The organism is Pediococcus acidilactici, from assembly GCF_016127815.1.
GTDB lineage: Bacteria > Bacillota > Bacilli > Lactobacillales > Lactobacillaceae > Pediococcus > Pediococcus acidilactici.
Map to the genome: position 1 here is coordinate 1,839,543 of NZ_CP066046.1, position 115,343 is coordinate 1,954,885.

General features: G+C 42.8%; 106 protein-coding genes, 1 tRNA gene, 4 pseudogenes and 1 riboswitch (2 of these 112 cut by a window edge). Of the genes and pseudogenes, 73 read left to right on the forward strand and 38 right to left on the reverse strand.

Annotation, left to right across the window (positions count from 1 at the left end; all coding sequences use genetic code 11):
• The 9 genes and pseudogenes from I6H64_RS08960 to nhaC form a co-directional block, all read left to right on the forward strand.
• Positions 1-422 carry the 3' portion of a GntR family transcriptional regulator, LSA1692 subfamily gene (locus tag I6H64_RS08960; protein ID WP_056985115.1) on the forward strand. 319 nt of this gene lie to the left of the window's left edge, so 422 of the gene's 741 nt are visible here — the last part of the coding sequence; its start codon lies off the left edge, out of view; it ends in the stop codon at positions 420-422.
• Positions 422-1,747 (forward strand): Sapep family Mn(2+)-dependent dipeptidase, encoded by a 1,326-nt coding sequence (locus I6H64_RS08965; RefSeq protein WP_008841460.1) that lies wholly within the window; start codon positions 422-424, stop codon positions 1,745-1,747. The genes I6H64_RS08960 and I6H64_RS08965 overlap by 1 nt, the downstream gene beginning before the upstream one ends.
• Positions 1,744-2,700: a glycosylasparaginase gene (locus I6H64_RS08970; RefSeq protein ID WP_008841461.1), complete on the forward strand. Its 957-nt coding sequence runs from the start codon at positions 1,744-1,746 to the stop codon at positions 2,698-2,700. Before I6H64_RS08965 ends, I6H64_RS08970 begins: the two co-directional genes overlap by 4 nt.
• 18 nt (positions 2,701-2,718) lie before the next feature.
• Entirely contained in the window at positions 2,719-3,243 is a 525-nt protein-coding gene (locus tag I6H64_RS08975; RefSeq protein WP_008841462.1) for a GrdB-related putative oxidoreductase, read from the forward strand.
• A gap of 28 nt (positions 3,244-3,271) precedes the next feature.
• Positions 3,272-4,584: pseudogene (locus I6H64_RS08980) on the forward strand (PTS sugar transporter subunit IIC).
• Between the two features lie 198 nt (positions 4,585-4,782).
• A complete protein-coding gene (gene lepB / locus I6H64_RS08985; protein WP_008841465.1) occupies positions 4,783-5,361 on the forward strand; it encodes a signal peptidase I in 579 nt (192 codons plus the stop codon).
• A gap of 71 nt (positions 5,362-5,432) precedes the next feature.
• The gene (locus I6H64_RS08990; RefSeq protein ID WP_002832647.1) at positions 5,433-5,831 is read left to right on the forward strand and encodes an HIT family protein; all 399 of its coding nucleotides are present in this window, start codon (positions 5,433-5,435) and stop codon (positions 5,829-5,831) included.
• A 359-nt stretch (positions 5,832-6,190) separates the two neighbouring features.
• Entirely contained in the window at positions 6,191-7,657 is a 1,467-nt protein-coding gene (gene cls / locus I6H64_RS08995) for a cardiolipin synthase (RefSeq protein ID WP_056985117.1), read from the forward strand.
• 316 nt (positions 7,658-7,973) lie between these two features.
• Positions 7,974-9,365 (forward strand): Na+/H+ antiporter NhaC, encoded by a 1,392-nt coding sequence (nhaC, locus tag I6H64_RS09000; protein WP_036685303.1) that lies wholly within the window; start codon positions 7,974-7,976, stop codon positions 9,363-9,365.
• On the opposite strand, the gene I6H64_RS09005 is transcribed toward nhaC, so the two are convergent.
• The 3 genes from I6H64_RS09005 to I6H64_RS09015 form a co-directional block, all read right to left on the reverse strand.
• Positions 9,350-10,315, reverse strand: a complete 966-nt coding sequence (locus tag I6H64_RS09005; RefSeq protein WP_008841470.1) for a GDSL-type esterase/lipase family protein — start codon at positions 10,313-10,315, stop codon at positions 9,350-9,352. The genes nhaC and I6H64_RS09005 overlap by 16 nt on opposite strands.
• 14 nt (positions 10,316-10,329) lie before the next feature.
• Positions 10,330-10,896 (reverse strand): DNA-3-methyladenine glycosylase I, encoded by a 567-nt coding sequence (locus tag I6H64_RS09010; RefSeq protein ID WP_036685306.1) that lies wholly within the window; start codon positions 10,894-10,896, stop codon positions 10,330-10,332.
• 152 nt (positions 10,897-11,048) lie between these two features.
• On the reverse strand, positions 11,049-12,371 hold the full coding sequence (locus I6H64_RS09015; RefSeq protein ID WP_002832641.1) for a nucleobase:cation symporter-2 family protein: 1,323 nt from the start codon (positions 12,369-12,371) through the stop codon (positions 11,049-11,051).
• 224 nt (positions 12,372-12,595) lie between these two features.
• Positions 12,596-12,693: riboswitch (purine riboswitch) on the reverse strand.
• Between the two features lie 140 nt (positions 12,694-12,833).
• On the opposite strand from I6H64_RS09015, the gene I6H64_RS09020 reads away from it, so the two are divergent.
• From I6H64_RS09020 to rlmH, 4 genes are all read left to right on the forward strand, one after another.
• Positions 12,834-13,364 carry an NAD(P)H-binding protein gene (locus I6H64_RS09020; RefSeq protein ID WP_008841472.1) on the forward strand — a complete coding sequence of 177 codons (531 nt, stop codon included), beginning with the start codon at positions 12,834-12,836 and terminating at the stop codon, positions 13,362-13,364.
• A gap of 9 nt (positions 13,365-13,373) precedes the next feature.
• On the forward strand, positions 13,374-16,937 hold the full coding sequence (locus tag I6H64_RS09025; RefSeq protein WP_008841473.1) for a PD-(D/E)XK nuclease family protein: 3,564 nt from the start codon (positions 13,374-13,376) through the stop codon (positions 16,935-16,937).
• A complete protein-coding gene (addA, locus tag I6H64_RS09030) occupies positions 16,927-20,643 on the forward strand; it encodes a helicase-exonuclease AddAB subunit AddA (protein WP_056985119.1) in 3,717 nt (1,238 codons plus the stop codon). The genes I6H64_RS09025 and addA overlap by 11 nt, the downstream gene beginning before the upstream one ends.
• Before the next feature lie 536 nt (positions 20,644-21,179).
• Positions 21,180-21,659, forward strand: coding sequence for a 23S rRNA (pseudouridine(1915)-N(3))-methyltransferase RlmH (gene rlmH / locus I6H64_RS09035; protein WP_008841476.1), 480 nt, complete (start codon positions 21,180-21,182; stop codon positions 21,657-21,659).
• A gap of 219 nt (positions 21,660-21,878) precedes the next feature.
• On the opposite strand, the gene I6H64_RS09040 is transcribed toward rlmH, so the two are convergent.
• From I6H64_RS09040 to I6H64_RS09050, 3 genes are all read right to left on the reverse strand, one after another.
• On the reverse strand, positions 21,879-22,313 hold the full coding sequence (locus tag I6H64_RS09040; RefSeq protein WP_008841477.1) for a hypothetical protein: 435 nt from the start codon (positions 22,311-22,313) through the stop codon (positions 21,879-21,881).
• Positions 22,306-22,515, reverse strand: a complete 210-nt coding sequence (locus I6H64_RS09045; protein ID WP_008841478.1) for a helix-turn-helix transcriptional regulator — start codon at positions 22,513-22,515, stop codon at positions 22,306-22,308. Before I6H64_RS09045 ends, I6H64_RS09040 begins: the two co-directional genes overlap by 8 nt.
• Before the next feature lie 207 nt (positions 22,516-22,722).
• Positions 22,723-22,950: a DUF454 family protein gene (locus I6H64_RS09050; RefSeq protein WP_002829364.1), complete on the reverse strand. Its 228-nt coding sequence runs from the start codon at positions 22,948-22,950 to the stop codon at positions 22,723-22,725.
• 283 nt (positions 22,951-23,233) lie between these two features.
• On the opposite strand from I6H64_RS09050, the pseudogene I6H64_RS10210 reads away from it, so the two are divergent.
• Positions 23,234-23,509, forward strand: a pseudogene (locus I6H64_RS10210) (GNAT family N-acetyltransferase); the annotation flags it as partial.
• Positions 23,510-23,713: 204 nt separating this feature from the next.
• Here the strand turns inward: I6H64_RS10210 and I6H64_RS09060 are convergent.
• The 10 genes from I6H64_RS09060 to I6H64_RS09105 form a co-directional block, all read right to left on the reverse strand.
• On the reverse strand, positions 23,714-24,496 hold the full coding sequence (locus tag I6H64_RS09060) for an ABC transporter permease family protein (RefSeq protein ID WP_232623504.1): 783 nt from the start codon (positions 24,494-24,496) through the stop codon (positions 23,714-23,716).
• Between the two features lie 63 nt (positions 24,497-24,559).
• Positions 24,560-25,027 (reverse strand): hypothetical protein, encoded by a 468-nt coding sequence (locus I6H64_RS10215; RefSeq protein ID WP_008841481.1) that lies wholly within the window; start codon positions 25,025-25,027, stop codon positions 24,560-24,562.
• The gene (locus tag I6H64_RS09070) at positions 25,024-25,752 is read right to left on the reverse strand and encodes an ABC transporter ATP-binding protein (RefSeq protein WP_008841482.1); all 729 of its coding nucleotides are present in this window, start codon (positions 25,750-25,752) and stop codon (positions 25,024-25,026) included. Before I6H64_RS09070 ends, I6H64_RS10215 begins: the two co-directional genes overlap by 4 nt.
• A 29-nt stretch (positions 25,753-25,781) precedes the next feature.
• Complete coding sequence (locus tag I6H64_RS09075; RefSeq protein ID WP_008841483.1) at positions 25,782-26,699, reverse strand: DUF4097 family beta strand repeat-containing protein; 918 nt, start codon at positions 26,697-26,699, stop codon at positions 25,782-25,784.
• Between the two features lie 4 nt (positions 26,700-26,703).
• Positions 26,704-27,333: a DUF1700 domain-containing protein gene (locus I6H64_RS09080; RefSeq protein ID WP_008841484.1), complete on the reverse strand. Its 630-nt coding sequence runs from the start codon at positions 27,331-27,333 to the stop codon at positions 26,704-26,706.
• Positions 27,326-27,646: a PadR family transcriptional regulator gene (locus I6H64_RS09085; RefSeq protein WP_008841485.1), complete on the reverse strand. Its 321-nt coding sequence runs from the start codon at positions 27,644-27,646 to the stop codon at positions 27,326-27,328. Before I6H64_RS09085 ends, I6H64_RS09080 begins: the two co-directional genes overlap by 8 nt.
• 372 nt (positions 27,647-28,018) lie before the next feature.
• Entirely contained in the window at positions 28,019-29,206 is a 1,188-nt protein-coding gene (locus I6H64_RS09090; RefSeq protein WP_056985121.1) for an acetate/propionate family kinase, read from the reverse strand.
• A gap of 82 nt (positions 29,207-29,288) precedes the next feature.
• A complete protein-coding gene (locus I6H64_RS09095; protein WP_002832634.1) occupies positions 29,289-30,659 on the reverse strand; it encodes an NAD-dependent succinate-semialdehyde dehydrogenase in 1,371 nt (456 codons plus the stop codon).
• Between the two features lie 305 nt (positions 30,660-30,964).
• Positions 30,965-31,387, reverse strand: coding sequence for a large-conductance mechanosensitive channel protein MscL (gene mscL / locus I6H64_RS09100; protein ID WP_008841488.1), 423 nt, complete (start codon positions 31,385-31,387; stop codon positions 30,965-30,967).
• Positions 31,388-31,839: 452 nt separating this feature from the next.
• Positions 31,840-32,160 (reverse strand): DMT family transporter, encoded by a 321-nt coding sequence (locus tag I6H64_RS09105; RefSeq protein WP_002829375.1) that lies wholly within the window; start codon positions 32,158-32,160, stop codon positions 31,840-31,842.
• Positions 32,161-32,404: 244 nt separating this feature from the next.
• Here I6H64_RS09105 and I6H64_RS09110 point away from each other — a divergent pair, with 244 nt between their 5' ends.
• From I6H64_RS09110 to I6H64_RS09135, 6 genes are all read left to right on the forward strand, one after another.
• The gene (locus I6H64_RS09110) at positions 32,405-33,376 is read left to right on the forward strand and encodes a LacI family DNA-binding transcriptional regulator (protein ID WP_008841490.1); all 972 of its coding nucleotides are present in this window, start codon (positions 32,405-32,407) and stop codon (positions 33,374-33,376) included.
• A gap of 210 nt (positions 33,377-33,586) precedes the next feature.
• A complete protein-coding gene (locus tag I6H64_RS09115) occupies positions 33,587-33,904 on the forward strand; it encodes a PTS sugar transporter subunit IIB (RefSeq protein ID WP_002829377.1) in 318 nt (105 codons plus the stop codon).
• Entirely contained in the window at positions 33,894-35,153 is a 1,260-nt protein-coding gene (locus I6H64_RS09120; RefSeq protein ID WP_002829379.1) for a PTS sugar transporter subunit IIC, read from the forward strand. The genes I6H64_RS09115 and I6H64_RS09120 overlap by 11 nt, the downstream gene beginning before the upstream one ends.
• A 3-nt stretch (positions 35,154-35,156) precedes the next feature.
• Positions 35,157-36,251: a DUF871 domain-containing protein gene (locus I6H64_RS09125; RefSeq protein WP_036685314.1), complete on the forward strand. Its 1,095-nt coding sequence runs from the start codon at positions 35,157-35,159 to the stop codon at positions 36,249-36,251.
• A gap of 20 nt (positions 36,252-36,271) precedes the next feature.
• The gene (locus I6H64_RS09130; protein ID WP_036685316.1) at positions 36,272-36,607 is read left to right on the forward strand and encodes a PTS sugar transporter subunit IIA; all 336 of its coding nucleotides are present in this window, start codon (positions 36,272-36,274) and stop codon (positions 36,605-36,607) included.
• 213 nt (positions 36,608-36,820) lie between these two features.
• On the forward strand, positions 36,821-38,053 hold the full coding sequence (locus I6H64_RS09135; RefSeq protein WP_036685318.1) for an alpha-L-fucosidase: 1,233 nt from the start codon (positions 36,821-36,823) through the stop codon (positions 38,051-38,053).
• Between the two features lie 79 nt (positions 38,054-38,132).
• Here the strand turns inward: I6H64_RS09135 and I6H64_RS09140 are convergent, their stop codons facing one another.
• Positions 38,133-38,510 carry a DUF805 domain-containing protein gene (locus I6H64_RS09140; protein WP_008841496.1) on the reverse strand — a complete coding sequence of 126 codons (378 nt, stop codon included), beginning with the start codon at positions 38,508-38,510 and terminating at the stop codon, positions 38,133-38,135.
• 73 nt (positions 38,511-38,583) lie between these two features.
• Positions 38,584-38,889 (reverse strand): hypothetical protein, encoded by a 306-nt coding sequence (locus tag I6H64_RS09145; protein WP_024862802.1) that lies wholly within the window; start codon positions 38,887-38,889, stop codon positions 38,584-38,586.
• Between the two features lie 430 nt (positions 38,890-39,319).
• Between I6H64_RS09145 and I6H64_RS09150 the strand changes: the two genes are divergently transcribed.
• The 3 genes from I6H64_RS09150 to I6H64_RS09160 are packed head-to-tail and all read left to right on the forward strand — an operon-like array spanning position 39,320 to position 41,085.
• Positions 39,320-40,015, forward strand: coding sequence for an MmcQ protein (locus I6H64_RS09150; protein WP_232623505.1), 696 nt, complete (start codon positions 39,320-39,322; stop codon positions 40,013-40,015).
• A complete protein-coding gene (locus tag I6H64_RS09155) occupies positions 40,008-40,556 on the forward strand; it encodes a GrpB family protein (protein ID WP_056985122.1) in 549 nt (182 codons plus the stop codon). The genes I6H64_RS09150 and I6H64_RS09155 overlap by 8 nt, the downstream gene beginning before the upstream one ends.
• A gap of 40 nt (positions 40,557-40,596) precedes the next feature.
• On the forward strand, positions 40,597-41,085 hold the full coding sequence (locus tag I6H64_RS09160) for a prolyl-tRNA synthetase associated domain-containing protein (RefSeq protein ID WP_008841500.1): 489 nt from the start codon (positions 40,597-40,599) through the stop codon (positions 41,083-41,085).
• Between the two features lie 209 nt (positions 41,086-41,294).
• Here the strand turns inward: I6H64_RS09160 and I6H64_RS09165 are convergent, their stop codons facing one another.
• Both I6H64_RS09165 and I6H64_RS09170 read right to left on the reverse strand, forming a co-directional pair.
• Positions 41,295-41,984, reverse strand: a complete 690-nt coding sequence (locus tag I6H64_RS09165; RefSeq protein ID WP_008841501.1) for a type 1 glutamine amidotransferase domain-containing protein — start codon at positions 41,982-41,984, stop codon at positions 41,295-41,297.
• Between the two features lie 2 nt (positions 41,985-41,986).
• Complete coding sequence (locus I6H64_RS09170; protein WP_008841502.1) at positions 41,987-42,316, reverse strand: ArsR/SmtB family transcription factor; 330 nt, start codon at positions 42,314-42,316, stop codon at positions 41,987-41,989.
• A gap of 167 nt (positions 42,317-42,483) precedes the next feature.
• Between I6H64_RS09170 and I6H64_RS09175 the strand changes: the two genes are divergently transcribed.
• Together I6H64_RS09175 and I6H64_RS09180 are read left to right on the forward strand one after the other, a co-directional pair.
• Positions 42,484-43,515 (forward strand): NADP-dependent oxidoreductase, encoded by a 1,032-nt coding sequence (locus I6H64_RS09175; protein WP_008841503.1) that lies wholly within the window; start codon positions 42,484-42,486, stop codon positions 43,513-43,515.
• Between the two features lie 88 nt (positions 43,516-43,603).
• Complete coding sequence (locus I6H64_RS09180; RefSeq protein WP_066027137.1) at positions 43,604-43,867, forward strand: helix-turn-helix domain-containing protein; 264 nt, start codon at positions 43,604-43,606, stop codon at positions 43,865-43,867.
• 21 nt (positions 43,868-43,888) lie between these two features.
• Here I6H64_RS09180 and I6H64_RS09185 read toward each other — a convergent pair whose 3' ends face one another.
• The 5 genes and pseudogenes from I6H64_RS09185 to I6H64_RS09205 all read right to left on the reverse strand — a co-directional run bounded on the left by I6H64_RS09185 (position 43,889) and on the right by I6H64_RS09205 (position 48,093).
• Positions 43,889-44,608 (reverse strand): winged helix-turn-helix domain-containing protein, encoded by a 720-nt coding sequence (locus I6H64_RS09185; RefSeq protein ID WP_056985124.1) that lies wholly within the window; start codon positions 44,606-44,608, stop codon positions 43,889-43,891.
• 112 nt (positions 44,609-44,720) lie between these two features.
• Positions 44,721-45,209, reverse strand: coding sequence for a GNAT family N-acetyltransferase (locus tag I6H64_RS09190; RefSeq protein ID WP_052017560.1), 489 nt, complete (start codon positions 45,207-45,209; stop codon positions 44,721-44,723).
• A 10-nt stretch (positions 45,210-45,219) separates the two neighbouring features.
• Positions 45,220-46,623, reverse strand: coding sequence for a C4-dicarboxylate transporter DcuC (gene dcuC, locus I6H64_RS09195; protein ID WP_008841505.1), 1,404 nt, complete (start codon positions 46,621-46,623; stop codon positions 45,220-45,222).
• A gap of 11 nt (positions 46,624-46,634) precedes the next feature.
• Positions 46,635-47,569 (reverse strand): annotated as a pseudogene (gene rihC / locus I6H64_RS09200) (ribonucleoside hydrolase RihC).
• Positions 47,570-47,874: 305 nt separating this feature from the next.
• On the reverse strand, positions 47,875-48,093 hold the full coding sequence (locus I6H64_RS09205; RefSeq protein ID WP_008841507.1) for a hypothetical protein: 219 nt from the start codon (positions 48,091-48,093) through the stop codon (positions 47,875-47,877).
• A gap of 417 nt (positions 48,094-48,510) precedes the next feature.
• On the opposite strand from I6H64_RS09205, the gene I6H64_RS09210 reads away from it, so the two are divergent.
• Entirely contained in the window at positions 48,511-49,569 is a 1,059-nt protein-coding gene (locus tag I6H64_RS09210) for a low temperature requirement protein A (protein ID WP_232623506.1), read from the forward strand.
• Positions 49,570-49,599: 30 nt separating this feature from the next.
• Here I6H64_RS09210 and I6H64_RS09215 read toward each other — a convergent pair whose 3' ends face one another.
• Positions 49,600-49,977: a MerR family transcriptional regulator gene (locus I6H64_RS09215; RefSeq protein ID WP_008841509.1), complete on the reverse strand. Its 378-nt coding sequence runs from the start codon at positions 49,975-49,977 to the stop codon at positions 49,600-49,602.
• Positions 49,978-50,039: 62 nt separating this feature from the next.
• Here I6H64_RS09215 and I6H64_RS09220 point away from each other — a divergent pair, with 62 nt between their 5' ends.
• From I6H64_RS09220 to I6H64_RS09230, 3 genes are read left to right on the forward strand one after another with little or no spacing between them, the layout of a single operon-like run.
• The gene (locus tag I6H64_RS09220; RefSeq protein WP_008841510.1) at positions 50,040-50,993 is read left to right on the forward strand and encodes an amidohydrolase family protein; all 954 of its coding nucleotides are present in this window, start codon (positions 50,040-50,042) and stop codon (positions 50,991-50,993) included.
• Positions 50,994-51,010: 17 nt separating this feature from the next.
• Positions 51,011-52,018, forward strand: coding sequence for an aldo/keto reductase (locus I6H64_RS09225; RefSeq protein ID WP_036685354.1), 1,008 nt, complete (start codon positions 51,011-51,013; stop codon positions 52,016-52,018).
• A 24-nt stretch (positions 52,019-52,042) separates the two neighbouring features.
• Positions 52,043-52,630 carry a sugar O-acetyltransferase gene (locus I6H64_RS09230; RefSeq protein WP_008841512.1) on the forward strand — a complete coding sequence of 196 codons (588 nt, stop codon included), beginning with the start codon at positions 52,043-52,045 and terminating at the stop codon, positions 52,628-52,630.
• A 180-nt stretch (positions 52,631-52,810) separates the two neighbouring features.
• On the opposite strand, the gene I6H64_RS09235 is transcribed toward I6H64_RS09230, so the two are convergent.
• Positions 52,811-52,883: transfer RNA gene (locus I6H64_RS09235), tRNA-Lys, on the reverse strand.
• Positions 52,884-53,279: 396 nt separating this feature from the next.
• On the opposite strand from I6H64_RS09235, the gene yycF reads away from it, so the two are divergent.
• The 17 genes from yycF to I6H64_RS09320 all read left to right on the forward strand — a co-directional run bounded on the left by yycF (position 53,280) and on the right by I6H64_RS09320 (position 74,835).
• Positions 53,280-53,981 (forward strand): response regulator YycF, encoded by a 702-nt coding sequence (yycF, locus tag I6H64_RS09240; RefSeq protein ID WP_002829394.1) that lies wholly within the window; start codon positions 53,280-53,282, stop codon positions 53,979-53,981.
• 406 nt (positions 53,982-54,387) lie between these two features.
• On the forward strand, positions 54,388-56,235 hold the full coding sequence (gene walK, locus I6H64_RS09245; protein ID WP_036685326.1) for a cell wall metabolism sensor histidine kinase WalK: 1,848 nt from the start codon (positions 54,388-54,390) through the stop codon (positions 56,233-56,235).
• A complete protein-coding gene (locus I6H64_RS09250; RefSeq protein WP_056985128.1) occupies positions 56,235-57,530 on the forward strand; it encodes a YycH family regulatory protein in 1,296 nt (431 codons plus the stop codon). Before walK ends, I6H64_RS09250 begins: the two co-directional genes overlap by 1 nt.
• Before the next feature lie 11 nt (positions 57,531-57,541).
• Positions 57,542-58,456 carry a two-component system regulatory protein YycI gene (locus tag I6H64_RS09255; RefSeq protein ID WP_008841515.1) on the forward strand — a complete coding sequence of 305 codons (915 nt, stop codon included), beginning with the start codon at positions 57,542-57,544 and terminating at the stop codon, positions 58,454-58,456.
• Between the two features lie 42 nt (positions 58,457-58,498).
• Positions 58,499-59,302, forward strand: coding sequence for an MBL fold metallo-hydrolase (locus I6H64_RS09260; RefSeq protein ID WP_002829398.1), 804 nt, complete (start codon positions 58,499-58,501; stop codon positions 59,300-59,302).
• Positions 59,303-59,419: 117 nt separating this feature from the next.
• A complete protein-coding gene (locus I6H64_RS09265) occupies positions 59,420-60,643 on the forward strand; it encodes a S1C family serine protease (protein ID WP_008841516.1) in 1,224 nt (407 codons plus the stop codon).
• 281 nt (positions 60,644-60,924) lie between these two features.
• A complete protein-coding gene (gene wecB / locus I6H64_RS09270) occupies positions 60,925-62,034 on the forward strand; it encodes a non-hydrolyzing UDP-N-acetylglucosamine 2-epimerase (protein WP_008841518.1) in 1,110 nt (369 codons plus the stop codon).
• A 528-nt stretch (positions 62,035-62,562) separates the two neighbouring features.
• Positions 62,563-63,984: a glycoside-pentoside-hexuronide (GPH):cation symporter gene (locus I6H64_RS09275; RefSeq protein ID WP_008841519.1), complete on the forward strand. Its 1,422-nt coding sequence runs from the start codon at positions 62,563-62,565 to the stop codon at positions 63,982-63,984.
• Between the two features lie 21 nt (positions 63,985-64,005).
• Positions 64,006-65,559: a tagaturonate epimerase family protein gene (locus tag I6H64_RS09280; protein WP_008841520.1), complete on the forward strand. Its 1,554-nt coding sequence runs from the start codon at positions 64,006-64,008 to the stop codon at positions 65,557-65,559.
• A gap of 23 nt (positions 65,560-65,582) precedes the next feature.
• On the forward strand, positions 65,583-67,001 hold the full coding sequence (gene uxaC / locus I6H64_RS09285) for a glucuronate isomerase (RefSeq protein WP_008841521.1): 1,419 nt from the start codon (positions 65,583-65,585) through the stop codon (positions 66,999-67,001).
• Positions 67,002-67,025: 24 nt separating this feature from the next.
• The gene (locus tag I6H64_RS09290) at positions 67,026-68,645 is read left to right on the forward strand and encodes a mannitol dehydrogenase family protein (protein ID WP_008841522.1); all 1,620 of its coding nucleotides are present in this window, start codon (positions 67,026-67,028) and stop codon (positions 68,643-68,645) included.
• A 17-nt stretch (positions 68,646-68,662) separates the two neighbouring features.
• The gene (locus I6H64_RS09295; RefSeq protein WP_008841523.1) at positions 68,663-69,652 is read left to right on the forward strand and encodes a D-isomer specific 2-hydroxyacid dehydrogenase family protein; all 990 of its coding nucleotides are present in this window, start codon (positions 68,663-68,665) and stop codon (positions 69,650-69,652) included.
• 19 nt (positions 69,653-69,671) lie between these two features.
• Complete coding sequence (locus tag I6H64_RS09300) at positions 69,672-71,216, forward strand: gluconokinase (protein ID WP_008841524.1); 1,545 nt, start codon at positions 69,672-69,674, stop codon at positions 71,214-71,216.
• A gap of 466 nt (positions 71,217-71,682) precedes the next feature.
• Positions 71,683-72,579, forward strand: coding sequence for an ABC transporter ATP-binding protein (locus I6H64_RS09305; protein ID WP_008841526.1), 897 nt, complete (start codon positions 71,683-71,685; stop codon positions 72,577-72,579).
• Positions 72,572-73,336, forward strand: a complete 765-nt coding sequence (locus I6H64_RS09310) for an ABC transporter permease (RefSeq protein WP_008841527.1) — start codon at positions 72,572-72,574, stop codon at positions 73,334-73,336. The genes I6H64_RS09305 and I6H64_RS09310 overlap by 8 nt, the downstream gene beginning before the upstream one ends.
• A gap of 6 nt (positions 73,337-73,342) precedes the next feature.
• Complete coding sequence (locus I6H64_RS09315; RefSeq protein WP_036685333.1) at positions 73,343-74,113, forward strand: ATP-binding cassette domain-containing protein; 771 nt, start codon at positions 73,343-73,345, stop codon at positions 74,111-74,113.
• A gap of 20 nt (positions 74,114-74,133) precedes the next feature.
• Entirely contained in the window at positions 74,134-74,835 is a 702-nt protein-coding gene (locus I6H64_RS09320) for an ABC transporter permease (RefSeq protein WP_008841529.1), read from the forward strand.
• 26 nt (positions 74,836-74,861) lie between these two features.
• Here I6H64_RS09320 and I6H64_RS09325 read toward each other — a convergent pair whose 3' ends face one another.
• The 3 genes from I6H64_RS09325 to I6H64_RS09335 all read right to left on the reverse strand — a co-directional run bounded on the left by I6H64_RS09325 (position 74,862) and on the right by I6H64_RS09335 (position 77,340).
• Complete coding sequence (locus I6H64_RS09325) at positions 74,862-76,067, reverse strand: sensor histidine kinase (protein ID WP_232623507.1); 1,206 nt, start codon at positions 76,065-76,067, stop codon at positions 74,862-74,864.
• 74 nt (positions 76,068-76,141) lie between these two features.
• Entirely contained in the window at positions 76,142-76,849 is a 708-nt protein-coding gene (locus tag I6H64_RS09330; protein ID WP_008841531.1) for a LytR/AlgR family response regulator transcription factor, read from the reverse strand.
• Positions 76,850-76,968: 119 nt separating this feature from the next.
• Positions 76,969-77,340 carry a MerR family transcriptional regulator gene (locus I6H64_RS09335; RefSeq protein WP_036685339.1) on the reverse strand — a complete coding sequence of 124 codons (372 nt, stop codon included), beginning with the start codon at positions 77,338-77,340 and terminating at the stop codon, positions 76,969-76,971.
• Positions 77,341-77,486: 146 nt separating this feature from the next.
• Here I6H64_RS09335 and I6H64_RS09340 point away from each other — a divergent pair, with 146 nt between their 5' ends.
• Positions 77,487-77,867, forward strand: coding sequence for a carboxymuconolactone decarboxylase family protein (locus tag I6H64_RS09340; RefSeq protein ID WP_008841533.1), 381 nt, complete (start codon positions 77,487-77,489; stop codon positions 77,865-77,867).
• Between the two features lie 255 nt (positions 77,868-78,122).
• Here the strand turns inward: I6H64_RS09340 and I6H64_RS09345 are convergent, their stop codons facing one another.
• Positions 78,123-79,139: a LacI family DNA-binding transcriptional regulator gene (locus tag I6H64_RS09345; RefSeq protein WP_008841534.1), complete on the reverse strand. Its 1,017-nt coding sequence runs from the start codon at positions 79,137-79,139 to the stop codon at positions 78,123-78,125.
• Positions 79,140-79,312: 173 nt separating this feature from the next.
• Between I6H64_RS09345 and gnd the strand changes: the two genes are divergently transcribed.
• Positions 79,313-80,212: a phosphogluconate dehydrogenase (NAD(+)-dependent, decarboxylating) gene (gene gnd, locus I6H64_RS09350; RefSeq protein WP_056985131.1), complete on the forward strand. Its 900-nt coding sequence runs from the start codon at positions 79,313-79,315 to the stop codon at positions 80,210-80,212.
• A gap of 258 nt (positions 80,213-80,470) precedes the next feature.
• On the forward strand, positions 80,471-80,665 hold the full coding sequence (locus tag I6H64_RS09355; protein ID WP_036685341.1) for a hypothetical protein: 195 nt from the start codon (positions 80,471-80,473) through the stop codon (positions 80,663-80,665).
• Between the two features lie 135 nt (positions 80,666-80,800).
• Here I6H64_RS09355 and I6H64_RS09360 read toward each other — a convergent pair whose 3' ends face one another.
• The gene (locus I6H64_RS09360) at positions 80,801-81,643 is read right to left on the reverse strand and encodes a methyltransferase domain-containing protein (RefSeq protein ID WP_008841537.1); all 843 of its coding nucleotides are present in this window, start codon (positions 81,641-81,643) and stop codon (positions 80,801-80,803) included.
• 186 nt (positions 81,644-81,829) lie between these two features.
• On the opposite strand from I6H64_RS09360, the gene I6H64_RS09365 reads away from it, so the two are divergent.
• From I6H64_RS09365 to I6H64_RS09375, 3 genes are all read left to right on the forward strand, one after another.
• Positions 81,830-82,150, forward strand: coding sequence for an ArsR/SmtB family transcription factor (locus I6H64_RS09365; protein WP_002829430.1), 321 nt, complete (start codon positions 81,830-81,832; stop codon positions 82,148-82,150).
• Positions 82,151-82,219: 69 nt separating this feature from the next.
• On the forward strand, positions 82,220-85,417 hold the full coding sequence (locus I6H64_RS09370; protein WP_056985133.1) for a YhgE/Pip family protein: 3,198 nt from the start codon (positions 82,220-82,222) through the stop codon (positions 85,415-85,417).
• 132 nt (positions 85,418-85,549) lie between these two features.
• Positions 85,550-86,194 carry a DUF4767 domain-containing protein gene (locus I6H64_RS09375; protein ID WP_008841540.1) on the forward strand — a complete coding sequence of 215 codons (645 nt, stop codon included), beginning with the start codon at positions 85,550-85,552 and terminating at the stop codon, positions 86,192-86,194.
• A 104-nt stretch (positions 86,195-86,298) separates the two neighbouring features.
• Here I6H64_RS09375 and I6H64_RS09380 read toward each other — a convergent pair whose 3' ends face one another.
• The gene (locus I6H64_RS09380; RefSeq protein WP_002832579.1) at positions 86,299-87,012 is read right to left on the reverse strand and encodes a GntR family transcriptional regulator; all 714 of its coding nucleotides are present in this window, start codon (positions 87,010-87,012) and stop codon (positions 86,299-86,301) included.
• A 154-nt stretch (positions 87,013-87,166) separates the two neighbouring features.
• On the opposite strand from I6H64_RS09380, the gene I6H64_RS09385 reads away from it, so the two are divergent.
• The 8 genes from I6H64_RS09385 (at position 87,167) to I6H64_RS09420 (ending at position 97,451) form a co-directional block, all read left to right on the forward strand.
• Positions 87,167-88,540 (forward strand): glycoside hydrolase family 1 protein, encoded by a 1,374-nt coding sequence (locus tag I6H64_RS09385; RefSeq protein WP_008841541.1) that lies wholly within the window; start codon positions 87,167-87,169, stop codon positions 88,538-88,540.
• Positions 88,541-88,564: 24 nt separating this feature from the next.
• A complete protein-coding gene (locus I6H64_RS09390) occupies positions 88,565-89,911 on the forward strand; it encodes a PTS sugar transporter subunit IIC (RefSeq protein WP_002832577.1) in 1,347 nt (448 codons plus the stop codon).
• A gap of 222 nt (positions 89,912-90,133) precedes the next feature.
• Positions 90,134-91,120 (forward strand): lipoate--protein ligase, encoded by a 987-nt coding sequence (locus I6H64_RS09395; protein WP_002829437.1) that lies wholly within the window; start codon positions 90,134-90,136, stop codon positions 91,118-91,120.
• An 11-nt stretch (positions 91,121-91,131) separates the two neighbouring features.
• Complete coding sequence (locus I6H64_RS09400) at positions 91,132-92,250, forward strand: thiamine pyrophosphate-dependent dehydrogenase E1 component subunit alpha (protein WP_002829438.1); 1,119 nt, start codon at positions 91,132-91,134, stop codon at positions 92,248-92,250.
• A gap of 2 nt (positions 92,251-92,252) precedes the next feature.
• Positions 92,253-93,233 carry an alpha-ketoacid dehydrogenase subunit beta gene (locus I6H64_RS09405; RefSeq protein ID WP_002829439.1) on the forward strand — a complete coding sequence of 327 codons (981 nt, stop codon included), beginning with the start codon at positions 92,253-92,255 and terminating at the stop codon, positions 93,231-93,233.
• Positions 93,226-94,845, forward strand: coding sequence for a 2-oxo acid dehydrogenase subunit E2 (locus I6H64_RS09410; RefSeq protein WP_005918495.1), 1,620 nt, complete (start codon positions 93,226-93,228; stop codon positions 94,843-94,845). Before I6H64_RS09405 ends, I6H64_RS09410 begins: the two co-directional genes overlap by 8 nt.
• A 2-nt stretch (positions 94,846-94,847) precedes the next feature.
• Complete coding sequence (gene lpdA / locus I6H64_RS09415; RefSeq protein ID WP_002829442.1) at positions 94,848-96,254, forward strand: dihydrolipoyl dehydrogenase; 1,407 nt, start codon at positions 94,848-94,850, stop codon at positions 96,252-96,254.
• 171 nt (positions 96,255-96,425) lie between these two features.
• Positions 96,426-97,451: a zinc-binding alcohol dehydrogenase family protein gene (locus I6H64_RS09420; protein ID WP_008841544.1), complete on the forward strand. Its 1,026-nt coding sequence runs from the start codon at positions 96,426-96,428 to the stop codon at positions 97,449-97,451.
• 312 nt (positions 97,452-97,763) lie between these two features.
• Here I6H64_RS09420 and I6H64_RS09425 read toward each other — a convergent pair whose 3' ends face one another.
• Positions 97,764-98,267 (reverse strand): QueT transporter family protein, encoded by a 504-nt coding sequence (locus I6H64_RS09425; RefSeq protein WP_008841546.1) that lies wholly within the window; start codon positions 98,265-98,267, stop codon positions 97,764-97,766.
• Positions 98,268-98,519: 252 nt separating this feature from the next.
• On the opposite strand from I6H64_RS09425, the gene I6H64_RS09430 reads away from it, so the two are divergent.
• Positions 98,520-99,398, forward strand: coding sequence for an aldose 1-epimerase family protein (locus tag I6H64_RS09430; RefSeq protein WP_008841547.1), 879 nt, complete (start codon positions 98,520-98,522; stop codon positions 99,396-99,398).
• Positions 99,399-99,473: 75 nt separating this feature from the next.
• On the forward strand, positions 99,474-100,982 hold the full coding sequence (locus I6H64_RS09435; protein ID WP_008841548.1) for a sialate O-acetylesterase: 1,509 nt from the start codon (positions 99,474-99,476) through the stop codon (positions 100,980-100,982).
• Positions 100,983-101,086: 104 nt separating this feature from the next.
• On the opposite strand, the gene I6H64_RS09440 is transcribed toward I6H64_RS09435, so the two are convergent.
• A complete protein-coding gene (locus tag I6H64_RS09440) occupies positions 101,087-101,377 on the reverse strand; it encodes a HesB/YadR/YfhF family protein (protein WP_004166336.1) in 291 nt (96 codons plus the stop codon).
• Between the two features lie 514 nt (positions 101,378-101,891).
• Here I6H64_RS09440 and I6H64_RS09445 point away from each other — a divergent pair.
• The 10 genes and pseudogenes from I6H64_RS09445 to I6H64_RS09490 all read left to right on the forward strand — a co-directional run bounded on the left by I6H64_RS09445 (position 101,892) and on the right by I6H64_RS09490 (position 110,840).
• The gene (locus I6H64_RS09445; RefSeq protein WP_002829452.1) at positions 101,892-102,287 is read left to right on the forward strand and encodes a PTS sugar transporter subunit IIA; all 396 of its coding nucleotides are present in this window, start codon (positions 101,892-101,894) and stop codon (positions 102,285-102,287) included.
• Between the two features lie 5 nt (positions 102,288-102,292).
• The gene (locus tag I6H64_RS09450) at positions 102,293-104,320 is read left to right on the forward strand and encodes a hypothetical protein (RefSeq protein ID WP_008841550.1); all 2,028 of its coding nucleotides are present in this window, start codon (positions 102,293-102,295) and stop codon (positions 104,318-104,320) included.
• Between the two features lie 20 nt (positions 104,321-104,340).
• Positions 104,341-104,835, forward strand: coding sequence for a PTS sugar transporter subunit IIB (locus tag I6H64_RS09455; protein ID WP_008841551.1), 495 nt, complete (start codon positions 104,341-104,343; stop codon positions 104,833-104,835).
• Positions 104,836-104,855: 20 nt separating this feature from the next.
• A complete protein-coding gene (locus I6H64_RS09460; RefSeq protein WP_008841552.1) occupies positions 104,856-105,773 on the forward strand; it encodes a PTS mannose/fructose/sorbose/N-acetylgalactosamine transporter subunit IIC in 918 nt (305 codons plus the stop codon).
• Positions 105,757-106,587 (forward strand): annotated as a pseudogene (locus I6H64_RS09465) (PTS system mannose/fructose/sorbose family transporter subunit IID). The gene I6H64_RS09460 and the pseudogene I6H64_RS09465 overlap by 17 nt, the downstream one beginning before the upstream one ends.
• An 83-nt stretch (positions 106,588-106,670) precedes the next feature.
• Positions 106,671-107,405: a GntR family transcriptional regulator gene (locus tag I6H64_RS09470; protein ID WP_036685357.1), complete on the forward strand. Its 735-nt coding sequence runs from the start codon at positions 106,671-106,673 to the stop codon at positions 107,403-107,405.
• A 23-nt stretch (positions 107,406-107,428) separates the two neighbouring features.
• Positions 107,429-108,604, forward strand: coding sequence for an SIS domain-containing protein (locus I6H64_RS09475; RefSeq protein ID WP_008841557.1), 1,176 nt, complete (start codon positions 107,429-107,431; stop codon positions 108,602-108,604).
• A gap of 10 nt (positions 108,605-108,614) precedes the next feature.
• Positions 108,615-109,760 (forward strand): N-acetylglucosamine-6-phosphate deacetylase, encoded by a 1,146-nt coding sequence (nagA, locus tag I6H64_RS09480; protein WP_008841558.1) that lies wholly within the window; start codon positions 108,615-108,617, stop codon positions 109,758-109,760.
• Positions 109,761-110,350: 590 nt separating this feature from the next.
• Positions 110,351-110,557 (forward strand): DUF1659 domain-containing protein, encoded by a 207-nt coding sequence (locus I6H64_RS09485; RefSeq protein ID WP_008841559.1) that lies wholly within the window; start codon positions 110,351-110,353, stop codon positions 110,555-110,557.
• Between the two features lie 55 nt (positions 110,558-110,612).
• A complete protein-coding gene (locus tag I6H64_RS09490; protein ID WP_005918468.1) occupies positions 110,613-110,840 on the forward strand; it encodes a DUF2922 domain-containing protein in 228 nt (75 codons plus the stop codon).
• Between the two features lie 134 nt (positions 110,841-110,974).
• Here the strand turns inward: I6H64_RS09490 and I6H64_RS09495 are convergent, their stop codons facing one another.
• From I6H64_RS09495 to I6H64_RS09505, 3 genes are all read right to left on the reverse strand, one after another.
• Entirely contained in the window at positions 110,975-112,015 is a 1,041-nt protein-coding gene (locus I6H64_RS09495) for an aldose epimerase family protein (RefSeq protein ID WP_008841560.1), read from the reverse strand.
• Between the two features lie 10 nt (positions 112,016-112,025).
• Entirely contained in the window at positions 112,026-113,381 is a 1,356-nt protein-coding gene (locus tag I6H64_RS09500; RefSeq protein WP_008841561.1) for a sugar porter family MFS transporter, read from the reverse strand.
• Positions 113,382-113,511: 130 nt separating this feature from the next.
• On the reverse strand, positions 113,512-114,672 hold the full coding sequence (locus I6H64_RS09505) for an ROK family protein (RefSeq protein WP_008841562.1): 1,161 nt from the start codon (positions 114,670-114,672) through the stop codon (positions 113,512-113,514).
• Positions 114,673-114,932: 260 nt separating this feature from the next.
• On the opposite strand from I6H64_RS09505, the gene xylA reads away from it, so the two are divergent.
• Positions 114,933-115,343, forward strand: partial view of a xylose isomerase gene (gene xylA / locus I6H64_RS09510; protein ID WP_002829473.1) — the start only. The gene runs 930 nt beyond the window's last position; only the first 411 of its 1,341 coding nucleotides appear in the window; it begins with the start codon at positions 114,933-114,935; the stop codon falls past the right edge of the window.

The following is a 115,343-nucleotide window of genomic DNA, read 5'->3' on the forward strand; positions in this document are numbered from 1 at the left end:
CGTTGATTCAACCAGACCAGCGGGTGGAAGAAAAATTAAACTTGCGTAATAATCCGCAACCTGAAGTTGATGAACTAGTTCGCCTACGTTTTTGGGACGATGATCCGATGACTATCGAAGACATCGTAATTTTACATAAGTACGTAGCCAATCATCAAAAAAACGATTTTAAGCATTCATTGTTTCAAATCTTGGCAGAAACGGTTGAAATTGCCTATTCCAACCAAGAAATCGAGGCCATTAAGGTCGACGAAAAGCTAGCGAAGTTACTGCATGTTCAGGAGGGAGATCCCATTCTTTGCGTCCATTCGCTTACCTACACGGCAGATGGGCAACCAATTTTCTACGACACGTCTTATTACCGGGCCGATAAGTACACCTTTAAAACGACCCTGACCCGTTTGGAACAAGGAGGAAAATAATGGTGGTTAACCAAGAGTTTAAAGCACTGATTGAAGCACATTACGATGAATTTTTACGTGATTTAGCAAAGGTGATTGAAGTTCAAAGTGTCCGTGGGCCAGCTGATCTTCACGCACCCTTTGGGAAAGGTCCTCGCCAAGTATTAAGGGTGGCCGTGAAGTTAGCCGACCAGTACGGGTTTAAAACAAGCATTGTCAATGATGCCGTTGCGGTAGTACAGTGGGGTCCCGACACAAGCGACTACATAGGAATCGTTGGCCACCTAGACGTGGTCGCAGCTGGTGAAGGCTGGCAAAGCGATCCCTTTAAGTTAAATATTCGGGAAGACATCTTGTATAGCCGGGGTGTCTTAGATAATAAGGGGCCCATCATGGCGGTGCTGTTTGGGATGCATTTACTTAAAGAACGCGGATTTTATCCCCGGAAAACTTTGCGAATCATTTTTGGTAGCGATGAGGAAAGCGGGAGTGCGGACATCCCCCTTTATCTAAAGGAACAACCAGCCCCCGAATTTGGATTTACTCCTGATTGTAAATTTCCAGCAGTCTATGGCGAGCGTGGAATTGTTAATTATGAAATCGATACCCCAATTAAGTTGGCAGCATTACAGCAAATTTCGACCATCACGGGTGACCAAGCAAAAGATCACGTCCCCGACCAACTCGCAATTGAAGTTCAAAATCAATTGGTTGAAGTTCAGGGGAAACGCAGCCCTTCTAACGCTCCAGAGCTGGGGGTGAACGCCATCATGCTCCTAGCCAAGGCGATCAAGAAGCGGGCTGAACTAGCCCCCGAACTGGTTACTTACTTTGATTGGCTCCTCGATAGTTTTGACCAACGTTACTTTGGCGAGGGACTAGGGATAGATTTTCAAGACGAAGATAGTGGCAAATTGATGGTCACGCCCTACCTCCTCCAAAAAGTTGAAGGTGGCTTGAAGTTAAGTATTGCGATCCGTTATCCGGTGACCGTTACCGAAGAACAGGTTACTGCGGGACTTAAAAAAGCAGTTCTTCCGGGAAGTGAGCTTCGGGTGGTTCGGCGGATACCCGGAACTATGCATGATAAAAATGATCCGCGGATAAAACAACTATCGGCAGTTTACGCAATGGTTACCGGGCAAGATGGAACTCCCGTAACCACGACGGGAGCGACCTACGCCCGGGCGGTACCTAACATTATTGCTTTTGGGCCATCGTTCCCCGGGCAAAAAGGGATTGCACATAAACAAGACGAGTGGATGACCAATCATGATTTGAAGTTAAACATGGAGATTTACATGAATGCCATGGTAGGTTTAGCAAAAATGGAGGAAAAGAAATGACAAATTGGGCAACGATTGCCACCTGGCGAATGGCACACGACGGAGTTTTGAAAGCCAGTGAAATGCTGAAAGAAAATGCAAGTGCGGGAGATGCCGTTGAAAGTTTAATCAACGTGGTCGAAGAATATCCCTACTATAAATCGGTGGGCTACGGCGGGTTGCCAAACGAAGAAGGAGTGGTCGAAATGGACGCCGCCTTTATGGATGGTGACACCCTAGCCCAGGGCGCGGTAGGAGGCATTCACCACGTCCTCCACGCGGTTTCGGTGGCTCGGCAACTAAGTCATGAACATTTCAATAGCTTTCGGGTCGGTGAGGGCGCCACAAAGTATGCATTGGTGAACGGGTTTGAAATGCGTAACATGCTAACCGACCGGGCGAAGCTTCGTTGGCAAAAACGTTTAAAGGAAATTCAAGAGGCCCAAATTAGCCCATACGACGGGCACGATACGATTGGCGCCCTCACGCTTGCGCAAAGTGGTTCCATGGCAGCAGCCACTTCCACATCCGGGTTATTTATGAAAAAAGCGGGACGGGTTGGCGATTCACCGCTTTCGGGGTCCGGTTTTTACGTTGACAGTGAAATCGGTGGTGCTGCAGCAACTGGATTGGGTGAAGACATCATGAAGGGATGCATTTCCTATGAAATCGTTCGACGAATGGCAGAAGGCGAAACGCCACAGGACGCCTGTGATCACGCGGTGTACCCGTTCGTTGAAAAACTAAAGCGCCGTTATGGCAAGGCGGGTGAATTCTCATTAGTAGCGTTGAATAAGAACGGCGAGTGGGGAGTAGCTACCAACGTCGAATTTACCTTCAGTGTAGCTACGGCAACTAGTGCACCCCAGATTCTAATTGCCCATCCCGCCGAAAACCAAACGACCCGGATTGAACCCATTACGCAGGAATGGTTGGACGCTTATGAAAAACGAATTAAGGCACCCATTAAATAAATCAAAGGAGGGGATTTTTTGAAAGTCATCATTATTTTAGACCAAATTCAAGCGGGACTAGGTGGTAAGGAACGCGCTGACACCCCATTAGGCGGCAAAAAAGTTGCATTGGGAAGCGCAGAAACCACCGCGAAAGCTTTGGCAAAGGTAGACGGAGAAGTCATCGGTACTTTCTATTGTGGAACGGATTATTACCGGGAACATCCGGAACTAGTTCAGGAAAAGTTCACCAAAATGGCCGCTAAGATGGCCGCCGATGTGGTTATAATTGGACCGACTTACGATTACCCAGAATTTTCGCAAATGGCTTGCGAATTGACCGCGGCGTTTCAAAAGGATACTAAGATTCCCGCACTACAAGCGACGGCATTGGAAAAGAACGCGGCCATTATTGAGCAGTATAAGGATCAGTTGCTAATCGTGAAAATGCCTAAAAAGGGTGGTACGGGATTGTCGGCGGCAATTGATCACCTTGTAGAAGGGTGCGTACTGGCGGCTAATCGCGAAGATTTAACCGCCTTTAAGAACCAGTACTGTTACTAAATTTAAAAGCAAAGGGGGCTTGGAAGATATGCAGAAGAAATTTGAACAAGTATTAATGCCGTTAGCATCTAAGTTGGGAAACAACGTGGTTTTAAAGTCTTTGCGGGATGGATTCTTAATCATCACGCCATTAATCATCGTTACCTCCATTTTCCTGCTAATCGGCAACTTTCCCATTCCAGGCTGGGAAAGTTTTTGGACAAGGATTTTAGGCGAACACTGGACAGAATGGTTTAGCGCGGTTTCCAATTCGGTATTTAGCTTCACCGGAATTTTATCCTGTATGGGCATTGGTTACGCTTATGGAAAGAACCGGGGGCTCGAGGCCATCCATTCCGCGGTAGTTGCCTTGGTTTCATTCCTCATTTTGACCCCGACTTCGTTTGCGGTTGGTAAAACGGCGGTAAGCGCGGTACAAACCATGTACGTAGGACCTAACGGAATTTTCCTAGGGATTTTCATTTCGATTGTCAGTGTGGAAGTTTACCGGTTTGCCGTGAAGCACCACTGGACAATTAAAATGCCTGAGGGAGTTCCGCCAGCAGTAAGTCAATCGTTTGATGCGTTAATTCCGAGTGCGTTAGTAATTTTGCTATTTTTCTTAATTCGGATCGGTTTTAGTATTTCTAGTTTCGATACCGCATATAATTTTATTTATACCTTGTTACAAGCACCGCTTAAGCACGTAGGAAACTCGTTGCCATCAGTATTGCTATACAACTTCTTAGCGAGTTTGCTTTGGGTGTTTGGGATTAACGGACCAACCATTACTAATTCGGTTTGGTCACCGATTTTCTTTGTCCTTACCCAGGACAATTTGAAGGCTTTCCAAAACCACCTTCCGCTCCCACACATTTATACGCAACCCTTTATTGATATTTTTACGACCTACGGTGGCGGCGGAAGCACCTTGTCGCTTTTGATCGTTATGTTTGCGGTTTGCCGTTCCAAACGGATTCGGGAGTTAGGCAAATTGGCGATTCTACCAGGAGTGTTTGGAATTAACGAACCGATTATTTTTGGTCTGCCAGTAGTTTTAAACCCGATTATCGCAATTCCATTTATCATCGTGCCGGTATTGAACACCTTCATCTCGGGAGTGGTATTCACCCTCGGATGGGTGCACGGACTAACGGGGTTTTACTGCCATGGACGACACCGCCAATTATTTCGGGCTGGCTCGCTACCGGAAGCTGGACCGGGTCCCTACTACAACTAGTGGAGATTATTTTAGGGATTATTATCTATTACCCATTCGTGAAAATGCTGGATCACCAGTACCTAAAAGAAGAGGATGTCGCGTTAGGGCAGGACTTAGACATTGACTTTGACGAAGTGTGATTGAAGTTCAAATTTAACTATTTAAGCAAATTTTGAACTTCAATTTAAGTTAAAAATACCCGAATATAACAGTTATATTTCAAAAAGATATAGAAATATCAAAATTTGGTTTCAAAACTAAAAATCTTAAGACAACCAGGATACTTTGGGCTACAATTAAAATTATTAAGTCGTATGAGATAGTCTGGAGGAGAGTTAATGAGGTTTTTAAGGGATTGGGTTTTACCGATCGTAGTTGGTTTATTAATTGCTTTTCTTGTTAAAACTTACTTGTTCCAAATCGTAAAGGTTGACGGTTCGTCAATGCAACCTAACTTACAGGATAGCGAACGGGTGCTAGTTTGGAAACAAGCCAAAATCAAACGCATGAGCGTAATTGTGTTTGACGCCCACGGAGAGGATCCGGCGGCTACTCAACCAGTTGATTACGTAAAGCGGGTGATTGGGGTTCCAGGCGACACGATCAGTTATAAAGACGGTAAGCTTTACGTAAATAATAAAGAAGTTCCGCAAAAGTTTATTGACGAGGAACAACGCACAACCGGAACGGGAAATTGGACGCTCAGCTCAATTGCTAATAAATATGGTTGGGCAAAAAATCCGGTAAAGGTTCCAAAGGATTCCTACTTTGTTTTAGGTGACCACCGTAGCGTTTCTAACGACAGCCGTTATTGGGGATTTGTAAAGAAGTCGAAGGTGATGGGCGTCGTGAAGGTGCCGTTCTGGAGTCATGATGAAAAAGCGAAAAAGAATATCAACGATTTAGCTGTTGAATAACTTAAAGCAGGTTGAAAGTCCCCTTTTAACCTGCTTTTTGTGTACAATGGGACTGAATGGAGGGACCGCATATGAAAACCGACCCAAACTGTGTATTTTGCCAAAAAACGGAGGCAGATTACATTGTGGAAAATGAACTGGCTGCTTCCTTTCTGGATTTTTACCCAGTAAGTAAGGGCCACACGTTGATCATTCCAAAACGGCACGTCCGTCAAATTTGGGATGTCACCGCCGAAGAGCGGAAGGCCATCTGGGATTTAATTGAACAAAACAAAGCGATTCTAGATGAGAAATACCACCCGGACGGCTACAACGTGACTATTAATTCCGGAGCGGCCGCGGGACAAAGTGTTTTTCATTGTCATATTCATTTAATCCCCCGGTATTGGAGCGAAGATCCGCAGCGTAAGCCGGTACCAGCGCAGTATTTAATTCCTAATAAACGCCCCCAATTTAAAGGAATGGATTAACTGCCAAAAGATTAATCAGTATAAATAAAAACAGGCAGACCAGTTGCTAGAGAATTAAGCAAAATTGGTCTGCCTGTTTTTAAACACAAAAAAAGCGTCTCACTAAGGAGACGCATACAGGTAATAAGTAACTGGTCTTGAGACACTTCATTCACCTTATGGGGGGAGTAAATGAAAAAGTTATCTATGCTTAGTACTATAGAAGTAAAATGTGAAGAAAATGTGAATTTTTGATTGCTACGAGATTACATTTTGTCGGATATTTGATTACATATGAAATAATCAATGGGGTAATATAAAAAATCACTTTTATTTTCCAAAGGAGATAGTATGATAAGGCATAGGATTAATATGGGGGGATGGCATTGCAGATTTTAAAATGGATTGTTGATGGGGTTTTAATACTAAACGTGGCGGGAGCTTTATATACGGTTTTTAGACAACGTCGGGATATTGCCGCGACTTGGGCCTGGCTATTGGTACTATGTTTTTTGCCATTATTTGGATTCGTTATATACGCCTTTGTCGGTCGCAAGCTGCCGGAAAATAAATTATTTCCGTTAAAAAGCAAAACCCGCTTGGAATTAGACCAAATTATGGAACATCAACGTAAGGAGTTAAAGGAAACGACTTTAACAGCTGCTGATCAAGTGGTTAAAGATTCAGCAGGAATGGTACAGTTCTTTTCGCGGACGGATTACGCGTTTTTGACTCGCCGTAATAACGTCAAAATCATCACTGACGGACACGCATTGTTTGAGGACATGTTTGCGGAAATTAAAAAAGCCCAAAAACATATTCACGTTGAGTTTTATACAATTTATGACGACCAAATCGGAAATGATTTGCGAAAGTTGTTAGAACAAAAGGCTAAAGAAGGCGTGGAAGTAAAGGTGCTTTGGGACTCGTGGGGTTCGATGGGTACCAAGCGGAGTTTCTTTAAGAAGTTAAACGAGCTTGGCGGACAGGCCTTTCCCTTTTTGGGGACGCGTTCAGCGTTAACCGACTTTCGATTGAACTTCAGAGATCACCGAAAAATCGTGGTGATTGACGGCAAAATCGGCTATGTCGGTGGCTTTAACGTTGGCGACCAGTATTTAGGGCGTAAAGAAAAATTTGGTTATTGGCGGGATACCCATTTGAAAATTGTCGGTTCGGGAGTTTATAGTCTTCAATCGCGCTTTATTTTAGACTGGAATGCTACCGACCGCGCGCATCCGATAAGTGAAGAATTTAAACCAGGGTCGGTTTACTTCCCGGTTGCGGAGGTTAAGGGGCATACCAGTTTACAAATTGTGTCTAGCGGGCCGGATTCAGACATTGAAAAGATTAAGATGGGTTACTTGAAGATGATTAACGCGGCAAAGAAGTCGATTTGGATTCAATCGCCATACTTAATCCCGGATGATAGCGTATTGGATGCCTTGCGATTGGCGGCAAATTCGGGAATTGACGTGCGCATTATGGTGCCGTGCAAACCTGACCACGTCTTTGTGTACCGCGCGACCCAGTACTACGCTTGGCAATGCGCAAAGTGGGGGATCAAGGTTTATTACTACAATAACGGTTTTCTACACGCGAAAACGATGGTGGTTGACGGAAAGGTATCGTCAGTGGGCTCCGCAAATTTAGATTTTCGAAGTTTTAAACTTAATTTTGAAGTTAACGCCTTCATGTACGACGAAAATATTGCTCACCAATTAGAAGAAATATTCTTAAAGGACATTGAAAATTCTAGTTTGCAAACGGTGGGTATCTTTAACCGCCAATCACGCTGGCTGAAGTTCAAACAAACTTTTTCACGGCTCCTGTCTCCGATTTTATAAAGCTTGGGATTTGACGTTTGAAAATGGACATGATAGGCTAGCTACAATAAATTAAAGCGCAATAACTTTCACATTAAGTAGCGGATAATCTGGGTGTCAGGAAGTCGGTGGTTGCTGCAAACCGATCAGGATTATTGCGGCGAAATACCGTGGAATAGTTTTGTTAAGAACGGCTAATAACTAGAACCGTTATCATCTAGTGAGTGAGACTGTCCCCTAGGGAGGGTCTAATTTGGGTGGTACCACGGTTAATTCGTCCCGGTTGTATTTTAAATACAACCGGGATTTTTTATTAGCTAAATTAAGGAGGAAGAGGATGCAAAAGGTAAAGACACGGGAAGCAAGTTTAGTTTTGATTGTCATGTTGGCAATTTTAGGAACCGGCGTGATTAAGTGGGGGTTGTCACCCCAAACACCGGTACTCTTAGTATTAGGATTATTAACGATTTGGGCTAAAATACGGGGGTTTAGCTGGCAAGCGATTAACGATGGAATTAAATCGGGGATCGAAACCGGGATTATCCCGATTTTCATCTTTATCCTTGTAGGAGCGTTAATCAGCGTTTGGATTGCGGCCGGCATCATCCCAACGTTGATGCTCGTAGGTTTTAAAATGATCAGTGTAAACTGGTTCATCCCTTCCGTCTTCGTAGTCTGCGCATTGGTGGGGACTGCCGTCGGATCGGCGTTTACGGTGATGTCGACCGTGGGGATCGCGTTTTTTGGAATGGGGATGACGATGGGCATTAACCCAGCGTTAGTTGCTGGAGCAATCATTTCCGGAGCGGTTTTTGGCGACAAGTGCTCGCCGCTTTCTGAATCAACTAATCTCTCTGCGGCGGTGGTCGATGCCGATTTATTTGATCATATTCGCAACTTGATGTGGTCAACGTTGCCAGCCTTTGTGGGAGCGTTAATCTTGTTTGCTATTTTTGGTGCAGGGGACGCCCAAAATGCTGACATTAGCAAAATTCAGCATACTGAATCAGTTTTACAGGCCCATTTTGCAACCGGCTGGTGGGTTTTAATTCCAATTATTTTAATGTTTGTTTGCGCTTGGCGCCGAGTCCCGGCAGTTCCCACCCTGTTCATCAACATTGGGGTGTCGGTAGGTTTAATTTGGCTCGAACATCCGGCTACTTCTGTGCAGCACTTAGCTAAAATTATTGAAACTGGCTACGTTGCTCACACTGGTAACCTAGAGGTGGATCAATTACTAAGTCGGGGCGGGATTGCCAGCATGATGACCACCGTCTCCTTGATTGTGGTGACCTTGTCACTAGGCGGCGTGCTCGTTCATTTAGGGTTGATCAACCAGGTCATGGAACCAATTGCGCGAGTACTAAATAGTGACGGCAAATTGATTTTAGCAGTGGTTCTTAGTGCGATGGGAGCCAACCTCTTGATTGGAGAGCAGTTTTTATCGGTAATTCTGCCAGGAAAAGCCTTCAAAGCGACCTTTAAAAAAGCCGGCTTAGCAAACGTAGCGCTAAGCCGGGCTTTGGAAGACGGGGGAACCGTCATTAACTACCTCGTACCTTGGGGCGTGGCGGCGACGTTTGCGGCAAATACGTTCCACGTAGCCACGTTGGACTACTTGCCATTTGCCTTTTTTAGCCTTTTGTCGCCCGTTTTCTCAATCTTGAGTGGTTTCACCGGGATTGGGTTAAAACGAAGTAAGGCAAGCTCTGATCAAACCCAGCCGTGAATCTGTAGCCAGTCCAACAGTTGGCGACTGAGAACTTGCGATCCGGCCACGTCGGGATGAACTTCATCCGTAGTGGAATATTTCCAAGTGGCGGTTGGAATTACGGTGAAATTAAACGTTTGTGCGATGGCTTTGATCGTTTTAGCATGGCTCTGGTTTAACGGAATCATCACGAAAATTTGAGCTTCATTGAACTTAAATTGAACTTCCTTCATAAAGGCGGTGAAGTACATTTCAAATACTGGAGTATCGAATTGCCAGTCGTTGGTGCCTAAGTTAACAAAAACAAATTTAGGTTGGAAATCAGGTGCCGGAGTTTCGTAATCTACGTAGTTAATAAAACGGGGCGCGGCAGGAACCCCGCCCGTGCCGTAACGAATAATTCCGGCTGCACTGTAAGCAACCCGATAGTCTTCCCAATTTAATTTACGGGAAACTAGCGCTGCGTAGTTGAGGTCGGCGCCATATCCGCGAGAAGGAACTTTTTCACGTACCCAACATCCCGCCGTGATGGAATCGCCAATCCAAGCAACCAAGGGCCCGGCAGGTTTAACTGCGTGCATTTGACCACCTACAGAAGGATGGACATCGGCGAGCGCTAAACCTGCTGAAGAAGTCCAAACCTCGTCTTGGTCGGTATTACCAGTGAAATAAAGGTGCACGACGTGTCGGGATTTTGAACTTAATTGAATTTCAAAGCGGGGCTCGTTAAGTTCAATCAATCGAGGCTGATCGTCAACAAAAATTGTGACGGTTTGCGGGATGGCGAGGTCTGGAAGTATCCACTCCAAGCTCACGCTCGCAGCATTTTGAACTTCAAAAGTAACTTGAGCACCTAAGTTGGTGGTGTACATCACCGACCGATTTGCCAACTTTTTAGGAACCCACCGGCCAATAAAATAAAGATTGGGAATGGTGCCGTTTGCGGACGTGGGAATTAGTCTTTCCATTAGCAGAGCCCTCCTTAGCCGGGGTTATACATGCATTCAATTTCATGATCGTTGATTAAGCCGATTGCTTGCATGAATGAGTAAATGATTACCGGCCCCACAAATTTAAACCCGCGCTGTTTTAAATCTGCAGAAATTTTTACTGAAAGCGGGGTTTGCGCGTGGATTTCTTCCGGAATGCGGATGTGGTCGTTGATTTGCTGGCCATTAACAAATTGCCAAATATATTTATCAAAGCTGCCAAACTCCGTCTGGACCTGCATAAAGGCCTGGGCGTTCGTAATGGTGGCTTTTAATTTACCGCGATGCCGTAAAATAGCTGGATTTTGCATAAGCTTTTCCACGTCAGCATCCGTCATTTGGGCAACCTTAGCGACCTCAAAGTTAGCGAAGGATTCTTTGAAGGCAGCCCGTTTGTTAAGGATTGTATTCCAGCTGAGCCCAGCTTGATAGCCTTCTAGTGAGAGCATTTCAAACATGTAACGGTTGTCGTGAGAAACTCGACCCCATTCGTTAGCGTGGTAAGCTTGCATCAGTGGGGAAGCGTCCCGAGCCCATGTACAAATAAAATTATTTTCCATCATAAATCTCCATCCTAAAAGAAAAATGCCAAGAACGAAGCGACATCGCAAAAGCGAAGGTCGATGCGCCATTAAAGTAGGCGGGTCGGTTGTTTCATTCACTGACATTAACTTCATTTAACTTAATTTTAGCACAGTTACTGATGGAACAATTAACGAGAAGAATCGTAGCCGTTGAATAATAGGTTAAGGACCACGGCGGTGATGCTAGCCACCACGATGCCGTTAGTTAAGAGCATCTGGCAGGCTTGGGGGAGGGCTCGGTAGATTTGCGGATCTACGGTTGACCCCAACCCCATTCCAATGGATAATGCACTGATTAAGATATCTTTAGTTTGATTGAAGTTCACCTTTTGGAGAATTCGGACGCCTTGGATGCCGACAATGCCGAACATTACTAGCATAGCGCCTCCCAGGACGCTAGAAGGAATAATGGTGGCCATGGCGCCGGCCTTTGGGAGGAGTCCTAAGAGGATTAGAAATCCAGCAGCGTAATAAAGCGGTTTGCGACTTTTAACACCGGAAAGTTGCAAAACCCCTACGTTTTCAGAAAAGGTGGAATACGGGAAGGTATTGAAAATTCCGCCTAAAATGGCAGCAACGCCTTCCGCACGGTATCCCCGTTTTAAATCGGTTTGGGTGATTTCTTTACCAACTAAATCACCGAGGGCGAAGAATACCCCGGTGGATTCAATCATCGTGGTGAGGGTCACCATAATCATCGTTAAAATCGCTGAGAGGTTAAAAGTCGGCACCCCAAAGTAAAAGGGGCGGGGAAAATGAAACCAGCTTGCTTGTAAAACGGGGGTAAATGATACCATTCCTAACAAAGCGGCGATGCCGGTTCCAACGAGAATCCCAATTAACACGGCAATGGAACGCATGAAACCGCGCGCCCAAACGTTGATGAGGACGATTACTGCAACAGTAACCAAACCGACTAATAGATTTTTGGGGTCGCCGTATGATTGCGCAGCGGGATTTCCACCCCCGATGTCTTCAAATGCCACGGGAATTAAGGTAAACCCAATTACGGTGATGATGGAACCAGTTACGATTGGCGGAAAAAGGCCCCTAATCTTGGAAAAGAGCCCGGCAACCAGAATAACGAAGAGTCCCGACGCGATAATTGCCCCATACATTGCCGTAATCCCTAGTCCACCGCCAATCCGCTCTAGAGGTTGGACCGATTGAATTGCGCAACCTAGCACGACAGGTAGGCCAATTCCGGTGAGCGGCGTGGTTCTAATTTGCAAAAGGGTGGCAATGCCACACATGAAAATGTCGATGGACACCAAATAGGTCATTTGGGCGGCGGTAAAATGTAAAAAGCCCCCGATAAGGAGGGGGACGATTACGTCACCAGAATACATCGCCAAGAGGTGCTGAAAACCAAGTACCGCTGCTTTACCCTCGGTTAGTTGCGGGGTGATTTCGGTAATTGGTGCGTCAGCATACGAATCATTAGTTTTCATAAAGCACATTCCTCGTTTTCATATATTTTCAAAAGTTATGAAAGCGAGCCTATAAATAGTCTGGAAGGCGCCAAACTACAATTAAAAAAAGCTGGGACATGAGGGTTAGTAGTTTACCACGCCGTCACCAAGATTTATCGTTCCCCACCGTATCTTAGAAGTGGCCCGATTATTGGCACGACAAAGCAAACGGACTAGCTCATTCTCCAGCCATTTTGATGAATATGTAAGTTAAAAATTCCTATAGTCCAACATTTACGGCGTTGGGTAGAAACTGTCAACCAGATTAAGACATTATATAGGCTTGGGTCCATTTAATTTGTCTGAAATTTTAACACATAAAAAATATTTCAACAACTCACGATCACGCGGGGAGCGTACAAAAGCTTCAATAATCGATAAAATTGGAGAAAGGATGAATCCGTTCTATAATGGTAAAAAGACGTTTTAAAGGAGAATACAATGAAGATATTAGCAATCGGGATGGATCGCCCGGTCTCTGATGTAGTGGCGGCGGAGCTAAATACTTTGCCAGAAGTGAAGGTGACTATTGCTGAAGTTCAAGAGGCGATGGGCAACTACGACGTATTGTACGTAGACCTGCTTCATTTGGGGATGGACGAGGAGTTTGAAACGGTGGTGGACCGGCTAGAAGAACAACAATTACAAGTTAATAAAATTGTTTTTTTAGCAACCGCTGGAATGGATAACGAAATTGATCCCACTTGGATTGAAGTTCAGGACGTAAGGGAACTAATGCTGGAGGTCAAGTACGTGGCTAAGCTAGTTGATGAAACAGAGCTGCCGTACACCATCATTCGACCAGTTGAAGTTAAATCTGAAGTTCAAAATCAAGGCGCTGAAATTACTCCGGAAGGACAACCGATTACCACTGCCGTAGTTAGTGAGCGGGCAGTTACCAAGCTCGTTAAGCAAGCAATTTTAACAGAAGAATACCAAAATCAATCCGTAGGGATCTCCAATCCCAATTAAGGAGGAATTATGCCACTTAAATTTATGTACGGGCCGGCCAGCGTCGACCATTTAGATGCGGTTGCTGAAACAATAATTGAACTTCAGCAACAACAAAAGCAACGTAAAATTTACTATTTGGTACCTAACCACATTAAGTTCCAATCTGAAATTCAATTGTTGCAAAAACTCCGCGAAAAAAGCGATTCAGCGGGCCCGGTTTTTGCGCAAAAGGATATTCAAATTTTATCGATTAGCCGATTAGCGTGGTTTTTCTTACGTAATAGTAGCATTTACCAATATCCCCGTTTGACTAATTCAAGTACCAGTATGTTACTCTACCGAATTATCGTGGAGCATCAGGATGAACTATTATTATTCCATAACATTGATGCACAACTTGGTTTAATTCAAGAAATCACTAGCCAATTGGCAGAATTTAAACAAGGAAACGTAAGCCCTGAAAATTTAAGTCAAATCATTGATCAACTAGCCGAAAATGAAGATCCCCAGTTAGACTTGATGGCTAAGTTGCATGATTTAAACATCATCTATACGGCTTATGACGAAGCAATTCAACAAAAGTTTGTCGATAGCAGTGATATCTTGCGTGCATTAACCGACCAGTTAGCCAAAATGGATTTACATGCACAAAGCTTTGTGATTAGCGGTTTTTCTAATTTTACTGCGGAAGAGCTTAATTTAATTCAGACATTGATTAAGGCTAACGCGACCGTCGTAATTGACTTAGTAATGGAGCGTAATCCACTAAATGAAAAACTTTCAGAAAATAGCTTGTTTTTTGAAAATGAAAAATTATTTTTCAAAATAAATGAATGGGCTTGTGAAAACAGGATTCAAGTGGCTTCTCCACGAGTGGTGACTAAAAAACGGGTAAATGACGACCTAAGAAAACTAGAGCGCTACTGGGTTGCATCTACGCAGGGACAGCTTGGTCAGAATGGACATGAGCAAAATAACAGTGTGGAGGTGCTCGAATTTAACAGTCGGTATGCCGAAGTAGAGCACGTAGCCACGGCAATTCGCCAAATGATGACGAAGGATGATCGGCTAAATTTCTCCGATTTTTCAGTGTTAACTCGTCATTTGAACGACTACGACACAATTATTAAGCCAATTTTCGATCAGTTTGATATTCCGATTTTTTACGATATGCAAGTGGCGATGAAAAACCATCCCCTACTAGAACTGATTAACGCGTTGTTCGACGTTCAAAAGCGGCATTTTCGTTACGAAGACGTAATGCGCTTGCTGAAAACTGGCCTTCTCCGTCCTGAAAATGACGCCGACCCAGACGGAAAGGATTTCGTCAAAAGCGTCCAAATTACGGAAAACTACGTGCTGCGCCAGGGGATTTACGGCAGTAAGTGGCTGCAAAAAGCTCCGTGGCAATACCAACGTTTCAATGACGTTGATATGGAGCAGCAAACCGACGAGGAACGTGAAATTAACCGACGGATTAACGAGATTAAGGATTACGTAGTTAAAACGGTCAACCCGTTTTTCAACCAGTTGGCGGTAGCTGAAAATGGCGCGGAGGCGGCCAAGGCACTGTACCAGTTTTTAATTCGTAACCACGTGGACCAGCGGTTGCTGGCCTGGCGCGACCAATGGATTGAAGACGGTAACTTGGCCAAGGCTGCTGAACCAGAGCAGACTTGGGAAACGTTTGTGACGATGCTGGATGAATTTGTGGACATTTTAGGTGACCAGCCGTTTGATTCCAATAATTTCATTGGTTTATTAAATGCTGGCTTTGAAAATGCGACCTACTCTCAAATCCCATCCACTTTGGATCAGGTGCTTATTTCAGAAAGCGGCATGGTGCAAATGATGGATCGGAAGGTGGTCTTCATCATTGGCGCAACCGACCGGGCCATGCCGGAACAAATTCAGGATAATGATTTTTTGAGTCAGGAAGGTAAGGCGCAAGTTAGTGACCAGCTTGCAGATGACCAATTCCTTAAGATGAGTAACGAGCGACAAATGCGTCAGGAACCTTATTTAAACTACCTAACCTTTATGATTGGTTCTCAAAGGTTAATCTTTACCTATCCAAAAAGGGGCAATGACGGAACTGACTTTAAATTGTCGCCTTACGTGGAACGAATTAAGGCTTACTTTGAAATTGAAGTTCAATGTTTGCCTAGTCGTCCGACCGTGGACCAGCCGCTTATTCAACCGTTTATCGGTTCAAAACGGAGTACGCTGAGCCATTTAGTTCAGTATGCTCGTTCCATGAAGGAAAGTAAGCAACCGGCTGACGTACGGTGGAATTTAATTTACAGCATCTTAGAGGCTGGCCGCTGGCATGATTTAACCGAACGACTGATGGGGAGTTTAAGTTATAAGAACGTCCCTCGCAAGTTAAAACCGGACATCGTCACGCAGTTATATGGTGATAAAATTTACGCTTCGGTTTCGAAACTCGAAGAATTTTTCCGCAATGAATATTCATACTTCTTGAAGTACGGTTTGAAACTGCAAGAACGGGAAACGGCGGATTTAAGCCCGGCGGATACCGGGCAGTACTTCCACGCTGCGATGGATAACCTAGTAAAAGTAATTACTCAAGCGGATCTGAACTTCAATGAAGTTAATCAAACACAGATAAAACAGGTTACCAAACGAGTTTTAGAAAACATGCGCCAAGATTCGCAGTTTGATCAATTTAATAGCACCTACCGAATGGGTTACTTGAGAAAGCAGTTAGATCGTACGGTGGAAACGATGGTTACGGCGATTTTTAAACAATTAGCTCAGACCAGAATGCGGCCAATTGCTTCAGAGCAAATGTTTGGCCAAATTGGCTTGAAGGAAGGCTTACCTGCGTTGAACTTCAAAGTTAATGGAAAACAGGAAGTTAACGTCCGCGGTAAAATCGACCGCATCGACAAAATTAATATTGAAGGTCAACCATATTTAGGAGTGGTCGATTACAAGTCGAGCACGCGTAAGTTCGACTTTGCCGATGCTTATTACGGGCTGGCAATGCAGATGTTGTTATATTTAGACGTTGTGCAGCAAAATCGGCAACGGATTGATCCTCACGAACAAGCACGACTATCAAGCGCGCTATACATGATTTTCCAAGATCCGTTATTAAAGGCTACCGATTTGAAGGTGCAAGACGAAGATCAATTGCAACAGGCACTCTTCAAAAAGTTTTCTTTAAACGGGTTCGTGTTGAACAACGAAGAACTGTTGAAGGAAATTGATAAAACGGTCGCTGAAACTGGTAAATCGGCAGTGTACCCGTTTGATTTCACTAAGAGCGGTAGCTTAACCAAGGCTAGCTTAAACAACGTCGTCAGTGAAACTGAACTTCAGGATTTAATTAAACATGCCGAAGAGAAGGTCATTGAAGCTGGAAAACGAATCTTTAGTGGTGAAGTCGATTTGAACCCGGTACAATGGCCAGACCGGACGACCGCGCTGGAATATTCACCATATAAAGAAATTATGCAATTTGACGCAATGCTACCGGAAAATAATTACCGGGTCTTAGAAAAACTCGATAAAGAAACGGTCTTAAGGAAGATTGAGGAGGAACGCAAGAAGAATGGCAACTAGAACTTACACACCTAGTCAACAACAAGCAATTGATAGTTCGGGGCATAATATTTTAGTTTCGGCCTCCGCTGGATCGGGAAAGACCTCGGTTTTAGTTGAACGGGTAATTCAAAAGATTATCAACGGAGAAGACGTGGATCGTCTCCTGGTCGTGACTTTCACTGAAGCAGCCGCTGCTGAAATGAAGGAACGGATCCGAGCGGCAATTATGAAAAAGATTAGTGAGGTTAAGGATGCTGACTTACAAAACCACCTTTCGCTACAGCTCGGCAAATTAAATAACGCTAATATCAGTACTTTGCACGCTTTCTGTATGGCGGTGATCCGCAACTACTACTACGTAATCGACTTAGATCCAGCCTTTCGCATCATGGATCCTACGGAAAGTGAGTTATTGAAGGAACAGGTGTGGGCCGACTTACGGGAGGAACTGTACGAAAGTGATGAGGATGGCCAATTTGCACGCTTAACGCGGAATTTTTCTAACGACCGTTCGGATGCTGGTTTACAGGAATTAATGTTGGACTTGTTCGAATTTGCGAACGCCAACCCGGATCCTGAAGCGTGGCTAACTAAGATTGCCAATAATTATGAAGTACAAACTGATCAGGTAATGGAAATGGATTTTGTGAAACAAATCCTCGCAAAGATAAAAACGCAGCTGATTCAAATTTATCAAACGGACCTTAACCTTACCGAACGTGCAATTAACGGCGGCGAGCCTTTGCAAAAAGCGGCCGCTAATTTCCAAGCGGAAGTAGCCGGTTTAAAAACCGTGATTGATCAATTTGATCAGCCTAACTGGGATGCCTTGCAACAGGCAATGGTTAACTTTAAGTTTGCTCAGCTACCGCGTGGGAAAAAGCCTGAAGTTCAAGAGTTTAATTTAGAAGCTAAGCCGTTACGCAACGAATTTAAAGCTGAATTTAACGGATTAGTAGAGCGTTACTTTAAACTAAAAAATGACCAGTTAATCGCCATTTTTAAGGACGCGCGGGAGTTAATGCTGAAGTTAATTGAAGTTCAGCAGCAATTTTCAGACCGCTTTTTACAGGAAAAGTTAACGCGGCGTTCCCTGGATTTTAGTGACCTAGAGCACTTTGCGTTACAAATTTTGCAAAACCAGTCCGAAGAGGGTCAGGCAGTTCGGCGGAATTTCCAGGAGAAATTTAACGAAGTAATTGTCGATGAATACCAAGATATTAACCCGCTTCAGGAGACCATTTTGACGGCGGTGGCTCGTGAAGATCCTGGAAACATGTTCATGGTGGGGGACGTTAAACAGTCAATTTACGCCTTCCGAATGGCGGACCCCAGCTTATTCATTAGTAAAAGCCGGCGATTTAAACAATCTGGGCAACCAGACGAACGGATTATTCTGGCGGAAAATTTCCGTTCTATGCAAAACGTTGATGATTTTACCAACTTGATTTTTAACCAAATCATGGACCAGGCGGTGGGAGAAATTGCCTACGACGCCGATGCACAGCTGAAGTTCGGCGCGAAATATTACCCCGCTGAAGTTCAGAATGACACGGAAGTTCTATTATTTGACGATCAGCAAAACGAAAATACGGCTGACCAAGAACCTGGGGCGATAATCACCGATAAAAACGACGGGCAGTTGCAAATGATTGCGCAACGAATTAAGCGGCTATTTGCGGATCAAATCGAAGTTTTCGATCGAGATACGCAGGAAATGCGGCCTTTGAAATATAGTGATATTGCATTGCTGCATTCGACGGGGAATAACAATCTTAACATCGTGGACACCTTCAAAAAGTACGGTATCCCAATTGAAGTTAGCAATGCCCAAGACTATTTCCAAACGACCGAAGTTTCGATCATGATGGCCCTCTTGAAGATTATTGATAATCCGTACCAGGACATCCCATTAGCGGCCGTTTTACGTTCGCCAATTGTTGGCCTTGATGAAAACGAGCTGGCCTTTTTGCGGATTTCTAAAAAGAACGGGCATTATTTTGAGTCGGTATTGTATTTCCAAAATGAGTTTAAGATTGATTACCAAAATGAATTCCAAGCCAACTTAAAACGTAAAATTGACCAGTTCTTAGATCAATTACAGCATTTTCGGAAGCTTTCCCAACAATGCACGCTGGTAGATTTGCTTTGGGAGATTTACCAAGAGACCGGGTACTTGGATTACGTTGGCGGAATGCCGGACGGACCGCAACGGCAAAATAACCTTCATGCTTTATATGACCGGGCCCAGAGCTATGAAGAGTCCAGTTTTAAAGGGTTATTTCAATTCGTGCGTTTTGTAGAGAAAATGCGCGAAAAGAATAAAGATTTGGCAGAAAATCCGGTAGTTACCGATACGGAAGCCGTAAAATTAATGACCATCCATAGTAGTAAGGGATTAGAGTTTCCAATCGTGTTCCTGATCGATGCGGATCACGGGTTTAATAATAGCGACACTAAGGGCCGCTACGTGTTGGATCGTGATGCGGGGATGGGAATTACCGTGAAGGACTTTGTGCACCGCTTAGAAGTCGACACGATGCAAAAAAACTGGATTATTGACGTACGGCAACGTAAAATGCTCGCCGAAGAGCTCCGGGTGCTCTACGTTGCTCTAACCCGTGCACAACAAAAGTTAATCATTACCGGAGCGCTAAAGGCTGCTACCCCAACGCTAGAAAAGTGGGCCCAGGCAGCTGACACGGGTGAGCTGCTGTTGCCGGAAGCTGAGCGGGGAAAGGCGAAAAACTTTCTCGATTGGATTGGAATGGCGATTATGCGGGTGCCATCCGTTACGGAAGATTATCCCGATGTTAGTTCACGAAAATTGGACTCTGCCGCGGGAGTTGAAGTTAAATTGAAGGTCGTTAACCGCGCTGATTTACTGGCTGGGCAGCGTTCTGACACGGGAATTGAGCAAGGACCGCCACCAACGTTAGAAAAAGTGGACGTGAATAGCGACATTAATGATGCAGAACAAATTCGGGCGATTTTGAACTTCAAATATCACGATATTGAAGCAACCCAAACGACGGCCTACCAGTCCGTATCGGAAATTAAACGGTTTTTTGACGATCCGGACAAATTAGAGATGGACTTTAGTGCGGTCGACCGTGACCAAAAAATTCGTCCGCAGAAACGATTTGTCACCGATCAATTGATGACGCCTCGCTTTATGAGCGAAGTTAGCCAACCTAAACCAACTGAGATCGGAACGGCGACCCACTTGATTTTGCAGCAGCTTGATTTGCGAGAACCGGTTACTGAGGCAGTAATCAAGGATAAAATCCGTGAGTTAGTGATGAATCAGGTATTAGAAGAAGCCGTAGCGAAGCGAATTCGAATCAACAGCATCTTAGACTTCTTCGAAAGTGAATTAGGACAATTAATGTTGGCTCATCCCGAACAAGTGCACCGTGAAGAGGCGTTCTCATTGCTGTTGCCGGCAAAAGGGCTATTTCCTAATGTAGTTGGCAATCAGGACGTTTTAATTCACGGAATTATTGATGCGTACTTCGAATTAGATGGCCGAGTAATTCTGCTGGACTACAAAACCGACTTTGTACTCCCAGGCAGCCCGCAGCAAGGGATTCAAAAAGTGATTGATCGGTACCAGGGTCAGGTTAACCTATATGCGCAAGCATTAAGTAATATTCTGGGTAAACCAGTTAATGAAAAGTACCTGTATTTATTGTCAATTGGGAAGCTAGTAGAAATTCAATAAGTAGTTAGCTTGCAAACTGGATTCTGCCAAAAATATTTGGTGGCGGAACCCAGTTTTCTATCCGGCAGTAAAAGGTGGGCAAGAACGTAAATTAGTTTTGGTGAATTCAAAGTTAGTTCAAAAATTAATGATAGCGATTTAGGCGGAAGGACAATTGAAGTACAGTTGTAGTTCCGTGTGGAAAACTGTGGATAACTTTGTTCATAACTTTAGAGGAGGAAATAAAGTTGTGCACAAAACTGATTAAACCGACCTTCGGACTTGTAGAAAAGTTTTCCACAGGTTGCGGTGGAAAATGTGGATAAAAAAATTAAAAAGTGAATTTTAAGGTAAAAAACGCCGTCATGACAACGTTTGTAGCGGTAACAAAATTTTAAAAATGAAGGTGGAAAACTGTGGATAAGTAAAAATGCTGTTGACAAATCCAAAGAAATAAATGTGGTGGCGAACATAAATTCGACCCAATATATTGTGAGTATTTCAAAATGCCTGTGGAAAACTTTGTGGATAACTTGAGGATAGGATGTGGATAAACAGTGAATATCAAAATTATTGGTGTGGGAAAGTTAAAAGAGAAATATCTGAAACAGGGGATTGCAGAATACGCCAAACGACTTTCTAAATTCTGCAAATTTCAAATTATTGAAGTCCCGGATGAAAAAGCGCCCGAAAGTTTAAGTGACGCCCAGATGGAAATGGTCAAGGAAAAGGAAGGCGAACGCATTTTAGCTAAGATTAAGGATCGTGAATACGTCTTTACCCTAGAGATTAATGGTAAGGAGCGTTCTTCAGAAGAGCTGGCCGAAGAGATCGCGAAATTAACCACGTATGGACATTCAGACATCACCTTCGTTATTGGCGGTTCGCTAGGTTTAAGCTCAGCAGTAATGAAACGAGCTGACACGGCAATTTCATTTGGACGTTTCACCCTGCCACACCAGCTGATGCGGTTGGTGCTAACGGAACAAATTTACCGGGCTTTTATGATTCAATCGGGGAGCCCGTACCATAAGTAAATAATAAACTAAGAGGCAGAGAAAAAATCCTTTTCTAAGGATGAATTCTTTTTGGAAAATCTCTGGGTGCGTTGTCTTTAAGGGACCAAAACGCGCACCCAAAAGGCAGTTTATTTTACTTAATCCAAAAACGACTATTAAGCCTGAATTTGGCATAATAGTCGTTTTTTAATTGGTGCCCATAAATTATCCGGCTTTTGTTATCAGTGCTTAATTTACTTATTGCGGGTCGTATTTAAACCATAAAAAGTAGTAGATTGCATTCGCCGTTAAAAAAATTACGGTGAGCCCCGTACCAATAAAGGCGATGGTGGTTTTAGCACTGAGGGTGAAAAGCGGAATGAACAGTAAGGAAAGGAATAAAATAAAGCAGCTGGCGATGAACCAGGAAGTTACCGAACGTAAGATTGCATAAACAATTTTTTGTTCACGTTCGTCGTCGCCAGGGTAGAAGAACTGATTATATTTAACGCCCATGGATTGATGGTGGTGGCGTTGGATGGCTCCACCGACCGTGGTAATTAAGAAGGCGATAGCAAAAGTGGCTAATCCAGGTAAAAGATTACTTAGTGCTAAGCTAATAATGAGGAGGGGAAGAATCAAAAAATTATTCATCCAAAAATCAAAGTGTACCAACCGTTGTGTTCTACTCATGGTCTACCTCCCGAGAATACATAAATAATTGATCTACTGTAGTATTTAAAATATGAGCTAGTTCAAAAGCTAGGGAGAGTGATGGATCATATTTGTTATTTTCGATGGCGTTAATTGTTTGCCGCGTAACCCCAGCTAACTGAGCAACTTCAGCTTGAGAGAGCTTAAGGTGCTTACGGCGCCTAGTAATGCTGTTTTCCATGGTTATTGCTCCCTTATTAAATGTAAAATACTTTTTACATTTTTAGTAAAACACCTTTTATATGTAAAGTCAAACATGTTTTACATTTTGAAAAAAGAACCGCCCCTAGTACTGTTCTTAGGGGCGGTTCTTTTTAAGTTAAATCAAGTCTTTTAAACAAATTCTGAAGTTCAATTTAAGTTCGTTTGAGCTGACCAAATCAGTTATTTAGTGCAACCAGTGCTCTAAAAGCGGAAACTTAGTTTCTAACCATACCATTAGTTTAGTATGTACGATTCGTTGATGCAGCTCGGGAGAGGCTTTTTTTAAGCAGAAGAATGCTAAAATGAAAAAGGGAGTGCCGGGCATGATTGGCAACACCGCGCCAATAGCGCCTAAAATTACGTTAAAAATGGTGGCCGCGACCCAAAAAAAGCGCGAAATTGCAAATGTCATCTAAATCAACTCCTTCGACTCTAAAAATAGCACCTTCAGTTAACAAATACGAGCAAAAGGCTGAATTATTTAGCATTCCTTAATTACTTTTAAATTTTCTGAAAGAAGGTCGATCTAAATTAAAATTCATCGGTTAAAAAACATTACTGAAGTTCAATTGGACCAAATTATGGCAATTTGGTTGGACGGAAATTTATCTGCGCACCATTTTGTGGATTCCCAATACTGGAAGCAAAATCAAGGGGCAGTGCAGGCGGCAATGCGGTAGGCAACGGTTTACGTTGCTGAGGACGAGCGCTGTATTCGAGGCTTTGCGGGACTACAAGAAAACTATCTGGCGGGGATTTTTGTGTCTGCTGGTGTGCAAGGACAAGGAATTGGCGGCCGGTTAGTGACGCAGCTCCAACACGATTACTCTGAACTTAGTTTGGCAGTATATGAGCAAAATCCGGCGGCAATTCGATTCTATTTGAGTCATAATTTTCAAACTATTAAGCGGCAAATTGATGAAGCGACGCAACAACCGGAATTAGTAATGCAATGGCGTCAAGAACGTTAGAAGGTTTCGTGGTGTTGAATTTAAGTAGGTTCAAAACGTGCGCCAAAGGTCAATTTGTCCCCCTTAAAACCCAAATCGACTATTATGCCAATAATTAGCATAATGGTCGATTTTTAGTTAATGTTTACAAATCGTCCGAAGTTGTCCCGTTTCCTTTTTATTAAGCGCGCTAAGTACTAACTTTTAGCACTTCTTAGCTTAGGATCAAGCAGCCTTTACTCGGACACTACCAAGTAAGAAGACCAGGATGAAACATGCCGTACTAGCTAAGATTGGCCAATATAAAACGGAAATCCAGTCAAGGGAAAAATAGGCAACGTCAAACACCCGGTTTTTCACAAAACGGATGGCGGCAAAGAATAGTAAGTTAAAAATTGCCATCAAAAAGCCAACCGTCAAGCTATACAGAGCTCCTTCCTGAATTTGTTCCAATAAAATATCACCGGGGGAATAACCTAAAACCCTCAATTGCGTGAAATCTTGTTTTGCAATGTTTCTTTCCATAATGGTTAAGGAAATCATATTGCCGGCAACGATAATCAAGGTGGGGCCCAAATAAATCAGTAACACGAGGAACACTCCAGTAAGGCTCCGGACGCGTTGCATATTAAGCAATTCCAGAACTAAATGAAGAATCCCTGAAAGCAGTAGCAGCGCGATTAAAAAAGGTTTAATTAGGGTAGTTAATCGTGAAGAATGGCGGTTAACTCGATAAAATGCGGTATTTAGCGTCCGCGTACCTAGTTTACGCACTCCATAGTAAATTAAACGGAGACTGAGCTTGATTAAGTGATTGCCAACCAGCCAAACTAAAGCGGCGGTAAGGAACAATAATAGCTGAAAAGTATCGGTAGGTTTAATATCTTTGGTAGCAAAGTAGATTTGGTAGTACTCCCAAAGGATCCCTGAGATGGTTAGCATAACCACGATGCCGAAAAAAACGGTTTTCAGAATTTTCAAAAAGCGGTGTTGCTTGATATTTTTCATTTTCACTAAAGTGTGGTAACTATAAAGAAAGCTTGAAACGTAGGTAATGATTAAGGTGAGCCCTCAAACTGCGCAGAACGAATTTAACTGGTAATTGATTACAACGGAAGGAATGTAAGCTTTCCCCGCTTCGTTTTGAATGAGGTGGTACATTTCTTGAGCTAAGGGAAGGGCCACAAAATAGCCTATCAAAGTTCCTAATGAACTAACTAAAACCATCTGTACCGCGGTAATTTGAGCTAATTGGGCGGGGTTAGACCCTAGTTGAGCCAGTCGGGCGTGTTCTTTAGCGAGCGCTTTTCCAATGGTTCCAATGACGCCGCTGATTACCACAAAGAGGGTTACGAGGCCAAAGCTCAGTGGAGTAATAAAGAGCGCATTGGTGACTTCAGAATGGTGGACAACGGGTGCCAGCGGAAAATAAATAATTAAACAGCTGGAACTTACTAAACTAGCCGCAATAAATACAGCTAAAGCGCCTAACCAATTGTTAAATTGGTAGCGAAATTCCTTAATGCCAATTCTAATCATGATGAGGTTCCCCCCTGAAGATAAATTAAATCTGTAGCCGTGGGGTTTGAAATACTATGCGTAAGGCGGCCGTCGTTTAAAATGATTACTCGATCACTTTGAGCGGCTAGCTCTAGGTTATGGGTGACCATTACGAGGGTGGTGCCACGCTGAACTAACTTTTGCAAAAGCCGCATTACAATTGCTCCTGATTTAGAATCAAGTGCGCCGGTGGGTTCATCGGCAAAAACTACGCTAGCTCCTGCAAGAATTTCACGCGCAATGGCCACCTTTTGCTGTTCACCACCAGATAAATCGGTAACGTTGCCGAATAAATTGCCGTTGAACTTCATTTTTGATAAAAGAGCGGTTACGCGAGAACGTTTAATGGGCTTACGAGCAAGCCGGAGCGGCAGGATGGCGTTTTCGTACGGAGAAAGGTAAGGAACTAGGTTATACTGTTGAAAAATCATACCCACCGTCGTTCGCCGAAATTGGGCTAGTTTGCGCGGGCTAAGTTGAAAAGGATTGGTGCCGTTAATCGCAACGGTTCCTCCTGAGGGTGATAGTAAACCGGCAATACACTTAATTAGCGTAGTTTTACCACTTCCAGAAGGGCCTACGATGCTTAAAAACTCCCCGGACTTGACCGACAAATTCACGTTGCTTAAAACGGGCTTCAATTGGGAATGCTGACCATAGTAATAGTTTTTGTTTAGATGTTGTACTTCAATGATCGATTGCATTATATTTACCCTCCAATCGGTTAAAAAAATTATTCAATATGGATATCGCCATCGTTAGTGCTAAATGAATAATTGGTTGCTAAATTACCATCGGTAAAGTGGCGTCGGGAGTGACCGAAGATCGTAGTTTTTCCGTCGTTAGCTGTGGCGGAGACGGCAAGGTTTTTAGCTGAATTTAAAACGGCATGAATGTCACCGTCGCTCGTGCGGACGGTCAATTCGTGCGTAATCTGAAGTTCATTTAAGTTAATATCACCATCGGATGAAGTTAAATTGGCACGATTAAGTTTGGTATTGGTGATTGAAATATCGTCGGCGTTAGCAATTGAAGCGGGCTGCTTTTGAAAGTCGGAGTTTTGAATGTCTACTTCGCCATCATTGTTAATATTCAAGTTGTCAGCCGTTACGTTATTTAAATTTAGGTCAGCTTCACCACTAATTCTTAAGAGCCCGTTGACCTTCACGTTGTTTAAATGAACTTCATCAGTTCCCCGTAATCGAAGTTGATCGACGTTTAAAGCGGAAAAATTAAGTTCGCCGGTGGAGCTGCCCTTTACCGAACGAAGGGTGGTTTGCCGCGGAATTTTAATTAAAATGGGGTCAGAGTAGTCATAACGGTTGAGAAGTGAAGTTAGTAAATGGTTCACTCCCGCTGCCCCAATGGTTAATCGCCGGGAGCCAGATTGGTAATGGATTTGATTTAGGGAAGTCGGTGCGGACACCTTTACCGACTTGCCATCATAAGCTTCAACCTTAACGTCATTTGGGGTTTTAAGTTCAATGGAACGAACCTGACGATAAGATTTAGTGACTGAATGCGGACTAACAAAATGAATTTGTTCGTTTATTTGAGGAACATCATAAAAAGCGTTGTTAAGCGAAGCAATGGTGATAAAGATGATTCCAAGAATGGTTAGTGCAAATCCAACGATAAAAGTTTTTTTCATGGGTTTATACCCTCTTTCCGAAATGATTTTTTTCGTTGAGGAAGTTGTATAATTTCTGGAATAATTGGGAAACGAGGTGGATCCCGTTCACCGTAAGCCAGTGGAAGATTGGGAGAAGCAATAAAAACAACCCCAAAGCAGTAAAGCCAATTCCGAGAACTAAGACTCCCGCCCAAAATGAAGTGAAGATTATGTAACCGCCCGCCCCAATTAAAATTACGCCCATCAGCAGTAACCCTAAAAAGAAGGCAGCAATAGTGACAACTATCGAAAAAATAATGCTGAACGGAACCACGCAAATGGTGATGAGGATGGCGGGGATGATCAGACCCACTGGCGTAGCAAAGGAGAGGATTGCTAAAATGATCAGCCAAATGGTGCGTACGTCACGTTGCGGTTGCTTAGATTGGGTTTGCGCACCAGTGTCGTCCATGGTTTGGCTAGCCTTGATCGAATAATCAGCAAGCACTTTCCTAGCCAACTGGACCGGCGTGCCGAGCTTATCAACGGCTGCGGCATACGTTTCAATTCCGGCGTCTGCAAGGTATTCGGTATAAAAATTAATTACATCTAACTGTTCTTCTGCAGTTAGTTCGGTTAAATGGGACTTTAGTTCATCGATGTATTCATGCATCTGATTCAACTCCTCCAAGTAATTGGTCGATTTGGTTTTTAAAAGTGAGCCACTCGTGCTGAACTTCAGTTAACTGCGCTTGACCTTCAGCAGTGATTTGATAATAGCGACGATTCCGTCCTTGATAGGGTTCATCGTAGGTGGTAAGTAGATTAGCTTTTTTCAGTCGCCTTAAAACGGGATACATGGTGGATTCGGAAACGGGGATGTGCTCTTGGACTTTCTGGGTTAGGGCGTACCCGTAATAATCGGCATGGTTTAAAATGCCAAGTACGCACCCATCAAGTAAGGCGGTGGGAATTTGAATTGCCACATTACTCCTCCTTATACTATATGACATATAATATTGCTTAAGCCACATTATGAAGTTAACACTATTGAAAGTCAATAGGAAATATCAAATAAATTTTAATTAGACAAAACCAAAAGAGCGTGGAACAAGTTTACGGCGTAACTAAAAATCGACCACTATGCCTGAATTGGGCATAATGATCGATTTGGAATTGAACGGAATAAACTAACTTTTGGCGCACGTCTTGACGCTATTAAAGCCAAAATTATTTTTTCAAAAAAGTTTCTTTGGGGAAAAGAATTTTTTTAGTTTTTCCGATTCTTTAGGCTTAAATTTTAATAAATGAAGTAACAAAAACCAATCCAGCAGTTCTGCTGTCACACTTTAGGGAGATTAATTTGCCAAACGTTGAACGTCTCGTACAATCATTAATTCTTCGTTAGTAGGAACCACTAACACGTCTACCGCAGCATTGTTAGGGCTGATTTTCCGTTCTTTGCCCCGGACGTCATTGCGGGAGGCGTCGACTGCCAAACCAAAGTAACTAAGTTGGTCAGCAATTTTTTTGCGTACTTCAATCGCATTCTCTCCGCAGCCTGCGGTGAAGACAATTGCGTCTAAACCGCCAAGTTCTGCAACGTAGCTTCCGATAAAACGGACAACCCGATTAATGAACATATCTAAAGCCAGTTGCGCTTGGGGGTTGGTAGGTGCAGCTTCTTCCAGATCCCGTTGGTCGGGAGAAAGCTGGGAGATGCCTAATAAACCTGATTTTTGGTTGAGGATGTCAACAACTTCTTCTACGCTAATTTCTAATTTCTCAGCTAGGAAAGCCACGAGGGAAGCATCCAAATCGCCTGCTCGAGTCGCCATCATTACCCCGCCTAGCGGAGTGAAGCCCATCGAAGTATCGATAACCTGACCGTGGTCGAAGGCGGTGATTGACGAACCGGATCCCAAATGGCAGGTGATTAATTTTAGGTCTTCTAACGGCCGATCGAGCATTTCGGCAGCCCGTTGGGCAACGTAACGGTGGCTAGTTCCGTGCGCACCATATTTCCGCACACCGTACTCGGTGTAATACTCGTAAGGAATGGGGTAAAGGTAGTTTACTTTTGGCATTTCTGCGTACAATGAAGTGTCGAAAACGGCGACTTGTCGCGCTTTAGGCAATAGCTGCATGAAAATCTCAATATAGCGCGCCTCAATGGGGTTGTGCAGCGGGGCGTACTGGGAGAGTTCCTTAATCTGAGCCAAAACTTCATTGTCTACTAAGACAGAATCTTTAAAATACTCACCCCCAGCGACAACGCGATGACCAATTCCGCTAATTTCGTGAAGATGTTCCACGACCCCTTGATCTTTTAGGTACGAAAGCACCATGGTAGCTGCTAAATCGTAGGTAATATTATCTTGGGTAATGCGGTACTTTTCTTGCCCGGGTTGTTGAGCAGTAAAAACGGAGGCAGGCAAATCAATTCGATCAACCAATCCGCTCGCTAAGATTTGCTCATCAGGCATGGAGAATAATTTCCATTTCAAAGTTGAACTACCAGCATTAATAACTAATTCTTTTAACATACGTCATTCCTCACTAACTCCGACAATTTTAAACGAACTTATGAATCCGCTTACATTTTAATAATAAACGATTTAACGATTTTTATCCATCAATAATCGTCTTAGCGTTAACAAATTCGCGAATTCCCAGGTCACTTAATTCCCGTCCGTAGCCTGAAAGTTTTACGCCCCCAAACGGAAGGCTTGCGTGTGAAGTTAGCATTTGGTTAATGGCGACTTGACCAGTTTCGATTTGGGAAGCGAGCTTTTCAGCACGGTCTAAATCGCCAGCAAAGACGGTACCGCCTAGTCCGTGTTGTGAGGCGTTTGCGAGCTCAATTGCTTCTTCGTCACTGTCGACTTTATAAACTTGTGCAACTGGACCAAAGAGCTCTTGGTCATACATCGGATTGTCGGGTTGCATGCCACTAAGAATCAACGGGTGGAAACTAGCGCCAGGCCCTTCAAACGGCGTATTGTCTCCCCAAAGCAATTCAGCACCGCCGGCGATGGCCATATCAACCTGTTTTTGTAGTTTTTCTTGAGCAGACTTGGAAGAAAGTGGCGCAAGAGTAGTTTTCGGATCTTGGGGATCACCAATTTTTCGTTTAGCAAACTCCGCGATTAGTCCGTCTAAGAACTGGTCGTAAACTTTTGAATTAATAATGAATCGTTTAGCGGAAGTGCAAACTTGTCCAGCGTTGGTTAACCGGGCTTTCGCGCCAACTTTAATTGCCTGGTCAAGATCCGCATCTTCCGTAACGATGAATACGTCGGTTCCGCCTAGCTCCATGGTCGATTTCTTCAGGTTCGCGCCAGCTTCGGCCGCAATCTTCTTTCCGGCGCCTTCCGAACCAGTTAAAGCGACTCCTTGAACACGTGGATCAGCAATGATGGTGTTGACTTGGTCATAGTTGATCAATAAGTTTTTGAAAGCTCCGGTAGGGATGCCAGCTTTTTGAGTAACCGTGGCAAAGGCATCGGAACAGTCCGGAATTATGCTAGGATCCTTCAATAAAACGGGGTTTCCCACCATGAAATTAGGAGCAAATACGCGCATGATTTGGGTGTACGGGAAGTTCCAAGGCTCAACTAACAAAATTGCCCCAATGGATTGGTATTTAACGTGAGCACGAACGCCCGGAACGTCATTGTAGGGGGTGTCTTCCAATAGTTTAGCGGCGTTTTGGGCGTAGTATTCCGCAAACTCAATAGTTTTTTTAACCTCTGCTTGTGCTTCGGTGAAAAGCATTCCCATGTTGGTAGTGATTAAACGGGCGTAGTCATCGAGATTTTCCCGGAAGGTGTCCGCAATTAATTGTAGTTTCTCAGCTCGTTTTTCGATAGGTTGAGTTTTGGCAAGTTGGTAAAATTCATCGGCATTTTTTAAAGCAACTTCGACCTCTTGATCAGTGGTGCTTGGATATGTTTGAATTAATTTTCCAGTATATGGATTTACAGATTGGTATGCCATAAAAAAATCAGCTCCTTTTTCGTTATGGTTCTATTGTGCAAAAGAATGCGCTTACATTCAAGTAATATCGCTTATTTGTTAAAAAATAAATTTAAGCTCTTTTACGTGGAGGGAAAAGTTTGGTTTTTGGTATATCCCAAAAACCCGATTGAGGTTCTTCATTTTTCGACCGTTTTTAAGGTCGCTTTCAGCTAGTTAAATGAACTTAAATTTAAGTTCAGCATTCCTGAATTGACGGTAATATAAAACGAGACCCGGTAATTTCCAGAGTCTCGTTATGAAGGTTAAATTAAGTTAGTAATGGATTACTTTTCACTGGAGCTAGACTGCTCACGGACTTGTTCAAGTAAGTCGGGGTCCTTGACCAACGCATCACGGATTTCTTTTAAATAAATTTCACTATTATCAACTTCATCAGTGTTTTCTTCCTCTGCAGCTTTCTTAGGTACAAACTTATTAACGGTTTTTACGATAATAAAGACCACGAAGGCGATAATTAAAAAGTTAATGACGGCGTTGATGAAGCTCCCAAATTTAAAGGTAGCGCCAGCCACCTTGAATGACCAGTCTGAAAAATCAATTCCTCCAACGAAAAGGCCAATTAATGGGTTAATTAAATAGTTGACCAACGCCTTAACGATTGAAGTAAAAGCACCCCCGATGATAACCCCAACGGCTAAATCAAGGACGTTTCCACGTGAAACAAATTCTTTAAATTCCTTAAGCATATGTAGTACACTCCCTATTTTAGATGATGCCGGCACTTTGCATTAATCGGCCGACAATAATTTTAACTTTGGATGATTCCCTTCGTTAATTACCATTTCTAGTTTAACATGGTCAGCCATAATTTAAGTGGTGGACGAATTTTACCAATTTAGTAAGGATTAGAGTGGCAAATTAAAAAAAGAGGCTGAAAAAACTAAAGAAATGCTTTTCATGGATGAAAAGATTCTTAAAAAGTCGTTTTGGTGTTTTGCCTTCAATAAAGCCAAAACGTGTGCCAAAAGTCAGTTGGTTCCACTTAACCAAAAATTGACCGTCGGGCCTGATTTTGGCATCATGGTCAATTTTCAGTTAATGCTCGCAAACTACCCGACTTTGGTCACACTCTCTTTGAATTAAGCGGAACCTGTCGCCCTTTGAAGCTAGTAAATTAAGCGAGTCGTTCTATTTAATCTTAATTTTCACCGTAAAAACTAAGAATCACGACCCCCACAATGATGAAGAAGATTCCTAAAATATTGCCTAGGTTGATCGGTTCCTTCCAAAAAAGGAACGCAATCACGGCAGTTAGCAAAATGCCAATGCCTGCCCACACTGCATACGCAATGTTTAGGTTAATTGTTTTTAGCGAAAGCGAGAAAAAGTAAAAGCAAATTCCATACGAAAGTAACGCAGAAATGCCGTAAACTGGACGCGTAAAACCGGCTGACGCCTTTAATAAATTATCTCCAATTAATTCACCAACGATGGCAAATGATAAATACATATACCCCATATCTTTGACCTCTAATTCTGATTTAACCCCTTCATCATAACAGAAATTATTAAATAAAGTATTAGTTATAAAAAATTTAGCGGGTGAAATTTTATGCGGGTTGGTGATTAGTAAATTGAAGAGAAGACGTTGAAAACTAACAAAGTTCTAAAAGACAATTCCACAAATCTATCTCAAAGCGGGTGGTAGTTTGATACAATCAACTTAAAAACATCACAGTACGAGATGATTTAGGAGGATTGAAATGGCGACGGTTAAAGATGTGGCGTTACGGGCAGGAGTCTCGTTGGGTTCAGTTTCAAATTATTTGAATGGCAAAAGATTAAAACCCAAGACTGCTAGTCGAATCAAAAAAGCCATGGATGAACTCGATTATCATCAAAATATTATTGCAAGTGGGTTAAAGAAGAACAAAAGTATGTCAATCGGGATTGTAGTAAATAGTTTGACCGACTTTTTTTCAATGTCGATTGTATCCGAAATTGAAAATTACGTGGAAAATTATGGCTACAGCATTATTATCTGTGATTGCCGAGAAGATAAACAACGTTTTGAAGAAAAGATCGAGTTCCTGTTAAACCGCTCGATTGACGCAATTGTAGTCTTTCACCAAGACGAAAGTTCTCCCATGTTGGAAAAAGTGGTGGAACAAGCCGTGCCGATTGTAGCAATTGACGCACCGATTCACGGGATTCAATCCGACGTGGTTTTAGTTAATAATTATGAGTCATCGCGGGAAGGCGTGGTGGATTTAATTAACCGCGGTTACCAAAAAATTGGCATTATCTCGGGGCAACCTCGGAATTACATTTCCCGAGAACGTCAGGGCGGATATGAAGATGCTCTAAGAGAACATGACTTACCCATTAATCAGCAGTATATTTGGCAAGGAAACTATACCATTCAATCAGGAGTGGAGGGGACAACCCGCTTACTTACTAAGCACCCGGAAATTGAGGCGCTTTTCGTGATCAATTATTATATGTCATTAGGTGCTTTAAAGGTCTTGAGACAAAATTTTTCAAAAAGGCACGTTGAAATGCTAGTGTTTGACCACTTTTTTGTTAACGATATTTTTTATCCATCAATTAGCTCGATTGAACAACCGGTCGCCACGATTGGAAAGACGGCGGGACGACTATTGATCGAACGTTTGGTGAAAGGTAAGGAAGGCAATTATGAAACTATTTATTGTAAAAATAGCCTACGTACTTAGGCAGCGCTAGTGGCTTTAAGGACGGATTGGCAAATAAAAGTAGGTAATTAAGTTTGCAAAATGTTTTTTGAAAGCGCTTGCGTTATTTAGAGGGGCGTGTTATTATTTCGGTGAAAATGAAACGATTCAAAAGAAGGTGGTGATGTTCAGCAGGAAATTTTATTTTTACTCTAAAAATGAAACGTTTCAAATCTAAAGGAGGAATTTATCATGAACATTTTATTAGCGTGTGGTGGCGGGATGAGTTCGTCAATTTTGGCGGAAGCTTTGAGCAAGGAAGCCCAAAACAACGGAGTTACTTGGGAAGTTAACGAGTCTAGTATTGACCGCGTCGAAGACGACTTACAAGAAAAGGATTATCAAATTGTCCTTCTCGCACCCCAAGTTTCGTTTAGGAAAAAATACATCGCCGGATTAGCTGAAGAAAAGGGTGCTAAATTAGTGCTGATTCCAATGACGATGTACACTCCTGCAAAGGCAAAGGAACTGTTTCAACTAGTTAATAAGGAGGCTGACCATGAACTTTGATACAATTTCCGAGAAAATGGGAGCGGTGGCCAACAACCGCTATTTAACCGCAATCCGGGACGGGATGGCTGTAATTATTCCCGTTTCAATTATTGGTTCGTTCTTTACAATTTTATTGAATTTACCAATCGATGCTTGGAAAGCATTTATTCAACCCTATGCATCCATGTTGTCAATTCCAATGTACTATTCCATCAGTTTGATGGCGGTCTATTGTGTATTCTCGATTACTTCTAGTTTATGTAAATTTTATGATTTAGACCCAGTTTCTACATCCGTCTTAGCTGAAATGTCATTTTTTATTTTAGCAATTGTTCCAAACGTTTTAAGTGCTAAGACAGCCGGAATGGAACCAGGAACTTACCTTCCATTGGCAAATATGGGAGCTCAAGGACTGTTTACCGCAATTCTGTGTGCCATTTTTTCAGTAGAAGTAGTGCGGTTCTTCTATAAAAAGAATTTAATTATCAAAATGCCAGAGGGCGTACCAAGTGCGGTGGGGAAATCGTTTAGCGCATTAATGCCTGGGGTAGTAATTATCGTGGTGTCGTTCGTTCTAAAAGAAATTTTGAAGCTGGACGTTAATGGAATTTTGACCTGGATTTTCTCGCCGATCGGCTACTTTGGTCATGATACCTTCCTTTCTGCGGTAATCCCGGTATTCTTGATTACCATTATTTGGCTCTTCGGGGTGCACGGAATGGTTATTGCCACTCCAATTCTGTATCCATATTGGTACGCTAACCTCAATGCCAACACTGATGCAATCGCGCACGGCGGCGCACCAGTTCACTTTATGACGGAACAATTTTTCCAATGGTTTGTTTGGGTCGGTGGAGCCGGAGCCACCCTTTCCTTAGCGATTCTACTGGCATTTTTCAGTAAGGCCAAGTTTAGTAAAACGATGGGGGCAGTCACCATCATTCCGGCCATTTTTAACATCAACGAACCGTTGATTTTTGGAATTCCTATCATTATGAACCCTTATTTTGCGGTACCGTTCGTACTTGCACCAACGGCAATGGCGGCGGTTACCTATTTAGCAATGAAATTGCACATGGTCGCGTACACGACCGCAGTGGCACCGTGGACGTTACCAGGCCCGATTGGAGCGTGGATGGCGACCGGATTTGACTGGCGAGCAATCGTCTTATGTATAGTGAATATTTTGATTTCGATGGTGATTTATTGGCCATTCTTTAAGGCATACGATAAAAACCAACTTAAATTAGAGAAAGTAGATGACTAGGTGATGTTTGGCATATCAGTTTACCCAAGTAAACAAAGTACAGCAGAATGCGTCACGTACATTGATAAAGCGGCTGATTTAGGTTATCAGCGTTTATTTACGAGCTTAATTGAATTGGAAGGCGATCCAGAGGAAACCATTGCTCGTTTTAAAACTGTGATTCATCACGCCAAGCAACGAAAGATGTGGGTGAGCTTAGACGTAAATCCAGGTTTGTTTCAAAAATTGAACGTTAGCTACGATGATTTGTCCTTTTTTAAAGACCTAGGAGCCGATATTTTACGCTTAGACATGAGTTTTGACGGGATGCCGGAATCATTGATGACCTATGATGAGCACGACCTTACGATTGAAGTGAATATCAGTAACGATACTGGCAACGTCGCGAACATTTTGACTTACCGACCACTAAAATCAAAAATGATTGGGTGCCATAACTTTTACCCGCAACGTTATACCGGATTAGATACCGAATACTTTTTGCAAACAACCCAGAAGTATAAAGAAATGGGCTTACGAACGGCAGCATTTGTTTCATCCAACGTTGCCACGCAAGGTCCCCATCCCTACAATGCGGGATTGCCAACTCTAGAAATTCACCGGGGGCGGCCAATTGTCGAACAAGTGCAATATTTAATCAGTACTAAATTAATTGATGATGTAATTATTGGCAATGCTTGTGCTAGTGATGAAGAACTTGCCCAAGTGGCAAAGCTAAATCAACAGTTGCCCGAGTTCTTGATCCAATTTACTCCAGGGACTACGGAGTTAGAAAAACAAATTATTTTGAATAATTTACATTTCAACCGCGGAGATATTAACAGCTACGCAATTCGGTCGACCTTTGTTAAGTTGAAGTATCGTCAGGTCAATATTCCGGTTAATAACGCGAAGCATCAACTGACCCGAGGAATGGTAACGATTGGTAATGATGATTTTGGACAGTATAAGGCCGAGGTGAACATCGTTAAGCAACCGATGGAAAATGCTGATGAGCTTAAAAATGTGGTTGCTACAATCGTACCGAATAATCAAGCGTTGATTGACTTCATCCAGCCTTGGGACAAGTTTAAATTTATCGATGTGGACAAGTTTTAAATGGAAACGGGGAATTTGATTTGGAAGGTTTAGAAGAAATTTGTTTTGAAATAATTAGTCACTCGGGCCAGGCGAAGGGCTTACTGATGGAAGCGGTGGGCGATTCGCGAGCGGAACATCCAGACTATTCGGCAATTGAAACGATGCTAAAAGATGCTCGAGACGAGTTGAAGGTTGCTCAAAAAGCGCATTTGAAGGTGTTATCCGACTTTGCGCAATCGAGGCAAGGAGATGCGGTTAATCCGCTATATATCCACGCGGAAGATCAGATGATGTCAGCAGAAATCTTCCTGGACTTACTTAGTGAACTGATTACTACTAATAAGGAACTCCAAGAAATAAAGCAACAGCTTTAAGGATAACTGCAACTGAGGCTGTTTTAGGTTGAATTTGAGGTTCAATTGAACTTCAGAATTAGTTTAAAAATGAATTTAACGCAGTTATTCAATAAGCTAATAAAAATACGTTCCCGTTCTCGCTTTCAACGATTAACTAAACTATAAGGCCATTTTTAAACCGGTTAATCTATCAAGACAGCTGGAACGGGAATTTTTATTGAGGTAAATTTAATGATGGTAGAAGACAAGATTTTAAATTTTGAAAAGATGGGTTTAGGGTTATTTATTCACTGGGGTCTCTATGCGCACTTTGCGGAAGGTGAATGGGCGCAAAATATTTTAGAGGTTCCAAATTACTCGCAAGCCTTTACGCATTTTAATCCCGATCCTAAGAAAATTCGACAGTGGGTTACCCTGGCAAAACAAAATGGTTTTAAGTACATCGTGTTAACGGCCAAGCATCACGACGGTTTTTGTCTGTTTGACACTAAGGGAATTTCTGAATTTGACAGCATGCACACGCCTTTTAAAGCAGATGTCATTAAGATCTTTGTTGATGAATGCCACCGACAAGGAATCGCTCCGTTTTTGTACTTTGCCACCTATGATTGGCATAATCTTAAATATACTGCGGACTTTCCGGGATACCTTGCAGAGTTACGGCAGCTAATTCGACTTTTGGCAACGAATTACGGAGAAATTGGTGGTTTTTGGTTTGACGGTAATTGGGACAAACCGGATGCAGATTGGCAGACGGACCAGTTATACAGCGAGATTCGCCAACTTCAACCGCAAGCAATGATCACCAATAACACGGGCCTAGAACAGCAGGGGGTTAATCAAGGCGAGGCCGTGGATGTCCTAACTTTTGAGCGTGGTAATCCACAAAATATCAAACATGAGCAGCACGGCCGGTACTTTGCTGCAGAAACTTCGATGACGCTTAACCGCCATTGGGGCAACGCAGAAAATGATTTAGATTATGTGGCTGCTCGCCAATTAATTGAACAAATTTGTCAATCTCGTAAAGTAGGAGCCAACTTACTAATTAATATCGGGCCTCAATTCGACGGTTCAATTGATTTACCAAGTCAGGCGCTTCTTGAATTGGTCGGCAAATGGATGCGAGTTAATGGAACGGCAATCACAGCCACCGCTAACGGAACTCATCCAACGTATATCGCTGAAAATAATAATAAAAACTTCATTAAAGGTGACTATTTGTTTGTTACTGGCTTGCAGAACATCGGGAACCATAACGTGGTGCTGGGTGGCGAACAGGCACAAGAAATTATCTTTCAAGGGCAGATGCCCCAACGAAAAATTAAGCAAATTGTTTGGTTGGATAATGGGCAATCCGTGGATTTTCAACAAAGTTCAGATGAGCTAAAAATACTTGCTGACAGTTTCCGGTACGGCACGCACCTAGTAGTACGGGTAGCCCAAATCACTTTTGTAGATTAAGCTATATTCAACAAACTAAAACGAGACCCAGGGAAAAATTCCCTAAGTCTCGTTTTTAAAATAGAATATTGAAGTTCAATTATGCGCGTTGCCCATCCCAGCGGTTAGGCTTAGATGGTAAGATCATTAAAATGAAGAACCAGATTGTTCCAATTAGCGGAATTAGGTCAATTAAGACCCACCACCCGGAACGATCCGTGTCGTGCAAACGACGGAACTTAAGTGATAAGGTTCCTACCCAAACGATTAAGGTAACGATTTGTACCACTACGTTAGTGCTCAAGTCCTGCCAGTTATAAATATCATCGATGGGATGTCCCATTAAATTTGTGATGATACTAACTGCTAAACCGCCGATGATGTAGTTAATAATTACTGGCCACCAATATTCGGCACGTTTTGCGGTACCAGAAAAATCAAATAAATTATTCCAGAATTTCTTGTATGCAGTTACCATAAAATTCTCCCCCTCGAGTAAATTTAAAATTAATACCAGCTTTTTAAGTCTTCAGATCGTTGGACGTCGTTATTTAAAAGTCGGTGAAAATAACGGGATTAATTCCAGATAAATTTAATCCGTATAGGAATAAAACTAATCCATTGATCACCAGCGACATAATAATGATGCCGTAGCGAATCGTGAGATAACTAAAACCTGCCGGTCGCCAAGCGGTAAAGCGTGGTCCCCGGTAACCGATTGCGATTAATAATAAGCCAACCGTAATAATTATTTGAATGACGGTTCCCACTACGTAAATTGGGTTACTAGGATGATTTAACTGGATGAAGTAAGTTCCGAGAGCTAAAAAATCCAGAAAACACGCGAATAATGGCATAAGCTTCTCCTTAATTTAACTTAATTATTAAGTACAATTGAAGTTCAAAAAAACACCAACAATTAATTATTACACTATTCTTACCAATCTTAAAGAAATATGATAATACTGGGTTTTTCTTAATTATAAGGGGTACTAATTTTAATAGCGATTTTTATGCTTGTAACGATTAGTAGCTATAAATATCCCGAAAGAATTAGTGATGAAAGATTTAATAAAGTAACGATGATTTCTCAGAGCTAGAAAAGTATTTTGAAGAAAATAGATGGCTGGATAAGCCTATGGGAGTGTCAATCAGGGGAGTGGTGCTGGGTAACTTTTTGGTTAAGTAAGCAACCCGTACATAATTATTTAGGTGAGCTCTATTATTCCGAACAGGTTGTGTTAAATTGGACTTGAAGAACAACGAAAATGTATGGAGGAAAAATCTTTGGAAATCGAAGATGAGATTTTAGGAAACTTGAAACCGGTTAAGCAACGGTTGCTAAAGTATGGTTTTCAAGAAAAAGACGGTCAACTAGTTTTTACCAGGAAAATTATCAATGGTGATTTTTCGGTAAAAATTAGCGTAGCCCCCACTGGACAAGTTACGGGGCACATTTTTGATTTAGCGTTTGGCGATGAATATACCAATTTCCGAGCAAAATACGTGGCTGGAGAGTTCGCGGGTAAGGTTCGTGAAACCTATGTAGCACTTTTAAAATCAATTGCCGACCAATGTTTTACGTTTGATAGTCATGCGCACGTAGGCCAAAAATGGATTGTCCCTGCTAATCCTAAATATTTTGATGTGGATCAGGCGTTTCGCGAAAATAGCACCATCATTTGGAAACAGACCAGTAATATTAAGGTGAACGACCTGGTGTACCTTTACGTAACGTCGCCGATTTCGGCAATTAGGTACAAGTGTTTGGCTGTGGAAGTTAACATCCCGCAAAATTACCGGGATGCCAATATTAAAATGAATAAGGCAATGCGGATTCATTTGATAAGGCAGTATGACAAAACCCAATTCGCGCTCCCCGTTTTAAAACAGTACGGGGTCACCACCGTTCGGGGACCACGACACATGCCCGAGCAGTTGGCGCATTACATGCAAGTACGGGAGGATGATGACGATGAGTGATTCGCTATCCGATTTATCGTTAGAAGAACTGTGGCAGCTTTTTCCCATCCAGCTGGTTGCCCCTCAACCAAAATGGAAAACTTGGTATGCAGAAGAAGAATGGCGTTTAAAGCAGCTGCTCCCGGCCAACGCGGTAATTAGCCACGTAGGAAGTACGGCAATTGCTAATATTTGGGCCAAACCCATTGTCGATATTTTAGTGGAAGCCCCTCGCGCCAGTCATGCAGCGATTAAAGAAATTTTGGAACAAAACGACTACATTTGCATGGCGCAACGGGAAAACCGGAGTGATTTTAATAAGGGATACCTGCCCCAAGGTTTTGCCGAACGAGTTTTTCACCTTCATTTGCGGGTGCCTGGAGATAATGATGAAATATATTTTCGGGATTACCTAAATAATCATCCCGAAATTGCCCACCAGTATGAAGAATTGAAATTGGCGCTTTGGAAGCCTTATGAACACGATCGTGATGGCTATACGGCTGCCAAGACCGAGTTTGTAAAGAAGTATACGCAGCTAGCTAGAAGGGACAAAGTTTAAGAAGTTATTTAGTTTGAGGTTAAAAATAGGAGGTCTATCAATGGAAGCAAGTCAGCCAGTCCAAGCCAAGTTAACCGAACTCAACATTCCGTTTGAAATTGTCAATTATCCGCCGGCAATGACCACCGCAGAAGCGGATAGTTATATTAAGGGGATTTCGGGAGTTCGCACGAAATCAATGTTTTTAACTAATCGCCGAAAATCCGCGTACTATTTATTAATTATGGATGACCAAAAGCATTTAGACATGCATAAGTTTGCGGAAATCGTGGATGAAAAACGTCTCCACCTTGCTTCGTCCGCCAGTTTAATGAAAAAAATGAAGTTGGCTCCGGGGATAGTTTCCCCGTTTGGTCTATTAAATAACGTTGAAAGGGGTGTCCAGGTTTACTTTGATAAGGACATTGTCGATGAGCAACGGATGAGTTTCCATCCCAATACCAACGAGCAGACCATCTTTTTAGCCACTACCGACTTGTTTAAGTTTATTGAAGCGGTTGGGTTTGTGTACCGGGTGGTGGAATTGTAGTAACGGCAAAGATAGTGGGATAAAAATTGGGCAGTTTTTGAGAATTAACAAAAATTGACCATTATGCCTGGATTTGGCACAATGGTCGATTTTGGGTTAAGCAGACAGAGCTGAATTTTAGCTCCATTAAACTCAACATAATAAAATGGATTTTCAAAAAATTTCCGTTTTTAAAACGGATTTTTTTAGTTTCCGCTTTATTTACCCGTTTATAAAGCAGCAGGTTTTTTCAACGCAGCAATCAATTTCTTGGCTACCGCTCGAACAGAAAATGGATTTTGTCCGGTAATTAAACGACTGTCTTGGATAGCATATTTTCGGTAAGCTAACTTTTGGCGAAAATGGGCGCCGTGATCTTCGGCCGCCTTTTTATTAAGGAAGGGAACTACGGATTTTTTTCCGGCAAGGATTTCCTCACTGGTCGTAAAGCCGGTAATGTTTTTCCCGTTAATCAAGTATTGACCATCTTCCTTAAGATTGAGTAACCCTGCAATTCCGTGACAAACGGAGCTGATGTAGCCATGGTGATGATAAATTGCCATGGCTATTTTCTGAAGTTCAGAATTATCTGGAAAGTCCCACATCACGCCGTGACCGCCGGTGTAATAAATTGCAGAATAATCGGCAGGGTTAACGTCTTGAGGGGCTAGGGATGCCGTCAACGCCCGTTTTTTAAAATCTGCCGACTCGTAGATTTTAAGAATTGCAGAGTCGGCATACTTCATGCTTCGCGGATCAAGCGGAACAAATCCACCTTGCGGGCTGACGTAATCCACTTCAATGCCTGCCTGCGTCACTTCATCAACAAATTCTGCAGCTTCTCCCAGCCAAAGTCCCGTAAGGTCAGTGGTTCCCTGGTAATGATCAACGTTGGTAAGTACTACTAAAACTTTCTGCATAATTAATCTCCTTCATTAATACAATCGTTGATGTGGGTCAGCAAATTTTGTAACTGCTCAATTTCTTTAATTTGGTGCGACAAATAATAATAATTCTTCGTGCCTACTCGCTGGTACTTAATTAAATGGGCCTCACGAAGGATTTTAAGGTGGTGCGAAACTGCGGGGCGGGAAAGCTTTGTCACCGAGGTTAATTCACTTGCGCGTAACCCCTGGCAGGCATTTTCGGCAAGTAAAGCCATAATAATGGCCTGTCGTTTTTCGTCGCCGATCGCAATTAAGAAGTCACTCAAATTAGAAAATTCGGTTTTGATTTGATTTAGGTTGTCCATTTGAAAGCTCCTAATGGTTCATATTTTTAAACCATTTAACCACGCCTAATGAACTAAGTCAAATAAAAGGTTTAAGTTGAAGGACTTGACGTCTTTAAAAAGACAAGGTAAGATACTGCAAAAAGTAATGGTTTAAAAAAATAAACCAATCGGGAGAGTTAAAATTTATGAAAAAACAAAACTTAGTAGCAGAAATTAACCAATATGGACAATCCGAAGTAAATCTTGTTGAACGCGCAATTCCTGAAGTTCAGAATAATGATGTTTTGGTTGAGGTAGTTGCCGCGAGTGTAAATCCGGTCGATTTAAAGATAATTGAAGGTAAATTGAAGTTAATTCTGAAGTACAAAATGCCGTTGAGAGTTGGTAGTGATTTTTCTGGGAAAGTGGTTAAAGTGGGTTCAAACGTTAAAAACTACCAAGTGGGGGATTACGTTTACGGTAGGGTGCAAAAGGACCGGATGGGGACTTTTACGAACTACCTAGTGGTCAATGAAGGTGATCTTGCCTTAAAACCGCAGAATTTAACTTTTGAAGAGGCGGCCAGCCTACCTTTAGTGGCGTTGACTAGCTACCAAGTGCTACATGAAGCAATGCAAATTAAGCCTGGCGACCGGGTTTTAATTCAAGCTGGTTCTGGCGGAATTGGCACAGTAGCAATTCAGTTGGCCAAACTAGCGGGTGCGGAAGTTGCGACTACTACCAGTACCAAAAACGTCGCGTTTGTTAAGGAGCTCGGCGCAGATCACGTGATTGATTATCGTAAGGAAAACTTTGCAGAAAAGTTAAGGGATTATGATTACGTTTTTGACACGTTGGGTGGCCAGAATTTGGAGAATGCTTTTAAGGTGGTTAAACCAGGCGGTAAAGTGGTCACAATTTCGGGAATTCCAGATGCTAAATTTGCCCGTAGTTACGGATTACCGCGTTGGAAGCAAGCGTTGTTTGCGATTGCTTCCCACAAAATAACTAAACTAGCGCGCCAAGCGAAGGCGGATTACAGTTTTTGGTTTATGCGCCCGGATGGCAAAATGTTAGCCCAAATCACCCAGTTAGTTGAAGAAAACAAATTGAAACCCATTATTGACTCAACTTTTACCTTTAAACAGACTCAGGCAGCTTTAGATTATTCTAGAAAAGGGCATGCACGGGGAAAAATTGTCATTGATATTAATCAGGATTTAAGCAAGGAAAAATAGTAATTAGGGCTAGAAGCGGCGGATGTAACACGATAATCGCGTTACATTTGGCGCTTTCTTTATTAATCTGGAAATAAAGGAGGACGTGATGGAATTTTCGAAGGTGTTGAAAAAACGTAGAAAAGAACTTCAAATTACTCAACAGGCTTTAGCGGACCGGTTATTTGTCACGCGACAGACGGTTTCGCGGTGGGAGAATGGATTAAGTTATCCCAACTTGGATGTTTTAGTAAAAATTAGCGAATGCCTGGAAATAACGCTAGACGAACTTTTGAAGGGAGGAGAATTAAAAAAGGTTCTAGTTAATCGAATAGTTTACTGTAACTCGATGACTAGGACCTGTTTAGCTTGAAGAGCTCAACTGCATAATGATTTATGGTAAATCAGTAGGGTGTCGAACCATTTCAGCACGGAATAAGGTGCTTGGTATGTAATATTTATTTTGGATTAATCGATCACCGTGTATATCGAATATATCTTCTGTGATTAGCATAAGCGGTGAGTCATTAATAAATTTACGGCGAAATGTGGATGGATGTCGTTCTGAAACCGCTAAAGTTAAAGTGGAACTAGAAGCTACATTATAAACATCATTTTCTAGAAATTTTACAATGCTTTTTGAATTGTTAAGATCAACAGTGAATTTTTCGATAGTTTCTGGCATAACGATTGCTAGATTATTGGCAACGTTATTTTCACCGCTCTTGTACCAAATGTTGAGGGTGAGGTAGGGGTGATTTTTTACACCAAATAATTGATCGGTGAAAGCACTAGAAGCATTTTTATGATAATAAGTTTCACGACTATCTATCGTAGTCGTTAAAGTAGTTAAAATAGGGGAAACAAAAGTTTCTAACTGTTGGTTGTTAAAAGAACTAGTGTTACTTATATAATGTCCTTTTCCATGAATACTAGTAATAAAGCCGTCTTCTTTAAGAAGAGATAATGCAGTTCTAAGAGTGACACGACTAACGTCAAACTCTTTAGTGAGGATCTCTTCAGAAGGAAGTTTTTCTCCGGAAACTAATTGACCTTGCTCAATCATTTTGAGTATTTTGTTATACACTTGAACATACTTTGCTGGTTGATGCATGTTTAGACGAAGCCTCCGTCCTTTAGATTTAGATGGGAATTAAAAATTAATCCGAATATTAATCATAAATATATGACCAATATTCGGATTAATTAGCTGCTCAATCCATCTATTATCTTAACATTTTCCTTTTAAGATTATAGGTGTAAATGAAGAAATATCCGTATTTTTCTCTTCCAAAAAGTTTGGTTTTATGGGAGAAGCAAAAGCCTAAACTATTTAGAATGTGTATCATGGGCAAATTACTATGGTTAGTTGATATCCATATATTATCTACACTGTTATGATAACCATTTTGAATGATATTTAGGAGTATCCGTTTTGCTATTCCCTGCCCCTTTACTGAAGAATGAACCATTAATCGATGTAAATGCCAATCCTTACCCTTTTGAGTAATACTAATTGCGGCGATATTATCGGGACCAAGTAAGTAAAGAGAATGATTTTCAATATCCTTATTTAGTATTGCAATATTTGGATAATGGTCATCCCATTGAGTAACATTTTCTGAACGCATTTGTTCTTTTGCATCTTGTAAAAGGCTAACTAGTATGGGCAAGTCCTTTATATATGCTGGTCGGAGTGTAGCTAGATTTTGCATGGGCATCTACCTAAAAAATTAGTAACGACATAATAAGCATCATGATTACTCCAAAAGCCATGGGAACCGATGTGCGTTTGACAATTTTTACTGGTGAAAGTTTTGTAGTCCCTGCAACTATTAAAATAACCGCTGCGACAGGAGAAATTGCTCGTAATAGATTTCCAGCTAATTGCATGGGAATTGATAAAGCAATGGGAGAAATACCTGCTGCTTTTGATAGAGGTAATAACAGAGGAATCATCGCATAAAGCAAGGCAGTTCCGCTTCCACTTAATAAAACAATGATTGCTGTAAAAACGACCATAATTACTGGCAAAATAATGCCTGAACTATTCATAGTTTGCATAGTTTTCTGAATTAAATCAATTATTCCTATTGAGGTTAATCCTTGCACAAATACTTGTGCAGAAACTAATAACGCTACAATACTCATTACTCCACCCATACCTTCAAAGAAGGCGCTAGTTTCTTTTAAAACAGTTTGAGGTTGTTTTTTATTAATTATTTCGACAAGCACAGCAATAACAAAACTAAGTAAACTAACTAGTTGAACGCTGATATTTAATGTAGTGTGAGCGAATATATTAGTGAAGAAGACGATTAACAGTAATACGATAGGTAGAAGAGGTAAGAGACCATAAACAAAGGCTTTAAAACCCTTATAATTTATTCTTGCCGCCTGGGTTACGTCTTGTTCTTTATTTTGAGAAAGTTCTGAGGAGTATGACAACTCTTCAGGGTGTTTTTTGTCTTGGTATTTTTGCCATAAATAGTGAACTATAGTAATCGCTAATAAAGTGGGGATAGATACTAAAGCATGTTTTTGAAAAACATAATTGGTTACAGACATGTGGAATTGGGATGCGATTGCGACATTGTCTGCACCCAAAGGCGTAGGCACAATAGTAGCTGAAGTCCCGATGATAGCTGCTGCGGTTAGTCGTGACATACCTGCAGAACGTAATACAGGATATAAGGTTGCAAGAAGTATAATTGCTAAGTTTGAAGCGCTGGGAATCACTAGTGAAAGTAAATTCCCAATAAGAAATACGATCGGAGCTAATAAGTAAATAGATTTAATTTTAGTGATAGGCTTGGTAAGCGCATGGACAGTAACTTGATTAGCGCCTATATGGTTCATGTAAGCACTATAACCACCTAAAATTAAGATAACAAACCCTGGACCCACTAAAGTTGCTGAAAATTGATCCACAATAGCTTGAAATGGATTTAATAAATTTGTTCCAGTGGATTGAGTGACTTTCAGCTCATTGCCTAATAATATAGCAATGTACATTAAAATCAGGCCTAGTGATAAAAGAATCATTTTAATATCATTTTTTTTAAGTAGCATATAAACTAAAATGCTAATAGCTATGATACCAATGACAGAAATTAATATTGCATGCATAAGCTCGCCTCCTATATTGTTTTAGCTACCATTTCGGTAAACCACTTTTCAAATTGCTCAGCATCGACTTCGGTTGCTACCTTTGCGTTTGATTCTTTACCAAGATATCCTTTAAGGTCAATTAATGAAGCACCACCCGTTAGAGTCCCTTGGGTTTCTATAGAAACGTAAGTAGGTTCTATTTCAAACATTTCTGGCTTCAATATCAATCCTAAAGCGAGAACATCGTACATATTCAAGCCCTTACTAAAACTGCCCCCACGGTAATGAGCAAAAAGTGAATAAAACATTTCGCCAATTTTTCCAAGACTTTTGATTTTTTCAGAAGTATTAGGCATTATTTTGGCTTGACGGCCTATTTCCATAGGTGCCATACGAATTGAGATATTGCTATTAAAAACTATTTTTGCAGCTTCAGGATCAACACCAAAATTGAATTCTGATAAAACACCAAAGTTGCCTCTGCCTAGTGCACCGCCCATCAATACAATTTCATGAATACGTTCTTTATCTTGAGGATAAAGATGAAGATAAAGAGCAATATCAGTTAAGGGACCGATTCCTACTAAAGTCACGGGAGTAGAACTAGTTAAAACAGTTTCATGCATTGCTTGTACTGCAGTTTTTGTTACAACGGGTGTAATAGTAGGATTTGGAAAATTAAAGCCATCCATACCGGACTCTCCATGAACGTTGCTAGCATCTTTACTTACTCGAAGAAGCGGGGATGAGCTTCCGGGAACTACAGGAACCTCTTTTTCTAAAAAAGTTAGTAATCTTTGGACATTATAGGTTGTTTTTTTAGGTCCACATTACCTGCGATGGGGCAGATTAGTTTAACATCTATATCATCACTAAAAAGTGCTAGAGAGATTGCGACGGCGTCATCGATACCAGGATCGGTACTAATGATAACTGGGCGTGTTGGTAAGCTATTTATTGCCATAATTTTGAATACTCCTTGAAATGGAATTTATGAAAACGTTTTCGGAATTATTATACAACGTTGTATTATTAAATACAACGTTGTATTTAATATAGTTGATAGAAATTCTACAAAATCAAGGTCACACGAAACTATTTTGATGAGTTCCAAGCTAATTAAACTAATTCAGATTTACTAAATTGTTAAAATAGTGTTTTTATTGAATTTCCACATAAAATAAAAAACCAATTCGTCGTCAAACGAAATGGTTTCTTTGATAACCCTCATGCATAAATGCTAAATAGAAGGTTTTAAAAGTTTATTTTTTAATACTTCTTATCTAAGTTAATCTCCTGAACGCTCTTAATTGCGGACATGTCGAAACCTGCCATATCCTCGACGAAGTCCTTGCTGTCCATATATTCTTTATTCTGTGCGCTGAGATCCCTGGTAGAAGAAACCAAGGCGAAAATTCGGCATTCCCCATCGGTGCCGACTTCTTTATATACATTGTGAACGGTGATGCCGTGTTTAGGAAGGCTCACCAGATGTCTCTTCCAATGCTTATCTAAATAAATATCTGCGTTTTTATTGTTGTTAATTGTGTAAATTCTAAGCTGAAACAGCGTATCCTCTCTTTCATGAAGTGGAGTTATTATATGCTTTAAAAATTTTTGCTTCAAAGGGAAATACCAAAATTTAGCTAACTATTTTTATGAAGTATTTGATCGTTTTTGATATCTACATAGTAATTAATAAAAATACCCTTAAGGAGGCTCGTCGTCTTCATTATCCTATTAGAACATGCCCATTTATTGTGGGAAGTTAAGCGCACTAAATGTTTAGGGTATAATGGTAAATGCTAACAAAAGACGAAAGGACAATCTTAAAGAACGATGAATGATTTAGTTACTAAAAAAGTATCATTAATTGAGCTCTTTTATGACTTGGTTTTTGTATACATGATATCGCAAGCCACAGGTCTAATTCATCATTTACATAATGGAGTAATTGGATTAAGCACTTTTTCTATTTTTGCTTTAGTGGTAATTTTATTTATCAATTCTTGGATGATTCAAACTGTCTTTATCAACCGTTATGGCAACGATTCTTGGTCAAATAAATTATTTATTTTTATTAATATGGCCGTGGTTTTGTATATGTCAAACTCTTTTTCAAGTACGTTTAATCATCAACTGACACCTTTTTTTGGCGCAGCTGCGTTGTTGTCTTTGACCCAAACCATGCAATACGTAATTGTGTATTTAAAAACGACTCAGAATGCAGATAAACAAATTACCTTAGCCTTCAGCGGAATCTTAGCTACGAGGACCTTAGCGTTAACCATCGGGGCTGCTGTTCAAAACCAACTAGGACTACTAGCCGCGTTACTGGGAATCATGATTAGTTGGATTGCACCAAGCTTTACTGGTAAATTAACCGTACGCCGACCAATTATTTTTTCGCACTTACTTGAACGGGCCACGGCTTTAATTATTATTATGTTCGGAGAAATGATTGTAGGAATAGCAGAATATTTCACCCAACGGACGGTTTCGCCTTATTCACTCTTATTATTTGTGCTAGTGGCACTACTTTTCATGACATATGCTACAGAATTTAGCGATCTAATTGAAGAAAAGCAAGGTAGGGAAACGGGGAATCGATTAATTTACCTACATTACTTCATTTTATTTGGGTTAAGTTTAATTACGGTGGCAATTAAGTTTATCCATAGCACTAATGCTAACCTAATTTTTAGCGTTGGATGCCTATATACGGGATTATTGCTGTTTTACGTTGGAATCCTCCTAGGCGGTATTTACAACGAAGTAAGCTTTAAGATTGGAAGTAGACGGGTGTGCTGGATAATAGGCTTTATCTTGCTAGGTTGGGGAGGCACATTGCAGTTGAAAAATGCTACCGAAATAATATTCATTACTGTAGTGGTTGCTCTATTAAATCTACTGATATTAGCTAGGATTGGGCAGAATGGTACTTCTAGGCAAAAAATACAATAAATTTAAAACCTCAGAAATTATAGCCATGACTTAATTTCTGAGGTTTTGTTTATCTGCAGTTGCCGACAAATTTTGAACATCTACAATCTTATCTTTTAGATGGTCAATGGATTGTTGAAGTGTGCGTAATTGCTTTTCGGACTTGGATAACTGTCTTTTTAAGATGGCTAGACGGCTGGGGATAGTTTCGTTTCCCCTTTGGTAAAGTTGAATAAAGTTTTTAATTTCAGTAATGGTCATTCCACAATTTTTAGTGCAAATAATGAAATCCAGTCTTTCTAAATCTTTTTTGGTAAATTCTCGAACGCCATTAACGCGATTAATTGGGCCGAGTAGTCCCTCGCTTTCGTAATAACGCAGGGTGGAAGTAGAAACGTTAAACATTTTAGCAACTTCATTAATTTTCATGGAAAATCCTCCTTGACTTAAAGTGTACTTTAAGCAGTAGAATTGTCAACAATCGCAGAGGGATGGTGTCTAGCGAAGTTATTAAAGGAGGCATTTCAATGGTCGATGTATATGCGCATGTTTTAACGCCTAACTACCTTGCTGAGATATTAAAAATTGCGCCAAATGCTTTAAAAAATAACGAATGGATGCAAAATCCATTATTAACGGATATTAAAAAGCGAGTAAAGACAATGACAGAAGACCAGCAAGAAATCATTTCAATGGTTAACCTGAATCCTGAAGATTGGGTTGCCCCCAATTTAGCGGCTTCCCTGTGTCAATCTGCCAATGCCGAACTTATAGAAAGGGTTGAAGCGCAACCGAAGCACTTTGTGGGCGCCGTAGCGATGTTACCAATGAATAACATTCCTGCAGCGTTATCAATAATTGATCACCAGGTGGCTAACAATAAAGCGTTGGTGGGCGTGCAACTGTTTACTAGAGCGATGAAAAAGCCCATCACAGATCCAAAATATGAGCCGATTTTTGAAAAAATGGCGGGCTTAGGAAAGCCAATTTGGTTGCATCCCGTTTTTGATGAACGCAAATCGGATAATAACCTAACTTTTAGCTGGGAATATGAACAAACAATTGCTATGAATAATATAGTGAATAACGGTTACTTTGAGAAATATCCTAATTTAAAAATAATCGTTCACCATGCCGGAGCAATGATGCCATATTTTGCGCAGCGGATTTATTACATTCAAGGAAAGCATAACTATGAAGATTTCAAAAAATTTTATGTAGATACAGCCCTATTGGGTAATCCAAAGGCCTTAGAGATGGCTGTAGAGTTCTTTGGGGAACTGCATGTATTATTTGGTACAGATACCCCTCTTGGAGTCAAACCGGATGGTCCTACCCAAATTATTAAAAAAGCAATCCAGACAAGCAGTTTAACTAAACAACAAAAAAGAAAAATCTTCGTTGAAAACTGGCAAGATTTAATAATTAACAAACTGAAAGGATGAGTTCAATGAATAAAGATATGCAATATACAACGTTGGGAAAGACTGATATAGCAGTTTCAAAGATGTGTGTAGGCGCAATGAGTTTTGGCAAACCAGGGAGTATGCACGATTGGACACTCGATTATTCAGACAGTGAAAAAGTGATCCGCCACGCCCTTGGTTTGGGGGTCAATTTCTTTGATACGGCAAACTCTTATTCTGAAGGAACTAGCGAAGAATACCTGGGACGCGCGCTTAAAGAGAATAAAATTCCTCGTGATCAAGTAGTTTTAGCTTCTAAAGTTTATTTCAATCCGGGACGATTATCTAAAGCGGCGATTCACCGAGAAATTGAGGGCTCTTTACGACGCTTGAACACGGATTACTTAGATTTATATATTATTCATCGATTTGATTATGAAACACCAATTGAAGAAACAATGGAAGCTTTAAATGATTTAGTAAAGGCTGGTAAAGTACGTGCGATTGGTGCTTCAGCAATGTATGGCTATCAATTTTATAATATGCAGCAAATTGCCAAGGAACACGGCTGGGCGCAATTTCAAACTATGGAGAACCACTACAACCTGCTTTACCGGGAAGATGAACGTGAATTAATTCCAATTTGTAATCAAATGCAAGTGTCATTAATGCCATACAGCCCGCTAGCAGCGGGACATTTAAGTCATAAGGCTTGGCAGGCGAACACTTTACGTAGTCAAACCGACCGAGTAGCACGTGGAAAATACGATGATTCCCGTTTGGAAGACCAAGAAATTGTTGACCGAGTATCCGAATTAGCTGAAAAGTATGGTGTTTCGATGAGTCAAATAGCCTTGGCTTGGCAATGGAAAAAAGGCGTGGCTGCACCAATTATTGGCTCAACTAAGATGAATCATCTTGATGAAGCAGCAGCTGCGTTATCGATTAACTTATCAGCAGAGGATGTTAATTACTTAGAAGAATTATATGTACCACATAAGATAATTGGGGCGCTTGACGAAAATCCAGCTGAAGGAACCGTCCTAATTGACGAGAAAAAATAATGATTTTGTTAGGAGAGTGTACACATGCTAAGCGAACATGAAAAATTATTAGCGGGAAAAGACTATGATTACCGGGATCCCGAAATTCAAACAATGATCCAGAATGCCCAGAATGTGACGAAAGAAATTAATCAGACTCAGGATTTTAGTAAAAGAATGGCATTGTTTAAGAAACTATTTGCAGACGTGGGCGAAAATGTAACCATAATGAGTCCTTTTCGAGTTACGTACGGAAAACATATGCGACTGGGAAATGATGTATTAATAAACGCTAATGCCAATTTTTTGGATGCTAATTTGGTCACCATTGGTGATCGGGTGTTAATTGGACCGGACGTTAAGTTTTATTGTGGTGAGCATTCGATTGATGCAAGCAAACGTTTTGGAAAGCGCTCAGATGGGAGTTCCTACGTTATTTCCACTACCAGACCTATTGAGGTTGGAAATGATGTGTGGATTGGAGGAAACGTCACTATTCTTCCTGGGGTAAAAATTGGCAACAATACAATTATTGCGGCCGGAGCCGTAGTCAATAAGGACGTCCCTGATAATGCTATCTTTGGCGGAGTGCCAGCAAAGAAGATCAAAGATTTGCCAGTACTTGATCGCTAGTGATTTAGAAATCTAAAACTCTATAAATAAAATAGAGATATAGTCCAAAAAAATTTGAGCACAAAAAAACCAGCACTCATTTAATTGCTGTTTTTTTGTTAAAGAGAAAAATGTAGACAACAAAAAAATCAGCAACCACGGCCTGACGCAGCGTGATTACTGATTAGTGTGTCTATGTAATGGGTGGTCAGGGGATCGAACCCTGGACCCACGGATTAAGAGTCCGTTGCTCTGCCAGCTGAGCTAACCACCCATGTGATTGATGTCCTCATCAACTCGACTTAAATATAGTAGCATGAAAAAAAAATCATGACAACACTTTTTTTGAATTTTTTTCAAAAAAAGTTAAAAAAAGTGAAATTTTAGCTAATAAGGGGCTGCGAGAGCGTTACCATTCAAATTTGAGCGCATGTGGTATAATTGACAGAAACGAATGGGATAGACCTTTGCCTAAAAAAATGGCAAAAAAATCCGCAACTTTTTTTGAATTTGTATTTATATGGACAAAATCGGATTAGTAAATTTGGTTGACGGTAGCTTAATGTGAAATTGAAGCACTAAGCCGGTGACCAAACGTTTGAAAATTAATTAAGTGTCTGTCCCAACTTCTTACAACTAATGGCAGATATATCTTCTGAGGAGGGCAAACATGCCAAAAATTTTAGTAGTAGATGATGAAAAACCAATTTCCGACATCGTCAAGTTTAATTTAGATAAGGAAGGTTACGATGTGGTAACTGCTTATGACGGCGAAGAAGCGCTAGAAAAAGTAGAATCCGAGGAACCGGACCTAATCCTATTAGACTTAATGTTGCCAAAAATTGATGGGTTAGAAGTTGCTCGCCAAGTGCGGGCCAAGCATAACATCCCAATCATTATGGTAACCGCTAAGGATTCGGAATTGGATAAGGTTGTTGGATTGGAACTTGGTGCGGATGACTACGTTACCAAGCCGTTCTCCAATCGGGAACTGGTAGCGCGGGTAAAAGCTAACTTGCGTCGGCAGGATCAATTCCAACAAAGCAATGAAGAAGTAAAAAATAACATTAAGATTGGCCCACTAGTAATTAATTCGGATTCGTATTCGGTAACTCGGGACGGTGCGCAATTAGATTTGACGCACCGGGAATTTGAATTGTTACATTACTTGGCACAACATACGGACCAAGTGATGACCCGGGAACATCTCTTACAAACGGTGTGGGGCTACGATTACTTTGGCGACGTGCGGACGGTCGACGTAACGGTGCGGCGGTTGCGCGAAAAAATTGAGGAAACGCCAAGTAATCCGCAAATTTTGGTAACGCGCCGGGGAGTAGGATATTATTTGAGGAATCCGGAAACGGACTAGAGAGTGGAAGCCCTCGGTTAGCTTTTGAGGATTAACAGAATTCTAGCATTAATCGTGTTTTTGGCGATTGATGCTAGAATTTGGTTAACCGCAAGAAATCGGGCTGCGAAACTCATTTCAACTAATTAATAGAAAAATATCGGTCGCTGCGCCATCGCAATGGAGGTGGAAGTAGCGCCCGTTTAACTATGGAATGGGTTATGATGCCTGCCTAACTCAGCGAACGGCTTAAACGCCAACTCAACGGTTGCAAAAGCGCATCACGATTAATAACCTTTGACCAGTAGTACTTAGTTACCGGAGTTCGGTAAGAATCCCCATGGCTAAGCAGGCTGGCCTATTTGAGGCACGCAATTGCCGATTTGTTTCCTTAACTAATCAATTAGTTAGAACTCGGGGAGTTTAAATGAATAAGCGAACAAATTTTTTTAGATCAATCAATTTTAAAATAGCTCTAGTGTTTGCAATGTTGCTGGTGGTAACGTTGGAAGTCGTTGGAGTTATTTTTGTGCGTCAATTGGAGACGCAAAACTTAAGCCAGTTCAAGTCGCAAGTCCAACTCCAACCGTACGTGGAAAATGAAATTAGCGCGCAACTTGAGCGCAGCAACACGAAAAAGGCGAACGACCAAATTGCGGACATTATTGGCAATATTAATAACCAAAACATCACGGAAATTCGAGTAATTGATGCTAAGGGAGTTATTCGCGGGACTAGTAATAATGCCGATCGAAGCATGGTCGGACAAAAAACTACCGACCGGAACGTCAAGGACGTTATTTATAACACCCGCAGTTACCAACAAATTTCTTATAATAAAACGAATAACACGCGTTACTTTATTTCGGTGGTTCCCCTCATTAACACGTCGGGAGCTACCAATAATTTGACGGGTGTTGTTTACATTCGGGCCAACTTAGAGTCGGTTTACCAAAACGTGAATAACATTACGCTTATTTTCGTGGTGGCGGCCCTAATTGCGATTACGATTGGTCTTTTCCTTGCGGTCTTAATTGCGCGGGCGATTACGCGACCAATTGAAGAAATGCGGCAACGGACCATGCAAATTGCCCGGGGAGATTACTCCGGACAAGTCCAGATTTACGGTGACGATGAGCTTGGCCAACTTGCCGCGGCCGTTAACGACTTGTCGGTTCGGGTTGAAGAATCGCAAGAACTGACCGAATCAGAACGACGGCGGTTAGACTCGGTCTTGGGTTACATGACCGACGGGGTGCTGGCGACGGATCGCCGGGGTCGAATTACGATCGTCAACGAAATGGCAACGGACTTTTTGAATTTGGAAAACGACCAAATTGTGGGCAAGTCAATTTTAGACATTTTAGACTTACGCGGTTCGGTAACGCTGCGTGATTTATTGGAAAATCAAGATCCCGAAGTGTTAGATTTGTCTACCGATGAACAGGATTTGATTTTGCACGCCTCCTTTGCCCTGATTCAACGGGAATCCGGGTTTATTAGCGGGTTAGTTTGCGTGCTTCATGACGTTACTGAACAACAAAAAATTGACCAAGACCGGAAACGCTTCGTATCTAACGTTTCGCATGAGTTACGGACGCCGCTGACCAGCATGAAGAGCTACATTGAAGCACTTGTCGATGGGGCTTGGAAGGATCCGAACGTTGCGCCAAACTTCTTGAAAGTTACCCAAGAAGAAACCGATCGGATGATGCGGATGATTAATGATCTGCTAAATCTGTCCCGAATGGACTTGGGGACGGCGCGGTTAGATAAAGAATACGTTAATTTAAACGAGCTATTTAACCACATTCTGGATCGTTTTGATATGATTTTGAAGAATGGGGAAAAATCGGAGAAAAATTACACCATTAAACGGGATTTCACCCGGCGCGATATCTGGGTTGAAGTGGATACGGATAAAATTCAACAAGTGTTGGATAATATTATGAATAACGCCATCAAATATTCTCCGGATGGCGGGGTAATCACTTGTCGGCTGGTTGAGACCCATAACCACGTGATCATGAGCATTACTGACCAAGGACTTGGAATTCCCAAAGAAGCGATTAGTCACGTCTTTGACCGATTTTATCGAGTGGATAAAGCGCGGTCTAGAGCACAAGGCGGTACTGGGCTAGGGCTAGCAATTTCCAAGGAAGTGGTCCAAATGCACGGTGGCCGGATTTGGGTAGAAAGTCGCGAAGGCGAAGGTTCGACCTTCTACATTTCGCTACCGTACGAACCGTTTGAGGAAGGGGATGCTTGGGAATAATGAAGGATACGAAAACCCGGCGCATTATTCGCCACGCGCTTTTAGCAATTTTAGCGATTATGAGCATTAGCCTTTCGTGGTTAATTTGGACGAATCCGGCGCGTTACGGCGGCTCACGCCATATTGCAAACGAAAAAGTTCAGTCTAACCAAGTTAAACGGGACATGAGCGACGTAATTTTACCTACTCAAATTATTTACACTAACCATGATAAACAACAATTAATTAATAATTCTAAGAAAAATTTACCAAAAATGATCGTGGCCGAGGTTAGTAAATGGCGTTTGGAAAGCTCCACGCGAGTATCACGCGGCAATAAGGAACGGTTTATGGATTACGCCACCATGGATCGTAGCGTAATGCTGAAATATCCTAGCAACATTACCACGCAAATTTTTAATGGAGTTTACGATCAGAAGTTAAATTCCAATTACGAAATTAGCCAAGTGGTGATTAATCTAGATAAACGAAACGAGTTTTTCTTACTTAATGATAAAACTTACGACGTTTATCAAATTAAAGTCAGCAGGCAGAACTTAAAGAATTTACGACAACTAGTGCAGGGAAATGACCAAGTTTATGCAGTTAAAGAAACGGTCATGAATCATCGGCTGATCAACGATTACTATAAGGCTCCGGCGGTACCATACAACAGCTTTTTGATTAACGAGGAAAGCAGCAGCGTATTTACGGCCAACTTGTTGACCAACACGGATGCGGATTCAATTGATACCAAAAAGACCAAGGATGGGGTGGTGTACGTAACTAACGACAACACGAAACGCCTTCTTGTCCGTAATAATGGTCAGGTAACTTTTAATAATGCGAGCGGTAATGGCGGCGGAGATGGCCTGAATAATAATATCGAGAAGAGCTTCTTGCAGATGAAACAACTGGGAGTGCAAGCTGATACCAACGTGCGCTACTTTGATTTCCAATTAGCTAAACGGCAGGCGGAATTCCGCGATTACGTCGCCGGATTCCCGATTTTCAATGAGGATGGTTTAGGCACGATTAAGGTTGCCCGGCAATCCAACGAACTGACAACGTCTTTTTCAATTTACAACTTACAGGTGCCAGTTCCTTCTAAAGGAGGTACCAAACAGCTGCCTACGACTGAAGAAGTACTAAATCAGCTTAGTTACCAAGGAATTAACCCTAAAGATATCAAAGACATTGAAATTGGATATCAATGGGCGGGTAAAGTAGCGGCCAACACGACGGTAGAATTAGAACCAACGTGGTACGTTAATTATCGTGGTGAATGGACGGCCTACCAAAATTTGGCTAGCTAAGGAGGAACGAAATGGATTTTAGGAGAATTGAAGTAATCTTCATCGTGGTTTTTGCCATCTTAAACGCCTATTTATTCGGTTCCTACTGGCAATACCAAATGGAATCGGGCACGGTCACGTCGTCAAATACTAGCGCGAGCACGTCCATTTTAAAGGAGATGCGTAACGACCAGATCACGTATATGCCACTTTCTAACAAGAAAAAGGAAGGGTATTACGCCCAAAGCAAAGTGGATACTTCCCTCAAGGGTGGCATTAAGCACCTTACTGGGCAAAATGCACGCGTGGTTGATAATAAGTTGTATAGCACGATCACCGATCCATTTACCATCGATCCCAAAGATCCCCAGAAGGCTTTAGACCGCTTTTTAAAGGATCGGGAAAACGTAATTGCTGGCACGCAGTATCAGTACAATGCGAACTTAAGCAGCGATACGCAAGTGGTTTATACCCAGATGATTGACCAGCGTCCGGTATATTCTAAGGACGGCCAACTTATTTTTTACGTAAATACCAGTAATCAAGTTACCGGCTACGTGCAAGGTCATTTGGTAGCTAAAAAACAGCTTCGTGAAGAAAGCGAATTGATTAGTCAATCGCGGGCGGTCACCCTGCTGTACCAATACAACGAAATTCCCAATAACTCCAAAATTGAGTGGGCTAATTTGGGATACACGAGGTTGCTAAGCACTGATGAGGGTGCAGTCTACGTGCCTACTTGGGTAATTGGAATCAAAAACAAAAATAGTGCTAATATTGAGGTTAAACGAATTAATGCCTTTTCGGGAGTGTTGATCAAAAAAGACGGTCAAACCCCAGTAAAGAAGGCTAAAACCACGGATAAAGCAGCTGCTACGGATCCGAACGGCACGAGTGCTGAATCTGCAGAGGACGGTACTGCGTCAACAAATAGTTCGAACGCATAAATTATTGTTAATGGATTAAATTTTAAGTAGGAAGGTCAAAAGATGAGCGAAGAGGGTTTGAAAGTTAGCGTGCTTTCCAGTGGAAGCACCGGAAACGTTACCTACATTGAGACACCCGAACATAAGGTGCTGGTAGATGCAGGATTGAGCGGCAAAAAAATTGCCGGGTTAATGGAAAGTGTCGGTCGGGATATTCATGAGGTGGACTCCTTATTTGTCACCCACGAACATTCTGATCACATTCAAAGTGTCGGAGTGTTAGCTCGAAAGTACGGGATCAACGTTTACGCAAACCGGGGTACTTGGGATGCCATTAAAAATAAGGTCGGTAAAATTCCTACCGAACAAAAGTACATTTTTGATCCCAATACGACTAAGTCTTTGGATGACTTGGATATTGAAAGTTTTGCGGTGTCACATGACGCTGCTGAACCGCAATTTTACGAATTTCATCACGCGGGAAAATCGTTCGTAATATTAACGGATACGGGATACGTGTCAGACCGGGTTGCGGGCACAATTCGCAATGCCGATGGCTACCTGTTTGAAGTAAATCACGATACGGAAATGTTGCGGATGGGCGGCTACCCGTGGCCGCTTAAACAGCGAATCATGGGCGATCACGGTCATTTATCAAATGAAGACGGGGCCAACGCGCTCATGGACGTGATTGGCAACCGTACTAAGAAAATTTACTTAGGTCACTTGAGTTTGCATAACAACATGAAGGAATTGGCCCATCTAACGGTGAGTTCCATGATGCAAAACCATGATTTAGCGGTTGGCCATGATTTTGAAATTCTAGATACGGACCATGAAAAAGCGGACCCGCTGGCTTTAATCTAATTTTTAACCTTTTAGGAAATTTACCGAGTAAATTCATACAAATAACATAAATTACAGGCTATAATAGGCCGTAACGGGAATATTGTATGAGGAGGGAGCGGGAATCCGCGACGTGTTATGAAAAATAATAAAATTATTATCACGGCTGCCATTGCAGGTTTGCTTGGCGGTGGGGTTGCCTATGGTGGGGCGAGTTTTGTACAAAATCGAATGGAAGCCACCACTACGGCAGTTCCAACTGGTTCAAATAAATCAGGGGAAACCCAGACAAGCAACGTGAAGGTTAACGTTAGCAGTCAATCTTCAAAAGCATTTTCTACGGTAAAGGATTCCGTAGTTTCCGTAATTAATTTGCAAAAAGAAAATACGGGCGACACCGACAATATTTTAAATTCAATTTTTGGGGACAGTGAGTCCTCGTCAAGCAAGTCTTCTTCTGATAAGCTTCAAACGGCTTCGGAAGGGTCCGGGGTAATTTATAAGAAGAGCGGCGACACCGCGTACATCGTTACGAATAACCACGTGGTCAGCGGCTCAAATTCGCTTGAAGTTATCATGAGCAATGGAAAGAAGCTACCAGCTAAAATTGTGGGAACCGATAGCGTAACCGACCTAGCAGTCCTCAAGATTAACTCTGCTCCGGTAACCACCGTGGCAAGTTTTGGCGATTCTGACAACATCAAAGTTGGAGAGACAGCGTTGGCAATTGGTTCACCACTAGGTTCGGAATACGCAACTTCCTTGACGCAAGGAATTATTTCGGCGAAGAAGCGGACCATTGAAACGTCAAATAGCAACGGCCAAGGTACTGGCGAAGCGACGGTTATTCAAACAGACGCCGCAATTAACGCTGGTAACTCTGGTGGTCCGTTAATTAACTTGGCGGGTCAAGTCATTGGAATTAATTCGATGAAGCTTTCTTCAAGCGGTAGCTCGACTTCGGTAGAGGGGATGGGCTTCGCCATTCCATCTAATGAAGTGGTTTCTGTAATCGACGAATTAGTGAAGAACGGTAAAATTAACCGTCCGGCGCTAGGAGTAACGTTGGTAGATTTAACGGCAATCTCTTCAGATCAACAAAAATCAATCTTGAAATTGCCTAGCAGCGTAACGGGCGGATCGGTAATCATGTCGGTAGATTCAGGTCCGGCAAAGACTGCGGGCTTGAAGAAGTACGACGTGGTGACGAAAGTTGATGGAAAATCAATCAAGGACACGGCCGAACTTCGCGAAGCACTATACAAGCATAAGGTTGGCGATACCGTTAAGATCGGTTACTACCATAGCGGAAAATACAAGACTACGGACGTTAAATTAACTAAAACAGCAAGTACTAATTAGATAAAATTGCTGGACGGAGAATGAAACAAAAGTCGGGTAATTTGTGAATATTAACTAAAAATCGACTATTATGCCTGAGCTGGGTATAATAGTCGATTTTGGTTTAAGCGGAACCAATTGACTTAAAGCCAGTACGCCCAAATATTAGTTTTTTCAGCCCCTTTTTTGTAGCCAAACCATCCCAACCAGGCTTGAAAGTTAACAAATCTAGATCCAGCGGATGAAACGTAAACGGCGTTCAATGGTAAAATTGGATTAGTAATCGAGCAGGAGGAGAATTTATGAAAAAGATTAAAGTAATGAGTATTTTTGGGACTCGTCCAGAAGCGATTAAAATGGCTCCCGTAGTTAAAGCGATGGCACACGATGAGCGGTTCGCTCCGATTACGGTAGTCACTGGTCAACATCGGGAAATGCTCGATCAAGTCTTGCAGATTTTTAAAATTAAGCCAGATTATGATTTGAACATTATGCAAAAGGACCAGACTTTAAGCAGCATCACTAGCAAGGTTCTTTTGGGGATGGATAAAATTTTGCAGGAGGATCGTCCTGATTTGATTTTGGTGCACGGAGACACCACGACCACATTTTCTGCGGGGCTAAGTGCTTTTTATCACCAAATTCCGGTAGGTCATGTAGAAGCGGGATTGAGAACTTGGAATAAGTACTCGCCATTTCCTGAAGAATTAAACCGCCAGATGACGGACGTGTTGACGGACCTTTACTTCGCGCCAACCACGACTAGTCGGGATAATCTACTCCAAGAAAATCACCCCGAAAAGCAAATTTTTGTTACCGGAAATACCGCGATTGACGCTCTTAAGGACACCGTCAGTGAAGATTACCATAACGAAATTTTAGAAGAAATCGGTAAAGATCATCGAATTATCTTGGTTACCATGCACCGTCGTGAAAACCAAGGGACGCCGATGCAACGAGTTTTCAAAGCAATTCGGCAGGTAGTGGATGAAACTCCCGACGTAGAGGTTATTTTTCCAGTTCATCTGAACCCCAAAGTACAACAGATGGCGGAGGCCGAATTGGGCAATGATCCCCGGATTAAATTGGTTGCGCCATTGGATGTCCTTGATTTTCATAACATTGCGGCTCGCAGTTATTTAATCATGACGGACTCGGGTGGTGTTCAAGAAGAAGCTCCTTCACTAGGTAAACCGGTCCTAGTACTACGGGACACGACGGAGCGGCCAGAAGGGGTTGCGGCCGGAACGTTGAAACTAGTGGGAACCGACCCGCAAGCAGTTAAGAAGCAAATGAACGTCCTCTTGAATGATCCGGCAAAATATGCAGAAATGGCCCAAGCCCAAAATCCGTACGGAGACGGTCACGCAGCAGCTCGGATTTTAGATGCAATTGCCAAAACAATTAAATAATCCTTTTTAGTCAGTAGCAATTCCATGAGAACGCCTTTTGACAAGCGGTTAAGTTAGCTATTATAAAACCGAAATGCCGATTCTTTGACAGACAAGGATTCTAAAATTAAATAGAAAATTCCAATTAATCGTGGTGAAACAACGAGATTGCTTATTATGGAAAGCCCCTCCGGATAAAAAGGAGCGGGCTTTTTTGTAATGGACAGGGTATCGGTCAATTTTCAGTTAATGCTCGTAAACTACCCAACTTTTGTCCCACTCGCTTAAGAATAAAGTAAACGTGCGTATACCAATTTACTCAAAAAAGCCTTTAATAATATTTAATCGCCAGAAAAAGGTAGCGCTTTCATAATGGTTGTGTTAACATAACCGTGTAAGAAAGTCAGCTAATTTTCACGTGAATTTGGACTACATAACTTTCTTGGTTGAGCTAGGATACAGGTTAGATTTTCAAATTAATAGTAGTGGTTGCACAAAAATGTTCACGCGAACATTTTTGGGAGACAACTAATTACGGAGGTAAAAAATATGGCGGACAGTGTACATTCAAACGCGCCGGATCACGAGGTTTTACTCAACGACTCCACCAAGCGAATCCCTAAATCACAACAAATTGCTTATGGATTTGGTGACATGGGGAATGGCTTCATGTTTGACCTTGGGCAAGCTTATTTAACCAAGTTTTGGATCGACGGGACCGGAATTGCTGCCGGAGTCGTCGGGGCAATTTTTGCGTTTACTAAGATTTTTGACGCGGTGATGGATCCCATCGTGGGTGCGGCAATTGATAACCGTAAGCGTGGTAAGCACGGTAAATTCCGGCCGATCATGATGGGGTCGGCAGTAATTTTAGCAATTATGACGGTGGTCACCTTTACCATGCCAAGCGGGTTAACCATGACGCAAAAGATCACCTACGCTTTAGTAACGTACATGATTTGGGGTGTCTTTTACTCCTTAACCAACGACCCCTATGGATCGCTAGCTTCGGTAATGAGCCGGAACTTGGAGGACCGGAGTTTCATGTCCACCACCCGGCAAATTGGTTCGGTAGCGGCCCAATTAATTGCCGGGGTGGCTTTTATCCCATTAATGCAATTGACTAGCGGTGGGCACCCGCTACACGGCTATACCATTTCCGCGGCCATCTTTGGCGTAATGGGGGTACTAGGTTTCTTAGTATGCTTCCTGGGCACGCGCGAAAACCTACATATCAAACGCGACGAGGATGCCAAAAAGGAAGGCATGAAGGACTACTTTAAAGTGGTTTTCACTAACGGACCGTTGGGCGCGTTAGTTTTAATGACGCTGTTTACGATTTCGGCAATGAACACTAATAACCAAATGATGGTCTTTTACGCACAGTACAACCTGGGCAACATCGGTTTGCAACCGGTAATTAACTTCATCATGATGGGCAGTTCGGTTGCCGGGGTCTTCATGGTTCCGTACTTAACCAAACATTTCGGGCAAAAGAAAACTGCCATCGTGAGCTTATTTATCGGGGCGGTGGCTAACGCAATCAACTTCTTCTTGCCGACAAATTTGTACACCTTCATCTTGTTCGTGACGATTGGTTACGTAGCGTTAGCAATCCCGAACGGAATTACTTGGGCAATGGTTTCTAACGTTATTGATTATGGTGAATGGCATACCGGCACACGTAAAGAGGGAATCACGTACGCCGCGTTTAACTTCTCGCGGAAAATCGCCCAATCAATTGCGGCGTTAGTTTCTTCGGGATTGTTGGCAATTACGGGTTACGTGGCTAACCACACGCAAACTGGTTCTGCGCTCAACGGAATTAAGATTGCGATGACTTTATACCCGGCAATTTGTTTGGCACTGGCTGGTGTGATTTTACTGTTCTTGTTTAAGTTGGATGACGATAAGTTTAACCGGATTTCTAATGACCTAGACCATGGCCGTTGGGAAAAGGGCACTTTGTAATTTAAGAAAGAGGTAATTGGAATGGCTTTAGAAAATTTACTATTGGATGTTAAAAAATTGATTGAAAATCCGGATGCGGACGTTGACGAGGGAATTTACCGCCCTTCAGTACAAATTGACCGGCGCAACGTTTACTTTATCTATCGCGAAGGAATTAAGAAAAGCCTGGTAGTTTACGAAGATGCCCGCAACGCTCGCGATTTCCAAGCTGACGAGACCTTAGTTGATGACGACTACGTTTTATTGAAGGGCCCGCTGAACTTCTTCAATAACCAAGCGCTAGCAAAACGGTTTGCCTGGATTAAACCGTCTTCCCGGCACGGTCACAAGTACACGCTTGGCTTAGGCGACCGGCTCGGAATTGCGTCTAACGCCCATTTGAAATTGTTAAAGGGACGCGGCATTTTCCCCGTACTCGCCCAACAATCAATTCGGGAACTGTTATTGAGTAACCGGACCTTCACCGACGTAATTGAAGCAGCATCATGGTCAGTTTTTGAAGAAGGCTACCGCGACGGCTGGGGTGCGGATGGCGACCACGTTAAGAATGCGTACGAAATTGACTACGCGGTACGTTCGGGCGCAACGATGATTACTTTAGACCTCACCGAAAAGACCCATACCGAATACTTAGCTTATTCAGATGAAGATTTGGACGCGAAGTATAACGAATTAGCCCCTGAAATTCGCGAAAAATTTGAAAAGAAGTACCTCAACCACCGCTTTGAATTAGGCAACGGCGACGTGGTCGAATTTAGCCCCCGGGACTTGAAGGAAGCGGTGTTGGCCTTTAACGAAGGGGTCCTCTTCGCAGAATGGGTCAACGAAAAGTTTGTTAAACCATACGCCTTGGATTTTGAAGTTTCGGTTGACGAGACACCGGTTTCTACAACTCCTGCACAACACTACTTCTTTGCCAACGAATTGGCCGATGCTGGAATTACTCCCGAAACCTTGGCTCCCCGTTTCTACGGTGAATTCCAAAAGGCGATTGACTACATTGGCGACCTTGACCGGTTTGAAAAAGACTTTGGCGAACACGAAGCGATTGCCGAGAAGTTTGGCTACAAACTTAGCGTACATTCCGGTTCCGATAAACTTTCGGCTTATCCAGTAATTGCCCGTTTGGCTAACCAGCACGGTTGGCACGTTAAGACGGCGGGAACTAACTGGCTTGAGGCGCTCCGGGTGGTTGCTCACGAAGATCCCCAATTTATGCTGGAACTTTACAAGTTTAGCTATGACAACCTTGATGACGTAAAAGACTTCTACGTCTTCAACGCGCAAACCGATGGCAAGGCACCCAAGCCTGAAGACCTCACCGAAAAAGACGTCAACATGCTGCTCGTGGATGACGACGCACGGCAAGTTTTGCACACGATGTACGGTTCGATCCTCGGGTACACCGAAAACTACCAATATGTATACCGGGACCGTTTGTTTGATATTTTGCTTCATCACGCTGACGAATACGACAAGTACTTGAGCTTGCACATGGCGGAACACGTTGACCTATTACAAGGAATCGAAACCACGAAACAAGCTGTTTTAGATAAATACGAACCCCAAGACTAAATCAATAAAGGAAGGTAGCAGTCATGAAATTACTTGATAAAGACTTTTTGCTGGAAAACGAAATGGCGAAGACCCTTTTCCACGATTACGCAGAAAAGATGCCGATTATTGATTATCACTGTCATTTAAGTCCCCAAGCAATTTACGAAAATAAAAACTATCCCAACATTAGTCGCATTTGGCTAAACGAAGGCACCTACGGAGACCACTACAAGTGGCGTTTAATGCGGGCCAACGGGGTTAGCGAAGATTTAATTACCGGTGACGGTGACGAATACCAAAAATTTCTGGCATGGGCGGATACCATTGAACATGCGTATGGTAACCCACTTTACGAATGGACCCACTTGGAACTACGGCGGTTCTTTGGCATCGATGAACCACTTACCGTTAAATCCGCTCCCCAAATTTGGGAGAAGGCCAACCAATTATTAGCGACCGATGATTTCAAACCCCGTAACTTGATTAAAAATTCCAACGTTAAGCTAGTAGCGACAACTGACGATCCGGCTTCGGATTTGCACTATCACAAACTTTTGCAAGACGAAGAAGCGGAATCCGGCTTCAAGACGGTTCCCGCAATGCGGCCGGATAAACTAATGCAGATTGAAAAACCTGGATTTGGCGAATACTTGCAAACCCTCGCAAAGGCCGCTGGGGTAACCATCAATTCCTTCCAAGATTTGGCGAAGGCGTTACGGCAGCGTTTTGAATTCTTTAAGGACATGGGAAGCCGTTTATCCGACCACTCGTTGCCGTCCTACCACTTTGTGGAGCTATCTGAAGCAGAACTAGACCAGATTTTAACCAAGGCGGCCGATGGAGCAACCCTGACGGAACGCGAACGTGACGGTTACACAACCGCATTGTTGGAAATTTTAATGAAACTCAACAACGAATTTGACTGGGTAATGCAATTCCACATCAATTCGTTGCGGGATGCTAACAAACCAATGTACGAAAAATTAGGTCCGGATACCGGTTTTGACTCAATGGGAACTCAACCAGACATCGTTGACGGCATTCAAAAATTAATGACCAAGATGTCAGCAGAGGGCGTGGTTCCTAAGATGATTTTCTACTCCCTTAACCCAAACGATTGGATGGAATTGGCAACGCTCATGCAATCCTTCCAAGGTCAAACCAAACAACGGATTCAACTTGGAGCAGCCTGGTGGTTTAACGACACTGCCGAAGGGATGGACGAACAGCTCCGGGTCTTTGCCCAACAAAGTCTTTTACCAAACTTCGTCGGGATGTTGACCGACTCCCGGAGTTTCTTATCATATCCGCGGCACGAATACTTCCGGCGGGTACTGTGCAACTTCTTTGGCCGCTTGGTAGCGCAAGGGCGGGTTCCTGACGATGCCGAGATTTTGGGCAAGGTAGTTCAAAACATTGCTTACAACAACGCACACGAATACTTTGGTTTCTTCGATTAAATCAATTTGAGGTGAAAAATAGAAATGGTTAAGCTATCTGATAATTACATTACCCACCGGACCGAGTTTGAAAAGGCCGGAATTAAGGTTCCCACTTACGACCACGATGCCGTTGCGCAAAAAGGGGTGGCCCAACCCCGTTGGATTCACTTCGGAGGAGGCAACCTTTTCCGGGCATTTCACGCGGCCATTGCGGATGAGTTGATTGAACAAGGGGAGTTAGACGCTGGTTTACTAGTAGTCGATACCTTTAGTAAGGAAGTTGTTGAAAGGGTTTACCACGATAATCACAACCAAGTCTTGCGGGTCGTTACCAAAGCGGACGGCACGTTGGAATCCGCAGTCTTTGGTTCGGTTGCAGACGCAGTTTTTGATTCTGCGGAGGCGCCTAGCCAAGAATTACGCAAAGCATTTGAAAGCCAGTCGTTGCAACTAGTTACGTTTTCAATTACTGAAAAGGGCTATGCACTAACAGATGGGGAAGGTAACTTAACCGCTAGCGTAGCCAAGGACGTCGCGGCGGGTCCTGAAAATCCGGTAAATAACATTGCCCGCCTTACTAGTTTACTTTACGACCGCTTCAATCACGGCCAGCTACCGTTAGCATTACTAAGTACTGACAACTTTTCCCAAAACGGGGACCGGTTGAAAAAGTCGGTCTTAACGATTGCTAAAGGCTGGGCGGCAAATCAGTTGGTCGAAGACGAATTCTTAGATTATTTGCAGAACCCGGATAAGGTTAGTTTCCCATTATCCATGATCGATCGGATCACTCCGAACCCTGCCAAAGCAGTAGGGGAAAGCTTAGAGGCCCAGGGCGTGGAAAATATGACCCCGTTTAAAGCTTCGTACGGCGCAATGCTAGCTTCCTTTGCTAACACGGAAGAAGCCCATTACTTGGTAGTCGAAGACGCCTTTCCAAACGGCCGTCCGGCACTCGAAAAGGCTGGGGTAATCGTGACGGACCGGGTGACGGTTAACGATGTTGATGAAATGAAGGTCACAACCTGCTTGAACCCGTTGCACACGGCTTTAGCAATTTTTGGCTCGTTGCTGGATTATCACTCGATTTCCGAAGAAATGAAGAATGCCGATTTGGTGGACTTAATTAAGCAAATTGGTTACGCGGAAGGTTTACCAGTGGTGAAGGATCCGAAGGTAATTAACCCGAAAGCCTTCATTGACGAAGTGGTTGAAAAACGGCTGCCTAATCCATACATTCCCGACACTCCGCAACGTATTGCGACTGACACATCGCAAAAAATGGCGGTGCGCTATGGCGTAACTATTCAACACTATTTGGCAGATCCAACGTTGAAGGTTACCGACTTGAAATTTATCCCGTTAACGATTGCCGCATGGTTGCGTTATCTATTAGCGATTGATGATAAGGGGCAGGCGTTTGAACCTAGTCCAGATCCGTTAATGGACTACCTAAAAGAACAGCTTCAGGGAATTCAACTAGGTGAAAATGCAAACCTCCAAGCCCAAATCAAACCGATTTTGGCTAACCAGAAGCTATTCGGCGTGGACCTGGTAGAAGCTGGTTTGGCAGAACTAATTGAAGCCGACCTAGCGGAAATGCTGCAGGGACCGGGCGCGGTTGCACAAACCCTCCATCAAAAATTAAATCAAGTAAATTAAACAGAGGAGAATGAGAAATGGCAAAATATCGGATTGCGGTCGTCAACTCAAGTAGTTTTGGACAAGTTTTCAAAGAACATTGGCAAGCCCTCGAAGAGATTGGGGAAGTTAAGCGGTTTATGCTGCCGACGGATATCGATGGTAAATCATTGGCAGAAAAGCTACAGGGTTTCAACGTGGTGGTCGCTAGCGTAACCCCGAATTTCAATCAGGAATTCTTTGATAATAAGGATGAACTATTGTTAATTTCACGCCATGGAATTGGCTATAACAACGTTGACCTAGCAGCAGCGAAGGCGCACGGCACGAAGGTCACCATCGTTTCACCGTTAGTAGAAAGAAATGCCGTAGCGGAAAACGTGTTGGCAAACCTAATGGCGCTGGTCCGGCAGACGGTTCCGGCTGGGGATGCAATTAAGGCCGACCATTATGAAGACCGGGCCCGTTTTATGGGCAATCAATTCTCCGGCAAAACTTTCGGGGTAATTGGCGCCGGAAACATTGGTAGCCGGGTAGCGGAACTATTTGGAATCTTTGGCGGACCCGTTTTAATTAACGACCCCGACCCGAAGGCTCCCGAAGGTTGGCTAGAAAACAATAACGTACAAAGGGTGAGCCTGGATGAACTTTTGGAACGGGCTGACTACATTTCGTTGAACGCCTCCTTAAACGATGACGATTATCACCTAATTGACGCAGCCGCTTTAAAGAAGGTCAAAAAGGGCGTTTACTTTGTTAACCACGCGCGGGGTGCGTTGATTGACGAAAATGCCATGTTAGCCGCGGTAGAAGCGGGCCAAGTTGGTGGTTACGCAGCCGACACCATGGAAGTTGAACCAGTGCGGGCGGATCATCCGTTCTTGAAGAACGAACACTTTTTGATTACGCCGCACACCTCTGCTTACACTTACGAATGCTTGCACGGGATGGGTGAAAAATGCGTATCCGATGTGCAAAACATCGTTAACGAACGCCCATTAGTACGGGAATTAACGGCAAAACTTTAATTGAAGGGTAGTATTAATCATGAAATATATCATTGGAATGGATATTGGAACCACCAGTACGAAGGCGGTACTGTTTGACCTAAAGGGTCGGATTGTGCAAGTTGCCCACCAACTTTATCCAATCATTCGCGAAAATGTGGACTCCGCCGAGGAAGATCCGGACGTGATTTACGACGCGACGGTGGCCGTTTTACAGCAGGTTATCCAAACCGCCCATTTTGACGCCGTGCAAGATCAGCTTTTGGCAATTTCGTTAAGTGCACAGCAACATTCCATCATGGGGGTTGATGACGAATTTAACCCGGTGACTAAACTCGCAATTTGGGCGGATAACCGGGCTGAAAAGTATGCCGACCAAGCCAAACGGGACGGTTCGGGACTGGCACTGTACCAACGGACGGGCGTGCCCACCCACCCCATGGCGCCTTACTACAAATTACAATGGTATAAACATGAAGCACCCGCGCGGTTTAAACAAGCTAAGTACTGGCTAGGAATTAAATCGTACATTATTTGGAAATACTTTGGTCAATTTTTGGAAGAACAACCGATGGCGGCGGCCACGGGATTATTTAACACCCGGGAAATGCAGTGGGACGTGGCAGCTTTGCAACAACTAGGATTGCAGGCCTCCCAATTACCACAAGTGGTGGAAGCCACGCATCAGGTCCACGGTTTAAATCCGCAATTAGCAAAACAAATTGGAATCCCTGCGGAAACTCCGTTTGTAATGGGATCTTCGGATGGCGTGGCGACCACCATTGGGGTTGGCGCGGTTCGGAAGGGGCAAATTGCGATTGATATTGGAACTTCGGCAGCGGTACGGACCATGGTGGACGAACCCCAATTTGATCCGAAAGGCCGGATTTACTGCTATCCGGTTTTGCCGGGCAAATGGATTATTGGCGGACCAATTAATAATGGTGGAGTGGTGCTTCGCTGGGCTCGCGACCAGTTTTTCAACGCCGAAAAAAGTACCGCGGAGCTCCTCAACCAAGATCCGTACGACCTGTTGACTAAGATTGCGGGTGAGGCACCAGCCGGATCTAAAGGCTTGCTATTCCATCCTTTCCTAGGTGGTGAACGGGCCCCGATTTGGTCTGGAAATGCGCGGGGATCCTTCTTTGGATTGACGCAGACCCATACGCGAGCGCACATGTTGCGGGCCATTTTAGAAGGAATTGTCTACAACTTGTTCACGGTTAACTTGGCGTTGGAAGAAGTCATGCCGAAAGGTGACCGACAAATTTTGGCGACCGGCGGCTTTGCGCATTCAGAATTATGGAAGCATATTTTAGCCGACGTATTTGAGGAACCGGTGAAGGTCCCTAAGTCGGTTGAGGGGGGCTGCATGGGTGCGATGGTAATCGCCCAAATCAGCTTAGGTTTGGCAAAGGATTTGACGAAGGTCGAGGACTTTTTGGTAAAGGATGCGGTAAATACGTATGAACCAAACCCAGCAAACTTTAGGGCGTACCGTGACCTGATGCCAATCTATATTAGGCTGTCGAGAGAGTTGGCAGGTGAATACGATAGTATAGCGGAGTATCAGAGAACGCATTAGAGTGCTTTCATCCCCGGGTAGTTTCCGAGGATTAACGGAATCAAGGGAATTAATCGCGAACTTTGCGATTGGTTCCCTTGATTTGGTTAACCGGAAGAAACTGGGGATTAAAGCACGTTTCGACAAAGCAGCAGTAGGAATAAGAGCACTGATCGCGGGTTTGGCGATTAGTGCTTTTATTTGGTTAATCGGAGAGCTTTGAGGGCTGGAACACGTTTCGGCAAAATAGCATATAAATAAAAAAGTATCCTCTAATTACTGAGGATACTTTTTTACTGCATACTACTACGCAATTCCAATCGTTACCCATAACCCGTCATTTGTAACAAAACCGCTATTTTTACGTAAAAACTGATTACCATATAGACAACCTTTAAAGCAGCTGACCTGTAGATTAATAAGAAAGCACTAAATAAAGCACGAAAAAGGGGTGACGAATTTGATTAACGTCTTGAACATCCGCTCCGTGAGTAAAGCATACAAACATGGCCAAGTACGTGCTAACGAAAAAATATCAATCAAATTTATTTCAGGAGAAATCACGGCTTTGGTAGGACATAACGGAGCGGGCAAGACAACGTTATTGAAACAAATAATTGGGATTATTCGCCCTGATGAAGGAACGATCACCTACCAAGGACACTCTTTTATTAATGAACCTGAAATTGCGCGAGAAAGTATTGGAATGATGCCTCAATTTAACTTTCCCTTATCAGGAGTGACGGCTAAGCAATCGATTATGGATGGGTTACGCATCAGAGGCGTTGACCGAATCAATAGCAAAAAATTAACTAGTCGGATCATTAAGGAATTGAAAATTGAAGAATGGCAAGACGTGCCCGGTGAAAAGCTATCCGGCGGCCTACAGAGACTAGTTTCCTTTGCAATGACGGTGGCGGTTCCGTTGCCAATTATTATGCTGGATGAACCAACTAACGATGTTGATCCTGTAAGAAGAGTTTTGATGTGGGAGTATTTGCGAAAGCTAGCTAACTGGGGCTGCATAGTGATTATCGTTACCCATAATCTTCTCGAAGTGGAGCGTTATGCGGATCGATTATTATTGTTAGATCATGGAAAACTAATCAGGGATGAACTTGCTAAAACGACTAATTTAAATGGACTTTCCGTCGTGATTTTAGAAGTAAACGTGCGAACTAGGCTTGAAAAGCGGGATTTTCCAACAGCTTTAAAGGTAACGATTGATGAAGAAAATCTTAAGTATCATTTTTACTTGAAAAATGACCAAGTTGGGCCAGCGATTACGTGGGTAACGAAGAAGGTTGAAAATGGAAAAATTGCTCGTTATAACTTAGGACCGCGCCCATTAAATGAAATGTATAAGGAGGCAACCCATGGATAAAAATGCCAATCGATTCATTAAAAATCAACGACTCGGACGAAGCTTTTGGGGGTTAGTTTGTTGGAGTTTGCTAAGACATAAATACTTATTGCCAACGTTTAGCATTGTGCAAGCTTTTCTGTCATTAGCAATCATATACGGTCTGGCACTGCTAATTCCTGATATTCAAACTACAGAAGCCATTTATCTTTCATCAGGAGCGGTGGTAATTGGGATGATTGGCGTGGGATGTGTGTTGGCAGCTCAGATCGTAAGCAGTGCTAAACAAACCGGGGTAGTTGCTTATCAACGCACGCTGCCGGTCAAAAGATACGAAATTATTTTTGCCGATCTAATCATTTGGGGATTAGCGTCCATTCCCGGGATTGTAATGGCATGGATTGCCGCATGCTGGCGGTTTCACCTTAATTTGACGATCAACCCGTTAAGCATAGCGGTGATGGGGTTGGTGCAGGCTACCATGATTCTAATTGGCTTTTCGATTGCCTATTGGCTACCAACGAATATGGTTTCAGTAGCTACGCAAGTCATTATGATTGGTGGTTTATTGTTTTCGCCAATTACGTATCCAGAAGATCGCTTGCCAGAATGGCTAACAACGGCATACAGGGTACTCCCCTTTGTTCCGGCAAGTAAGTTAGTCCGGGCGACAATGTTTCAGATTGGCAGTTTTAAATTTGCTGATTTACTAGCGGTTTTAGTTTGGATGGTGGCGGCTTTTGGTTGTTCGAATAGGGCACTTAATAAGAGGGGGTAAAGAGTTTTGACAACGTTGCAGATTAAAAATTTAAAGAAGAAAATTGGCGGTCGACAAGTTATTGATATTAAAGAGAGCAATTTTCAAAGCCAAAAAATATACGGAATTGTGGGACCTAACGGAACCGGAAAAACAACTTTTTTAAAGTGTGTTTGCGGACTTTTAACGCCGGATGAAGGTGAAATTTATATTAACGGCAAACAAACCACCAATAAAAATCGAGGAGAATTTTTGCGATTGATGGGGTCGGTATTTGCGCAGTCCGATAGTATTTTCGATTTGAGCGTTAACGAGCTCCTTGAAGAGCATTACTATTTCTTTGATTTACCACGACCAAAGAATTGGCAAGTTTTATTAAACAAGGTTGGTTTAAATGTTGACCCTGCAATGAAGCTTGGAGAAATGTCATTAGGAATGCGGCAACGCTTTTTGTTATCAATTGCAATTTCGCACCAGCCCCAAATTTTAATTTTAGATGAACCGTTTAATGGGCTAGATCCCGACGGAGTAGCACAAACAAAGCAAATCATTCGAGATTTTGCGCAAAAAAATCTGGTGATGGTGACCAGTCACTCGTTTGGGGACTTAGCAAACGTGGTTACGGATGTGATGGTGACCAGTCACTCGTTTGGGGACTTAGCAAACGTGGTTACGGATGTGGTGGTGATGGAAAAGGGACGAATGGGGCAAAGCGAAAGTTTAGCCACCATTAATAAACGTTTTGCAGATGGGTTGCTGGGCTTTTACCATAAAGAGATTACCCAATTTAATGGTTAATACAGAAAGAAGGGACGATTATGAAACATTTAAAGTTTGAATTTAACAAAGTGAAACGGTATTTAATGCCATTATTTTACATAACGGTAGCTACTCAAACGGCGGCATTATACTTTTTTGCGGTGGTTGGCCGATTTGATCACGACGAAACGAACTCAATTATGATGAGCTATGCGGGGATTGCGGGATTGGCAAGCGTAATTACGCTATGTGTGATGGCTATTTATGGAGCCGTGTTGGCTAGCAAATTTATTGTCCGCGACTATATCGGGCTAAATAAAAATAAGACCTATTTGTTGCCGGTAAACCGAAAGGAGTTGTTTAACGCGAAGGTAGCCTCCCTTAGCTTAGCGGTGTTGATCAGTGAGGTACTTGGTTTAGTGGTTGCGGACCTTATTTTTGTGTTAACGGAAATGTTGTTTCCATTGGTATCAGGAAGCGTGACTAGTCACCTTGGGAGCCTAGGGGTGTCGGCAATGGTTTGCGTTTGTTTCACGGCCTCCATTATTTTGCTGGCTAGTTTTGTAGGAATATACCGTTCGTCTTCCATTAGCGTGGTCGTTACAAGCGTAGTGCTAGTCGTTCTTTTGGGCAACGTTTTAACCAGGATGATGGTGAGCTTCAGTTTGTTATCCATTCTTTGCGCGTTGCTGATCGTGCTGCTTACAATCAGCGCCAAATCAATGATGGCAAATTTAATTGATCATGGCGAAGCAGAATAGGAAGATGCAAAGTTTGGCAGAAGAATTTAAACAATATTTAGTAGCATAATGCTTACCGAATAAGTACTATTGGTGGTCTTTTGTTTATAAAGTCCATTATAATGCTCGATAATTGATTTGATGTTCTTTAAGCCTAGCCCTTCGGTTTGTCGGTGGGCGCGCGTCTTTTTTTCAGCATCGTCATAGGGATTGGAAATTTCAATTAGGAGATCCTTTTTAAATTGCTTGATGGTTAGGTTGATATAGCGCGAGACCCCTGCATTTAAACGTTGGTTGGCTTCGATTGCGTTATCAATTAAGTTGCCGATTAGTACGGAAAGAATGTCGTTGTCGAGGCTAATTTGCTTTGAAATAAGCGCGTGGATCTGAAAATCGATATGATTTGCTTGGGCAAGCGCGTTTTTTTCGTTAAGTAAATAATTTAGTACGGGGTCGTTCGTATAAAAGGTGGACGTCTTCGCCAGCTGGTCAAAAGATTGTGCTAGGTAGTTTTTTGCTTCCGTTATTTTACGTTGGTCAAGCAGGCCCATTAAAACGAGGTTGCGATTTTTCAAGTCGTGACGAAGACGCCGAATTGTCGACTGTGATTTTTTGACTTCGGCAATGTATTTCATTTCAGCTTGCATGGCCTTATTTTGCAGGGAGATTTGACTAATCTTCTTCATGTGTTTGGTTAGACTGCTGTATAGGTATAGTACGCAAAGATTCACGTAGGTAATCCCGAAAATAATTAGAATCTGGTAGGCGTCTAAAGCAATTTGTTTTTGAACGCAGGTAATTAAAAAACTAAGTAATACAATGATGGAAATGACCGGAATTGAGGTTAATGCCGCCATTAAAGGGATGGTGAGCGTTTGGGAATAGGCATGGTATTTAAAAAATAGCACTTTCATTCCTAGTACAAAAAGCATTTCGATAACGTTGGCAATGCTGGTGGTGACCACGTCGAACAGGTAATGGTGTGAAGGGTCAATAATGGAGAAATTTTGGAAAAAGAAGAACACTAACGCTTCACTAAGAATGGTGGTGGCTAAAAAAATCCCAGCTAAAAAGATGGCTTCTTTAAAGGAGACCGCGTATTGGGCGGCCAGGGTCATAATTAGGGCAATAATAACCACAATATTTGCGTAAGGAACCATGTTTTGAGGGAAAAATAACATGTTTAAAGCAACGGCTAGACAGAGCAAGGCCACCGTTACAATAGCTTGAGGGGTGAGGCGAAATTGAGCCAAACCATCGGAAAAGAAAAAATTAATTAAAAATGCGTACGCTATGAAGCCCAGCAATGAACCAATCACATCAAATATCATATCCTGCTTTTTAACCTCTCTAAGATTTGGTCACGAGCAATCGACCGGAATTTTCGACTAACGGGGATTTCTGCAGAGTTACCCGCATAATTTAAAATCACAAACGTACCGCTCACTTCTTCAATGTATAGTGTGTTGATAATGTAGGAATTGTGAACTTGTACAAAGTCGGCATCAATCTGTTCCAAAATGGCAGAAGTGGTCATGTTAGTGGTGAAAATCGCACTCTTGGTATGAATGATTACTTGCCGGCGTTGCTTTTCAAAAAAGATAATGTCGGATAATTTTAAATTATGAACGACCCGGTTACTAGAAAAGGAAAAATGACCGGTATCAATATTTAAGTACTTAATTACCTTATCTAGCACCGGAAATAAATTAGCCGGACTGGCAGGTTTGAGAATGTAATCGAAAGTTTGCACTTGAAAGACGTCTTCCATATATTCGCTATAGTTAGTCAAAAAAATAATCGGCACGTTGTAATCGTGATCCCGAATAATTTTAGCGAGTTCGATACCGCTCTGGTGGGATAATTCAATATCCAAAATGAAGAAATCAAATGTTAAGCGGGCTAGGTCTTTAACTAGTTTGTCCGGATTATAATACGTCGAAATGGTAAACAACGTGGGGTTATAGTTAGCTAAAATATTCTCGACGGCCGTCGCCATTTGAGGCTCATCATCGCAAATTGCCACGTTAAGCATAGGGGAAACTTCCTTTTTTAAATGATTAACACCGTTACATATTTTATTTTGATTATACTACCATAATTTATTTGCGTATATGGGTGGCGGACACGGGTGTAATTGTTGCATAACGTTTCTTAGATAGTTGTACGATTCGTGAGCGTGGCTAAATAAGTTTGAATTTTGTCTTCAACAAATTCAATATGTTGCTCAGTTTCTTTAAGGTTGGCATGCAATATAGCTAATTGGTCAAAAAGAATTTTGGTGCGGGCAGGAATGGTTTCGTCGCCGGCGTACCTTAGTTGGGCGTACAGCTGCATTTTTTTAATGCTCATACCGGTCTGTTTTAAACGCAGGACGAATTGGATCCACGCAACGTCTTGGTCGGTGTAGTATCGGCGATTATTAGATGTTCGATTGGAAAAAATAATTTTTTCTTTTTCATAATATCTGAGGGTATCAATAGAGAGTCCGCATACTTTAGAAAACTGACCGATTGAATAATTCATTTGAAAATACCTCCGTGAATTGAATTGTGTAAAAAGTACTCTATAAAGAGAAATGTGTCAACAAAAAATTAGTTGACATGGAGTTTACTCCATATTCTATGCTCTTAACTAATCCCAATGTTTTGTGGATAGAAAAGGAGAAAGTTATGGAAAAAAGCAAACGATTTATTGATGGTTTAAAAAAATTAAGTGAGGTCGATGATTTGGCGGGGCAGGAGGTAATTGCTTCTTTGTCAGGCTTAACGGAAGATGTGGGCAAGTACATTGTTGAGTTTGCTTTCGGTGAGATTTATCAAAGAAAAGGGCTAAGTCTCAAACAGCGGGAGATGATTACAATTTCCTGTTTACTGGCTCAAGGCGGAACTGAATCGCAATTAGAGGTGCATATAAATGGTTCACTAAACGTGGGACTGACCGAAAAAGAAATTATTGAAACGTTTATTCAAGCCATTCCGTACGTGGGCTTTCCTCGAGTGCTGAATGCTATTAAGGTTGCTAAACTGGTTTTCAAACACAGGGGTGAGTAACTCTGAAACTTAACAATATGAAAAAATGGGGCTGTGACAAAAGTTTCTAAACAAAAAACGGTTCATGATGGGAACTTCCTCATGAATCGTTTTTATCTTGGCATTTTGACTTCAATAGAGCCAAAACGTGTGCCAAAAGTCAGTTGGTTCCGCTTAACCAAAAAATTGTCCATCATGCAAAATTCAGGCATCATGGTAAATTTTCAGTTAATGCTCGCAAACCACCCGACTTTTGGCACACTCTCATTTTTAATTTTATTTACGCAACGATTCCCGGTAAATAATCGGCATTTTAAAGCATTTTTTAAACGGGATGTTGTCGTCGAGTTCGTCGTTAGTTAGTAAATGTTTCAAAGTCGCAATCCCTAACGCGGTCATTTCGGTGATTGGGCTATGGACGGTAGTTAAAGATGGCGAAGTGTAGGTGGCAATGTCCATGTCATCAAATCCGGAAACACTGACCGGATGCTTTAGGTTAGGGTGCGCGTTGATCGCGTGAAGGGCCCCGATTGCCATGTCGTCATTTTCGATGAAAACGTAATCCGGAAAGTTAGGCCGTGCCAACAGTTCTTCCATTGCCCGGCAACCACCTTTAGCCGTATATTCACCTTCGATTGGGGGATGGGCAAATAACTTGGTTGGGTGAGCTGCGTCCCACTCTTGAATTGCGGCAAAGTAACCTTGCGAACGTTCCTGCGTTGAAGCGTAATCTAGGGAGCCGCGAATTAAGGCTACATTACGGTGCCCAGCTTGTAGTGCGTGGGTGGTCATTTCGCGGGCCGCTGAATAATTGTCCAGCCAATAGTTATAAACGGGCTGAATTTGCGTTTTGCGGTTGAGCACCACGACGGGAATTTTCATTTGAACTAAATTATTGATGAACTCTTCGTCCTTCACGGATTGACTGACCACCACGACGCCGTCGAAAAAGCTAAGGCGGTCGTGATCGTTAATGGAATTGATTGAAAGGACGTAATTTTCGGGTAACTGTTCACGAATATTTAAAATAATACTGGTTAAAAAGAGTCCCGAAGTCCCATTTTGTAAATCGGTAAAAAACAGGCCGATCGTGTAGGTCCGTCCTTGGTTAAGTCCGCGCGCATTTTGGTTAGGGACGTAGCCTAGTTGATGGGCAGCCTCCACAATTTTCCGTCGGGTAGTTTCCTTCACCTTGGGACTCCCGTTTAACGCCCGGGAAACGGTGGTATGCGAAATACCAAGGTGACTGGCAATATCAATAATCGTGGTCCGTTTTGAAGAATTATTTGTCATAGGATGCTCCTTTTAAATTACTCAAGCGTAGCAGCTCCAATTATACAACAAAAATGAGAATTAATAATAATTCATGAAAACGGTTGTACAAAACGGGGACCGTGCTATAATTTAATTGTAAGGTTTCACGTGAACATTTGAAATTTAATCAAATATTAAGCGGGGTATCGATAATGGAAATCGGATTAGTTGGTTTGGGAAAAATGGGCATTAATTTAGCCCAAAACATGTTGCGTCACCAGCATAAAGTGGTCGGATTTGATTTGAATAACGCGTTAGTTGAAAAAGCGGTCGGTTATGGAGCAACCGGAGCGGCTTCGTTAGCTGAAATGGTGCAAAAAATGACGGCTCCCCGAGTGGTTTGGGTAATGGTGCCGGCGGGCAAGCCGACCGATGTAACAATTGCGCAGCTAGGCGACCTGCTAGAGGCGGGAGATTACTTAATCGACGGCGGAAACACCTTCTGGAAGGATAGTTTGCGGCATAACCGGCTAATTTCGGAAAAAGGAATCCATTATTTTGATGCCGGTTCGTCAGGCGGTTGGCGCGGAGCACTTAATGGCGGGAATTTCATGATTGGGGGCGATGACGCCGCAGCCTTTGAAACCATCCGCCCATTATTTGAAGATATTTCCCAAGAAGATGGTTATCTCTACACTGGTAAGGCTGGTTCAGGACACTATCTTAAAATGGTTCACAACGGCATTGAGTACGGAATGATGGCCGCAATTGGGGAAGGTTTTGAAGTATTGGAAGCTTCCCAGTTTGATTACGACAACGAAGCGGTCGCTAAACTGTGGAACCACGGCTCGGTAGTTCGGAGTTGGTTGATTGAACTTGCTCAGGACGCTTTCAGTAAGGATCCGCACCTAGCTGAAATTGCGGGACGGATGCACTCTAATGGCGAGGGCCAATGGACGGTGGAAGAAGCCATGGATCAGCACGTTCCTACACCGGTTATTTACGCGGCGGTTGCGGAGCGCTACCGTTCGATGCAAGACGATACCTTTACTGGTAAGGTGGTGGCCGCCCTCCGGAATGAATTTGGCGGTCACGCGGTTGACAAAAAGTGAAGTTTTATTTACAAATAGTTAGTAATTGAGAAATAATGATCCCTTGGTGGACGGATTGCCTTTGGCGCCGGTATCAAGGAAGTAATGCTTAAAATTAGGAACAGTTTCAACGGGGAGTGCCTGGTTGAGGCTGTTTTTTGGTAGGTGGCGAACCGCCGAAAAAATAGTTTACGGGATGTATTTGATATCTCTTAAAGAGTATAATTGGGTGGGTTTATAACGCTGAACATCGCAAGATGTGGAAGGGAAGGCTGGATAATGCGATACTTACGTAAGTACGTTACGCGTGGCGACTGGGTAGCATTGGGATGCACCATCATAACCATGTTTTTTGTTAGTGAAATTGATTTTATGAGGGCTCACGAAGGTCGCCAATTTTTAGGAGCGCTGGTGGTATTCGCAATTTTGGATTTCATTTGCGAACGGTGGATTGATAAGTCGCCCACCAAGTAAAAAAGGGGGCGGGGAGTTTGTGCTATTCAAATTAAAATCGACAGTTATGCTTGATCCAAGCATAACTGCCGATTTTCTGTTAGTACACACCAACAATCCAATTTTTTCCTATATTAATCTAGCCTAATCAAGCGATTAAGAACGGCGCACCACGGCAATTTCAAATTCTGCGGTAATGGAATCTAATGGTCGTTGGAGGAGCTGTTCCCGATTTTCTTGCGCCTGCCAAGTTAAGGGTGTCATGTTGAACAACGCCGTAAAAAGTGGTTGGTCAAGCGCAAATTCATACTTAACGGTAATGAATTCTGCCTGCGGATAGCGCTCGATAAAGTGGTTCTTTACCGGAGCATTATCATAGGTAGCGTGTTGTCCATCGGGGTAAACCAGGTGGCGCAGCTCTTGCAGATAGTGGTTGCCGGGAATGACCTTAACCAGTACGCCGTCTGGGGCTAAGGTGCGGTCAAACTCTTGGTAATTAGCGGGCGACAAAATGTTGACGATGGCGTCTAAACGATGGTCGGCAAGCGGCAAACGCGCTAAGTCGCCCACCATGAAGAGCGGTTGATTTTCCAGTGCCACCCCTGCACTAGCAATGTTAATGGCTGGTTTGGAAATATCCAGGCCGACTAAGCTTCCCTTCGAGTGGTTGGCAAGCCATTTGGTGGTGGTGCCTTCGCCACAGCCGGCATCTAGAATAAGGCCGCCGGCAAGTGCTTCTTGAACCCGGGCGAGCATCGGGTCGAAAAAGCCTGCCGTTAAAAATTGGTGGCGATAACGCAGCATTTCGTCAGTGTATTCGGTTTTGACGGGGTGACTAAGGAAAAAGAGGCTTCCTTTTTTCGCCACGTTAAAAGTGTGTTGATTTTCGCAAACGACGGTACCGGTTTCCGCGGTTATAAATGCTCCCTGGCAAACGGGGCACTGAAATTGATTTAAATGTTGTTGGATAAATTGACTGGTTAATTCGATTTTATTCAAAATATGACCTCGTTGTTCTCGTAATTAAGTTAATTCTACCACGGCTTTAAGGAAGGCCAATGGTATTTTAGAACAACTAAAATTGAAGAAAAATTGAATTGAACTTAAAGGTTGAATTAAAATATAATTCGCGGTAAAATACCTCCTGTATTTAAATATTCGAATGTTTGAATGGAGGACGACCTGATGGTGGAGCATAGCAAGGCACTCGCAGCTTTTAAGAAGAATATCCCCTTGCTAGACGCGCTTTCCGACGAGCGGCGCCAGCAAATTATGATTACTTTAGGGGAAAGTGAAAAAGGCTTAACGGTTGGGGAATTGACGAAGATTATTGGTCTTTCCCAGCCCGCAGTATCGCATCATTTAAAGCAATTAAAAGATTTAAAGTTAGTTTCGGTTAGAAAAAAAGGTACTAGCAACATCTATCAATTAACGATCGGACAGGCTCTCGATCAAGTGCAAAAGTTGGTTGATATTTTGCGGAACGATAAGAAGTTATTTAATTAAGTCGGGATAGTCTGATTGTTCATTCATTGGATCGAATATTAAAAAATTATTGTTGAGAAGGGGAAAAGCATGGTTCGCAAAGAGTGGAAATTTATTAGAAATAATAAGTTAATTTTAATCTCCGTGCTGGCAATTATTTTCATTCCTTTCCTATATAGTATTTTCTTCTTGAAATCGGTATGGGATCCATATGGGGATACGAAAAATTTACCAGTCGCAGTCGTTAACTTAGATCAACCCGTTAAGTACCAAGGCCAACGACTTGCGGTCGGTGATGAAATGGTCGATAACTTAAAGCATAACCATCAATTGGGATGGCACTTTGTATCGGCTAAAAAGGCTAAAGAAGGAATGAAGGATAAGAAGTACTACACGGTAGTTACGATCCCGAAGGACTTCTCAGCTAACGCCGCAACGGTTACGGATAAAAATCCTAAGAAGATGCAGCTGAAGTATTCAACGAACGCTTCGTTGAACTACATTGGTAAAGTTATCAGTGACGTGGGTACTGAAAAGCTTAATTCCGAAGTGCGGGAACAAGTTACGAAGTCCTATGCTACGGCAATGTTTGACCAAGTTAAGACTGCCGGAAAAGGTTTCAAGCAAGCTTCTGACGGAGCTAAGAAACTTAAGGATGGTGCGGTTCAATTAAATGACGGTACCAAGACCTACACGGCAGGAGTTTCCCAACTACACGACGGGATTGCTACGATGGCCGTTTCAGTTAAACCATTGCAAGCGGGCGTTGCTCAATTAGCAGATGGTTCTAGCCAATTGACCAATGGTTTAGATCAATTGAACGGAAAAACTGGGGCATTGTCTTCAGGAGTTTCCCAATTGGCAAATGGTTCTGGTCAAGTAACCACCGGTGCGGTTGCCTTGAGTAAGGGATTGAACGAGTTGCAACAAAAGAGCGGTGCGCTCGTTACCGGAGTTTCACAACTAAACAACGGTGCTTTACAGTTGAAGGTTAAGGTTCCCCAATACGTCAACGGGGTTTACCAACTTAACGATGGCGTACAAGAACTTAACGCAAAAACTGGTCAATTGGTTGGCGGCATCAAGCAATTGTCAAGTGGTGCGGGTGCTTTAAGTGCTGGAGTTAAGCAATATACAGACGGTGTATCGGCTGGTGCAGGCCAATTACAAGGTGGCGTAGCTAAATTAGCTAACGACACTAAGGATATGCCAAATAGCATCAACGCTTTGCACAACGGAATTGCAGACATTGCGAAGAGTTCCAAACAATTAGCCGATGCTAACGGCAAGATCTCAACTGGGCTTGGCCAAGTTGCTGATCAAGTAAGTGCAAAGGACATTAGTAAACAAGCGGCTGCTTTGAAGCAACAAATGGCTTCTATTCAAACACAATTAGTTGCGTTGAATAAGGCAACTGCTGGACAAACAAATGGTGGCAATGCCGCACAATCCATCAATAATCAACTTTCAGAAATTAAGTCTGAAGTAGGAAGCTTGGCAAACTCAAGTAAAACTACGACAAGCACTAGCGGTGGCGTTTCTCAAGCAACCATTAATTCTAAAATTGACGGTGCAGGATTAAGTGCAGAAGATGCAGCTAAAGCGAAGAATGCCTTAGCTGGCGTTGCTAACGGTAGCCAAAATAAGACTACTTCGCAAACTGTAGATACAAATAAGATTGCATCAATTCAAAAGAAGATTACTGACGTTCAAGGTCAAGTAACGAAGTTGAATGATTTAGCTAACAAACAAGCTGAAATCAATAAGCAAGTGACGTCGTTAACAGCTTCCTTCCAGAAGTTGGCAGCTGGCGCAAACGAATTAACTGGCAACAGTGATGACATGAAACAACTGGCAGCAACTTTGAAGAAATTAGCTGCTGGTTCACAAGAAGTCACAACTAACTTACAAAAACTTTCATCTGGTTCAAACACGGTAGCTGGTAAGGTCGGCGAATTTGCCGGTTCAGCTTCTGAATTAACTGATGGTGTTGCTCAATTAGACAGTGGTGCTAAGAGCCTTGCAAGTCAAACTAACAAGAATTCGAAGGACGTTAAGAAGTTAGTTAGCGGTTCTCAAGAATTGAGCTCAAGCTTGGCAATGCTAGACAAGCAAACCCCAACTCTCCAATCCAAGATTGGTCAGTTAGCTGCTGGTAGCAACCAAATCAGTGCTGGTACAGGTGCTTTAGCTGGTGGAATTAACCAATTAAGCAACGGTATTAGTGCCGCAAGTTCACAAATGCCAACCTTAGTAAGCGGCGTTAGCCTACTTGCTAACGGTGGTAACCAATTGGCAGCCGGTTCTTCTCAAGTTACTGGCGGTTTGAACACCTTAAATGGTCAAGTGCCAGCGTTAGTTTCTGGCGTTGCGCAACTTGATAATGGTGGTCACCAATTGAACACTGGTATCCAAACTCTTAACAGCAGTACCGGAACGTTGATCGACGGAGTTAACCAGTTGAACACTGGAGCTGCTGAACTAGACGCTAACTCAGGTGCCTTGTTAGACGCTACTAAGCAAATTAGCGCCGGCAATGGCGAATTATCAAGCAAGTTAGCTGATGGTGCAAAACAAGTTAACAGCGTGCCGCTTACCAACAAGACGGCCGAAATGTTTGCGGCACCAACGAAGATGAAACACACTAACTATAGTTACGTACCAAACTACGGACATGCGTTAGCACCATACGTACTTTCACTAGCACTTTACGTTGGGGCAATCGTCTTCAACTTTGCTTACCCAATTCGGAAGGTTTCCGAACGCGGTGGTACTCCAACCCAATGGTTCTTGAGTAAGGTTTCCGTTGGTACGGTAGTCGCTCTAGGAATGGCGTTGGTTGAAACCACAATCATGATGATTGCTGGTATTCACGTAGATCACGTTGGTCAATTCTATATGACCGCGATTATGATTTCGTTAGCGTCGATGTACATCGTCATGTTCTTGTCGATGGCCTTCGACAACCCAGGACGGTTTGTAGCGATGATTCTCCTGATGCTTCAATTAGGTGGATCAGGTGGTACCTTCCCAATGGAAGTAACTAACCACTTCTACAACGTAATTCATCCGTTCTTGCCATTGACTTACTCAATCTTATCGTTCCGTCAGGCAATTACGTCTGGTCTCGGCGACGGTACCTTTGAACAAGCAATGGGCGCGTTGCTCTTGTTTGCAGTGATTGCTTTGGCATTGCTATGGTTCAGTATGAACCAATTGCAAAAGCATCATTTGGAAAACAAGTCGCAATTAGATGACAACCAAAAGCTTCAAGAAGTTGAAAGATAATTTAATCGCAGAGAGGGGTCGGGATTTTCCGACCCCTTTTTGTATACATAGCACCAATTTAAAGAGTATTTTAGGCGTGGTCTCCCACGAAAGGCTAGCTTCCTGTATAATAAATGGAAATGAGGTGATTAGATGAAACACATGAAAAAGGGCTCCCGTTGGCCGGTCAATCCGGTTGTGTGGGTCATTGTGGCACTATTGGTCATTTTAGGCGGATATAAATTTTTCTATCCTAACCACGTGGAACCTGAACACACCACGGCACGGCAATCTAGCAGCACTAAGGTGATTGACGTTGAAGAAGGCTCGTCGTCCGCTAAAAAGGCAACGACAAAAAAACATAAACATAAATCAAGCAAAGATAAGCTTTGGACAAAGAAACAGGATGCAAAATTGGCGGCGTTCATTAGTGATTGGCAACAGACGATGGGGCAATCGTATACCGGAACTAATTCAGGTAGCTCGGTAACCTTCCAAGGCGTCACGCTTCCCGATTATTTGTCAACGGGGACGGTTTACGTAAACCAACAACCAGTGACGATGAAATGGACGACTAACAAAAAAGACGACAGCGATTATCAAGTGGTCGCAGCTTATGCCGGCACCCAATACCTGTACTTGTTCACTTTCCACCAACAAACTCCAGAAGTGTTAGTTACCTCTCAAGCAGCTAGCGACGGAGTTAACTTTAAGGTAACGGAAAATGCGCAATTAATTAGCGGTTTTCAAAACATTGTTAATGGACAAAGTGAATCAACGAATTCATCGCAACAATAAAATATTAAAAATGGGAGCTTTCAGAATTTTGATCTGAAAGCTCCCATTTTTAGTTCTAAACGAAAATTTGCTACAAAGGCAAAGTTGCGCGGCCCTAAAACTTATTAGTGTTCTAATTTTATATCCGCCGACACTACGCTGTTTTGGTACGGAAAATGTGATTCGGAGTATTCAAAAGGGGTGCCGTCAACTAAATAGTTGACCTGACTAATTACTAAAATGGGATCCCCCTTCTTTTCTCCCAGAAAATGAACGTCTTCATCCGAAACTTTACGAGCCATGATTTGGCGATGGGATCCGGCAAACTCTAAATGGTGCTCTTTTTGTAAATATTCGTAAACCGATTTTTGAAGAATTTCCTTAGTGATGGTCGCAATTTTAGTTGGCATAATCGTTTGTTCGTAGCTGAACGGTTTGCCATCAATCAATCGGGTTCGCTTAATTACGTAGACGGTCTCCCCGTCTTCCAGCAGTAAATGTTCCTGCTCATCCTTGGTAGCGATCCGGGCGGTTAAATGAATGTGTTTGCTAGTGACCTTTTTATTAGGGTGGGTCATGGTCGTTCCCAACGGCTTGTCAACGTCTGTATTGAAATCATTGTTAAATTGCACGTCTTTTCGAACGAACGTCCCCGCCCCGCGTTTACTATAAACTAGTCCTTCAATGATTAAAATCTGAATTGCTTTGCTAATCGTGATGCGGGTGGTGTTAAATTCTTTTGCCAATTGATTTTGGTCTGGCAACATGACTCCCGGCTGCAATTCGTGGTTCATAATTTTTTTGCGCAAAGTTTGCGAAATTTTCTCGTATTTATACATTTATCTGACACCATCCTTAATCACCGTTAATTTTAGCCCATCTTAATGGTATTCACAAATTGATAAAAGTATATACTTTTATAATAAAAGAATTTACTTTTATAAAAATGGTGATTATAATGAAAACGGATACAAAAGAAAGGTGGTCATAATTGTGCAAGCAAAGTTACCCGATGATTTTTTATGGGGAAATTCAACATCCAGTATGCAGACGGAAGGAGGTGCACATGAGGGCGGTAAGGGACCGTCCGTTTACGACACGTATAAAGCAACCGCAGAAACTTCGGATTGGGACGTGGCAATTGATAATTACCATCATTATGGAGAAGATTTGGATTTGATGGCTCAGCAGGGGATGAACTGCTATCGTTTTCAGATTTCTTGGAGCCGGGTAAATCCGCAAGGCGACGGAGAATTCAATGAAGAGGGGATTCGCTATTATGATAATTTAATCAACGCGTTGTTAAAACGGGGCATTCAGCCGATGATCTGTCTGTATCATTTTGACATGCCGTTGCACTTGGCAAAACAATATAACGGCTTTTTGAGTCGCCACGTGGTGAATGCTTTTGTTCGCTTTGGTAAGGAAATGGTTGACCGGTTCAGCGACCGGGTTAAGTTATGGATTACGTTTAATGAGCAGAACCTATATTCACAAACGGAGGCCTTTCGGATTGCTGGTTATTTAAATGGCGACCGCACCGATGAAGAATTGCAAAGGATTGCGCATCACGTAATGACGGCTCATGTTCAGGTTGCAAATTACCTGCACGAACACAGTGATGCTAAAATTGGCGGAATGCTGGCGTTTGTGGAGACTTACCCAAACAGCAGTTTGCCGGAAGACGTCTTTGCTGCGCGGCAAATTGATGAATATTTGAATCGCAATTTATTGGACGTTTGGGTTAACGGCCACTATTCAACGGAAGTATCCACCTATATTGAACGGCACCATTTCGATATTGATTTTACGGATCAAGATCGGCAAGAATTCGCCAAATTAAAGAGCGACTTCATTGCCTTCAGCTACTACGCAAGTAACGTGGTAGATGCGACCAAGATTCCAGCAGGCACTATGCCCAACCGGTACTTAGATTACGGCGCGGTAGCAAATCCCCATCTCACAGCAACGGAATGGGGCTGGAATATCGACCCGCTAGGCTTCCGCGACGTTTTGACGAAGACTTATAACGCCTACGGGATTCCGATGTTTCCGATTGAAAATGGAATCGGGCATCGGGAAGAATTTCATGGACAAATGATTCAAGACGATTACCGAATTGCCTACCACCGTGATCATTTACGAGCGCTAATGGCGGCGGTAAATGACGATGGAGTAGCGGTGCTAGGTTATCTGGGATGGGGACTGATCGACATTCCAAGTTCAGCAGGCAATATGGAAAAACGTTACGGAATGGTTTACGTTAACCGGGGCAATCACGAGCTCCGCGACCTTAAACGCGTGCCTAAAAAGAGTTACTACTGGTTTGCAAAAGTTATCAAGTCTAATGGTGCTGATTTAGATTAGAAATTTTTAACGGGAGGGATTTTTATGGGCGATTCGAAAAGCGGATCAATCAATGATCGAATGCAGAATTCAAAGTTCATTGCCAAATTTACGGAAATTTCGGTAAAGGTCGGCAATTGGGTTTACTTACGGTCCTTGCGGGATGCTTTCGCAGTTATTCTGCCAATGTTTATCGTGGCCGGCATCGGAGTTTTGCTAAACAACGTAGTGTTTACTTGGTTTTTGAAGGGAGACCTGCTAGCGAAGTTCCAAGTTGTCGGTAACGCGATTGTTAACGGAACTTTAAACGTAGCTGGAATTTTAGTTGCCCCGATGATTGGCTATATGCTGGCTAAAAATAAAGGTTTCAATAATCCAATTGCTGCGGCAGCCATGTCGTTAGCCAGCATTTTTATCCTAATGCCGAACAGCATTCAACTGGGGACGGTAGCGTCGGGCGGTGCGAAAATGGCAACCGTTACCGGTGGATTGAGTTACTTAAATACCGGGACCCAAGGAATGTTTGGCGGAATTTTCGTTGGTTTAATTGCGACGGGAATTTTCATTAAGCTAGCGTCAGTTAAACGGCTTCAGATTCATTTAGGCGAAAACGTGCCCCCAGCAGTAGCGGCGTCATTCAGTGTTTTACTTCCAGCAATTTTATTGATGTCATTTTTTGCAATTATCGCTGCACTGCTAGCTGGATTTTTCAATGCTGACCTAATTAATTTAATTAAAACTTGGATTCAAGAACCATTGCGGGGCTTTAACACCAGCATTGTCGGATATTGTGTAATCTACACCTTAGCTAACTTCCTGTTTGGTTTAGGAATTCACCAAACCGTTCTCTCAGGAACCTTATTGGATCCGTTGGTGTTGGTTAATATGAACGAAAACATGACGGCTTATGCGCATCATCAAGAGATTCCCAACATCATCACCACTTCTTTTGTTAGCAACTATACTTTAGTCGGTGGTTCAGGAAGCACCATTGCATTGATTATTGCAATTCTAATTTTCAGTAAAGTGAAATCATCACGGCAAATTGCCGGATTGTCGTTGGCACCCGGGATTTTTAACATCAACGAACCGATGATCTTTGGATTTCCAATCGTTTTCAACCTTCCAATGATCGTTCCGTTCGTGTTGTTCCCCACCATTGGTAGTTTGATTGGATACTTTGCAACTTTGTGGGGTTGGGTAAGCCGGACGGTCGTGTTAGTTCCTTGGACTACTCCACCGTTAATCGGTCCTTATTTATCGACTGCCGGAGATTGGCGTTCGGTTATCCTGCAATTAATTGTGATTATTATTGGCGTTTTCTTATACCTACCATTCTTGAAAATCAGTGAACAAGTGGCAAGAATTCAAGCAGAAGAAAACCGCGATTAAGACCCTCGACCTAGGATTGAGTTAGTGAATCCTAGGTCTTTTTTATCGAAATAGTGTATATACCAATCTATATTTGTACACCATAAAAAGTTGAAATCATGGAACAAACCTTGCTATTTAAACACTTTAATTCTGAAAAATCGTCCACAAAATAGCAAATGTGTGTTATTATGGGGTTGTAACAGAAACCGCTTACAAAGGCGACGCGAGGGGGTTTACATTGTGCGCTATGTCACATATTTGGGGACAGATGCTTACACGAATATCGCAACTGATACATGGATCTTGAATAACCTTCATGCAGATGAACCAATATTCGCGCTTTGGCAAAATAATAATGCTGTCATTGTAGGAAAAAACCAAAATACATTTGGTGAAGTTAACCAAGAATTTATCGATCAACATCAAATTGAAGTTGTTCGGCGAGTTACTGGAGGTGGGGCAGTTTATCACGATTTAGGTAATCTAAACTTTACATTATTTGTACCACTGGATTCATCAGCTAATACGGACTTTAAGCAATTTTCTGAGCCAGTTTTGAAGGCGTTACATAACTTGGGAATTCCAGCAGAAGCTACGGGACGCAACGACTTAGTAGTTAATGGCAAGAAGATTTCAGGCGTGGCCCAGCGTTACGCAAAGGGCTACTTAATGCACCACGGAACGTTACTATTCGATAGCAACGTCGACACGATGGTGCGGGCACTGAACGTGGCGGATGAAAAATTTATTTCGAAAGCTGCTAAGTCAGTACGCAGCCGTGTCGGGATGATTAAGGAAGCTGCCCCAGAAGGATTGACTTTGCAAGACTTCTGGGAAGCCGTGCAATACGAGTTGACCGATCACGGACGCGATTCCGAGATTCTGTTGACTCCTGAGCAAAAACAAGAAATTATTCGGTTGACTGCAGATCAATTCTCAACTTGGGACTGGAACTATGGTCAATCGCCGAACTTTAATTTTAAGAATCACGCGAAGTACGATGGCGGGATCATTGAAGTCCAGGTTCAAGTTGAGGGTGGTGTCATTCAAGATATTAACTTTACCGGAGATTTCTTGATGCTGCGTGACTGGCGGGACATCAAAGATCAGTTCATTGGTTTGCCGTTTGAAGCGGATCAAATCAGACCGGTCTTTGAGAAAAACCAGGATCAGCAGTACTTTGGTACCATCAGCGTCGATGAATTAACACAATTATTTGAAGCCTAGGAGGGGTAGTTATGGCTATAAAAGATGACAATAAAAAGATTTTAGATTTCGACCTTCAAATGGAAGATCAAGACCAAAGCTTTCCAATGCTCCAAGTCTTGAACAACGATGGCGAAATCGTAGATGAAGACGCCCTTAAGAGAGCGGGATTAAGTGATGACCAAATGGTTGAACTCATGAAGCAAATGGTATTCAGCCGGATCTTGCACGAACGTTCATCAAAATTGTCCAAACAAGGACGGTTAGGTTTCTATGCACCAACCATTGGTGAAGAAGCTTCCCAAATCGCTTCAAACTATGCCTTTGAAAAGGGTGACTGGTTATTCCCTGGTTACCGTGACATTCCACAACTGATTATGAAGGGCTGGCCAATTTATAAAGCATTTTTGTGGTCTCGTGGTCATTTCGAAGGTAACGAATTCGAAGACGTTAACGGATGGTTCCCACAAATCATTATTGGTGCCCAATATGTTGAAGCAGCCGGCGCAGCTTTAGGTTTGAAGAAACGTAATAAACCAAACGTTGCTTACGCATATACTGGTGATGGTGGTACTTCACAAGGTGACTTCTACGAAGGAATGAACTTTGCCGGCGCTTACCACGCTCCAGCAGTTTTCTTCGCACAAAATAACGGATACGCAATCTCCACCCCACGTAGCGTACAAACTAAAGCACCACACCTTGCAGCTAAAGGTTGGGCAGCTGGTTTGCCAAGTTTCGTAGTTGATGGAATGGACCCAATTGCGATGTACCTTGCAGCTAAAGAAGCTCGTAAGTGGGCTGTAGATGGCAATGGACCAGTCTTCATTGAAACCATCACTAACCGTTTAGGACCGCACTCAATGTCAGGTGATGATCCACTCCGTTACCGGACTCAAGAAGACATTGATAACTGGACTAAGCGTGAACCATTGATTCGTTTCCGTAAGTACCTTACTGATCGTGACTTATGGTCAGAAGACATTGAAAACGACTGGGCAGACATTGTTAACTCACAAATTGATGACGCAGTAAAACAAGCTGATGGCATTGCTAAGCAAAAGATCTCAGACTTCATTGAACAAACCTTAGAAGTTCCGGGACAAGCAGCGCAAGATCAGATCAACAAATTTAGAGGGGAGGGCAAGTAATCATGGCTAAAAAAACATATATCCAAGCGATTACAGAAGCTCAAGACTTGGCGCTTGCTAATGATGAAAACGTTATAATTTTTGGTGAAGATGTTGGTAAAAATGGTGGTGTATTTAGAGCTACCGATGGTCTTCAAGAAAAGTACGGTGAAGATCGAGTATTCAACACTCCATTAGCAGAAAGTGGAATTGGTGGTTTAGCAATTGGATTGACCACCCAAGATTACCGTCCCATCATGGAAATCCAATTCTTCGGGTTCGTTTACGAAGTAATGGACTCCATTGCTGGACAAATGGCTCGGGGACGGTTCCGTTTCCACGGCACTCGTAAATTCCCAATCGTAGTTCGCTCGCCATACGGTGGAGGAACTAAGACCCCTGAAATGCATGCGGATTCTCTAGAAGGATTAATGGCACAGACTCCTGGATTACGAGTAGTTATGCCGGCAACCCCAGCAGATGCGAAGGGATTATTGCTTTCTTCAATTGAAAGTGACGATCCGGTAATCTTCCTCGAAAACTTACGTTTGTACCGTTCAATTCGTGGCGAAGTTCCAGAAGGTTACTACACCACCCCTCTCGATAAAGCAAACGTAGTACGTGAAGGTAAAGACGTTACCGTTGTTACCTATGGCGGCATGGTACACACCAGTCTAGCGGCTGCAGAAGACCTTGCTAAAGAAGGCATTGACGTTGAAGTAATCGACCTACGGACCGTAAGCCCACTCGACCTTGACACAATTGGCAAGAGTATCGAAAAGACTGGTCGGGTGGTAGTTGCTCAAGAAGCACAACGTCAAGCTGGTATTGGAGCAATGGTAATGAGTGAAATTAGTGAACGTTTCATTATGAGTTTAGATGCTCCAATTGGTCGGGTAGCCGCTCCGGATTCAGTTTACCCATTTGCGTTAGCTGAAAACGAATGGTTACCAAAAGAAGACGATGTAATTGATAAGATCAAGGAGGTCGTAAACTTTGACTGAAATATTTAAAATGCCAGACATCGGCGAAGGTATGGCAGAAGGCGAAATTGCCAACTGGTTGGTAAAAGTAGGCGATGATGTCAAAGCCGACGACGCGGTGGCTGAAGTTCAAAATGATAAATTATTGCAAGAAATCCTTTCACCATATTCCGGAAAGGTTACTAAACTATTTGTAGATGCGGGAACCGTAGTTAAGGTTGGCGAACCGCTCATCGAATTTGATGGCGACGGAACTGGCGGTGGTGACGACAGCAAGGATAATGCTGCCGATGCTGCTCCAGCAGCTGACAAGGGCAGCGACAATGCCCCTAGCGGCGATGCAGAAATCTTCAACATGCCCGACATTGGTGAAGGTATGGCAGAAGGCGAAATTGCGAACTGGTTAGTTAAAGTTGGCGACGAAGTTAAGGAAGACGATCCAGTTGCCGAAGTACAAAACGACAAGTTAATGCAAGAAATCCTTTCACCATATTCTGGAAAGGTTACTAAGTTATTCGTTGACGCGGGAACCGTGGTTAAGGTTGGCGAACCGCTCATCGAATTTAACGGTGACGGTAGCGGTGCTGGTAGTGGAAACGCTGCTCCAGCAACAAGTGCAGCTCCTGCTAAGGAAAATGCCGCACCAGCTAATAATGATGAACCTACTAAAGTTGGAACGGCAGTGGCTTCTAATGGCCAAGTTTTGGCAATGCCTTCGGTTCGTGAATACGCACGGAAACACGACATTGACTTAATGCAAGTTCCTGCAACGGGTCGTCATGGTCACATTACCATGGCAGACGTGAAGAACTTTAGTGGCGGTGCTGCCCCAGCTGCTCCAAAGGCTGCTGAAAATGCCGCACCAGCTCCTAGTGCTGCTCCAGCCGCAGAAGCTCCAAAACCAGCTCCTGCAAAACCAGCCCCAGTTAAGGCTGGTCGAGTACCACTTTCACCAATCCGTAAGGCAATTTCACGGAACTTAACCCAACGTGTTCAAACTGTTCCACATGTAACGATTATGGACGAAGTTGAAGTATCCAAGTTAATGGAACTCCGTGATCAATTCAAGGAACAAACTAAGGCAAAGGGTTACAAGCTAACTTACATGCCATTTGTTGCCAAAGCATTGGCGGCAGCAGCACGTAAGTACCCAGAATTGAGTGCAACAATTGATGACGAAACCCAAGAAATCGTCTACTACGAAGAAACTAACGTGGGCTTTGCTGTAGATACTGATCAAGGACTTTTTGTACCAAACGTTAAGAACACTGCTTCGAAGTCAATTATGCAAGTTGCTCAAGAAATTGATGACTTGGCAATCCGGGGCCGGGATGGCAAATTGAAGCCTGCTGAATTACAAGGCGGAACCGTTACAATTTCTAACATTGGTTCTGAAAGCGGCAGCGGCTTCTTTACCCCAATCACTAACCCAGGTGAAAGCTCAATTCTTGGAATTGGCCGCATTCGCAAGACCCCAATTGTTAACGAAGATGGTGAATTAGCAGTTGGTAATACCTTGAAACTATCACTTAGCTTCGACCACCGTTTAATCGACGGTGCTCTAGCACAAAAAATTATGAACGAGCTGAAGGCACTCTTAGGTAACCCTGCCTACATGCTTATGGAGGTGTAGTCATGGTTGTTGGCACACAAGCAATCGATGTTGATACGTTAATTATTGGTTCAGGCCCTGGTGGCTACGTTGCCGCAATTCGGGCAGCTGAATTAGGCCAAAAAGTAGTCATTGTGGAACGCGACTTTATTGGCGGAATTTGCTTAAACGTGGGTTGTATCCCATCAAAAGCTTTGATTCAAGCAGGACATTTATACGCAACTTTGCAACACGGCAATCCGTTCGGGGTTACCGTGGGTGAATCCAAGCTCGATTTTGCAAAAACTCAAGACTGGAAACAACACCAAGTAGTTGAAAAACTAACTGGTGGAGTTGAAATGTTGTTAAAGAAGCACAAGGTAGAAATTGTGCGTGGGGAAGCGTACTTCAACGATAACGAAACGGTTAACGTAATTGACGGAGACGATTCGCACATCTATCGCTTCAAGAAAGCCTTGATTGCAACTGGCTCACGCCCAGTAGAAATTCCACACTTTAAGTTTAGTGGTCGGGTTATTGATTCGACAGGTGCATTAAACTTGAAGAGCGTTCCCGAACATCTCATCATCATTGGTGGTGGGGTAATCGGTGCAGAATTAGCTGGCGCTTACATGAACCTCGGTTCTAAGATCACCATTATTGAAGGTCTTGACCACATTTTGAATGGTTTCGATGGCGAGTTGATTCAACCAGTTTTGAACAACTTCAAGAAGAACGGCGTAGACATTATCACGGAAGCGACTGCAGTGGAAGCTAACCAAACTGATAAAGACGTTACCGTTACTTACGAAGTTGACGGAACTACTAAAAAAGTTACCGGAGATTACTGCCTGGTATCAGTTGGACGCCGACCAAATACCGACCAAATCGGCTTGAATAATACGGACGTTAAGCTGGACAAACGTGGTTTGATTGAAGTTAGCGACTCTATGCAAACTTCAGTAAAACACATTTACGCAATTGGAGACGTAGTTGCGGGGCCTGCGTTGGCGCATAAAGCTAGCTATGAAGCAAAAGTTGCTGCAGCAGCAATGAGCGGTGAAGACGCACACGACAAGCATTACGTGATTCCTGCAGTTGCGTACACTAATATCGAAGTAGCGACGGTTGGGGAAACCCCACAAACGGTTGCGGAAAAGAAACTGGATGCTAAATCTAGCAAGTTCCCATTTGCCGCAAGTGGTCGGGCAATGACGATGGACCAGACGGAAGGTTTCATTCGTTTAGTTACTGACAACCCTACTGGTGCGATTATTGGTGCCCAAATTGTTGGTCCAGAAGCATCAGACTTGATTTCTGAATTAACCTTAGCGATTGAAAATGGAATCACCATTCGAGATATCGAATTGACGATTCACCCACATCCAACCCTTGGTGAAGAAATCATGGATGCTGCTGAAGTGGCTGCTGGTTTGCCAATTCACATTTAGTTAAGCTAAAAATGTCCTAAGGGGACAAATACCAATCTGATTAAACCGTTTCTCAGAGCCCAAAGTAGGGCGAAGGGGGACGGTTTTTTAATGGTTAGCGAGGGAGAACAATTTGTTTACTTTTAAACCAAATAAGCATATATTCTACGTAAAAAGAGGAGGCTGAACTTTATGAGTGAAAAAATGTGGGCAATCGGCTTTAAAGAATCGTTACCAATTGAGGAAGCGGATAGTTTGGTAGAGTTTACCACTGACCGTCCTGAACCAAGCGGGCACGATTTATTGGTTAAGGTGAGCGCCGTTTCGGTAAACCCTATCGATATAGCAGTACGAAAGGGGCAATCCGAACCGTTGCAAGAACCGCGGGTATTAGGTTTTGATGCGGTTGGTACGGTGGTATCCAAAGGTGAGGAAGTCACTTTGTTTGAAAATGGCGACCGAGTTTTTTATGCTGGTTCGTTTAAACGAGCGGGTAGTGACAGCGAGTATCAATTGGTCGATGAACGAATTGTCGGGCACGCTCCCCAACAAATGGATGATGTCCATGCAGCAGCCATGCCGCTTACGTCCCTGACGGCGTGGGAAGCGTTGTTTGAACAACTTCAGATTGATCCAGAGGACCTAAAGAAAAATGCGGGAAAAACCCTCTTGATCATTAATGGCGCGGGCGGTGTAGGTTCAGTGGCAACGCAGCTTGCACATTTGGCAGGTTTACGCGTGATTGCTTCGGCATCGCGTCCAGAAACGATTCAGTGGTGTTTGGATCACGGTGCGGATCAAACGGTTAACCATCGCAAAGATTTAGTTACGGAAGTTCGTAATTTAGGGGTTCAGCACGTGGATTACATTTTGGAATTGCATAACATTGACGCACAGTGGGAAGCAATGGTGGAATTGATTAAGCCAGGTGGCCGAATCGCTTCGATTACTTCAACGAAAAAGCCGGTAAACTTAACCGATTTAAAGAGGAAAAGCGTAACTTTCGCGTGGGAATGGATGTTTGCGAAATCTTATTATGGAACGGAAGACCTCGTGTCCCAGCACGAAAATCTAGAAAAGATTGCTAAATTGTTGAATGAAGGAAAATTAAAGTCAACGATGACAAAGGAACTCCACCCAATGAACGTAGAAAACATAAAGAAGGCCCACCAATTGGTAGAAAGCCAAAAAATGATGGGTAAGGTGGTAGTTAAGTAGAGAGCGGAAGCCGCCGGGTAATTTTTGAGGATTAATTGGATTTGGGCCTTAATCGCGGTTTAAGCGATTGAGGCCCAAATTTGATTAACCGGAGAAGATTGGCGGCTGGAGCTCGTTTGGTCTATGCTGCAGAGAATTGTAAGATAATCGTGTTTTTTGCGATTGATGCCTTAATTTGGTTAGCCGGAGGGAGTTGGGTTACAGAACCCGTTTCGACTACGTTAGCTTTGCCCTTCCCCAACAATCTAACACCAAAAAAACGAAGGATCCTGAACTGAGGACACTTCGTTTTTTATTACCTAAATTTTTTAATTAACTACGTTTATTAAGTGAAAGATCAATACTTTTTCCTAGAGCGTACATCACAAAGGCCCCAATGAACATTACCCCAAATTCACCTAAACTAACCGTTCCCCAAGTGTAGAAAAAGGGAACTTTTAAAATATAGGTGAGTTCTAAGGCAACCAAGAAGCCCATTAAAATGGTCGTAATGATAACGGTAAGAGCCAACTTAACCCGGTTGTCAGTTAATTTTCGGATGGCGATGATTACAACGCTCAGGGTGATGAGGGTGGTTAAAGTTCCCCACGTAATGTCAATAATCCCTAGAGAAGATTGTAGGTTAGCAATTAATACTCCCAAAGAAACTCCCCAAATATAACGGCGATCATAAACCACCAAACAATTTAAAATCTCAGCAACCCGAAATTGAAGCGGGCCGAAACTAACTGCTGAAAAAACAAAGGTAATGGCGACGTATAGAGCAGCTACAATTGCTGATATTACAATCTCACGGACGTTCATTTTAGTTGACATAAATATTCTCCTTTATAACTTAATTAGTTACTAAATGACGATGACCAAAGGAACCCGGAGTACGGGGAAGTGCCATCGGTGGAAAAATTTCCAACGTTTCTATCATATCAGTTTCCCAGGCATTTCTAAAGGTTAGGTATTAGGTAACCATTCGTTAAAATAGTTGATTTAATAATCAAGAAAGCCTTTACATTTACTTGAAAATGAATCATGCTAATAGTGGAGGAAACCAAAAGAAAGGGTGTAAATTAGATGATTAAATTGAAGAACCGTTACTTAACGGTCGAAATTGATAACATGGGTGCTCAGCTGACGCACGTGATTGACCAACCGAGTGGATACGACTACATTTGGAATGGTCAAGCTTGGCAACGTCATGCCCCGATTCTGTTTCCAGCAATTGGTAAGTCTAACCAAGATAGTTATGCATTGGAAGGACAAATCTATTCAATGCCGCAACATGGCTTTGCCCGGGATTTTGATTGGCAAAAGGTTTCGCAAAGTGAAACGACAGCAAAATTAGAATTGAAGGCCAATGAACAAACAAAACGAATGTTTCCGTTTGATTTTACGCTTCAAGTAGAATACGAGTTAAAGGATCACCAGCTGTTAACTACTTACTACGTTATTAATCATGACGAACGGCGGATGCCTTACGTTTTAGGCGCACATCCCGCATTTAACGTTCCAATAGATAACGACGGTATTTTTGAAAACTACCATTTAACTTTTAGTCCGCACCAAAAACAAATTCAGCGTTTAGGGGTTAACCCAGTACCATTCCGTGATGGAAAGAAAGCTCCTTGGGAAGCCATTAAAAACAGCGAATTAGCTTTAAATCATGAAATGTTTAACGATGGTTTAATTATTTTAGATGCGAAGAAAATTGATAGCGTCGTTTTAGGTTCAACACAAACTGCGCATGAAGTTAAATTGAACTTCAAAGACTTCCCATACCTTACCTTATGGACAATGGAGAACCGTGCGGAGCCATTTTTATGCATTGAACCGTTTGCGGGCTTGCCAGATCAAGCTGCTGAAGAGCCTACCGACTGGAAGAATAAAAAGGGTAACAATCTCCTAGAACCGCAGGAAACCCAGACATTCACGTATTCAATTGAATTTAAATAACAAGGAGGGGCGCGGCAATGGTAACAACGCCAGCGCCCTTTACCTTGCTAAAAAATAGTTAAGTGAGGATTTTACATGCAGGATTATCAGTTACAAGTAGATCAAATATTTTCTGATAATATGATTCTGCCCTTTGGCAAACCATTTCAAATTAGTGGATTAGCTACTGCAGGAGCGACAGTTAAAACCACCATCGGTACTCAAGTTGCGCGGGCAATTGTTAGAAAAGATGGCACGTGGGATTGTCAATTCCGACCTTTTACCGATTATCGAACTTCATTTGAAGTTAAAATTGAAGTTCAAAATCATCAATTGAAGTTAGAAAACGTTCGGTTTGGTCAAGTTTTGTTGATTGCCGGACAGTCTAACGTGGGCTTTCGCATGTCGCAAGACCAAAATTTTACGGAAGCCCAAACGTCAATTCCCGCAACCCCCATCACCTATTACAACGTCCCTCAACCGGCTTTTGTTTACGAAGATGGGGAGGTTAAGGAATATCAATCCCGTGCCACCCATTGGCACCAAGTAAAGAAATCTAACCTGGGACACGTTTCGGCGGTGGGTTATTACGCTGCCCAAGAAATGGCCCGACAAGATCCGAAAATGCCGGTAGGGATCGTTTGTTGTACCAGGGACGGTGCTTCAGCAGGAACCTGGGTGTCGGAAACATCTTTACGCAAAGACAAGCTACTGGCAAAGCGGGTGGTGGAGCCCTTCTTAAGCCACATTGAAAAGATTACGGATGCGGACTTTAAGGCAGACATCGAACGTTATCACCAAACCGTTAAACGGCATAATCGATTAATGTATAACTTTATGAAAAACAATCCGGAGGTTCCGATTGGCGAAGCGCTGAACATTGTGGGGCAGACGCCCTGGCCGCCGCCAAAGACGCCGGACAGCTATTTGCGACCCGGGGCGCTGTTTAACGCAATGGTAAGAAAGATTCGGCATTTCCGGTTCAGCCAGCTGGTCTGGTACCAAGGCGAAACTGATGCAGATCAACCTGAAATTTACGATCGACTCTTGCAGACCTTAATTAACGATTGGCGGGCAACTTTGGCGGACGTTTCTTTACCGGTATACGTAGTGCAACTGCCAAAATATGCGGACGTAAACCGTCACGCGTGGGCAAAAATCCGCCAGCAGCAACTTAAAGTGGCACAAAGACTTGCCGATACTTACTTGATTTCAATTGCGGATACGGGGGAGTATTATAATCCCCATCCCACGGCTAAAATGGCGGCGGGCCAACGAATAGGTCGTATCTTAGCGGGAAAGGACTATCAAGCAACTCCGCAACTAGGCTGGCTGAGCTTAGAAGCGGAACAAACCTGTTTTCACTTTTGGTATGTTAAGGAGTTACATGCCACCCAGCCACCTTTAATCGAAGGGTATGTTCAGCAAAAATGGCAGGCGGTCCCGGCAGAAATTAAAGGAACTGACCTGAGAGTTCATTTTCCACTAGGAACTACCCAAGCTCGCTACGGGTATAGTAATGCACCGACTTTGACACTGTTTAATGAAATTGGTGACCCAGTCAGCCCGTTTGTCGTAGACTTAACTACGCAAGAGCTGATTTAATATTTCAAAATAAATTGATTAAAAAATGCTTCTCAAGGAATTAAGAAATTCTTGAGAAGCATTTTTAGTTCGATTAGCGGTCCGAAAAATGGGCTTGCGCATACTTAATCTGAAAAACGATAGTCGACATCCTGACCGTTATATTCCACGGTCAAGTCGTGATTGTCGACAATCCATTCGTTTCCCGATTCAATATAAAAGGTGATGTCATCTACGACGGTCTTGGCGGTTGATTCATCGTCTTTATTTCCGGGTGCAATCCCTAAGAAAAAGCTTGGATAAACCGTTGGGATTCCCCCGTAAATTTTGGTGAATATCTTGACTGCGCCACCTGGTTTTAAATCCAATTCCTTGATAAACCACTGGGCTGCCTCACTAGTTACGGAAAATTTCATGTTGATTTGCTCCCCTTCTTAATTGTTGATTATGCACGTCTTAGGTTCAAAACATATAAAACCCTTCCAATACTAATCCTATCATAAAGAAATCGTTTACAAAAAGTAATTACGGATTTTTTTGGGTCAAAATAAACTCCTAAATTTAAAAATCATCGCGCGACTGAGCGAATATATGTTAAATGCACCTAATTTAATTTACTTTTAGGATGAATTTTGTTGTCTTTTAAAGAAAAAATTGATGGTAAAACGTTTTAAAACCGCTTTTTTTGATTTAGAGGACAGAAGCCGTAATATCGGGCTAATTTCGCTAAATCGTGGACTATACCAAAGCTCTTCCCCGCATAAAATGCCTTGATATCAAGGTTTACCCGGGTTGGATAAGGTTTGACATACTGGTACCAACCAGTCATAATATGAATTGGAGCTGAGGAATTCAGCCATTTATTTTACTGAATTTTGTAAGCGGATACAGCAAGCGGTTACAAAATTCGAGGATGTGGAGGAACGTTTTATGAGATTACTGTTGATGAGTCACGGAAATATGGCGATCGAAACGCTGAAAAGCGCAGAAATGATTTTAGGCCATATTGATAACATGAAGGCGATTGGTTTACAACCTAACCAAGGTCCGGAAGATTTACAAAAAGCTGCCGAAGAGTTTATCAATGACAACCCTAATCAGGACAAGACCATGGTTGCGGTTGATTTGCTCGGCGGAACTCCATCAAACGTCGTGGTACGCTTGATGGCTAAGTACCCAGATTTAGAAGTGGTTAGCGGGTTAAATCTACCAATGGTGATTGGATTTGCAAACCAAGTAATGATGGGAATGGATGTTGACAAACAATCATTGATTAGTGAGGCACAGAACGGCGTTGTTGACGTAAATGCTAAATTGAATGGATAAAGCTAATGGCAAAAACATACCAATATTCATTAAGATTTGCGATTGATCCCTACAATTGGGACACCGTAAAAGAAGCGAAGTTAATTGATTTTTGTAAACAGGGGCAAATTGATAACGTGGTATTTTTCATTAACCCTGAAGAACTTAACCAAGGACATCCAACGCTCGCCCAAGTGCGGGAACATTGGTTGCCAACGATTAAGTCAGTTGCGGAACGTTTGGCGAAAATGGGCATCACGACCAGTCTAAATCCTTGGACGACTTTGATGCACAGTGATCGGGGCCACCGCGTCCCCCCAGAGCTCGGCTTTGATACGATGGTCGACTACTTGGGGCACGCCTCAGCTTCGATTGCGTGTCCGCAAGATGATCGTTGGGTGAATTACATCACCGCGATCTATGCGGAGTATGCGAAGCTAAAGCCTAAAGAGTTGTGGCTAGAAGATGATTTTCGTCATTACAATCACACGCCAATTAAGTTAGCGTGTTTTTGTGACCGACACATGGCGCTTTACAACGAGATGTTGGAAAAGCCCATTAGTCGAGAAGCTTTTGTCGCAAAAATGTTGCAACCTGGCGAACCCACTCCTGAACGAATTGTTTATCTTAGCGTAGCGCGTGCTGAAATGAAACGGGTGGCTGCCAAAATCGCGGCGGCAGTTCACCAAGTTTCTCCAGCTACTCGTCTTGGTTTGATGAGCTCGTTTCCGGAATGGCACGCCGTGGAAGGACGAGATTGGGACGGTTTATTAGACAACCTTGCTGATGGACATCCTCGAGTAAGTCGTCCGCATTTGCCAGCGTATAATGAAATCTCTCCCTTGAAATATTCGCGAGCATTTGAACGATTTACCCGAGTTACCACCGAATTGGTTGGCGAAAATTCCGATATTTACCCCGAATTGGAAAGTTACATGTATTCCCCGTTCGTTAAATCTAAAGCGTTTACAAAACTGCAAATCGAAAGCACTCAAATGGTGGGGGCTTCCGGGATTTTACTGAACTTGTTTGACATGATGGGTAACGGGATTGACGAAACGTATGACTACGCGCGTCTTTTAGCGGAATCCAAACCCTTAATGAATTTAGGTATGCAACATCGCCTGAAGCAAAACCATTTAGCAGGAGTAAAGGTCCTCTTTTCTCCGGACGCGGTCTTTAACCTTAAAACCGCGGTCGGTAAGAACCCTGAAGAATTACTACCCCAAGAGTATTCTTGGTTGGAACTTTTGGGAACTTTAGGGATTGCTTGCAAACCCGAAAAGTGGACGTTACAAAGTCATTTTACGGATGAGGTACTGGCCGTTAGCGGACAGTTCTTCAACAATTTAACTGACCGGCAGATTACCGAATTACTCGAAAACAACGTGGTGCTAATTGATGGTCCAAGCGTCCAGATCTTAATTGATCGGGGGCTAGGTGAATTAGTTTGCGCCAACCAAGTGGAACTGAAAAAAGCACGAACCGGTTATCAATCGTATGAGCAAATTGATGGGATGATCATCGACGGAATTCAAAATCCGCGGGTAACGATGCTCCAGCACACTGGGGACTACTATCAAGTTGATTATGAACCAGCTGCGCCGGTGCAAATAATTTCAAACGCGTACAACGAAAACGCCAAGAAATTAGGGCCGGCGATGGCGTTAGTGAACCAGCGTACCCTAATTTTACCAATGAACACTGATCCAAAATACGGTTGGGAATCGCAATATTATTCAATTAAAGAGAAATTATTCAAACGGATTTTAAATCAGATCACGGACTTGGATTACGTCATTGAGATGCCAGGGACGAAACTAACGGCCGTTGCCGACCAAATGGTTTTATCAAACTTTACGATCGATGACCAAGCGCAAATTCAGTTACACCTTACTAACGCAAAGGCGAACCAACACTGGAAGCTCTACTTCCACGAAGGTGCGCAGTTACAGAGTATGGAGGTTACCGTTTCACCGGATTCAAACGGGATGTTGACCATTCCGTACCGCCTCAAGGGCTTAGAAACAGTAATTTTATTAGCGGAGTTTTAAAAAATGAAGGAGTGAGTAGGATGGCAATTACAGCAGTACGAATTGACGGACGTTTAATTCACGGCCAAGTTGCAAACTTGTGGACTACCAAATTAGGCGTTACACGGATTATGGTAATTGACGATCAAGTTGCAGCTAGTGACATTGAAAAGGCGGGATTAAAATTAGCGCGTCCGGCAGGAGTAGATTTAAGTGTGCTTCCTGAAAAGGTGGCGGCTGACCATATTAACCGGGGCGGTTATGATTCCCAAAAGGTATTCATCGTGGTTAAACGCCCACAAATTTTGTTAGATTTAGTTAACGATGGGGTAAAGCTTGAAGCCGTTAACGTGGGTAACATGTCCCAAACTGACGAAACTACCCAATTGACTAACTCCATTAACGTTGTGCAAGAAGACGTGGATGCATTCAACGCGTTGCACGAAAAGGGAATTAAGCTTACTCAACAAATGGTTCCCGGTGACCAAGCGAACGACTTTATGGAAATTCTCAAGAAATTTAAACCAAAAAACTAATTAAATAAGGAGGGATTCTCATGGGTTCAGGTATTGCAATTTGGCAAGTTATTATATTAACAATTTATTCAATGTGGCAAATCATGGATGAATTGACCGTTCAAACCAGTTTGAGCCAACCAATTTGGGCTGGGATCGTCGCTGGTTTAGTAATGGGCGATTTAAAAACTGGTTTGTTAATCGGTGGTAGTTTACAATTAACCGTTTTAGGTGTCGGAACTTTTGGTGGCGCTTCCAAGATTGACGCCAACTCCGGAACTGTTTTGGCAACCGCGTTTGCGATTGGTACCGGGATGAAAGCGGAAGTTGCCGTAGCAGCTTTAGGGGTTCCGGTAGCTAGTTTGATGATTCAAACCGATATTCTCGCACGGTTTGCGAACACCTTCTTCCAGCACAGAATTGATAAGATGATCGACGAAGAAAACTATAAGGGAATTGAACGGAACTTCCTCTATGGTTACCTTCCATGGACGTTATCACGTGGTATCCCAGTATTCTTAGCACTTGCATTTGGTGGCCCGTTCGTACGGACAGCCGTTGATTACATGAACACCAACCTTTCATGGTTAAGTAACGGTTTGGCAACCGCCGGCGCATTACTTCCAGCAGTTGGTTTCGCAATCTTGCTTCGTTACCTACCAGTTAAGAAACATTGGCCATACCTCATTTTAGGTTTCGTAATTACTGCAATGCTTTCAACTCTTTACACCAACATTTCTACTTTGGGAACGACCATTGCGGGCATGAATGCTAAGTTCACTACCGTATTTGCAAACTTACCAATGTTGGGAATTGCCTTGATTGGATTTGCACTTGCAGCAATGCAATACAACCGTTCGGTAAAGGAACAAAATATGGTTGCTGCAGCACCGAAGTCAGCTGATAACGCGACAGATTTAGATGAACAGGATGGTGAGATTCATGGCGACGAACTCTAAAAATAAAGTAACTTATAAACTAAACGATAAAGACTTCAAACAAATGAACATCCGGAACATTCTTTTCAACCAAGTTGGATGGAACTACGAACGGATGCAAGGTTCATCATACCTGTACCTAATCTTGCCGCAATTGCGGAAGATGTATGGTGACCATACTCCCGAATTGAAAAAAATGATGAAGATGCAAAACCAATTCTTCAACACCAGTAACTTCTTTAACACCATTATCGAAGGGATCGATATGGCTTTGGAAGAAAAAGAAGGGGTCGACTCGCTCGAAACCGTTGCTGGTATCAAGGCTGGTTTAATGGGTCCGTTCGCCGCAATTGGGGACTCGATTTTCGCAGCCCTCGTTCCCGCAATTATGGGTGCGATTGCCGCGAATATGGCGGTTCAAGGAAATGCCTTTGGCGCAATCTTATGAATGCTGGTTAACTTCGTCATCATGTGGTTCCGGTGGATTCAATTGAAGTTTGCTTACAAACAAGGGGTTAGCTTGGTTAACGAAATGCAAGGCCAATTAAACGCATTGACTGACGCAGCAACCCTTCTAGGGGTTTACGTTGTGGGGGCCTTAGCAGCTACCATGGTTAACACCCAAGTTACCCTCGTGGCGCACTTAGGAAAGATGACGGTTAACTTCCAAGATAAGATTGACATGATCATGCCGAAGCTAGTTCCTGCATTAATTGTTGGTGCAATCTACTGGATGCTCGGTAAGAAACGGATGACTTCTACCAAGGCAATCTTTATCGTAATTATCGTGGCAGTTGTACTATCTGCACTAGGTGTAATCGGAAAAGCAGCTTAATTTGCAATTTTAGTATCCGACTTTCCTGAATCTGGTGTATCATATTGTCATTATGAAACCGGTTTAGAAAGAGCGGAATGGTTATGGAATTTAAATATAACGAAAAACGTCCCGTGTACAGTCAACTCGTGGACGTTTTGCGAAAAGAAATCAAAAATAATTATCAACCAAACGATAAGCTGTTGTCTGAGCGCGAAATCATGCGTAAGTATGCGGTTAGTCGCAATACGGTCCGGGAAGCGTTGTCTGAATTAGAAAACATCGGCTACATTTATCGACAGCGCGGCAAGGGAACCTTCGTAGCCAACATGATTGATTACACGCAGAAAATTGGCGACGAATATAGTTTTACCGAGCAAATGAAGTCGATGGGACGCAAGCCCGAGACTCGAATTTTGGAAATGTACCCGCGGGATGCGGACGAGTACTTTAGTCAAAAACTAAAGGTTCCGGTGGGGACTTGTTTGATTAAGCTGAAACGTTTGCGCTTAGCAGACGGGCAGCCGATTATGATTGACCGAACCTACCTTCCGCAGGCTAAGTTTCCTAATTTAAGTCGGGATGATTTAGAACTTAAGCAACGTTCACTGTACGCAATCTTTTTGGAGGATTACGGTGAAAAAGTAAAAGTTGCTGACGAGCGTTTGTCAGTGGGAATTATCAGTGATGAGGATGCTAAACTACTGAACGTTGCTTCTAATACTGCCGGATTTTTGGCGCGGCGAACGACGTACAATCATAAGAACGAAATCATCGAGTACACCATTAGCAGTGCTCGGGGCGACCAGTTTGTCTACAATATCAAGTATCGACACTGAAGGATTGAGAGGAGAATTACTTTATGTTTAACAAAACAGATGATGAGCTAACCAAGATGGGAGCGGTGATTACCACTCGTGAGATTCAACAAGAACCGGAATTGTGGGAAGAGGCTTTGCAAAACTATCAAGCTACAAAAGCAACCATTACGGAATTTTTAGAAAAGATTGAAAACGAATTCAACGAACCGGTCCGGGTGATCTTTACCGGTGCGGGTTCCTCGGCCTACGTTGGGGATACGGCGGCGCCATACCTAACCGAAAATGGCGACCGGAAACGTTTCCGTTTTGAAGCGATTGACACAACCAAAATTGTGTCGACGCCTAAACAATACCTTGAAAAAGACACTCCGACTTTGTTAGTTTCCTTTGCCCGGAGTGGAAACAGTCCTGAAAGTGTTGCAACGGTTGATATTGCTGAAAAGTACGTTCGTCACCTTTACCAATTAACGATTACTTGCGCACCAGAAGGTAAATTGGCTCAACACGCACAAAGCGACGAAAATAACTTAGTTTTAATGCAACCTGCGCGCTCAAACGACAAGGGTTTTGCCATGACCGGTAGTTTTAGCTGCATGTTGCTGACTGCGTTATTAGTCTTTGATGTAAAACATACGGACGACCAAAAGGAAAGCTACGTGAAGGCCATTAGTAAGATGGGGCATGAAGTAATTGACCGGGTGGACGAAATTCAAAAGATTGTCGATACTGATTTTGAAAGAATCGTTTACCTAGGCTCGGGAGCCCTTGGCGGATTGACTCGCGAAACCCAACTAAAAGTTTTGGAACTCACGGCTGGTCAAAAGGCTACCGTCTTTGATACTTCGATGGGCTTCCGTCACGGTCCCAAATCATTTGTTAATGAAAAGACCCTCCTCTTTGATTTTGTTAGCAACGAAGCCTACACTCGCCAATACGACGTTGACATTTTAGACGAAGTGGCCGGAGACGAAATTGCGCCGGTAGTGATGGGAGTTGGAGTGAAATCTGACAATAATTTTGCCGGTGCAAACTTCACCTTTGCTAACGGAAACGACCAAATTCCAGATGGCTACATGGCCTTCCCTGACGTAATGTTTGGACAAACGGTTGCGCTATTGTCATCGATTAAAGTTAATAACACCCCGGACACTCCTTCGGCAACTGGAACAGTTAACCGAGTAGTTAAGGGCGTAACCATCCACGATTTTAAAGGTTAGGAGCGATATTTTGGAATACTATATTCACGCAGCAAAATTTTTCTTAGGCAGCAACGTCGAAATGGGCGGCTACTTGCCAGTGATTGACGGTAAGTTTGGGCGTTACCAAAAGGAAAAGCCTACCGGCAAAATTGTGGACTACGGTGATCAATGGATAGCTCCCGGATTGGTTGATACGCACATCCATGGTTTGTTGAACCATGATGTGATGGATGCCGATGCTGAAGGGATCAACGCCATGTCTAAGGGATTGTTGGAATGCGGGGTAACTTCGTGGCTACCGACTACTTTAACTGCTAGTTCAGACCAATTGAAGCAGGTGGTCCAAACGATTAGTGACCACGTGGACGACTTTGAAGGTGCCAAGGTTCAAGGGATCCATTTTGAAGGACCTTACTACACCGAAAAACACAAGGGCGCCCAAAATCCAAAGTATTTTGAAAATCCGAGTGTTGACGAATTCCATGCTTGGCAAAGCGCCGCCCAAGGGATGATCCGGAAAATTTCGATTGCTCCTGAACGAGACGGGGCGGTAGAATTTACTGCTAAGATTAGTTCCGAAGGCGTGGTGGTTGCCTTAGGGCACAGCGATGCGACCTTTGATCAAGCCAAAGCCTGTGTAGAGGCGGGCGCGACGATGTTTACCCATACCTTTAATGGAATGAGTGGACTTAATCACCGCGAGCCAGGGATGGCCGGCGCGGCAATGAGTTTAGATGGGGTGACCGATGAATTAATTTGCGATGGGCACCACGTTAACCCATACGTCGTTAAAATCTTGATGCAAACCAAGACTTACCAAAACGTTGCTTTGGTAACCGACTGTATGAAGGCGGGCTTAATGCCGGACGGCGACTATATTTTGGGAGAATTCCCAGTTAAAGTAGCCAACGGGACGGCCCGGCTAACGGATGGCAGCAATAGTTTGGCTGGTAGCATTTTATTGCTGAAGGACGCGGTTAAGAACGTGGTGGATTGGAATGTAGCCACACCTGAACAGGCAATTATCATGGCTTCAGCCAATGCTGCCGATAGTGCGGGCGTTGGCGATCAATGTGGCCATATTTTACCAGGCCGGGATGCCGACTTCATCGTACTTGACCACGAATTGAACTTGAACAAGACGTATTTAGACGGGGTTAAAGTATTTGGTTAACAAATTACCTTAATCACGCGAAATGAAGGCTAGGAAACTCCTACAAGGGGGGCTCCTAGCCTTTTTAGCGTTACATTAATTAGATTCCTTTGATCAATAAAAAGAGGTTGGTATGTATAGTACCAACCTCTTTAGCGTTGTCCCAGTATGAGACAGGACTTCAGTTTGAAGAAGTCTTATTGAAAGAAAGTAAAAAAAGGAGATGAAGTAGCCAACTCCTTGGGTAGAAGAATCAGCTACAGGAAAAAATGATATAACTTAAACACTCAGTACAGGGAACGGGCTCTCTGTACAACTAATAATATAGCGTGTTGTAAAAACGTTGTCAATAGATTTTATTTATGTTTTTATTAATTATTTTCTTATTATGGTACGATAAGTTTTTCTTTAAATGGCGGGATTTTATTTGATTAACGGGATTTTATTTTTATGCGGTAATCGAACTGACGGATTTGGCTGTATCAATAATCCTCAAAAACAGTGACAAATTTTAGAAAACAGGTTTACTTTTTTGCTGCTCGATTGTTATTAGTAAATGTAAGGCGTCGCGACACTTACTAATTCAATATTTAAGAAAAGAGGACAGTGAAATGCAAAAAACTTGGTTAAAGACGGGAATCAACTTCACAATGGAAGGAGTAGGACACGATAAGAAGGTGCGCCGTTCCTTTGCCAACGTGGATAAAGACGTCAGCGCTGTACAAGTGGAAGAATTAGCACGGGCGCTCGAAATGCTTTTGGAAGATGAAGTGACGGAAGCACAAGTCGTCACCACAGAGCAAGTAACTTTAAATTAAAATAATCGGAACGTTGATTTATATATCGCATAAAAATAAATGGGAGGATCATTTGATGAAACAACTAGACTTAGAATTTTTGAACGCTGCGGGAAAGACGCAACACTTGAAGTTAAAGTATGCAAAACAAGACCTCGACGAGGGTACGGTACGTTTAGCAATGGAAAAGATGATTGACACTAAGCTTTTCCAAAAAGAAGGCCAATTGCTTTACGTGACCCCCAAAGCGGCCCAATACGTGGAAACCTTGCATGAACCAATTTTCGATGACAGCAAACTTTAGAAAATAAGCAAAGCGGTTAGGAAGAACCAGATGGTCCTTTCTAACCGCTTTTTTGTAGAATGCGTATAAAACGCTTCTGGCTTGGCACATTAACAAAATGTACCAAGTTATTTTATTAGAAATAAAGGGAATATTTAAACTTCTGAGTACTGATAAACCGTCTGATAACCCACTACTTGGTGTGCCGGAAGCACTATATTACCAAAATTAGTATGGTGAACGCTGTCCGGCAGCGTTTGGGTTTCTAAGGCAATCCCTTGATAAGGATGTCCGGCTCCGTTTGTTAGGGGCATATCCGCGGTGAACGAATTAGCAGTGAAAACTACCAGACCATTTCGTGCAGAATAAATTTCAACTTGACGATTAGCCGCTGGTGCACGGAGTACTGCTGCGGGAGCAGGTACCTCATTGTCGACTACGTAGACATCGTCCAACCCCTTTTCAGTAGTAGCTTGTAAGTCGTTGATACAGCTAGCTAAGGGCTTAAACTGGCTGAAGTCAAACGGAGTACCAGCCGTTGCCTTGAATTCTCCCGTAGGTAATTTTTGCTGATCAACCGATAACCGTTCGTGGCTATTTAACTGGAGCTCATGATCTAAAATATCGGCGTTTCCCGTCAAATTAAAATAAACGTGGTTAGTAGGGTTGAATAACACGGGCTGGTCGAATGCCTGACCGTGATACTGGATAATTACCTGATTGAGATTATTCAACGTGTAGGTGATCGCCACCTTTAAGTCACCAGGATAACCGTCACTTTCAGCTTTAATAGAATTTTCAAACGTTACGCTTGCGGAATCAGTTTTAGTCTGGGTATAGAAGCTCCAGTTATAACTATGAAAACCACGAGGTCCACCATGTAAAGTGTTTGCTCCCTCGTTTTGCGGTAGTTGAATTAGCTGTTCACCTTGCGTAAAGCTCCCTTTACTAATCCGTCCGCCTGTCCGACCAATACTCATCCCTAAGTAAAATGGGTTTTGATAATAGTCAGCAGTATGGGCAAAATTTAAGATTAAATTGTCGTTACCGCAAGTAGCTGAGCTAGGAACTAAGAATTCGTGCCACGATGCGCCTTGCGATAATAGTGAGATTTGGACTTGACGGTCGTTAGCTAGCGTAATCTTTTTTACCGACTTGCCTTGGTATTCGTCAAAATCATCAATATTTACTTTCATGATTTTGCTCCTAACCTTCAACCCGTTTGTCGTTCTTCCGTAATTCTGCTTCAATATCTTCTAGCGAGCGATTACGGGTTTCAAATACTTTAGCGTAAACAAACCACATTGCTAAGAAACAGAGGGCGGCATAACCAATAAAGAGGCTGCCTTTTCCAAACATGTTTAGCAATGATGGGAAGGTTAACGAAACGACCGCATTCGCAGTCCAGTTAACAAAACTACCAAATGAATTTCCTAATCCCCGAATATTTAGCGGGAAGATTTCACCGATCATTACCCACATTACAGGTCCCCAAGTTGCAGAGAAGACCGCAATATAAACGGTCATGGCGACTACGGCAATTACCGCTGCAGTAAACGAGCTGTGAGAATATTTAAGTCCGTAACTCATCACTAGCAACGAAATCCCCATAAAGAAACCACCCCAGAAAAGCATCTTCCGACGATCAATTTTATCCATAATTGCCACTGCCACGGCGGTAACGATTACGTTAAAGATTCCAATTCCAATATGCGCAATTAAAGCAGCGTTAACCCCAAATCCAGCGTCAGTGAAAATGGTTGGTGCGTAGTAAAGTACAGTATTGCATCCCATTACCTGTTGGAAAATGGTTAAGCCAATCGCAATGATTAACGCTGGTCGAACGAAGTGACTAAATAATTCTTTTAATCCGCCATTTTCAAGTTTAGCTTGTTCTTGAATTTGGACGAGTTCTTTATCAACTAGCGTTTGATTATGGTTATTCATTTGACCCAAAACATGCTTAGCTTCTTCAGTATCACCCGTTTTAACTAAGAAACGGGGACTTTCTGGTAAAACTAATCCTCCAAGGAAGAGCAATGCGGAAGGGATGGCGGCAAAACCAAGCATCCAGCGCCAACCAGTGTACATCCCAGAGAATGTGTAGTTGGTAATGTAGGCGATCAAAATTCCGGTCATTACCATTAATTGGAAGAGGCTGGAGACGGTTCCCCGTTTTTCTGCTGGCGCTAATTCCGCTAAATAGGTTGGAATTAATGCGGAAGCTGCCCCAACGGCCATCCCCAAAATGATTCGCGATAAAATTAACGTCCAGAACCCAGCAGCAAAAGCTGAGCCGATTGAACCTAAGAAGAAAATAATTGCAGACAATAGTAGTAACTTCTTACGACCAAAGCGGTCTGAAGATGGTCCAATAATTACCGAACCTAACATGGCGCCTAGGAGAACGGCACTAACGACCCAGCCTTGTTGCCAGGCGTCCAAGTGCATTTGTTTTTCAATGAATAGTATGGCGCCGGAGATTACCCCGGTATCATAACCAAACAGTAAACCACCTAAAGCACCGAAGAAATATATGAAACTTGCGGATACTTTTTTCATTAGTTATTCCTCATTCCTAAATATATTGGCAGTTAGTTGTCTGAGAAAACTAATGTAAATCGTAAACACATTAATTAAAACATATATTCTAAAAAATGCAAGCGGTTCCAAAAAATAATTTTCGAATAATTTAGATTTTCATCTGTAGGTGGTAGTGCTCAAGCCCCAACAGATGGTGAGTTAGCAACGATGCACCGCCATATAATGGAGCATCTTCAATCATCTGCGAAAGTTGTAATTTAGTTGGCGAATTAGCCCCAGCGAGCTCTTCATATTCCCTAATTATTTTAGTCATTAATTGTGGGATTTCGCCGATAATTCGCGACTGTAAACTAACTAGTTCGGGGCTGAAGATTTGACTAACGTTGAAAAGCAGGTAGACCACGGCTTCGGTGAACTCGTTCATGATTTTAATGGCTACCTGATCATCGGCCCGATAGTATTCAAGGAACTGCTGACGATCAACGTAGGGGGTTCGTTTTAATTGCCCAAATTTTTTAATGATTGCATCTTCACTATATAATTTTTCGATTTTCATTGTTGGACTAGAAGCAAAGCCAGGGAAAAATAGGGAACGACCAATTTCACCTGCCCGCCCTAATTGGCCGTGATAAAGGCGGTCGTTAATAATAATTCCAGCACCGATCCCATTGTGGACGTCTAGTGCAATTAGGTTTTTAAACTTGTGATCAGTCATGTAGTCTCGGGTGGCGATGGCCGCTAGATTAGCTTCATTTTCGATAAAAACCGGAACGTGGAATTCTGCAAGGGTCTGTGCTAGGTCCACATTTTGCATGTCGATAAAGGGCGAATCAATGATTTGGTTATGGTCAACAATGCCGTTAATGGCAACTGAAATCCCCATTAATTGGTGTTCAGCAGTTGGAATTGAAATTGAACGAATCCGCTCCTTCATGATTTCGACAATTTCATAAATATCTTTATCGATTACCGGGATGGAATAAAAAGAAATCTTCTCCCCGGTCAACCAGTTGGTCATCATCCGTAAATGATGGTGTCCGAGTTCGAAACTCACGGTGTAACCATAGTGACGATTAAATTTAATTAGAATTGGGCGTCGTCCCCCGCTTCTAGAACTATCGCCGTGTCCAATTTCTCGCACATAACCCATCCGGTTCAGGGTCGCGTATAGGGACGAAATGGTCGATTTATTTAGCTTTAAATTATTTGCAATTTCAATGCGTGAAGTTTTCGGGTGATTAAAAAGAAATTGAAGCATTAATTTAAGATTTAAATCACGCATCGCATCTTGGTTAATTGATTTAGCCATATGTTGTATATCTCCTGTTTTTAAAAATTGTAGCATCGGGTTCGGTTTCCTACCCCAAAAACACCTCAAGAGGCGCTCAAAAGCCCTTAGAAGGCTGAATAAGCCGAAATAAGCGATGATACAACTAGTATCTTATCAGAAAAGTAAAAAAGGCAATTGGTTAAAAAATACTTGCAATTTAAAAAGAAAGGGTTTACATTGATTGTGCAGGTTAGTTGTTTGAGAAAACCAACTGGATTTTATGAAAGAAGGATGTACAAATGTCATTATTTGATCGCAAAAAAATGGAATATGTGGGTAACCAAGCAGGTTTAAAAGCAGGAAATGGATTTCACTACTATAATCCTGACGAAGTAATTCATGGAAAGAAAATGAGCGAGTGGTTGAAGTTCTCCGTAGCATATTGGCACACAATGGATCAACGTTTAGTTGACCCATTTGGAGATGGAACGGCTCAACGCCCATGGGACAACATTAAAGATCCAATGGAACAGGCTTTGGCCAAGGTAGATTACATGTTTGACTTCTTAGATAAGATGAACATCGAATACTTTGCGTTTCATGATCGGGACTTGGCTCCGGAAGGTGAAACCCTTCGGGAAACTAACGCCAACTTGGACAAGGTAGTGGATAAGATTGTTGAAAAAATGCAAGAAACGGGTAAGAAAGTT

Coding starts and splice junctions, on each gene's coding strand:
- I6H64_RS08965 (WP_008841460.1), top strand. CDS start 422: ATGGTGGTTAACCAAGAGTTTAAAGCACTGATTGAAGCACATTACGAT.
- I6H64_RS08970 (WP_008841461.1), top strand. CDS start 1,744: ATGACAAATTGGGCAACGATTGCCACCTGGCGAATGGCACACGACGGA.
- lepB (WP_008841465.1), top strand. CDS start 4,783: ATGAGGTTTTTAAGGGATTGGGTTTTACCGATCGTAGTTGGTTTATTA.
- I6H64_RS08990 (WP_002832647.1), top strand. CDS start 5,433: ATGAAAACCGACCCAAACTGTGTATTTTGCCAAAAAACGGAGGCAGAT.
- cls (WP_056985117.1), top strand. CDS start 6,191: ATGGCATTGCAGATTTTAAAATGGATTGTTGATGGGGTTTTAATACTA.
- nhaC (WP_036685303.1), top strand. CDS start 7,974: ATGCAAAAGGTAAAGACACGGGAAGCAAGTTTAGTTTTGATTGTCATG.
- I6H64_RS09005 (WP_008841470.1), bottom strand. CDS start 10,315: ATGGAAAGACTAATTCCCACGTCCGCAAACGGCACCATTCCCAATCTT.
- I6H64_RS09010 (WP_036685306.1), bottom strand. CDS start 10,896: ATGGAAAATAATTTTATTTGTACATGGGCTCGGGACGCTTCCCCACTG.
- I6H64_RS09015 (WP_002832641.1), bottom strand. CDS start 12,371: ATGAAAACTAATGATTCGTATGCTGACGCACCAATTACCGAAATCACC.
- I6H64_RS09020 (WP_008841472.1), top strand. CDS start 12,834: ATGAAGATATTAGCAATCGGGATGGATCGCCCGGTCTCTGATGTAGTG.
- I6H64_RS09025 (WP_008841473.1), top strand. CDS start 13,374: ATGCCACTTAAATTTATGTACGGGCCGGCCAGCGTCGACCATTTAGAT.
- addA (WP_056985119.1), top strand. CDS start 16,927: ATGGCAACTAGAACTTACACACCTAGTCAACAACAAGCAATTGATAGT.
- I6H64_RS09040 (WP_008841477.1), bottom strand. CDS start 22,313: ATGAGTAGAACACAACGGTTGGTACACTTTGATTTTTGGATGAATAAT.
- I6H64_RS09045 (WP_008841478.1), bottom strand. CDS start 22,515: ATGGAAAACAGCATTACTAGGCGCCGTAAGCACCTTAAGCTCTCTCAA.
- I6H64_RS09050 (WP_002829364.1), bottom strand. CDS start 22,950: ATGACATTTGCAATTTCGCGCTTTTTTTGGGTCGCGGCCACCATTTTT.
- I6H64_RS09060 (WP_232623504.1), bottom strand. CDS start 24,496: ATGAAAAATATCAAGCAACACCGCTTTTTGAAAATTCTGAAAACCGTT.
- I6H64_RS10215 (WP_008841481.1), bottom strand. CDS start 25,027: ATGATTAGAATTGGCATTAAGGAATTTCGCTACCAATTTAACAATTGG.
- I6H64_RS09070 (WP_008841482.1), bottom strand. CDS start 25,752: ATGCAATCGATCATTGAAGTACAACATCTAAACAAAAACTATTACTAT.
- I6H64_RS09075 (WP_008841483.1), bottom strand. CDS start 26,699: ATGAAAAAAACTTTTATCGTTGGATTTGCACTAACCATTCTTGGAATC.
- I6H64_RS09080 (WP_008841484.1), bottom strand. CDS start 27,333: ATGCATGAATACATCGATGAACTAAAGTCCCATTTAACCGAACTAACT.
- I6H64_RS09090 (WP_056985121.1), bottom strand. CDS start 29,206: ATGTTAAAAGAATTAGTTATTAATGCTGGTAGTTCAACTTTGAAATGG.
- I6H64_RS09095 (WP_002832634.1), bottom strand. CDS start 30,659: ATGGCATACCAATCTGTAAATCCATATACTGGAAAATTAATTCAAACA.
- mscL (WP_008841488.1), bottom strand. CDS start 31,387: ATGCTTAAGGAATTTAAAGAATTTGTTTCACGTGGAAACGTCCTTGAT.
- I6H64_RS09105 (WP_002829375.1), bottom strand. CDS start 32,160: ATGGGGTATATGTATTTATCATTTGCCATCGTTGGTGAATTAATTGGA.
- I6H64_RS09110 (WP_008841490.1), top strand. CDS start 32,405: ATGGCGACGGTTAAAGATGTGGCGTTACGGGCAGGAGTCTCGTTGGGT.
- I6H64_RS09115 (WP_002829377.1), top strand. CDS start 33,587: ATGAACATTTTATTAGCGTGTGGTGGCGGGATGAGTTCGTCAATTTTG.
- I6H64_RS09120 (WP_002829379.1), top strand. CDS start 33,894: ATGAACTTTGATACAATTTCCGAGAAAATGGGAGCGGTGGCCAACAAC.
- I6H64_RS09125 (WP_036685314.1), top strand. CDS start 35,157: ATGTTTGGCATATCAGTTTACCCAAGTAAACAAAGTACAGCAGAATGC.
- I6H64_RS09135 (WP_036685318.1), top strand. CDS start 36,821: ATGATGGTAGAAGACAAGATTTTAAATTTTGAAAAGATGGGTTTAGGG.
- I6H64_RS09140 (WP_008841496.1), bottom strand. CDS start 38,510: ATGGTAACTGCATACAAGAAATTCTGGAATAATTTATTTGATTTTTCT.
- I6H64_RS09145 (WP_024862802.1), bottom strand. CDS start 38,889: ATGCCATTATTCGCGTGTTTTCTGGATTTTTTAGCTCTCGGAACTTAC.
- I6H64_RS09155 (WP_056985122.1), top strand. CDS start 40,008: ATGAGTGATTCGCTATCCGATTTATCGTTAGAAGAACTGTGGCAGCTT.
- I6H64_RS09160 (WP_008841500.1), top strand. CDS start 40,597: ATGGAAGCAAGTCAGCCAGTCCAAGCCAAGTTAACCGAACTCAACATT.
- I6H64_RS09165 (WP_008841501.1), bottom strand. CDS start 41,984: ATGCAGAAAGTTTTAGTAGTACTTACCAACGTTGATCATTACCAGGGA.
- I6H64_RS09170 (WP_008841502.1), bottom strand. CDS start 42,316: ATGGACAACCTAAATCAAATCAAAACCGAATTTTCTAATTTGAGTGAC.
- I6H64_RS09175 (WP_008841503.1), top strand. CDS start 42,484: ATGAAAAAACAAAACTTAGTAGCAGAAATTAACCAATATGGACAATCC.
- I6H64_RS09180 (WP_066027137.1), top strand. CDS start 43,604: ATGGAATTTTCGAAGGTGTTGAAAAAACGTAGAAAAGAACTTCAAATT.
- I6H64_RS09185 (WP_056985124.1), bottom strand. CDS start 44,608: ATGCATCAACCAGCAAAGTATGTTCAAGTGTATAACAAAATACTCAAA.
- I6H64_RS09190 (WP_052017560.1), bottom strand. CDS start 45,209: ATGCAAAATCTAGCTACACTCCGACCAGCATATATAAAGGACTTGCCC.
- dcuC (WP_008841505.1), bottom strand. CDS start 46,623: ATGCATGCAATATTAATTTCTGTCATTGGTATCATAGCTATTAGCATT.
- I6H64_RS09210 (WP_232623506.1), top strand. CDS start 48,511: ATGATATCGCAAGCCACAGGTCTAATTCATCATTTACATAATGGAGTA.
- I6H64_RS09215 (WP_008841509.1), bottom strand. CDS start 49,977: ATGAAAATTAATGAAGTTGCTAAAATGTTTAACGTTTCTACTTCCACC.
- I6H64_RS09220 (WP_008841510.1), top strand. CDS start 50,040: ATGGTGTCTAGCGAAGTTATTAAAGGAGGCATTTCAATGGTCGATGTA.
- I6H64_RS09225 (WP_036685354.1), top strand. CDS start 51,011: ATGCAATATACAACGTTGGGAAAGACTGATATAGCAGTTTCAAAGATG.
- I6H64_RS09230 (WP_008841512.1), top strand. CDS start 52,043: ATGCTAAGCGAACATGAAAAATTATTAGCGGGAAAAGACTATGATTAC.
- yycF (WP_002829394.1), top strand. CDS start 53,280: ATGCCAAAAATTTTAGTAGTAGATGATGAAAAACCAATTTCCGACATC.
- walK (WP_036685326.1), top strand. CDS start 54,388: ATGAATAAGCGAACAAATTTTTTTAGATCAATCAATTTTAAAATAGCT.
- I6H64_RS09250 (WP_056985128.1), top strand. CDS start 56,235: ATGAAGGATACGAAAACCCGGCGCATTATTCGCCACGCGCTTTTAGCA.
- I6H64_RS09255 (WP_008841515.1), top strand. CDS start 57,542: ATGGATTTTAGGAGAATTGAAGTAATCTTCATCGTGGTTTTTGCCATC.
- I6H64_RS09260 (WP_002829398.1), top strand. CDS start 58,499: ATGAGCGAAGAGGGTTTGAAAGTTAGCGTGCTTTCCAGTGGAAGCACC.
- I6H64_RS09265 (WP_008841516.1), top strand. CDS start 59,420: ATGAAAAATAATAAAATTATTATCACGGCTGCCATTGCAGGTTTGCTT.
- wecB (WP_008841518.1), top strand. CDS start 60,925: ATGAAAAAGATTAAAGTAATGAGTATTTTTGGGACTCGTCCAGAAGCG.
- I6H64_RS09275 (WP_008841519.1), top strand. CDS start 62,563: ATGGCGGACAGTGTACATTCAAACGCGCCGGATCACGAGGTTTTACTC.
- I6H64_RS09280 (WP_008841520.1), top strand. CDS start 64,006: ATGGCTTTAGAAAATTTACTATTGGATGTTAAAAAATTGATTGAAAAT.
- uxaC (WP_008841521.1), top strand. CDS start 65,583: ATGAAATTACTTGATAAAGACTTTTTGCTGGAAAACGAAATGGCGAAG.
- I6H64_RS09290 (WP_008841522.1), top strand. CDS start 67,026: ATGGTTAAGCTATCTGATAATTACATTACCCACCGGACCGAGTTTGAA.
- I6H64_RS09295 (WP_008841523.1), top strand. CDS start 68,663: ATGGCAAAATATCGGATTGCGGTCGTCAACTCAAGTAGTTTTGGACAA.
- I6H64_RS09300 (WP_008841524.1), top strand. CDS start 69,672: ATGAAATATATCATTGGAATGGATATTGGAACCACCAGTACGAAGGCG.
- I6H64_RS09310 (WP_008841527.1), top strand. CDS start 72,572: ATGGATAAAAATGCCAATCGATTCATTAAAAATCAACGACTCGGACGA.
- I6H64_RS09320 (WP_008841529.1), top strand. CDS start 74,134: ATGAAACATTTAAAGTTTGAATTTAACAAAGTGAAACGGTATTTAATG.
- I6H64_RS09330 (WP_008841531.1), bottom strand. CDS start 76,849: ATGCTTAACGTGGCAATTTGCGATGATGAGCCTCAAATGGCGACGGCC.
- I6H64_RS09335 (WP_036685339.1), bottom strand. CDS start 77,340: ATGAATTATTCAATCGGTCAGTTTTCTAAAGTATGCGGACTCTCTATT.
- I6H64_RS09340 (WP_008841533.1), top strand. CDS start 77,487: ATGGAAAAAAGCAAACGATTTATTGATGGTTTAAAAAAATTAAGTGAG.
- I6H64_RS09345 (WP_008841534.1), bottom strand. CDS start 79,139: ATGACAAATAATTCTTCAAAACGGACCACGATTATTGATATTGCCAGT.
- gnd (WP_056985131.1), top strand. CDS start 79,313: ATGGAAATCGGATTAGTTGGTTTGGGAAAAATGGGCATTAATTTAGCC.
- I6H64_RS09355 (WP_036685341.1), top strand. CDS start 80,471: ATGCGATACTTACGTAAGTACGTTACGCGTGGCGACTGGGTAGCATTG.
- I6H64_RS09365 (WP_002829430.1), top strand. CDS start 81,830: ATGGTGGAGCATAGCAAGGCACTCGCAGCTTTTAAGAAGAATATCCCC.
- I6H64_RS09370 (WP_056985133.1), top strand. CDS start 82,220: ATGGTTCGCAAAGAGTGGAAATTTATTAGAAATAATAAGTTAATTTTA.
- I6H64_RS09375 (WP_008841540.1), top strand. CDS start 85,550: ATGAAACACATGAAAAAGGGCTCCCGTTGGCCGGTCAATCCGGTTGTG.
- I6H64_RS09380 (WP_002832579.1), bottom strand. CDS start 87,012: ATGTATAAATACGAGAAAATTTCGCAAACTTTGCGCAAAAAAATTATG.
- I6H64_RS09390 (WP_002832577.1), top strand. CDS start 88,565: ATGGGCGATTCGAAAAGCGGATCAATCAATGATCGAATGCAGAATTCA.
- I6H64_RS09400 (WP_002829438.1), top strand. CDS start 91,132: ATGGCTATAAAAGATGACAATAAAAAGATTTTAGATTTCGACCTTCAA.
- I6H64_RS09405 (WP_002829439.1), top strand. CDS start 92,253: ATGGCTAAAAAAACATATATCCAAGCGATTACAGAAGCTCAAGACTTG.
- lpdA (WP_002829442.1), top strand. CDS start 94,848: ATGGTTGTTGGCACACAAGCAATCGATGTTGATACGTTAATTATTGGT.
- I6H64_RS09420 (WP_008841544.1), top strand. CDS start 96,426: ATGAGTGAAAAAATGTGGGCAATCGGCTTTAAAGAATCGTTACCAATT.
- I6H64_RS09425 (WP_008841546.1), bottom strand. CDS start 98,267: ATGTCAACTAAAATGAACGTCCGTGAGATTGTAATATCAGCAATTGTA.
- I6H64_RS09430 (WP_008841547.1), top strand. CDS start 98,520: ATGATTAAATTGAAGAACCGTTACTTAACGGTCGAAATTGATAACATG.
- I6H64_RS09435 (WP_008841548.1), top strand. CDS start 99,474: ATGCAGGATTATCAGTTACAAGTAGATCAAATATTTTCTGATAATATG.
- I6H64_RS09440 (WP_004166336.1), bottom strand. CDS start 101,377: ATGAAATTTTCCGTAACTAGTGAGGCAGCCCAGTGGTTTATCAAGGAA.
- I6H64_RS09445 (WP_002829452.1), top strand. CDS start 101,892: ATGAGATTACTGTTGATGAGTCACGGAAATATGGCGATCGAAACGCTG.
- I6H64_RS09450 (WP_008841550.1), top strand. CDS start 102,293: ATGGCAAAAACATACCAATATTCATTAAGATTTGCGATTGATCCCTAC.
- I6H64_RS09455 (WP_008841551.1), top strand. CDS start 104,341: ATGGCAATTACAGCAGTACGAATTGACGGACGTTTAATTCACGGCCAA.
- I6H64_RS09460 (WP_008841552.1), top strand. CDS start 104,856: ATGGGTTCAGGTATTGCAATTTGGCAAGTTATTATATTAACAATTTAT.
- I6H64_RS09470 (WP_036685357.1), top strand. CDS start 106,671: ATGGAATTTAAATATAACGAAAAACGTCCCGTGTACAGTCAACTCGTG.
- I6H64_RS09475 (WP_008841557.1), top strand. CDS start 107,429: ATGTTTAACAAAACAGATGATGAGCTAACCAAGATGGGAGCGGTGATT.
- I6H64_RS09485 (WP_008841559.1), top strand. CDS start 110,351: ATGCAAAAAACTTGGTTAAAGACGGGAATCAACTTCACAATGGAAGGA.
- I6H64_RS09490 (WP_005918468.1), top strand. CDS start 110,613: ATGAAACAACTAGACTTAGAATTTTTGAACGCTGCGGGAAAGACGCAA.
- I6H64_RS09495 (WP_008841560.1), bottom strand. CDS start 112,015: ATGAAAGTAAATATTGATGATTTTGACGAATACCAAGGCAAGTCGGTA.
- I6H64_RS09500 (WP_008841561.1), bottom strand. CDS start 113,381: ATGAAAAAAGTATCCGCAAGTTTCATATATTTCTTCGGTGCTTTAGGT.
- I6H64_RS09505 (WP_008841562.1), bottom strand. CDS start 114,672: ATGGCTAAATCAATTAACCAAGATGCGATGCGTGATTTAAATCTTAAA.